Annotated in this window: 130 protein-coding genes, 1 tRNA gene and 3 pseudogenes (2 of these 134 running past the window's edge); 74 read left to right on the plus strand and 60 right to left on the minus strand. The window is 61.4% G+C overall.

Features of this window, described 5'->3' with window-relative positions:
* The 3 genes from WFR25_RS19330 to WFR25_RS19340 all read left to right on the plus strand — a co-directional run.
* Window positions 1-991: the 3' portion of a phospholipase A gene (locus WFR25_RS19330; RefSeq protein WP_043153833.1), read on the plus strand. It extends 224 nt beyond the left edge of the window; 991 of the gene's 1215 nt are visible here — the last part of the coding sequence; the start codon falls outside the window, past its left edge; it ends in the stop codon at window positions 989-991.
* Window positions 992-1685: 694 nt separating this feature from the next.
* On the plus strand, window positions 1686-2111 hold the full coding sequence (locus tag WFR25_RS19335; protein WP_048576315.1) for an organic hydroperoxide resistance protein: 426 nt from the start codon (window positions 1686-1688) through the stop codon (window positions 2109-2111).
* The gene (locus tag WFR25_RS19340; protein WP_272481270.1) at window positions 2111-2614 is read left to right on the plus strand and encodes a MarR family winged helix-turn-helix transcriptional regulator; all 504 of its coding nucleotides are present in this window, start codon (window positions 2111-2113) and stop codon (window positions 2612-2614) included. The genes WFR25_RS19335 and WFR25_RS19340 overlap by 1 nt, the downstream gene beginning before the upstream one ends.
* A 138-nt stretch (window positions 2615-2752) precedes the next feature.
* Here the strand turns inward: WFR25_RS19340 and WFR25_RS19345 are convergent, their stop codons facing one another.
* Window positions 2753-3118, minus strand: coding sequence for a hypothetical protein (locus WFR25_RS19345; RefSeq protein WP_152542853.1), 366 nt, complete (start codon window positions 3116-3118; stop codon window positions 2753-2755).
* Window positions 3097-3912: a universal stress protein gene (locus WFR25_RS19350; RefSeq protein WP_272800169.1), complete on the minus strand. Its 816-nt coding sequence runs from the start codon at window positions 3910-3912 to the stop codon at window positions 3097-3099. The genes WFR25_RS19345 and WFR25_RS19350 overlap by 22 nt, the downstream gene beginning before the upstream one ends.
* Window positions 3913-4439: 527 nt before the next feature.
* Between WFR25_RS19350 and WFR25_RS19355 the strand changes: the two genes are divergently transcribed.
* The 6 genes from WFR25_RS19355 (at window position 4440) to WFR25_RS19380 (ending at window position 7916) form a co-directional block, all read left to right on the plus strand.
* Entirely contained in the window at window positions 4440-4802 is a 363-nt protein-coding gene (locus WFR25_RS19355; protein WP_148564708.1) for a hypothetical protein, read from the plus strand.
* A 387-nt stretch (window positions 4803-5189) separates the two neighbouring features.
* Window positions 5190-5822: a response regulator transcription factor gene (locus WFR25_RS19360; RefSeq protein ID WP_152542854.1), complete on the plus strand. Its 633-nt coding sequence runs from the start codon at window positions 5190-5192 to the stop codon at window positions 5820-5822.
* 159 nt (window positions 5823-5981) lie between these two features.
* Window positions 5982-6173, plus strand: a complete 192-nt coding sequence (locus tag WFR25_RS19365; protein WP_148564707.1) for a hypothetical protein — start codon at window positions 5982-5984, stop codon at window positions 6171-6173.
* A gap of 87 nt (window positions 6174-6260) precedes the next feature.
* Window positions 6261-6509: an HP1242/YdcH family protein gene (locus tag WFR25_RS19370; protein WP_043153844.1), complete on the plus strand. Its 249-nt coding sequence runs from the start codon at window positions 6261-6263 to the stop codon at window positions 6507-6509.
* Window positions 6509-6844 carry a TraR/DksA family transcriptional regulator gene (locus tag WFR25_RS19375; protein ID WP_048576312.1) on the plus strand — a complete coding sequence of 112 codons (336 nt, stop codon included), beginning with the start codon at window positions 6509-6511 and terminating at the stop codon, window positions 6842-6844. The genes WFR25_RS19370 and WFR25_RS19375 overlap by 1 nt, the downstream gene beginning before the upstream one ends.
* 10 nt (window positions 6845-6854) lie before the next feature.
* Window positions 6855-7916, plus strand: coding sequence for an AI-2E family transporter (locus WFR25_RS19380; RefSeq protein WP_043153847.1), 1062 nt, complete (start codon window positions 6855-6857; stop codon window positions 7914-7916).
* 7 nt (window positions 7917-7923) lie between these two features.
* On the opposite strand, the gene WFR25_RS19385 is transcribed toward WFR25_RS19380, so the two are convergent.
* A complete protein-coding gene (locus WFR25_RS19385) occupies window positions 7924-10512 on the minus strand; it encodes a cation-translocating P-type ATPase (protein WP_043153848.1) in 2589 nt (862 codons plus the stop codon).
* 277 nt (window positions 10513-10789) lie between these two features.
* Here WFR25_RS19385 and WFR25_RS19390 point away from each other — a divergent pair, with 277 nt between their 5' ends.
* Window positions 10790-12067, plus strand: a complete 1278-nt coding sequence (locus tag WFR25_RS19390) for a DUF4010 domain-containing protein (protein WP_048576310.1) — start codon at window positions 10790-10792, stop codon at window positions 12065-12067.
* Window positions 12068-12102: 35 nt separating this feature from the next.
* On the opposite strand, the gene WFR25_RS19395 is transcribed toward WFR25_RS19390, so the two are convergent.
* A complete protein-coding gene (locus WFR25_RS19395) occupies window positions 12103-12564 on the minus strand; it encodes an RrF2 family transcriptional regulator (RefSeq protein ID WP_048576309.1) in 462 nt (153 codons plus the stop codon).
* Between the two features lie 112 nt (window positions 12565-12676).
* Here WFR25_RS19395 and WFR25_RS19400 point away from each other — a divergent pair.
* The 7 genes and pseudogenes from WFR25_RS19400 to WFR25_RS19430 form a co-directional block, all read left to right on the plus strand.
* A pseudogene (locus WFR25_RS19400) lies at window positions 12677-13025 on the plus strand (group III truncated hemoglobin); the annotation flags it as partial.
* Window positions 13026-13209: 184 nt separating this feature from the next.
* Window positions 13210-13653, plus strand: a complete 444-nt coding sequence (locus WFR25_RS19405; RefSeq protein ID WP_048576308.1) for a globin domain-containing protein — start codon at window positions 13210-13212, stop codon at window positions 13651-13653.
* A 4-nt stretch (window positions 13654-13657) separates the two neighbouring features.
* Window positions 13658-13975: a TehB family protein gene (locus WFR25_RS19410; RefSeq protein WP_048576307.1), complete on the plus strand. Its 318-nt coding sequence runs from the start codon at window positions 13658-13660 to the stop codon at window positions 13973-13975.
* The gene (locus WFR25_RS19415; protein ID WP_272800170.1) at window positions 13975-14439 is read left to right on the plus strand and encodes a hypothetical protein; all 465 of its coding nucleotides are present in this window, start codon (window positions 13975-13977) and stop codon (window positions 14437-14439) included. The genes WFR25_RS19410 and WFR25_RS19415 overlap by 1 nt, the downstream gene beginning before the upstream one ends.
* A gap of 252 nt (window positions 14440-14691) precedes the next feature.
* Complete coding sequence (locus WFR25_RS19420) at window positions 14692-15492, plus strand: universal stress protein (RefSeq protein WP_048576306.1); 801 nt, start codon at window positions 14692-14694, stop codon at window positions 15490-15492.
* Window positions 15493-16144: 652 nt separating this feature from the next.
* Window positions 16145-16804, plus strand: coding sequence for an OmpW/AlkL family protein (locus tag WFR25_RS19425; protein WP_048576305.1), 660 nt, complete (start codon window positions 16145-16147; stop codon window positions 16802-16804).
* 45 nt (window positions 16805-16849) lie between these two features.
* Complete coding sequence (locus WFR25_RS19430; protein WP_272799586.1) at window positions 16850-17329, plus strand: hypothetical protein; 480 nt, start codon at window positions 16850-16852, stop codon at window positions 17327-17329.
* Window positions 17330-17342: 13 nt separating this feature from the next.
* Here the strand turns inward: WFR25_RS19430 and WFR25_RS19435 are convergent, their stop codons facing one another.
* From WFR25_RS19435 to cydX, 3 genes are all read right to left on the minus strand, one after another.
* Window positions 17343-17681: a helix-turn-helix domain-containing protein gene (locus tag WFR25_RS19435; protein WP_336972977.1), complete on the minus strand. Its 339-nt coding sequence runs from the start codon at window positions 17679-17681 to the stop codon at window positions 17343-17345.
* 37 nt (window positions 17682-17718) lie between these two features.
* Entirely contained in the window at window positions 17719-17964 is a 246-nt protein-coding gene (locus WFR25_RS19440; RefSeq protein WP_336972979.1) for a cyclic nucleotide-binding domain-containing protein, read from the minus strand.
* Between the two features lie 168 nt (window positions 17965-18132).
* Window positions 18133-18306, minus strand: a complete 174-nt coding sequence (cydX, locus tag WFR25_RS19445) for a cytochrome bd-I oxidase subunit CydX (RefSeq protein ID WP_419723216.1) — start codon at window positions 18304-18306, stop codon at window positions 18133-18135.
* A 35-nt stretch (window positions 18307-18341) separates the two neighbouring features.
* Between cydX and WFR25_RS19450 the strand changes: the two genes are divergently transcribed.
* Entirely contained in the window at window positions 18342-18695 is a 354-nt protein-coding gene (locus WFR25_RS19450) for a hypothetical protein (protein WP_272799588.1), read from the plus strand.
* A 169-nt stretch (window positions 18696-18864) separates the two neighbouring features.
* Entirely contained in the window at window positions 18865-19536 is a 672-nt protein-coding gene (locus WFR25_RS19455) for an NAD(P)H-dependent oxidoreductase (RefSeq protein WP_043155225.1), read from the plus strand.
* A 48-nt stretch (window positions 19537-19584) separates the two neighbouring features.
* Here the strand turns inward: WFR25_RS19455 and WFR25_RS19460 are convergent.
* Window positions 19585-19796: pseudogene (locus WFR25_RS19460) on the minus strand (cupredoxin domain-containing protein); the annotation flags it as partial.
* Window positions 19797-19807: 11 nt separating this feature from the next.
* The gene (locus WFR25_RS19465; protein ID WP_272799589.1) at window positions 19808-21409 is read right to left on the minus strand and encodes a phosphoenolpyruvate carboxykinase; all 1602 of its coding nucleotides are present in this window, start codon (window positions 21407-21409) and stop codon (window positions 19808-19810) included.
* 116 nt (window positions 21410-21525) lie between these two features.
* Here WFR25_RS19465 and WFR25_RS19470 point away from each other — a divergent pair, with 116 nt between their 5' ends.
* The 4 genes from WFR25_RS19470 to WFR25_RS19485 all read left to right on the plus strand — a co-directional run bounded on the left by WFR25_RS19470 (window position 21526) and on the right by WFR25_RS19485 (window position 24443).
* Window positions 21526-21855, plus strand: a complete 330-nt coding sequence (locus WFR25_RS19470) for a helix-turn-helix domain-containing protein (RefSeq protein ID WP_272799590.1) — start codon at window positions 21526-21528, stop codon at window positions 21853-21855.
* A 336-nt stretch (window positions 21856-22191) separates the two neighbouring features.
* Window positions 22192-22500, plus strand: coding sequence for an alkylphosphonate utilization protein (locus tag WFR25_RS19475; protein WP_272799591.1), 309 nt, complete (start codon window positions 22192-22194; stop codon window positions 22498-22500).
* 53 nt (window positions 22501-22553) lie between these two features.
* Window positions 22554-24200 (plus strand): Na+/H+ antiporter, encoded by a 1647-nt coding sequence (locus WFR25_RS19480; protein ID WP_272799592.1) that lies wholly within the window; start codon window positions 22554-22556, stop codon window positions 24198-24200.
* Window positions 24201-24218: 18 nt separating this feature from the next.
* On the plus strand, window positions 24219-24443 hold the full coding sequence (locus WFR25_RS19485) for a DUF5818 domain-containing protein (RefSeq protein ID WP_048576297.1): 225 nt from the start codon (window positions 24219-24221) through the stop codon (window positions 24441-24443).
* Between the two features lie 78 nt (window positions 24444-24521).
* On the opposite strand, the gene WFR25_RS19490 is transcribed toward WFR25_RS19485, so the two are convergent.
* The 4 genes from WFR25_RS19490 to WFR25_RS19505 all read right to left on the minus strand — a co-directional run bounded on the left by WFR25_RS19490 (window position 24522) and on the right by WFR25_RS19505 (window position 28245).
* The gene (locus WFR25_RS19490; protein WP_272799593.1) at window positions 24522-24914 is read right to left on the minus strand and encodes a transposase; all 393 of its coding nucleotides are present in this window, start codon (window positions 24912-24914) and stop codon (window positions 24522-24524) included.
* Between the two features lie 44 nt (window positions 24915-24958).
* Window positions 24959-25390, minus strand: coding sequence for an IS200/IS605 family transposase (tnpA, locus tag WFR25_RS19495; RefSeq protein ID WP_272800172.1), 432 nt, complete (start codon window positions 25388-25390; stop codon window positions 24959-24961).
* A 106-nt stretch (window positions 25391-25496) separates the two neighbouring features.
* Window positions 25497-25832, minus strand: coding sequence for a DUF167 domain-containing protein (locus tag WFR25_RS19500; protein WP_048576294.1), 336 nt, complete (start codon window positions 25830-25832; stop codon window positions 25497-25499).
* A 157-nt stretch (window positions 25833-25989) separates the two neighbouring features.
* Window positions 25990-28245, minus strand: a complete 2256-nt coding sequence (locus WFR25_RS19505; protein ID WP_419723170.1) for an NADP-dependent malic enzyme — start codon at window positions 28243-28245, stop codon at window positions 25990-25992.
* 358 nt (window positions 28246-28603) lie between these two features.
* Here WFR25_RS19505 and WFR25_RS26665 point away from each other — a divergent pair, with 358 nt between their 5' ends.
* The 6 genes from WFR25_RS26665 to WFR25_RS19530 all read left to right on the plus strand — a co-directional run bounded on the left by WFR25_RS26665 (window position 28604) and on the right by WFR25_RS19530 (window position 31487).
* Complete coding sequence (locus WFR25_RS26665; protein WP_419723171.1) at window positions 28604-28954, plus strand: GNAT family N-acetyltransferase; 351 nt, start codon at window positions 28604-28606, stop codon at window positions 28952-28954.
* A complete protein-coding gene (locus tag WFR25_RS19510; protein WP_272799595.1) occupies window positions 28878-29045 on the plus strand; it encodes a GNAT family N-acetyltransferase in 168 nt (55 codons plus the stop codon). Before WFR25_RS26665 ends, WFR25_RS19510 begins: the two co-directional genes overlap by 77 nt.
* 64 nt (window positions 29046-29109) lie before the next feature.
* Window positions 29110-30363, plus strand: coding sequence for an acetyl-CoA C-acetyltransferase (locus tag WFR25_RS19515; RefSeq protein ID WP_336972984.1), 1254 nt, complete (start codon window positions 29110-29112; stop codon window positions 30361-30363).
* A 38-nt stretch (window positions 30364-30401) separates the two neighbouring features.
* Entirely contained in the window at window positions 30402-30566 is a 165-nt protein-coding gene (locus WFR25_RS19520) for a hypothetical protein (protein WP_158501009.1), read from the plus strand.
* Window positions 30567-30633: 67 nt separating this feature from the next.
* Window positions 30634-30912, plus strand: a complete 279-nt coding sequence (locus WFR25_RS19525; protein WP_048577796.1) for a hypothetical protein — start codon at window positions 30634-30636, stop codon at window positions 30910-30912.
* Window positions 30913-31190: 278 nt separating this feature from the next.
* A complete protein-coding gene (locus tag WFR25_RS19530; RefSeq protein WP_048577797.1) occupies window positions 31191-31487 on the plus strand; it encodes a hypothetical protein in 297 nt (98 codons plus the stop codon).
* A gap of 57 nt (window positions 31488-31544) precedes the next feature.
* Here the strand turns inward: WFR25_RS19530 and WFR25_RS19535 are convergent, their stop codons facing one another.
* From WFR25_RS19535 to bktB, 7 genes and pseudogenes are all read right to left on the minus strand, one after another.
* Window positions 31545-32444, minus strand: a complete 900-nt coding sequence (locus WFR25_RS19535; RefSeq protein WP_272799597.1) for a spermine/spermidine synthase domain-containing protein — start codon at window positions 32442-32444, stop codon at window positions 31545-31547.
* 168 nt (window positions 32445-32612) lie between these two features.
* Window positions 32613-33746, minus strand: a complete 1134-nt coding sequence (zapE, locus tag WFR25_RS19540) for a cell division protein ZapE (RefSeq protein WP_048577798.1) — start codon at window positions 33744-33746, stop codon at window positions 32613-32615.
* Between the two features lie 91 nt (window positions 33747-33837).
* On the minus strand, window positions 33838-34095 hold the full coding sequence (locus WFR25_RS19545) for a hypothetical protein (protein WP_048577799.1): 258 nt from the start codon (window positions 34093-34095) through the stop codon (window positions 33838-33840).
* Window positions 34092-35024 carry a spermine/spermidine synthase domain-containing protein gene (locus tag WFR25_RS19550; protein WP_336972989.1) on the minus strand — a complete coding sequence of 311 codons (933 nt, stop codon included), beginning with the start codon at window positions 35022-35024 and terminating at the stop codon, window positions 34092-34094. Before WFR25_RS19550 ends, WFR25_RS19545 begins: the two co-directional genes overlap by 4 nt.
* A gap of 68 nt (window positions 35025-35092) precedes the next feature.
* A pseudogene (locus tag WFR25_RS19555) lies at window positions 35093-35221 on the minus strand (acetyl-CoA C-acetyltransferase); the annotation flags it as partial.
* A gap of 613 nt (window positions 35222-35834) precedes the next feature.
* Entirely contained in the window at window positions 35835-36782 is a 948-nt protein-coding gene (locus WFR25_RS19560) for a fused MFS/spermidine synthase (protein ID WP_272799599.1), read from the minus strand.
* Window positions 36783-36926: 144 nt separating this feature from the next.
* Entirely contained in the window at window positions 36927-38114 is a 1188-nt protein-coding gene (gene bktB, locus WFR25_RS19565; RefSeq protein ID WP_082166266.1) for a beta-ketothiolase BktB, read from the minus strand.
* Window positions 38115-38352: 238 nt separating this feature from the next.
* On the opposite strand from bktB, the gene WFR25_RS19570 reads away from it, so the two are divergent.
* Window positions 38353-38571 carry a hypothetical protein gene (locus WFR25_RS19570; RefSeq protein ID WP_048577802.1) on the plus strand — a complete coding sequence of 73 codons (219 nt, stop codon included), beginning with the start codon at window positions 38353-38355 and terminating at the stop codon, window positions 38569-38571.
* Between the two features lie 38 nt (window positions 38572-38609).
* Here the strand turns inward: WFR25_RS19570 and WFR25_RS19575 are convergent, their stop codons facing one another.
* The 9 genes from WFR25_RS19575 to WFR25_RS19615 all read right to left on the minus strand — a co-directional run bounded on the left by WFR25_RS19575 (window position 38610) and on the right by WFR25_RS19615 (window position 47016).
* The gene (locus WFR25_RS19575; protein ID WP_048577803.1) at window positions 38610-38906 is read right to left on the minus strand and encodes a hypothetical protein; all 297 of its coding nucleotides are present in this window, start codon (window positions 38904-38906) and stop codon (window positions 38610-38612) included.
* Between the two features lie 141 nt (window positions 38907-39047).
* Window positions 39048-39545: a hypothetical protein gene (locus tag WFR25_RS19580; RefSeq protein ID WP_148564797.1), complete on the minus strand. Its 498-nt coding sequence runs from the start codon at window positions 39543-39545 to the stop codon at window positions 39048-39050.
* On the minus strand, window positions 39542-40075 hold the full coding sequence (locus tag WFR25_RS19585; protein WP_048577805.1) for an NADH-quinone oxidoreductase subunit B family protein: 534 nt from the start codon (window positions 40073-40075) through the stop codon (window positions 39542-39544). Before WFR25_RS19585 ends, WFR25_RS19580 begins: the two co-directional genes overlap by 4 nt.
* Before the next feature lie 9 nt (window positions 40076-40084).
* Window positions 40085-41599, minus strand: coding sequence for a hydrogenase large subunit (locus WFR25_RS19590; RefSeq protein ID WP_048577806.1), 1515 nt, complete (start codon window positions 41597-41599; stop codon window positions 40085-40087).
* A gap of 13 nt (window positions 41600-41612) precedes the next feature.
* Window positions 41613-43073: a hydrogenase 4 subunit F gene (locus tag WFR25_RS19595; RefSeq protein WP_336972992.1), complete on the minus strand. Its 1461-nt coding sequence runs from the start codon at window positions 43071-43073 to the stop codon at window positions 41613-41615.
* Window positions 43070-43732: a hydrogenase-4 component E gene (locus tag WFR25_RS19600; RefSeq protein WP_272799601.1), complete on the minus strand. Its 663-nt coding sequence runs from the start codon at window positions 43730-43732 to the stop codon at window positions 43070-43072. The genes WFR25_RS19595 and WFR25_RS19600 overlap by 4 nt, the downstream gene beginning before the upstream one ends.
* Window positions 43732-44700, minus strand: a complete 969-nt coding sequence (locus WFR25_RS19605; RefSeq protein WP_336972995.1) for a respiratory chain complex I subunit 1 family protein — start codon at window positions 44698-44700, stop codon at window positions 43732-43734. Before WFR25_RS19605 ends, WFR25_RS19600 begins: the two co-directional genes overlap by 1 nt.
* Window positions 44691-46706 carry a hydrogenase 4 subunit B gene (gene hyfB / locus WFR25_RS19610; RefSeq protein WP_336972997.1) on the minus strand — a complete coding sequence of 672 codons (2016 nt, stop codon included), beginning with the start codon at window positions 46704-46706 and terminating at the stop codon, window positions 44691-44693. Before hyfB ends, WFR25_RS19605 begins: the two co-directional genes overlap by 10 nt.
* 10 nt (window positions 46707-46716) lie before the next feature.
* Complete coding sequence (locus tag WFR25_RS19615) at window positions 46717-47016, minus strand: helix-turn-helix domain-containing protein (protein WP_272799604.1); 300 nt, start codon at window positions 47014-47016, stop codon at window positions 46717-46719.
* Between the two features lie 134 nt (window positions 47017-47150).
* On the opposite strand from WFR25_RS19615, the gene WFR25_RS19620 reads away from it, so the two are divergent.
* The 3 genes from WFR25_RS19620 to WFR25_RS19630 all read left to right on the plus strand — a co-directional run bounded on the left by WFR25_RS19620 (window position 47151) and on the right by WFR25_RS19630 (window position 49857).
* A complete protein-coding gene (locus tag WFR25_RS19620; protein WP_048577809.1) occupies window positions 47151-47519 on the plus strand; it encodes a DUF983 domain-containing protein in 369 nt (122 codons plus the stop codon).
* Window positions 47520-47666: 147 nt separating this feature from the next.
* Window positions 47667-48278, plus strand: a complete 612-nt coding sequence (locus WFR25_RS19625; protein ID WP_272799605.1) for a YoaK family protein — start codon at window positions 47667-47669, stop codon at window positions 48276-48278.
* Between the two features lie 215 nt (window positions 48279-48493).
* Window positions 48494-49857, plus strand: a protein-coding gene (locus WFR25_RS19630; RefSeq protein ID WP_336967452.1) for an IS3 family transposase whose coding sequence is annotated in 2 segments (ribosomal slippage) — window positions 48494-48841 and window positions 48844-49857 — 1362 coding nt in all. Because the reading frame shifts where the segments join, the coding sequence is not laid out codon by codon here.
* 35 nt (window positions 49858-49892) lie between these two features.
* Here WFR25_RS19630 and WFR25_RS19635 read toward each other — a convergent pair.
* Window positions 49893-50165 (minus strand): hypothetical protein, encoded by a 273-nt coding sequence (locus tag WFR25_RS19635; RefSeq protein ID WP_336972999.1) that lies wholly within the window; start codon window positions 50163-50165, stop codon window positions 49893-49895.
* A gap of 146 nt (window positions 50166-50311) precedes the next feature.
* Complete coding sequence (locus tag WFR25_RS19640; RefSeq protein WP_336973000.1) at window positions 50312-51883, minus strand: recombinase family protein; 1572 nt, start codon at window positions 51881-51883, stop codon at window positions 50312-50314.
* 231 nt (window positions 51884-52114) lie between these two features.
* Here WFR25_RS19640 and WFR25_RS19645 point away from each other — a divergent pair, with 231 nt between their 5' ends.
* A complete protein-coding gene (locus tag WFR25_RS19645) occupies window positions 52115-52423 on the plus strand; it encodes a hypothetical protein (protein ID WP_336973001.1) in 309 nt (102 codons plus the stop codon).
* A gap of 48 nt (window positions 52424-52471) precedes the next feature.
* On the opposite strand, the gene WFR25_RS19650 is transcribed toward WFR25_RS19645, so the two are convergent.
* From WFR25_RS19650 to WFR25_RS19670, 5 genes are all read right to left on the minus strand, one after another.
* Complete coding sequence (locus tag WFR25_RS19650; protein WP_336973003.1) at window positions 52472-53008, minus strand: GNAT family N-acetyltransferase; 537 nt, start codon at window positions 53006-53008, stop codon at window positions 52472-52474.
* Window positions 53005-53283, minus strand: coding sequence for a type II toxin-antitoxin system TacA family antitoxin (locus tag WFR25_RS19655; RefSeq protein ID WP_336973005.1), 279 nt, complete (start codon window positions 53281-53283; stop codon window positions 53005-53007). The genes WFR25_RS19650 and WFR25_RS19655 overlap by 4 nt, the downstream gene beginning before the upstream one ends.
* Window positions 53284-53723: 440 nt before the next feature.
* Entirely contained in the window at window positions 53724-54185 is a 462-nt protein-coding gene (locus WFR25_RS19660; protein ID WP_336973006.1) for a hypothetical protein, read from the minus strand.
* Between the two features lie 61 nt (window positions 54186-54246).
* Window positions 54247-54537: a hypothetical protein gene (locus WFR25_RS19665; protein WP_336973007.1), complete on the minus strand. Its 291-nt coding sequence runs from the start codon at window positions 54535-54537 to the stop codon at window positions 54247-54249.
* A 798-nt stretch (window positions 54538-55335) separates the two neighbouring features.
* Window positions 55336-55620 (minus strand): type IV toxin-antitoxin system AbiEi family antitoxin domain-containing protein, encoded by a 285-nt coding sequence (locus tag WFR25_RS19670; protein WP_336974978.1) that lies wholly within the window; start codon window positions 55618-55620, stop codon window positions 55336-55338.
* A 1059-nt stretch (window positions 55621-56679) separates the two neighbouring features.
* Here WFR25_RS19670 and WFR25_RS19675 point away from each other — a divergent pair.
* Window positions 56680-57333, plus strand: coding sequence for a DUF4011 domain-containing protein (locus WFR25_RS19675; protein WP_336973008.1), 654 nt, complete (start codon window positions 56680-56682; stop codon window positions 57331-57333).
* Window positions 57334-57364: 31 nt separating this feature from the next.
* Here WFR25_RS19675 and arsH read toward each other — a convergent pair whose 3' ends face one another.
* From arsH to WFR25_RS19700, 5 genes are read right to left on the minus strand one after another with little or no spacing between them, the layout of a single operon-like run.
* Window positions 57365-58111, minus strand: coding sequence for an arsenical resistance protein ArsH (gene arsH / locus WFR25_RS19680; protein ID WP_336973009.1), 747 nt, complete (start codon window positions 58109-58111; stop codon window positions 57365-57367).
* The gene (gene arsB, locus WFR25_RS19685; protein ID WP_336973011.1) at window positions 58108-59136 is read right to left on the minus strand and encodes an ACR3 family arsenite efflux transporter; all 1029 of its coding nucleotides are present in this window, start codon (window positions 59134-59136) and stop codon (window positions 58108-58110) included. Before arsB ends, arsH begins: the two co-directional genes overlap by 4 nt.
* 5 nt (window positions 59137-59141) lie before the next feature.
* Window positions 59142-59678, minus strand: a complete 537-nt coding sequence (locus tag WFR25_RS19690) for a GNAT family N-acetyltransferase (RefSeq protein ID WP_336973013.1) — start codon at window positions 59676-59678, stop codon at window positions 59142-59144.
* Window positions 59675-60088, minus strand: coding sequence for an arsenate reductase (glutaredoxin) (arsC, locus tag WFR25_RS19695; protein WP_336973014.1), 414 nt, complete (start codon window positions 60086-60088; stop codon window positions 59675-59677). Before arsC ends, WFR25_RS19690 begins: the two co-directional genes overlap by 4 nt.
* 10 nt (window positions 60089-60098) lie before the next feature.
* The gene (locus WFR25_RS19700; protein WP_336973016.1) at window positions 60099-60428 is read right to left on the minus strand and encodes an ArsR/SmtB family transcription factor; all 330 of its coding nucleotides are present in this window, start codon (window positions 60426-60428) and stop codon (window positions 60099-60101) included.
* 321 nt (window positions 60429-60749) lie between these two features.
* On the opposite strand from WFR25_RS19700, the gene WFR25_RS19705 reads away from it, so the two are divergent.
* The 14 genes from WFR25_RS19705 (at window position 60750) to WFR25_RS19770 (ending at window position 70121) form a co-directional block, all read left to right on the plus strand.
* Window positions 60750-61337, plus strand: a complete 588-nt coding sequence (locus WFR25_RS19705) for an SRPBCC family protein (protein WP_336973018.1) — start codon at window positions 60750-60752, stop codon at window positions 61335-61337.
* Window positions 61337-62530 carry a zinc-dependent alcohol dehydrogenase gene (locus WFR25_RS19710; protein ID WP_336973019.1) on the plus strand — a complete coding sequence of 398 codons (1194 nt, stop codon included), beginning with the start codon at window positions 61337-61339 and terminating at the stop codon, window positions 62528-62530. The genes WFR25_RS19705 and WFR25_RS19710 overlap by 1 nt, the downstream gene beginning before the upstream one ends.
* 26 nt (window positions 62531-62556) lie before the next feature.
* Complete coding sequence (locus WFR25_RS19715; RefSeq protein WP_336973021.1) at window positions 62557-63141, plus strand: DUF4142 domain-containing protein; 585 nt, start codon at window positions 62557-62559, stop codon at window positions 63139-63141.
* 13 nt (window positions 63142-63154) lie between these two features.
* Window positions 63155-63940 (plus strand): SDR family NAD(P)-dependent oxidoreductase, encoded by a 786-nt coding sequence (locus tag WFR25_RS19720; RefSeq protein ID WP_336973023.1) that lies wholly within the window; start codon window positions 63155-63157, stop codon window positions 63938-63940.
* A gap of 120 nt (window positions 63941-64060) precedes the next feature.
* A complete protein-coding gene (locus tag WFR25_RS19725; protein WP_336973025.1) occupies window positions 64061-64462 on the plus strand; it encodes a DUF6766 family protein in 402 nt (133 codons plus the stop codon).
* Window positions 64463-64571: 109 nt separating this feature from the next.
* Window positions 64572-65084: a hemerythrin domain-containing protein gene (locus WFR25_RS19730; RefSeq protein ID WP_336973027.1), complete on the plus strand. Its 513-nt coding sequence runs from the start codon at window positions 64572-64574 to the stop codon at window positions 65082-65084.
* Window positions 65085-65213: 129 nt separating this feature from the next.
* Window positions 65214-65738 (plus strand): CinA family protein, encoded by a 525-nt coding sequence (locus WFR25_RS19735; protein ID WP_336973029.1) that lies wholly within the window; start codon window positions 65214-65216, stop codon window positions 65736-65738.
* Entirely contained in the window at window positions 65728-67788 is a 2061-nt protein-coding gene (locus WFR25_RS19740) for an NAD(+) synthase (RefSeq protein ID WP_336973030.1), read from the plus strand. Before WFR25_RS19735 ends, WFR25_RS19740 begins: the two co-directional genes overlap by 11 nt.
* A gap of 115 nt (window positions 67789-67903) precedes the next feature.
* Entirely contained in the window at window positions 67904-68551 is a 648-nt protein-coding gene (locus tag WFR25_RS19745) for a class I SAM-dependent methyltransferase (RefSeq protein WP_336973033.1), read from the plus strand.
* Between the two features lie 15 nt (window positions 68552-68566).
* Window positions 68567-68782 carry a hypothetical protein gene (locus WFR25_RS19750; protein WP_336973035.1) on the plus strand — a complete coding sequence of 72 codons (216 nt, stop codon included), beginning with the start codon at window positions 68567-68569 and terminating at the stop codon, window positions 68780-68782.
* A gap of 15 nt (window positions 68783-68797) precedes the next feature.
* A complete protein-coding gene (locus WFR25_RS19755) occupies window positions 68798-69142 on the plus strand; it encodes a hypothetical protein (protein ID WP_336973038.1) in 345 nt (114 codons plus the stop codon).
* A gap of 10 nt (window positions 69143-69152) precedes the next feature.
* Window positions 69153-69449 (plus strand): DUF3175 domain-containing protein, encoded by a 297-nt coding sequence (locus WFR25_RS19760; RefSeq protein WP_336973039.1) that lies wholly within the window; start codon window positions 69153-69155, stop codon window positions 69447-69449.
* Entirely contained in the window at window positions 69436-69732 is a 297-nt protein-coding gene (locus WFR25_RS19765; protein ID WP_336973040.1) for a plasmid stabilization protein, read from the plus strand. Before WFR25_RS19760 ends, WFR25_RS19765 begins: the two co-directional genes overlap by 14 nt.
* Window positions 69732-70121, plus strand: coding sequence for a four-helix bundle copper-binding protein (locus WFR25_RS19770; RefSeq protein WP_336973042.1), 390 nt, complete (start codon window positions 69732-69734; stop codon window positions 70119-70121). Before WFR25_RS19765 ends, WFR25_RS19770 begins: the two co-directional genes overlap by 1 nt.
* Before the next feature lie 91 nt (window positions 70122-70212).
* Here the strand turns inward: WFR25_RS19770 and WFR25_RS19775 are convergent, their stop codons facing one another.
* The 7 genes from WFR25_RS19775 to WFR25_RS19805 form a co-directional block, all read right to left on the minus strand.
* On the minus strand, window positions 70213-70755 hold the full coding sequence (locus WFR25_RS19775) for a Crp/Fnr family transcriptional regulator (RefSeq protein ID WP_336973043.1): 543 nt from the start codon (window positions 70753-70755) through the stop codon (window positions 70213-70215).
* Between the two features lie 32 nt (window positions 70756-70787).
* Window positions 70788-71570, minus strand: coding sequence for an IS21-like element helper ATPase IstB (istB, locus tag WFR25_RS19780; RefSeq protein WP_336968219.1), 783 nt, complete (start codon window positions 71568-71570; stop codon window positions 70788-70790).
* On the minus strand, window positions 71560-73083 hold the full coding sequence (istA, locus tag WFR25_RS19785) for an IS21 family transposase (RefSeq protein ID WP_336968217.1): 1524 nt from the start codon (window positions 73081-73083) through the stop codon (window positions 71560-71562). Before istA ends, istB begins: the two co-directional genes overlap by 11 nt.
* Window positions 73084-73208: 125 nt before the next feature.
* Window positions 73209-73415: a hypothetical protein gene (locus WFR25_RS19790; protein WP_336973044.1), complete on the minus strand. Its 207-nt coding sequence runs from the start codon at window positions 73413-73415 to the stop codon at window positions 73209-73211.
* Between the two features lie 219 nt (window positions 73416-73634).
* Window positions 73635-73862, minus strand: a complete 228-nt coding sequence (locus tag WFR25_RS19795) for a DUF6894 family protein (RefSeq protein WP_336973047.1) — start codon at window positions 73860-73862, stop codon at window positions 73635-73637.
* A gap of 88 nt (window positions 73863-73950) precedes the next feature.
* Window positions 73951-74121, minus strand: coding sequence for a hypothetical protein (locus tag WFR25_RS19800; protein WP_336973048.1), 171 nt, complete (start codon window positions 74119-74121; stop codon window positions 73951-73953).
* A gap of 229 nt (window positions 74122-74350) precedes the next feature.
* The gene (locus tag WFR25_RS19805; protein WP_336973050.1) at window positions 74351-75202 is read right to left on the minus strand and encodes an SDR family oxidoreductase; all 852 of its coding nucleotides are present in this window, start codon (window positions 75200-75202) and stop codon (window positions 74351-74353) included.
* Window positions 75203-75311: 109 nt separating this feature from the next.
* Between WFR25_RS19805 and WFR25_RS19810 the strand changes: the two genes are divergently transcribed.
* Window positions 75312-75920: a flavodoxin family protein gene (locus WFR25_RS19810; RefSeq protein WP_336973052.1), complete on the plus strand. Its 609-nt coding sequence runs from the start codon at window positions 75312-75314 to the stop codon at window positions 75918-75920.
* Window positions 75921-76033: 113 nt separating this feature from the next.
* On the opposite strand, the gene WFR25_RS26670 is transcribed toward WFR25_RS19810, so the two are convergent.
* The 4 genes from WFR25_RS26670 to WFR25_RS19830 all read right to left on the minus strand — a co-directional run bounded on the left by WFR25_RS26670 (window position 76034) and on the right by WFR25_RS19830 (window position 79719).
* Window positions 76034-76183: a type II toxin -antitoxin system TacA 1-like antitoxin gene (locus WFR25_RS26670; RefSeq protein WP_419723172.1), complete on the minus strand. Its 150-nt coding sequence runs from the start codon at window positions 76181-76183 to the stop codon at window positions 76034-76036.
* A 537-nt stretch (window positions 76184-76720) separates the two neighbouring features.
* Window positions 76721-77089, minus strand: coding sequence for a helix-turn-helix domain-containing protein (locus WFR25_RS19820; RefSeq protein WP_336973055.1), 369 nt, complete (start codon window positions 77087-77089; stop codon window positions 76721-76723).
* 12 nt (window positions 77090-77101) lie between these two features.
* Window positions 77102-77404 carry a type II toxin-antitoxin system HigB family toxin gene (locus WFR25_RS19825; RefSeq protein ID WP_336973057.1) on the minus strand — a complete coding sequence of 101 codons (303 nt, stop codon included), beginning with the start codon at window positions 77402-77404 and terminating at the stop codon, window positions 77102-77104.
* Between the two features lie 1067 nt (window positions 77405-78471).
* Window positions 78472-79719, minus strand: a complete 1248-nt coding sequence (locus tag WFR25_RS19830; protein ID WP_336973059.1) for an MFS transporter — start codon at window positions 79717-79719, stop codon at window positions 78472-78474.
* Window positions 79720-80240: 521 nt separating this feature from the next.
* Between WFR25_RS19830 and WFR25_RS19835 the strand changes: the two genes are divergently transcribed.
* Complete coding sequence (locus WFR25_RS19835; protein ID WP_336973061.1) at window positions 80241-82382, plus strand: TonB-dependent siderophore receptor; 2142 nt, start codon at window positions 80241-80243, stop codon at window positions 82380-82382.
* Between the two features lie 46 nt (window positions 82383-82428).
* Here WFR25_RS19835 and WFR25_RS19840 read toward each other — a convergent pair whose 3' ends face one another.
* On the minus strand, window positions 82429-83667 hold the full coding sequence (locus WFR25_RS19840) for a cyclopropane-fatty-acyl-phospholipid synthase family protein (RefSeq protein ID WP_336973062.1): 1239 nt from the start codon (window positions 83665-83667) through the stop codon (window positions 82429-82431).
* 120 nt (window positions 83668-83787) lie between these two features.
* Here WFR25_RS19840 and WFR25_RS19845 point away from each other — a divergent pair, with 120 nt between their 5' ends.
* The gene (locus tag WFR25_RS19845; RefSeq protein WP_336973063.1) at window positions 83788-84216 is read left to right on the plus strand and encodes a hypothetical protein; all 429 of its coding nucleotides are present in this window, start codon (window positions 83788-83790) and stop codon (window positions 84214-84216) included.
* Between the two features lie 144 nt (window positions 84217-84360).
* Window positions 84361-84816: a thioredoxin TrxC gene (trxC, locus tag WFR25_RS19850; RefSeq protein WP_336973064.1), complete on the plus strand. Its 456-nt coding sequence runs from the start codon at window positions 84361-84363 to the stop codon at window positions 84814-84816.
* Between the two features lie 120 nt (window positions 84817-84936).
* On the opposite strand, the gene WFR25_RS19855 is transcribed toward trxC, so the two are convergent.
* Window positions 84937-85021 (minus strand) — tRNA-Leu (locus WFR25_RS19855).
* 196 nt (window positions 85022-85217) lie between these two features.
* On the opposite strand from WFR25_RS19855, the gene zwf reads away from it, so the two are divergent.
* The 4 genes from zwf to eda are packed head-to-tail and all read left to right on the plus strand — an operon-like array spanning window position 85218 to window position 90125.
* A complete protein-coding gene (zwf, locus tag WFR25_RS19860) occupies window positions 85218-86672 on the plus strand; it encodes a glucose-6-phosphate dehydrogenase (RefSeq protein ID WP_336973065.1) in 1455 nt (484 codons plus the stop codon).
* Window positions 86665-88491, plus strand: a complete 1827-nt coding sequence (edd, locus tag WFR25_RS19865; protein ID WP_336973066.1) for a phosphogluconate dehydratase — start codon at window positions 86665-86667, stop codon at window positions 88489-88491. Before zwf ends, edd begins: the two co-directional genes overlap by 8 nt.
* 51 nt (window positions 88492-88542) lie before the next feature.
* A complete protein-coding gene (glk, locus tag WFR25_RS19870; RefSeq protein ID WP_336973067.1) occupies window positions 88543-89511 on the plus strand; it encodes a glucokinase in 969 nt (322 codons plus the stop codon).
* Window positions 89508-90125: a bifunctional 4-hydroxy-2-oxoglutarate aldolase/2-dehydro-3-deoxy-phosphogluconate aldolase gene (gene eda / locus WFR25_RS19875; protein WP_336973068.1), complete on the plus strand. Its 618-nt coding sequence runs from the start codon at window positions 89508-89510 to the stop codon at window positions 90123-90125. Before glk ends, eda begins: the two co-directional genes overlap by 4 nt.
* 71 nt (window positions 90126-90196) lie before the next feature.
* On the opposite strand, the gene WFR25_RS19880 is transcribed toward eda, so the two are convergent.
* Entirely contained in the window at window positions 90197-90682 is a 486-nt protein-coding gene (locus WFR25_RS19880; protein WP_336973069.1) for an SH3 domain-containing protein, read from the minus strand.
* Between the two features lie 154 nt (window positions 90683-90836).
* Between WFR25_RS19880 and WFR25_RS19885 the strand changes: the two genes are divergently transcribed.
* From WFR25_RS19885 to WFR25_RS19905, 5 genes are all read left to right on the plus strand, one after another.
* On the plus strand, window positions 90837-91835 hold the full coding sequence (locus WFR25_RS19885; RefSeq protein ID WP_336973070.1) for a 2-hydroxyacid dehydrogenase: 999 nt from the start codon (window positions 90837-90839) through the stop codon (window positions 91833-91835).
* 32 nt (window positions 91836-91867) lie between these two features.
* Entirely contained in the window at window positions 91868-92530 is a 663-nt protein-coding gene (locus tag WFR25_RS19890) for a pentapeptide repeat-containing protein (RefSeq protein ID WP_336973071.1), read from the plus strand.
* A 95-nt stretch (window positions 92531-92625) separates the two neighbouring features.
* Window positions 92626-93900 carry an ammonium transporter gene (locus WFR25_RS19895; protein WP_336973072.1) on the plus strand — a complete coding sequence of 425 codons (1275 nt, stop codon included), beginning with the start codon at window positions 92626-92628 and terminating at the stop codon, window positions 93898-93900.
* 12 nt (window positions 93901-93912) lie between these two features.
* Window positions 93913-94761, plus strand: coding sequence for a glycosyltransferase (locus WFR25_RS19900; RefSeq protein WP_336973073.1), 849 nt, complete (start codon window positions 93913-93915; stop codon window positions 94759-94761).
* Between the two features lie 251 nt (window positions 94762-95012).
* Window positions 95013-95159 (plus strand): hypothetical protein, encoded by a 147-nt coding sequence (locus tag WFR25_RS19905; protein ID WP_336973074.1) that lies wholly within the window; start codon window positions 95013-95015, stop codon window positions 95157-95159.
* A 30-nt stretch (window positions 95160-95189) separates the two neighbouring features.
* Here the strand turns inward: WFR25_RS19905 and WFR25_RS19910 are convergent, their stop codons facing one another.
* The gene (locus WFR25_RS19910; protein ID WP_419723173.1) at window positions 95190-96551 is read right to left on the minus strand and encodes an MFS transporter; all 1362 of its coding nucleotides are present in this window, start codon (window positions 96549-96551) and stop codon (window positions 95190-95192) included.
* A gap of 211 nt (window positions 96552-96762) precedes the next feature.
* Here WFR25_RS19910 and cyoA point away from each other — a divergent pair, with 211 nt between their 5' ends.
* The 7 genes from cyoA to WFR25_RS19945 are packed head-to-tail and all read left to right on the plus strand — an operon-like array spanning window position 96763 to window position 103557.
* Window positions 96763-97890, plus strand: coding sequence for a ubiquinol oxidase subunit II (cyoA, locus tag WFR25_RS19915; RefSeq protein ID WP_336973075.1), 1128 nt, complete (start codon window positions 96763-96765; stop codon window positions 97888-97890).
* 56 nt (window positions 97891-97946) lie between these two features.
* The gene (cyoB, locus tag WFR25_RS19920) at window positions 97947-99965 is read left to right on the plus strand and encodes a cytochrome o ubiquinol oxidase subunit I (RefSeq protein WP_336973077.1); all 2019 of its coding nucleotides are present in this window, start codon (window positions 97947-97949) and stop codon (window positions 99963-99965) included.
* 5 nt (window positions 99966-99970) lie between these two features.
* Window positions 99971-100612, plus strand: a complete 642-nt coding sequence (cyoC, locus tag WFR25_RS19925) for a cytochrome o ubiquinol oxidase subunit III (RefSeq protein ID WP_336973079.1) — start codon at window positions 99971-99973, stop codon at window positions 100610-100612.
* Entirely contained in the window at window positions 100609-100992 is a 384-nt protein-coding gene (gene cyoD, locus WFR25_RS19930; protein ID WP_336973080.1) for a cytochrome o ubiquinol oxidase subunit IV, read from the plus strand. The genes cyoC and cyoD overlap by 4 nt, the downstream gene beginning before the upstream one ends.
* Window positions 100993-101000: 8 nt before the next feature.
* Window positions 101001-101699: an SURF1 family protein gene (locus WFR25_RS19935; protein WP_336974981.1), complete on the plus strand. Its 699-nt coding sequence runs from the start codon at window positions 101001-101003 to the stop codon at window positions 101697-101699.
* Entirely contained in the window at window positions 101696-103015 is a 1320-nt protein-coding gene (locus tag WFR25_RS19940; RefSeq protein ID WP_336973082.1) for an ATP-binding protein, read from the plus strand. Before WFR25_RS19935 ends, WFR25_RS19940 begins: the two co-directional genes overlap by 4 nt.
* The gene (locus tag WFR25_RS19945) at window positions 103015-103557 is read left to right on the plus strand and encodes a response regulator transcription factor (RefSeq protein WP_336973085.1); all 543 of its coding nucleotides are present in this window, start codon (window positions 103015-103017) and stop codon (window positions 103555-103557) included. Before WFR25_RS19940 ends, WFR25_RS19945 begins: the two co-directional genes overlap by 1 nt.
* Window positions 103558-103564: 7 nt before the next feature.
* On the opposite strand, the gene WFR25_RS19950 is transcribed toward WFR25_RS19945, so the two are convergent.
* Window positions 103565-104608, minus strand: coding sequence for a S66 peptidase family protein (locus tag WFR25_RS19950; RefSeq protein WP_336973087.1), 1044 nt, complete (start codon window positions 104606-104608; stop codon window positions 103565-103567).
* A gap of 30 nt (window positions 104609-104638) precedes the next feature.
* Window positions 104639-105082, minus strand: coding sequence for a cupin domain-containing protein (locus WFR25_RS19955; protein ID WP_336973088.1), 444 nt, complete (start codon window positions 105080-105082; stop codon window positions 104639-104641).
* A 50-nt stretch (window positions 105083-105132) separates the two neighbouring features.
* Between WFR25_RS19955 and dapE the strand changes: the two genes are divergently transcribed.
* From dapE to WFR25_RS19980, 5 genes are all read left to right on the plus strand, one after another.
* Entirely contained in the window at window positions 105133-106278 is a 1146-nt protein-coding gene (gene dapE, locus WFR25_RS19960; protein WP_336973090.1) for a succinyl-diaminopimelate desuccinylase, read from the plus strand.
* A gap of 31 nt (window positions 106279-106309) precedes the next feature.
* Window positions 106310-106828, plus strand: coding sequence for a sterol desaturase family protein (locus WFR25_RS19965; protein ID WP_336973093.1), 519 nt, complete (start codon window positions 106310-106312; stop codon window positions 106826-106828).
* A 75-nt stretch (window positions 106829-106903) separates the two neighbouring features.
* Complete coding sequence (gene lgt / locus WFR25_RS19970) at window positions 106904-107773, plus strand: prolipoprotein diacylglyceryl transferase (RefSeq protein WP_336973095.1); 870 nt, start codon at window positions 106904-106906, stop codon at window positions 107771-107773.
* Complete coding sequence (locus WFR25_RS19975; protein ID WP_419723174.1) at window positions 107763-108848, plus strand: class I SAM-dependent methyltransferase; 1086 nt, start codon at window positions 107763-107765, stop codon at window positions 108846-108848. Before lgt ends, WFR25_RS19975 begins: the two co-directional genes overlap by 11 nt.
* Before the next feature lie 98 nt (window positions 108849-108946).
* Window positions 108947-109123 carry a hypothetical protein gene (locus WFR25_RS19980; RefSeq protein ID WP_336973097.1) on the plus strand — a complete coding sequence of 59 codons (177 nt, stop codon included), beginning with the start codon at window positions 108947-108949 and terminating at the stop codon, window positions 109121-109123.
* Here the strand turns inward: WFR25_RS19980 and WFR25_RS19985 are convergent.
* Both WFR25_RS19985 and thiD read right to left on the minus strand, forming a co-directional pair.
* Entirely contained in the window at window positions 109120-109719 is a 600-nt protein-coding gene (locus tag WFR25_RS19985; protein ID WP_336973099.1) for a ribonuclease HII, read from the minus strand. The genes WFR25_RS19980 and WFR25_RS19985 overlap by 4 nt on opposite strands.
* Window positions 109712-109995 carry the 3' portion of a bifunctional hydroxymethylpyrimidine kinase/phosphomethylpyrimidine kinase gene (thiD, locus tag WFR25_RS19990; protein ID WP_336973101.1) on the minus strand. 478 nt of this gene lie beyond the right edge of the window, so 284 of the gene's 762 nt are visible here — the last part of the coding sequence; the start codon falls outside the window, past its right edge; it ends in the stop codon at window positions 109712-109714. The genes WFR25_RS19985 and thiD overlap by 8 nt, the downstream gene beginning before the upstream one ends.

Raw genomic sequence — 109995 nt, forward strand, 5'->3', positions numbered from 1 at the left:
CCGGACCGTATGGCTCGAACGCGCCGCGAATGTCCCGGCCAGCCTGACCGTGCCGCCTGGCGGGTTCATGCGCGCTCGCTATTGCTTTCGCGCGCCTTCCGACCTGACGCTGGATGGCGCGACGCTTTCCATTCCGGCGTGGCGTTCGCAGCAGATCACTGTTGCTTTGCGGTCGGCGACGCAAGTGGCGCAAGCCATATCCGCACCGCAGGCGCCTTCCGAGCCGGAGCGGGAAGCGGCGCCGCCGCCCGCCGACCGTTCGGCTGGCAATGCCTTTCTCGTCAATCTCTCGGCCTATGAGCCGATCTACGCCGTCTACGGGCCTGGCACCAACAGTGAGGCAAGGATCCAGATCAGCTTCAAATACCAGCTGTTCGGATCGAGACGGGCTGATGGGCTGCCGGGGTCCTGGCGTGATGGGCTTCACTTCGCCTATAGCCAGCGTATGTTCTGGGACCTGGGCGGGAACTCCTCGCCGTTCCGCAATGTCGATTATCAGCCCGAACTCTTCTATCTGACCCCTTCCGCCACTTTGTCGAACGGCATCTCGGTGAGCGCGCAGGGCGGTATCCGGCATGAATCGAACGGGCGCGACGGCGCGGCGTCGCGCAGCATCAACAGCGTCTATGTCGCGCCGATGGCGGCGATCCCGCTCGGCGGAGACTATCGCCTCTCGGTCGCACCACGTCTGGCGCTTTTCGTCGGCGACAAGTCGGACAATCCCGATATCCGCCGATACCGCGGCATCACGGGGCTATTCGTGGAGATCGGGGAGGATGAAGGACTGCGCCTCTCCACCTCCACCCGGTTCAACTTTTCGAGCGGCAAGGGCGCGCTCAGTGCCGATCTCTCCTATCCGCTGCCTCGTCTGCTGGGGGGTGGTCCGGACCTTTATCTGTTCGGACAGAGTTTCGTTGGCTATGGCGAGAACCTGCTCGACTATGATCGGCGCATGACGCGGTTCAGAATAGGCGTCGCGCTCGTGCGATAACGGAGATCGAGACCGGGATCGAGACGGCGATTCCGGACGAAACCTGCATCCCCCCACTCGACGACACTCTTCATAGGCCAAGCAGACAATAGCTGGCATATGAGTGCGGGTCCGGCAAGGGTCGGACCGGCGGGCCGCGTCGACTCTGCCGATCTGCGGCATTGAGTAGGAATGGAGAAAATCGGTCGTACCTCGCGTCGCTTCGGGGTCGGCCTCGCTGGACTTTGGCTGGGCTGGACCTTGGCCGCCTCCCCTTCTTGCCGCTGACCCCGTACCTGAACCGGCCATCTTCACGCGATTCCATCCTGGAATAAGAGAAATATATTGTTTGAAATTATATCGTGTGCAATTGAATGATCCGCGCCCGCCGAGTCGGATACGCGGGAACGGATCGTGGCGGCTCGTGAGCGATAATCACGGGACGTGGCTGCGATCGAACGAGAAGGAGACCATTCCATCCCCGGAGTTGCCCAGCTTATGTGCCGCGGAGAACATCCTTCCCGACTGTGAAACGATCCTGATCGGCAATATTAGCGACGCCTGCGAACGCTTGACACGATCGAACGTGAAATACTGCTTCGTCATAGGCGTGGCCACCCTGTCTGGCACACGCACGGCTCGAGGATATCGAGGACGACGGTTCCGAGGACAATGGAACGCGGCATGTGCACAACATTTCAACTGGAGGACTAGCATGAACACACTTTATACGACGAAAGTCAAAGCCGTGGGCGGCCGTGCGGGCACGGTTCGCAGCGATGACGGACTGCTCGAACTTTCCCTGGCCCTGCCGACGGGGCTGGGAGGCAAGGGCGGAGCCACCAATCCGGAGCAGCTGTTCGCGGCCGGCTATGCCGCCTGTTTCGAGAATGCGGCCATTCACGTCGCGCGGAGCAAGAAGCTCGCTATTGCCGATGATGATCTTGAAGTGGTCGCCACGGTCAGCCTTCTGCCCAACGGCAGCGGCGGTTTCAAATTGGCCGCCGCTCTCGACGTTTCGATCGCGGGCCTGGAGCAGGCCGCCGCCGAAGAGCTGATCGCAGCCGCGCATGCCGTCTGCCCTTACTCGAACGCAGTCCGGGGTAATGTGGACGTTGCGATAAGCGTGAGCACGCGCTGATGGCGAAGCGGGAAGCGGACGCCGACGAGATCTCGGCGGAAACGGTAATGAAGGAGGACGATCCCCTGCGACTGGACCGTCAGGTCTGCTTCCCGCTTTATGCCGCATCGAACCTTTTGACCCGGCTTTATTGTCCGGTTCTGTCAAAGATCGGTCTCACCTATCCTCAGTATCTTGTCATGCTGGTGCTCTGGGAGTCTGAGCCCCGCACCGTCGGCGAGCTTGGCGCTACGCTGCATCTGGACAGCGGAACGCTCACGCCGCTCCTGAAACGGATGGAGGCTGCCGGACTTCTCACGCGTCGACGGGATCTCGCCGACGAGCGCCGCGTAATCGTTGCGCTGACCGAGGCCGGGCGCCGCCTGCGGGTGCCGGCGAGCAGCGTGCCCGCAACTCTGGGCGAAGGCCTTGACCTTTCTCCAGAGGCGATCGTCTCGTTGCGGGATGCGGTGCAGAATTTGGTGGCGGTGCTTACGAAACGACCGCGGCACAAAGGAACATAAGCCATGTTGACCGTCCATCATCTCGGTATATCTCAATCGGAGCGGCGGATTGTGGCGCGGGCTGCCCGCCGGACCGCTCAGCCTTGCCTCAACCCGCCGCGTTCCGCATCAGCTTGCCACTTGAGGCATTGATCAGTGCTATCTTGCTGTCTTCGTTTCAGCACAGCTGGCCTCCTCCAGTGCCCTCCACTTTGCGTAGTTGCTTTCATCCTGGGCCTGCAGATAGGCTGCGGCCGCCAACCCGGCCTGTAGGCACCGATCCGCCGCGCTGGCCCCTTCCGTGTTTATCTCATATTGGGTCACCGCCGCCGCGGCCGCCCTTCTGTTGGTGTCATTGCTGCGTGGATCCACCATCTTGTTACAGCTTGCGAGGCCGAGTGTGACCAGGACCAGCACGATCTTTTGCGACGTCACGATCACTTGCGCTGATCGCGCGTTTGCTTTTGGAGCCAGCGACCGCCCGCCTCCTATGTCGACAGCGGTCAATGGGACAGCATTGTGCATCTTACGGGATCCAGCAACAGATCGGCGGTCACGCCACCAAACGCCCATTCCCGGAGCCGGCCGTGTCCATATGCTCCGGCGACAACGACATCGGCGTGCTGAGCGCGAGCGACCGCCGCAAGGGCAGCCACATCATCGCCGGTCGACGGCGCCACCAGCGTCTCCGCCAGAATACCGTGTCTTTTGAGCCATGCGGCCACATCGGTCAGCCGCCGACCGGCCGCAGCTTCGTCCTCCTCCCTAGCGACCTCGACAACAGTCACATGGCCGGCCATTTCCAGTAGCGGCAATGCATCAAGTGCGGCACGCCGGGCTTCACGGCTGTCCTTCCAGGCCACCAGCACCTGCTCCGGTCGCAGCCCCTTAGCGTGCGTAGGAACGACAATTACCGGTCGCCCGGTCTGCATCACCAGATCGCCGATATTTGCGCGTCGTGTATCGGGAAGCAGCGAGCCGCCACGATCCGGTGCGGTCAGGATGACATCGACGCCGCGTGCCTCGCGTGCGAAATAGTCCGCAAGCGGCGTGGCCATCTCCACGCAGCGCCATTCAATATCCGCGACTCGACCGTCCAGCAGAGTTCGAAACTCTGCCTGGGCCTCCTTGGCTTCGCTTTCAATTTCGACACGATCCAGTTCGATCGCTTCACCGGAAACATAAGCGCCAGCAAATGCCGTCGCCATCAACGGCTGGCACGCGGCAATTCCGATGACGCCAGCCTGCGATCGTTCGGCCAGGTCGGCAGCAACATTGAGCAGCGCGGCATTGGACCGACCGAGCTCCAGATGCACCATCAAAGTTGCGTAACTCACTGGCGGGCCTCCTACGATGTGTCACGTTGCCGGGACGAATTCCCAAGGTATCGACAGAAGATATCCGTAGGCTATGCGACATTGCTTCCCTATCGGGTCATCTACTTACAGGCGCGACGATGAGCGCTCTCGTCGCGTGGATCGCTCAGTAGGTTTGGCACCTGGACGGGCCTTACGGTCCCGCTCGACGCCACCGGAAACAGGCTCTCGCGCCGCGGCGGAAATCGAGACGACCTCGAATGTTGCGTGTCCATTCGGCGGCGATGCGGGTGGATATTTCTCATGCGTGCATGATACGATTCCAGGCGCTACCGGCCATTCCGACAACGCCGTTCGCGCCCGCTGTGCCCTCTCACGCGCGCGCGAACGTCTATTGGTCGAGACTATCGCGCGATCGTTATGCTATGGCGAGGTCACCAAATGCGGGATGTGTCCAGCATTGGATTTCCTCATCGCAATATCTTCAGGTTCGTTCTTGCAACGACCTGAGACGGTGAATAGCCAGTGGCATGATGCAGATTCGCAAAACCTTGACGCTCCGCCATTCAGGCGGCGGAAACGCGCCGGAAGATGAGGGAGAGAGCGTCTTCGCCCACGCGATCACCCATCAGCTGTGTGTGCGGGCAAGCTACAATCGTGGGCTGGTGATCCTTGCGCCGCACATCCTCTACACGCGGCACGGCGACCGGTTCGCGGATGCTGTGGTTATCGAGCGCAATGGCGCCAGGTCCACCGAAACGAAACTGGGCACCTTCAAGCTTTCGGGTCTTCGCGGTGCGGTCATCACCTCAGAGCCGTTCAATCCGTTCGATGGCTATGGTGCAGGTGATGACCGTTATACCGAGACTATCATCGCCCGCATCGATTCCTGACCATGTTGGTGGATACCAAGGTCTGAGGGCGGTCGAAGGACCTGCCGGCGGGATCGCCTGCGCATGATTCCGCCGAGGGTTTCGGGCGCTTCATCGCCAGAAATCAGGCACCGCCGTCTCGCGCCAACTTTGCAAGGGTCTGAAGGCCTCGACGCAGCGATCCGGAAGGCTCTGCGATGATGTCCTCAAGCAGAATGAAACCGGCAGCGTTGCCGTGGACCCGGCAGCAACGAGCATTGCCATTGCCTTGCGGCTCTATATTTCCCCTGCCAGGACCGTGCCTCGCTTGGCCGAGCCCACGCGCAATCTCCCGGGGAGAGTCCGTAGCATTGCGTATGACATGCCCACCGCCCCCTTCGTAGGTTGCACGAGTGGAAAGGCGGGACGGTGAAGGATTTATCGGCGGCTGCGGGAACTCCCGCAGTCTACTGTATCGGCAACGAGCTGCGCCCTGAACTGATGTCAGCGCTGAGTGGTGTCGCTTCGCGTTGCTTTGCGACGCTTCACGACTTTCTTGTGGCTTCGACGCGGCTGGCGCCGGGTATCGTCCTGTTCGACGCCGACAGTGTTCAGGATGACGTGTCGGATGCCATCGCCACCCTTCGCAAGCGTGGATCGGTGCAAGCTGTGTTGCTCGCGAAGGCAGCGCCGGACTTCGCATTTGGCGTTGCCGCTATTCGGGCCGGCGCTGTCGACATCCTTGAAAAGCCGCTGTCCGAGCAGCGTCTTCTGGATGCCATCCAGCTGGCGACCAGCAAATGCGGACACCTTCACCGGCCGCCCGATGCCAGGGACATCGATCGGCTGACGGCACGTGAGCGCGAAGTCGTGGCCTGGCTCCTGCACGGGCTTACCAACAAGGAAATCGGTCGGGAGCTGGGAATCAGCCACAGGACAGTGGAAATCCATCGCGCGAGGCTGATGCGGAAGCTCGCGGTGCCGAGCCTTCCCGCGTTGATCGACATTGCCCTTGCACAGCGCGACAAGCTGCCCGATGTCGGAGCCGCGCAACCCTCGTAAACGTCCCGTGTGTCGGTCCTTGCCCCAGCGGCAGAATGCTGACTCGGCGTAGAAGCCTTCCTCCCGCAGACGCACCAATCGATCCAACTGGTGCGGAGATTCACGTAGCGACATCTACCCCGTCAGGCGGCACCTTCTCATGGAAGGAGGCCTGCCATCATGGATGATCCCGACATTTCCTACCTGCTAAGCCGCTGCCGTTCACACCGGACATTGGCCCGTATCACCAGCTGTGCTGAAGCCCGTTGCATTCATCAGCAGTTCGTCAGCAGTTACCAACGGCGGTTGCTTGCCCTGCGACGCGCGCGCGCATCGGCAACTCCGATGTATCAGGAGCGGCTGGCCGCATGATGCCCGCCCGCTCGATGCGCTGGCGCCGCCGTGTACGAGCGGTAACTACACACCTGTCCCCAACGACAAACTTCGATCGGAGAAAAGATGAGTGAACTTGGCCACGATCTGCACGCGCTGTTTCCCGCGCAGCGCGAGATCCTTCACGCGCTGAAGCTGGAGAGCGCGCATTACCGCGACCTGGCCGACCGCCATCATAAGTTGGCCCAGCAGATATACCGGATCGAGGCGGGACTTGATGCCGCTTCCGATGACCGACTCGAAGACCTGAAAAAGCAGCGCCTGAGCCTGCTCGATGAGGTCGCAGCGATGATTGCGGAAAGGCAGGATGCGTGATGGATTTCGACCTTATGCGCCAGCGTCTCACCGATCGCCTCTCCGAACTGAACGCCCAAGTCGAGCGCATCGAGGAGGAGCAGGGCCAACCTCTCGACGCCGATTTCGAAGAACAGGCGATAGCCCGCCAGGATGATGAAGCACTGGATGCTGTCGAGCGCTCGACGTTGGCCGAAATCGCCCTCACGCGACAGGCGCTCGCAAGACTGGATTCGGACACCTATGGCCTGTGCACCACGTGCGGGGAGCCGATAGCGCCGGCACGGCTCGAGGCGCTGCCCGCCGCCGCACATTGCATCCGATGTGCAAGCGCGGCGGAGCACGACAGGGCCTGATGGACCGCGTATGCGCCGCATCGAGGACACGAGCTTTGCTGTACTCATCCTGGCCGTGTCGATGGCCTTCGCGTGGATCGTGCAACCGCTGTTCGGCGCCATTCTCTGGGGCGTCATCGCATCGATCCTCTTCGCGCCTCTCAACGATCGCCTGCTGCGTGCGATGCCGACGCGGAACAACCTTGCCGCTCTGCTGACGCTGCTCGTGATCATGGCGATGGTAATCCTCCCCGCCATCCTGCTTTCTGCGTTCCTGCTTCAGGAGGTGGCGGGCGTCTACGCGCGAATGCAAAGCGGCGAGGCTGATCCCGGCACCTACTTCCTCCGGTTCCAGGCACATCTGCCGCAATGGCTGAAGTCGCTGCTGACAGGGTTGGGCCTGAGCGATTTCGATTCCGTCCGGACCAAATTGACCGCCGGGATCGCCGCTAGCTTCCAGACCCTGACGGCGCGAGCATTCAGCATCGGCCAGAGCGCCTTCGGCTTCGTCGTCGCCCTGGGCGTCATGCTCTACCTGACTTTCTTTCTTTTGCGCGACGGCAAGCAGGTGGCTGCCCGGGTGGAAACGGCCATTCCGCTGGATCCGGACCAGCGCGCCGCCCTGCTGGTGAAATTCGCCGCCGTTATTCGGGCGACGATCAAGGGCAGCCTCGTGGTTGCGGTCATCCAGGGCGCCATCGGCGGGATCGTCTTCTGGGCGCTGGGCATCCATAGCGCGTTGCTCTGGGGCGTGCTGATGGCATTTCTGTCGCTTCTGCCGGCGATCGGGACAGGCATCGTCTGGGCGCCGGTCGCCGTCTATCTGCTCGTAACCGGCGCGGTCTGGGAAGGCGTCATTTTGATCCTGTGCGGCCTGTTCGTGATCGGCCTCGTGGACAATCTCCTGCGCCCGATCCTGGTGGGTCGGGACGCGCGCATGCCCGATTATGTCGTCCTGATCTCCACCCTCGGCGGTCTGCAAGTACTCGGCTTCAACGGGCTCGTGATCGGTCCGGTGGCGGCGGCTTTGTTCATCGCTGCATGGGATATATTTGCACGCTCGCGATTCCAGCCTCAATCGGATGCATCATAGGCACGTGTCACGTTCGCGGCTGCCGTGCAAAGCTTGACGCCCACCGCAACTCGACCATCTTGCTCGCCTCAAGCAGGATCAGGAGCAGCGCTGCTGACCCCATGGTGATCGCGAGGTCGGGGCCATGGAGCGGACCGAATTTAAGCAGGCTACGAAGTGCGGGAACGGTCATGATGATGGCCGCGACCGCAACCACCGCGCCCAGGACGTAGCGCAGGGCCGCATTGCCCCGGACCAGCGCGTGAAGGAGCGATGTGTCGAACGAGCGATTGACTAGGATCAGCACCAGGATCACGCCGATGAGCGAAAAGAAGGTCAACGCGCGCGCATCGGCTTCCGGCATGCCGGAATAGCTCGATGCCAGAAATATCCCGGCGAGCAGCACAAAGCCCAGCCCGCCCTGGAACACGCTCCAGCCGATCATGCGCAGCGAGAAGAGCCGTTCCTCGGGGTGGCGCGGCTTACGGTTCATGAGATCCTGCTCCTCGCGCTCGGCTTCGAAGACGAGCGCGCAGACAGGATCGATGATCATCTCGAGCAACGCGATATGGATCGGCCCGAACAGGATGGGCAGGCCGAAGGCAAGCGGCAGCAGCGCGAGGCCTGCGATCGGCACATGGACGGCAAAGATGAAGGCCATCGCCTTGCGGATATTGTCGTAGATGCGCCTCCCGAGCCGCACCGCCTTCACGATCGACCCGAAATCATCGTCGAGCAGGACGATCGCCGAGGCTTCCCGGGCGACATCGGTGCCGCGCTTACCCATGGCGATGCCGATATGCGCGGCCTTGAGCGACGGTGCGTCATTCACCCCGTCTCCGGTCATGGCGACGATTTCGCCATCCGCTTTGTATGCCGCCACGATCCGCAGCTTCTGCTCCGGCATGATCCGCGCGAAGACTGTCACCGTCTTCAGCCGTTCTGCAAGCGCCGCGTCGTCCAGGGCAGCGAGCTCGGTCCCGGTCAGCACATCGCCGTCCATGATTCCGGCCTGCGTCGCTATCGCTCGCGCGGTGGCAGCGTAGTCGCCCGTGATCATCACGACCCTGATCCCGGCGCTACGGCATTCGGCCACGGCGGCCGGCACACTGGCGCGCAGGGGATCGGCAAGGCCGATCAGACCGATCAGGGCAAAATCATGCTCCTGCTGGGATTCCGGCAAGCTGTCGCCCGGGCCAGTCGATGCCGTCGCGACACCCAGCACGCGCATGCCCCTTAGAGCCATGGTATCGACGGCAGCCTTCAGGCGCGCGCGCTCATCCGGCGACAGATGACAGAGCGCAGCGATGGCCTCCGGCGCGCCCTTGGCCGCCACCGTGCAGGCCGCCTCGGGGTCGGGCGCTTGCCAGACGTTCGACATCGCCAGCAATTCAGGCCGCAGTCCATAGCTGTGGGCCAAACTGAGCTTGGCACGGCGTTCTGCAAGGTCCGGGATGCCCGCGCCTGCCTGGTGAAAGGCGACCTCCATCGGATCGACCGGCACCGGGGCGCTGGCCAGGATACTGGTATCCAGGAGTTCGTGAAACCGGGTCGAAGGCTCGGTCACGCCGTCGACCGTCGCCGTCTCGCCCGACGCCAGCCACAGCTCCGTCACGGCCATCCGGTTCTCGGTGAGAGTTCCGGTTTTGTCGGTGCATAATATTGTCGCGGAACCGAGCGTCTCAATGGCGGCCGCCCGGCGCGTGAGGACGCCGGCTTGGGCAATGCGCCATGCCCCCATCGCGAGGAAGATCGTGAGGACCACCGGGAACTCCTCCGGCAGCATGGACATGCCGATCGCGATTCCCGCGAGCATAGCGTCGATCCATCCTCCGCGCAGGAGCCCGAAGAGCAGGACGACAAGGAGGGCGACGAAGCCGCCTCCGATCGCGCAGAGCCGGACGATCCGGGCGGTTTCCCGGCGTAGGCGCGGCGGCTCGGCATCGAGCGTCGAGAGCGACTGGCCGATCTTGCCGATCTCGCTGCGCGGGCCGGTCGCGATCGCCAGCGCCAGCCCCGAGCCGCGGGTGATGAGCGAGCCCGAATAGACAAGCGGCTGGTCCTCCCCGCCCGGCCGTCGCCGCAACGATTCCTCGCCCTGAAGCACCGCCTGCTTGCGGACAGGTACGGACTCACCGGTAAGCAGCGATTCATCGGCCTGAAGATCGTCCGCCGCGATCAGCATCGCGTCGGCGGCGACCCTGTCCCCCTGCTCCAGGACGAGCAGGTCGCCATCGACCACCTCGCGCCCGGCAATGCGGATGCGGGTCCCGTCGCGGATCACCAGCGCACGCGGCGCCGACAGGTCGCGCAGCGCCTCTAGGACATGCTCGGTGCGGCTTTCCTGGATGACCGTGATGCCGATCGAAAAGGTCGCGAAGCCAAGGAGGATGAGCGCTTCGCCAAGGTCACCCAGCAGCATATAGGCGACGCCGCCCGCAAGCAGCAGCGCCAGCATCGGCTCCCGGACCACTTCAGCGAGAATGTGCGGCACCGTGCGCCGCCCTGCTCTAGGCAGTTCGTTCGGTCCCTGGGCATCAAGGCGTCGCCGGGCCTCCGCTGCGGTCAGCCCGGACCGGGATGGCGCGGTAGGTCGCTGGTCAGTGGCGATCGGCATCCATTCTCTTCCTGTTCGAAGTGAGCGACGTGCTGCGTCGCCGGCCTGCTTCAAGATCATTCTGGTGCAAGCCGACTACCGGCACATTACGGGTACTTACGGATTCCTCTGATCGTCATTCCTGTTATCCTATTATGCTCGCCAAGATTGGCGCCGTGAGCCTTGGCCGCTACCCGCAGCCAATAGATATTCGCATTTGGATTGGGTCATACGGTCGCATCAAGGCCATTGGACGACCTTGCATTCAGAACCGAGGACATAAGTGACGGCGTTTGAGATGGATTTTGCGATAGCCGGAGGCGTTGCTACCATAGTCGGCATCGCGCTAGCGCTGGCCCTTGGCCTTCTCATCGGCGTCCAGCGTGGCTGGACCTTGCGCCATGAACCGGCCGGCTCCCGCTTCGCGGGCATCCGGACCTTTGGACTTCTGGGGCTGGCCGGAGGTGTCGCGGGCGCGCTTCGGCCGATCGAGCCAGGGGTGGCGATCATCCTCATGGCTGCTGCGGCCATGTTGGTTCTGATGGGATATGCGCAAGCGGCCTGGCGGGGCGGCCCGATCAGCGGCACGGCGAGCCTTGCCGGGCTGCTGACGCTTGGCTGCGGATTCCTGGCAACCACCCGGGAGGAACGCCTCGCCACGATCATCGCCGTGGTAATGACGCTGGTGCTTGCGCTCCGATCGCAGCTTCACGGCTGGATCGGGCGGTTGAGCGAGGTCGAGGTAAGCGCCATCGCCCGATTCGCACTGATCTCGCTCGCCATCCTGCCACTCCTCCCCGATCGCCCTTGCGGTCCCTATGATGCCTGGAATCCGCGGCAACTGTGGATGGTGGTCGTCCTTGTTTCGGGCTTTTCCTTCGCCGGCTATATGGCCAGCAAGCGCCTGGGCGCATCGCGCGGGACGCTCGCGACGGCCGCTGCCGGCGCCATGGTTTCATCCACGGCGGTAACCGCCGCCTTGGCGACCCGGCTGCGCGACGATGCGGAAAATGGGCCCATTCTGATTGCAGGGATCACCACCGCCTCCGTGGTCATGCTGGTGCGCGTGCTGGTGTTGGTGGGCGCGCTGGCGCCGTTTGCGCTGCCGGCGCTGGCGCTGCTGGTCGCGCCGGCGGTGGTGGTCAGTGCCCTCGCCACGGCCTGGCAGCTCCGGGCTGCAGCGCTACTGCCCTCATCGTCCAGCCGGGAAGTTCTTGTTCGTAACCCGTTCAACCTTGCGCCGGCGCTCGGCCTCATGGCGCTGGTGATGCTTCTGTCGCTGGCCTCGCGCTGGGTGCTCGATCGGTTTGGCGATGCCGGCCTTGCCACGGTTCTGGCCCTGTCGGGGATGGCGGATGTCGATTCCGCTATCATCACGATGGGGGGGTTGCCAAAGGGCGTGCTGGACGGCCAAGCGGCGGGCCTTGTTCTGGCCGCCCCGGTCATGCTCAACACCCTCGTCAAGGCCGGGGCCACGATCAGCCTGGCCGGAAGGCATCGGGGCAGGTCCGCCGCCCTGGCCCTGATCGCGAGCGTCGCAGCGAGCCTACTGATGCTGCCCATCCTCTTGCACTGACCGATCGGGGGCGTCCGGCCACCCCGACTTCGCGGTCAGGAAATCGCCAAGGGCCGTTGCACCGACCCCAGCATTGGAGAGGTGATCGGAGCATTCGTCAGCGATGACGGCGCCTGGCGGGACAGGTCCGCCAACGAATAGCCGTCAAGCACGGCAAGAAATGCGCCCAGGGCTTCGCCGAGCGCGCCCTGCAGGCCGCAGCGATGCGTGATGACGCACGAAGCACAATCGACAAGGTCGAAGTCCCCTTCCATCTCCCGTACGACAGCGCCGATATTGATGGCGTCGGGCGGCCGGCAAAGGCGCATGCCGCCGTGGCAGCCGCGCACGCTCTGGACATAGCCCGCCTTGCCCAACTCGTGGACGACCTTCATCAGATGGTTCTTGGAAATCGCATGCGCGGTGGCGATCTCGGCGATCGCGCAAACACGTTCGGGACGCTCGGCGAGATACAGCAGCACCCGGAGCGCATAGTCGGTGTAACGGGTCAATCGCATGCCGTCAGATATGGGAGAAAGCCGGTCCAAGCACTATAAGTATATATCCCAAATGCATGTTTCTCTGTGCCCCGATAGATGCATCTCCAATACATGATTGGAGGACGAGACGGTGGCGCAGCGTACCGATATCGACGAAATTGGGCTGCGGCAGTTGGTCGACGCTTTCTATGCCCGGGTGCGGGCCGATAAGCTGATCGGCCCACTCTTCAACGGCGCGATCGACGACTGGCTAGGCGATCTGACAAGGCTTGCCGACTTCTGGGGGGCAGCCGGTGCCGGCGCACGCACGCTATCGCGCGCAGATCACGCCGGCCATGTTCGACCGTTGGCTCGCCTTGTGGGCGGAAACCACGAACGCGCTGATGACGCCCGAAGCGGCGCATATGTTGCAAGGCAAGGCCGCCCGCATTGCCGAAAGCTTGAGCCTCGCCCTGTTCTTCAAGCCATCGCCTTCCCCGACCGGCCGCAGGCCGGCCCGATCTCCAGGAGTATCGTCATGTCCGTGCTTCCCGTGGAGACGCAGCCCGCCCCCTATCCCGCGCATGCCAAAGACATACGCCTCGCGGCCTGATTTCCCGGTTCGACCGCAGCGAGGGGCATGCGGACGATCCCACCACAACGCCCCAATCTGGAGAAGATCTCATGGCACGCACGATGTCGGCTGAAACGATGGCTATCGTCAAATCCACCGCACCCGCGCTTCAGCAGCACGGCTTGGCGATCACGACACGAATGTATGAACGCCTGTTTGTTGATCCCGAGATAAAGGCATTGTTCAATCAGGCCGCGCAACGGTCGGGCGAGCAGCCGAAACGCCTAGCCGACGCCATCCTCGCTTTTGCCAAGAATGTCGACAAGCTCGACGTCCTGACTTCCGCGATCGAGCGCATCGCGAGCCGGCATGTCGAGACGCATATCAAGCCTGCGCATTACCCGGCCGTCGCCGATGCCCTGCTGCCGGCGATCAAGGACGTGCTGGGCAACGCGGTAGATGAAAAGGTACTCGCGGCCTGGGGTGAAGCCTATTGGTTTCTTGCCGACGTGCTGATCGCGCGTGAGGCGGCGCTCTACGCCGAGGCGGCCTGATCCGATGGAACTGGCTCCCGCAGCGGTCACTTTGCCCGATGGGATTGCCGCCTATCGACGTACCGCCGAGTTTACGTCGGAGACGATCCCGGCGGCCCTGCTGCGGGACCACAGCACCAAGCCTGGTACATGGGGACTCATCCACGTGACCGAAGGCGCGTTGCGCTATAGGGTGACCGATCCCCGCCGGCAGCCGGGTGAACGGCTTTTGGCCTCTGGCGGGCCGCCCGGTGTCGTCGAGCCGACAATCCTTCACCATGTACTCCCGGTTGGCCCGGTTCGCTTTTATGTCGAATTCCGGCGCGCGGCGGACGCGTCGTGATCGACGATCTCGCCCTCGCGCGGACTCTGCATGTGGCAGCTGTCGTCCTTTGGATCGGTGGCGTCGCCTTCGTCACGACGGTGCTCATGCCAGCCATCCGGCGACGCTATCCACCTGGCGAGCGGCTCGCGACCTTCCATGCTTTCGAGGGGCGGTTCGCGGCGCAGGCTCGACTGTGGGTGCTGCTCGCCGGGTTAAGTGGCGGCTGGATGGTCGGGCGCGGCGGCATGCTCGAAAGGTTCGCCGACCTGCATTTCTGGTGGATGCACGCGATGCTGCTGCTCTGGATCGGCTTCGCTGCCATGCTCTTTGTAGCCGAGCCGTTGGTCGCTCACCGGCGCCTGGCGGATCCGGTGACGCCGGCGGCCGTCTTCGATCGCATGCAACGGATGCATAATGCTGTGCTGGTCCTGTCACTCCTGACGGTCATGGCTGCCGTCGCGGGAAGCCATGGCCTCATCTGAGCAACGCTGAACTCGCAAACTATCGGAGGCCGTCGGCCGGCCGGCGGCCAGTCCCCGGGGGTACGCCACCGACAATGCCACCATCCATTTGGTTTGCCGCAACGCGAAGCCGCTTTGCCGCCACAGGTTGCTGAGCGAACAGCCATCCAGTGATCGCTGCAGTCACCATGTGACTGTCTCGCATCAGTATAGTCCCGCATATTCTGAGCCGTGGGTCGCAAATAGAGTCCCTCCATCAATATGGAGGCGACGATGAAGAACATTCTTTTGCTGGTTCACGCCGACGATGGGCAGGAAGCCAGGCTGCAGACGGCGCTCGACCTGACACGTGCCCTTGATGGGCATCTGACCTGTATCGACGTCACGCAATCGCCGGTGGTCGCGGGCGACCTCTATGCCGGCTTTGGTGAAGCCGTGATGCTGACCGACGAGCGGGAGAACGAGGCAAAGAACAGGGCTGCGCTGACGGAGCGCCTCTCGCATGAAGACGTTCGCTGGGACTGGACCGACGCGACCGGCGATATCGCCAGTTGTGTCCTCGAGGCGGCGACGCTCGCGGATCTGATCGTGCTCAATCGGACGCTCGACGCCTATCCCCTTCCCGATATGCGCACGATCGCCAGCCGGATCGTGATGCACGCGCACAAGCCCATCATTGCTGTTCCTGAGAAGCTGGAACGGTTCAACGCGGCCGGTCGCGCGCTCATCGCCTGGGATGGTCAGGCGTCTGCGGCAGACACGATGCGCGCCTGCGTGCCCCTTCTTCAGCTCGCATCCGACGTCCATATTTTCATGGCCCGTGACGGCGCCGAAAAGACCGAACCGACCGAAGCCGCCGAATATCTGTCACGCCATGGCGTGCACGCGAGCGTGAAGATCGTCGACGACGGACTTCACGCGCCGGACGCGTTGATCGCCGAGGAAGCGGCTCTTTGGCACGCCGACTATGTGCTGATGGGCGCCTATAGTCACGGCCGACTGTTGGAAGCGTTTGGCGGCGTCACGAAGCGGATGCTCACCAAGAGCAAGCTGCCGCTGGTGCTCGGGCACTGAAGGGGCCGTGTGCGTAAGTGCGACGGTCGACTGCCGTCATCCAGAGGTTCGCGCCGCCGTGGCCATGGAAGCAGTCACAAATTACACTCTGACTCCTTGAAGGGCATATCAGCCCCTCAGTGAATAATTTGACCACGATCAAAGAGAGAAGCGCTACCCTCGCCTAACACCATACCGGACGCGGGCTATCTCCTCCCCGCCCGCGAACGGAACTCGCCCCCTCCGGGCAACCGGGTGGGGCGTCCTTTCGTACGTATCGCGGAAACGAAGCTCAAACCTCCGCATCCCCTTGAAGTACTCCTGTTCGGTCGAGCCAGATCACGGCACGGCCCTCGCAAGCCAACGGTCTTCGACGGGGCGAGTTCATGCTGCAACGCGGCTCGGTATTGTTCGAGAACGGCCGCGACACCACCACTTGAGAGATACTATCAGGCGCGCTTCGAACAGTGCGCCAGAGAGCGGAGCGGATCCACGGCAATCTGCGCGACATCTATCGCGCCAATGCGCATAATTTCCGCCTCTGTAGTCCGACGAAACCAATGCGACCGGGTCTATTGGAACCAAATCAGATCGCGCACATATGTTTGCGCTCGGTCAAAGTTCGAAGTCGGCAAGTCTCCTAATCCATATCTAACACGGCATGGAGATAGGCATGAAAAGGATAGTCCTTGTATCGATTGGCGCAGTTGTTGCCGCGCTCGCGGTCCCGGCCCATGCCGAAGAAGCAGACAAGCGTTGGATCATCCGTGCCCGTGCGATCCGGGTGACGCCGACCGAGGAGACCGGCCCGATCCTTCCGAGTTTTCCGACCGCCCATACGGCGGTGACAAACAGTTATGCGCCGGAAGTGGACTTCACCTATATGGCGACCAGGCACATCGGCGCCGAACTGATCCTGGCCACGACGAAGCATCACATCGAAGGACGCGGCGCGCTTGACGGACTCGGCAAGGCAGGACGAACCTGGGTGCTTCCGCCAACGCTCACGCTTCAATATCATTTTGCCCCCAACGCACATATCCGGCCCTATGTCGGCGCGGGCGTCAACTACACGATCTTCTATTCGGAAAAGGCCAGCAATGCGCTCCAGTCGGCGATTGGTGACACGAAGCTGAAACTGAAGGACAGCTTCGGCTATGCCCTGCAGGCCGGCGTCGATATCGACATTACCCCTCGCATTTTCCTCAATATTGACCTCAAATATATCGACATCGATACCACGGCCCGTCTGACGACGGGCAGTCTGATCAACCGCGAGCGTGTCCACCTTGACCCTCTGGTGCCTGGTATCGGCATCGGCATGCGGTTCTGAGCGATGCAAGCCGCCACGAACCTGGTCCCACCGATGGGTTGGTACATGATCGACGAGATCGACCTGATCGCGCTGCTTATCGACCACGCCGAGCTTGCCTGTCTTTGCGACATGCTGGAATCGGTTGCGGACGCTCTGCCGACCCTTCCGGAAGAAGATGACGCGGCTTGGGTTTGCCGTGAGCTTGAGAACCGGCTTCCCACCCATGAAGCTCGAGAGCGCAGGTTCTTGGAAACCGTTTTCGCCCCACGGGCGATGCCGAACGGCGAAGCGGTCCTTGATCGTATCCGCTGCCGCAGCGCGTCACAGGTTGTGCAAGCGCAGGACCTCGTCGCGGCTCTCCAGCCTGGCGCCTCTCCACTGCCGGCAACAACATTGGGATATATGCTTCGCTGCTTCTTCGAAGCGTGCCGGGCCGATATGGCGTTCGAGGAGTTGGCGATCCTCGGGCTCGCGGAGCAGCGTCTTACGCCCGCAGCGCGAACATTATTGCGCGACAGCCTCGACCGGCGCTGTCGCGCCTAGCGGCCACGATCATTCAGGCAGCGTCGGCCATTCGCCTGAGCGCGTCGCGCTTGAGTATCGTCACCGCGCGACCGCCCGGCAGGGCAATCACGCCGGCCATCTTGAGCTTGGTCATTTGCCGGCTGACCGTTTCGATGGTGAGGCCCAGCACATCGGCGATTGCGCCTCGGGAAAGAGGAAGATCGAAGGTTACCGGTCCATTGGCGCTGGCGCTATAGCCCCCGATCCTCTCGAAAGTTTGGAGCAGAAAGTCTGCGATCCACTCGCTGGCACTTTGACGACCGAGTAGAAGCATGCGCTTGCGCGCATCGCTCAGCGTATCGAAGGTACGGCGCAGGAGAGCCTGGGTCATCCCGTTTCGCGTCGACAGAAACCCTTCGAAATCGGACTTACGAAAGGTGCAGATTTCCGCGTCTCCCAACGCCGTCACTGTGAATTCGAAGCTGCCCACGAAGGGCTGTCACGAAGTCCGACGGATAGAGTAAGCCGACAATCTGTTCGCGGCCGTCGGCGGTCAACGCGCTGACTTTCAGGATTCCCGAAAGGACGTTCGCGCAACCGCGGCTCTCCTCTCCTGCCCAGGCGATCGATTCGCCGCGACGTAAACGGCGGCGCCGGCCAAGCTTGTGCAGCATGATGAGGTCTTCACCCGCAAGCGTTCCGCACAAAGAGTCCCGGCGAACCGCGCAATCCATACAAACCGATGTCGGAAACCTCTCCTCACCATCGGGCCAATCCAAGGTTGTGCGGCTACCGAGCATCTTCATCCCCACTCACGCATCTACGCCGGCGGAGTCCAGAGTTCAGGCCGGCAACGGTTTCGGAAGCTCAGTTTCGTCCGGCACCGTCGCCCCATTGGGCAAGTGGACCTCGTGCCAGGTGCCGTTGAGGATACTGAAGCCGACCGCGAGGCCGAGCCCGAGAACCCAAGCGAAATACCATGTGGCGATGTGCCTGCTATCAGTAGTAATCCGGATGCGTGGAAACGACCCCGGTCGTCAGACGGCCCCACATGATCTTGTGGGCCCAGGCGGTGCCGCAGGACGCCGTTCTGCTCGCCGAGACGATCGGGGACAACCTACCGCTGGCCCTCGAGGCCGTGACCGATGCCGAGCTATGGGCCGTGTTGCATGTCGCCGTGATCGATGATCGGCTGGTAGCACTTCTGGATGGCCTCAACGCTGGGTCGGTGAGAATGACATCGGATTTTCGGGTGGGGAGCGTCGGCGCCTCTCACTGGGTCGCACCTATCTTACTCCTGCGCACGGGCTCCTACTCGATAACCTCAGAAGGCCTGAATTATGAAAGCGGGTTTGGTGGTCGAACGGCTGGACAGGGACCTGAATGTATAACCGGCAGCGTCTGATTCTCGTCAGCCACCGCCTGTCCCGCGCAAGCGATCGGGCGATCGAAGCCATCCACATTCTGGCGGGACAGCAACTGGCCGCTTCGTCAGTGATGTCCATCGTTGCGTAATTTCCCCAAGGGCGAGCCATCGTGCGGTAGGGTAGCATTGCAGCTGAAGGAGTCGTTCGATGGCTGACGCGGCAAAGGGGCATGCCCGACATGTGGCGATCCTCATCCATCCCGATCCACAGAGCTTCAATGCCGCCATCGCACACGCCTATTGCGAGACAGTTCGGGAATGCGGGCAAGAGGCAATCCTGCGTGATCTCTATGCGATGAAGTTCGATCCGGTACTCAAGAACGAAGAACGGCCCGACAGGCGTGGTTTCGAGATCGCGCCTGACGTGCGTGCCGAACTCGAAGCCATCGAAGGTTGTGATGTTGTGGCGCTCATCTATCCGATCTGGTTCGGTCTGCCGCCGGCCATGATGAAAGGCTACGTCGATCGCGTGATCGGCGCGGGCGTCACGCCGCATCAAGTCCAGGATGGCGCAGGACGAGGCCCGTTGACCGCAGGCCATATGATCACGATCACGACATCGGGCGCCCGCGACGCATGGCTGGACGAACAAGGGCAGTTGGACTCGCTGCGGGAATTATCGAGCCGATATCTCTTCCGGGCCTTTTCGATGAAATCGGCTGACTATCTTCACATCGGCAGTATCGTCGAAGGCCTGCCCACACGCTTCATCGACGAGCATCTTTCCGATGTCCGTGAGCGGGCGCGCAAGATCTGCGCGAGGCTTGCCGTGGAACAATATGGCGCTGCGGCTCCGCCTTCGATCTCGGACGGAAGTTGAACGACACCATCCTGGTGCGCGATTAGAGTGGGTCGAGCCTTCATGGCGATGATCGCGATGCCCGGTCACCAACTCGAAGAAGTGATCATGGGTGCGGATCGGGTGCCCCATCATGCGGTCTTCGATGAGATTTGCGGCACCCGCTCGCCTTCGATGAACGGGATTGGCTCGTGCACGTCCGACATTTTCTCACCGTCGATCGGCCACATAGACCGCTCCATGTTGCCGGTGAGGTGGATGTCGATGCTCCGCGATGGTGCCGATGACGACATCATGCCTGATTGAGAACCCGCGGCCCCGCAGCAAGCACCGCCGCATCGACTTTGTCCTCGAACTGCCTGAAGTTCTCAGCGAACTGCATCGCAAGGTTCAAAGCAGCCTGATCATAGGCATCCTTGTCTGCCCAGGTCCCGCGCGGCTCGAGAATATCACCGCTGATCCCCGGCGCTGTCACAGGAACCTCGAACCCGAATGTCGTATCCCTGGTGAAGATGATCCCTTCGAAACTGCCATTAAGTGCGGCGTTCAGCAGAGCGCGGGTAACCTTGATCGGCATGCGCTTACCGACGCCGTATTTGCCGCCCGTCCAGCCGGTGTTGACCAGCCAGCAGGTAACCCTGCCCCTGGCGATCCGCTCTTTCAGCAGATTGCCGTAGACGCTCGGGTGACGCGGCATGAACGGCGCGCCGAAGCAGGTCGAGAAGGTCGCCGTCGGCTCTGTTACGCCAATCTCCGTGCCGGCGACACGCGCAGTATAGCCCGAGAGGAAATGGTACATCGCCTGTTCTGGCGTGAGCTTCGCAATCGGCGGCAGCACGCCATAGGCATCGGCAGTCAGGAAAATGATGTTCTTCGGCACCGGCCCCAGATTATCGACGCTCGCATTGGGGATGAAGTCGATCGGGTAGGAACCGCGGCTGTTCTCGGCCAGGCTGTTGTCGTCGAGATCGATCTCGCGCGTCTCCCGGTCGATCACCACATTCTCCAGCACCGTGCCAAAGCGCTTGGTGGTCGCATGGATCTCTGGTTCGGCCTCGGCCGACAGGTTGATCATCTTGGCGTAGCAGCCGCCTTCGAAATTGAAGACCGCCGTGTCTGACCAGCCATGCTCGTCATCGCCGATCAGCGTCCGGCTGGCATCGGCCGAGAGCGTGGTCTTCCCAGTGCCGGAGAGGCCGAAGAAGACCGCCGTGTCACCCTTGGGGCCAATATTGGCCGAGCAGTGCATCGGCATGATGCCCTTGGCCGGCAGCAGATAGTTGAGGATCGAGAACACCGACTTTTTCATCTCGCCGGCATAGGCCGTGCCGCCGATGAGGATCAGCTTCTCGGTGAAGTTGACCGCGATCACCGTCTCCGAGCGGCAGCCATGACGGGCCGGGTCTGCCGGGAAGCTCGGCAGGTCGATGATCGTGTACTCCGCGATAAACCCTTCAAGCTCCGTTGGGCTTGGACGAACGAGCAGGGTCTTGACGAACAGGCTATGCCAGGCGAGCTCGGTATAGATCCGCACATTGACGCGATGATCAGCCTGTGACCCGCCGAAAAGATCCTGGACGAAGACCGTCTTCTTCGCGCCCAGCGCGGCAAGAAAATCCTCTTTCAGTGCCGCGAAATGCTCGGGCGTCATGGGCACGTTCGTCGGGCCCCACCAGACCGTATTTTCGGTCTCGGCGTCCTTGACGATGAACTTGTCCCTGGCCGAGCGGCCGGTGTGCTTGCCGGTCGCGACGACCAGGGCACCGTCCCTCGACATCACCCCTTCCCCGCGCTGGATCGCCTTTTCCACCAGTTCGGCCGTCCCGAGATTGCGATGGAGCTGCGTCCCGTCCTTGACCGCATGGTCCGGGTTCTGGATCGGGAAAGCCGTCATTTTTGCATCTCCTAAGCTTCATCGTTACATGCCGAACAGTGGCGCATTCGCCATATCATACCATATAGCTGATTGTTAAGATTGCTATTTGATGTCTTATCCATCATGAGAGGGCTATGATCACGTCACAGCAGATGCGCGCCGCGCGCGCCCTTCTCGGCATCGACCAGCGCCAGCTTGCCGAGCTGGCGAAACTGTCGCTGCCGACCATCCAGCGCATGGAAGCATCGGACGGCCAGGTACGAGGCGTAGTGGATACGCTGGTCAAGGTGATCTCAGCGCTCGAGAGCGCGGGTATCGAACTGATCGGGGAAAATGCACCGAGCATCGGCATCGGCCGCGGGGTGCGGTTGAGGGAGTCGCTGAACAAACGCGCGTCCACACGCGTGCCATCGATGCTGTTCGACCAGATCGAAGCGCCGGTGGGCAATGGCCACGTTGCATGACACACCAAGGACAGCCGGCGGGCCGCTGCTGACACCTGTATCGAGCGATCAATACCAACCTGTTCGTCTGGGATGGATGTGACGGGCCTTACGGCTGTCCGAGCCGGGGCAGTGTGACAGCTCGCCCGTCAAACTGGCGCACGACCTGCCCGAACCGTCAGATCATGGGTTCGGATCCGAGCTCCGCCCAAGCCTGCAAGCCCCATGAGGGCGTATCTGCAACCGTGCGATCCGCACAGAATTGTTTTCCGAAGCGCGGCACATCGCGGCGCCCATCGTGAATGTGAAGAGCGCGCCGTCACACGGCCCAACCGACCCTCGCGGGAGAATGCCACGATGACCGATACGAACGACGACTATGTGTATGACGAAGCAACAGGGGAATGGATCAGCGCTGCGGAAGCGGCCACCAAGAACGCAGCAGAGGAAACGGTTGAGGTGCGGGATTCGGTCGGCAATCTCCTGGCCGATGGCGACAGCGTGACCTTGATAAAGGATCTCACGGTCAAGGGCGCCAACCAGACTTTGCGGCGCGGCACGGTGATCAAATCGATCCGGTTGACCTGCGATGCCCAGGAGATCGACTGCCGCTACGAAGGGATTAAGGGCCTGGTGCTCCGCGCGGAGTTCGTCAGGAAGCGCTGAGCGCATCAAGACGAAAGAAAGGACCCTATTTCAATACGCGAAGAGGAAGACTGTTGGAAACCATCACGATCGTCCTGCTCCTCCTGCTCGCCGTCATCCTGAGCGGCATTCTTTCCCGTATGGTGCCCCTGCCGCTCCCGCGCCCACTGTTCCAGATAGCGCTCGGGGCGCTGATCGGGCTCGGCGCCGATTGGCGGGTCGCGCTGGATCCGGAGATATTCTTCCTCCTCTTCCTGCCGCCTTTGCTCTTCCTCGATGGTTGGCGGATCCCGCGCGAGGAACTGTTCAAGGACGGCAAGACCGTCGTCGAACTGGCCCTCGGCCTGGTGATAGTCACGGTGATGGGCATGGGCCTCTTCATCCACTGGATGATCCCGACCGTGCCGCTCGCCGTGGCCTTCGCCCTGGCAGCAGTCCTCTCGCCGACCGATCCCATCGCCGTATCCGCCATCGCCCAGCGCGCGCCGATTCCCAAGCGGATGATGCATATATTGGAAGGCGAATCGCTGCTGAACGATGCCTCGGGTCTCGTTTGCCTGCGTTTTGCGATTGCGGCAGCGCTGACCGGCGCCTTCTCGGTCCATGAGGCGGCGCTGAGCTTCCTCTGGGTGGCCCTTGGCGGCATCGCCGTCGGCGCCGGCCTTACCTGGTCCGTGTCGCGCATGAAAAGCTGGGTCTCTCGCCACTATGGCGAAGAAGGCGGCGCCCAGATCCTGATCAGCCTGCTCATCCCCTTCGGCTCCTATCTGGTCGCCGAGCATCTGCACTGCTCGGGCATCCTCGCCGCCGTCGCGGCTGGCCTCACCATGGGTTTCGTCGAAACGAGCGGAGAGCTTCTGGCGACCACCCGGATCCGGCGGAGCACGGTGTGGGACGTCATTCAATTCACGGCGAACGGGGTCATCTTCGTCCTGCTCGGCGAGCAGTTGCCCGCCATCCTCGCCGTCGCTGCAGAAACCGTTCGCATGACCGGGCATCAAGAGCCGTGGTGGCTGGCGATCTATGTCATCGCCATCAACCTTGGGCTCGCGGCCTTGCGCTTCCTGTGGGTCTGGCTCTCCTTCCGCCTGACCCTCTTTCGTCGGGGTGATTGGCGCTCGACGCCCAATTGGCGGATCGTTGCCGCGATGTCGTTCGCCGGTGTGCGCGGCGCCATCACCCTGGCGGGTGTCCTGACCCTTCCGCTTGCGCTGAACGATGGTTCGCCGTTTCCGGCAAGGGATCTCGCGATCTTCCTTGCGATGGGCGTCATCATCGTTTCGTTGATCGCTGCCAGTTTCGCCCTGCCCTGGCTGCTCACCGGACTGGAGATGCCGGCGGAACATGATCATCAGGCAGAGGAAGACGCCGCCCGGATCAAGGCGGCCGAGGCAGCGATCGCCGAGATCGAGAAAGTCCAGCACGGCCTTGCGGTAGGAAAGAGCGATGCGGATATCTATGTCGCCGCCGCCGCCCGTATCATGGATATTTACCGGCATAGAATCGAGAGCCAGACCAGAAATGCTGAAGGCAACGCTCTGGGGCGGCAATCCGAAGCGATTGAAAGGAACCTCCGCCTGGCTGCGCTCAAGGCCGAGCGAACCCAGATCTTCCGAATGGTTCGCAAGCGCGAACTGGGCAGCGAACCTGCGCGCAGGCTCATCCGGGAGATCGACCTCATGGAAGCGCGCTATGCCGTCGCGAGCCAGGCAGGCGCGTAAATCATGTGGAATGGAACAATGAGAAAGATCGGCAAGCTGTGTCGCCTGAAAGGCCAACTCATCCGCTGCGGCCGCGGAATGTGTCTGCGACACGAGGCCGATGGAGCTTTATGGCCGCTCAATATGGAGGACAATGTTCCCGAATTGCTGGGTCGGCCTGTCTGCGTGGAGGGTATCCTGTCGGCGACCGAAACCCTGGACGTCTACTGGATTGGGGAATTGGCGGGGTCTGACCCCACCTGACGGCCCACAATTCAGGCGGTTTAGAAACTCGCGATGAAGCCGCGCGGGAGAACGACATTCAAGGCGCAGAAGGCCGTGTCAGCTTGCTCCGGCCAGCTTCCCAGCACCAAAGGCGTTCACGGCGTGCAGGATGTTGAAGGCGAGGACCGATAGCGCCGCTTCCGCCTTCACCTTCCTTAGCCCTCGGGTCAGGAACCTGCCGCCGCCGGACATTCCTTTGATCGTCCCGAACGGATGCTCGACGGTGTATCGTCTGATCCTCATCAGACCCGAATCGGCATTAATTCGCCTTTCCAGCTGATCGAGGGCTCCTTGGTCGATCAGCCGATGGATGGTCTGCTGGGCGCCGGGCGTGCATTGCGCTTCAGCCGACAGTCCTTGCAGGCGGACGTTCGATAGCGGATCGCACGGTTGCGCGCATGCGCGCCCGAGGGGCGCAGGTCTTGGCCGGCCGGACAGGGATCGTGTCACTCTCCTCGTTGTGGTGAAACTGCGTCGGTCGAAAGTGCTCGCTGTCATCGCCCCTCGCTTGACGGGCGCGGACACCATGGCTGGAAGCTCAATTTGTGGAGATGCTTGTCCAGATAACGGCTGATGACGTCATCGGTGATGTTGCCGGATGTGGTGGAGAAGTATCCGCGCTGCCAGAAGCGTTGGCCCCAATAGCGCTTGCGGATGTTCTCGAACTCCTGCTGTATCTTGCGTGAGGATCGCCCCTTGCCGCGGCGCACGAAGTTGCTGACCGAAACGTGGGGCGGGATTTCGACAAACATATGGACATGATCACGCGACACGACACCGTTGACGATCGTCACGCCCTTCTCGTCGCAGACCTGCCGGATGATCTCACGAACCCGCAGCCGGACTTCGCCATGCAGCACCTTGAACCGATATTTCGGTGCCCAGACGTGATGGTAGCGATGGTGAAATGTGACAACCGGTCGAATAGCCCATAGCTGGTATCCTCGGGAAAGTGAGACTTCACGCCCTCCAGGCGGTCTCACTTTCCGAGGATGCCAGCAAACCAGGCGACGATCGCAAGCGCGCCAAGCCTCAGAGCAGATCCAGCTGCTGGATAACAGCGGGGAGCCGCGTCGGCGCTTCGATCCTCAGTTGCTTGTTGACGTTCATACGCCCGAAAACGACCGTGATGGCAGATACAGGCACGCCGAATTCGCCAGCGAGAAACCGCACCATATGGTCTGTTGCCCGTCCAAGCTTCGGCGCTGCCGTGACACTGACCTTCAACTGATGGCCTTTGATCTTGCCGATGACGTCGCCACGCGCGCTGGGTTTGCCCAGGATGTTGAGGACGAGCGTCGTGTCTTCCCACCAGTAAAAGCCGTTGGCCGGTCTTTCTGCGGGCGGCTGGGGCGCTGGTTTTTTCATGGCTCACACATTGAGCGTGACATGGTCTGAAACCTCTCAACGCCGCGGGTTGATGCTACAAAGCAGTATACACATGTTTGATGCATGAGAGAAAAGGTATAAATTATCTCCGGCGCCGCCTTTCGGCCGAAGTACGTATGTCGAATGAGGGTGCTTTTCAGACGCTTAGGGTGCCCGCCAGCACCGCCATCGTCACCAAGTCGGCAGCGGTGGACGTCATCGCCGCGACTTGAACCGGCTTTTCCATGCCCACCAGGAAGGGACCAAGAACGGCGACGCCGCCAAGTTCCCGAACAAGATTGGCCGAAATATTGGCAGACTGTAACCCGGGCATGATCAGGACGTTCGCCGGCCCGGTCAGGCGGCTGAACGGATAATGGCGTTTGAGCGCACTGTTGAGCGCCACGTCCGGCGACATCTCGCCCTCATATTCAAAGTCGACCTTGCGAGTATCGAGCAAGGCAACGGCATCACGCGAGGGCTTGAGCCACTCGCCTGGCGGATTGCCGAAATTTGAATAGGAAAGGAAAGCAACCCTCGGCGCGTGGCCCATGCGACGGGCAATGGAGGCCATCTGCTCGGCGATATCGGCGAGGTCCGAGGGCGCTGGCCGCTCGTTCACGGTCGTATCGGCCACAAACACCGTGCTGCTGCGCCCGACGATGATGTGGAAGCCGAAGGGAAGGCGACCCTTTTGCGAATCGAGCACCAGTTTGACCTGCTCGAGCGTCTGACCGAACGGACGTGTCACCCCGGTGATCATGGCTTCCCCGTGTCCCATGTCGAGGAGCAGGGCACCGAACACGTTCCGATCCTGGTTCACCATCCGCAAACAATCGCGGTAGAGATACCCCTGCCGTTGCAAGCGCTCGTAGAGCCGGTCGGCCATATCCGGGATGAGGGGGGATATCCGCGCATTGTGGATTTCAAACCCTTCGGCCTCGGCACCTAGCGCTTTCAAACCTTCAGTGACGCGCTCGGTGTGACCGACCAGAATTGGGCTGCCATAGCCTTCTTCCCGATAGGCGATCGCGGCGCGCAAAACGGTTTCCTGTTCGGCCTCGGCGAAAATCATTCGTTTTGGCCGCGCGCGCGCACCGTCGTAGGCCGACGCAAGCACCGCTGTGGTAGGATTGAGCCGCGCCCTGAGCGCGCTGCGATAGGCTGCCTCATCGGCGATGGGCAACCGCGCCACGCCGGTCGTCATGGCAGCGCGGGCCACGGCCATCGGCACGGTTTCGATCAGACGCGGATCGAAGGGGGCCGGAATGATGTAATCCGGGCCGAAGCGGCTCGCCTTTCCACCGTAAGCGGCCGCGACTTCCTCCGGAACGCGCTGCCGGGCCAGTTCGGCGATCGCGTGGGCTGCGGCGACCTTCATTTCCTCATTGACGGTCGTTGCCCTGACGTCGAGCGCACCGCGGAAGATGTAGGGGAAGCCAAGGACATTGTTGATCTGATTGGCGTAGTCGGACCTGCCGGTCGCGACGATCGCATCGGGCCGGATCGCTTTGACGACCTCCGGCTGGATCTCGGGATTGGGATTCGCCAGCGCGAAGATAATCGGCTTGGGCGCCATCGAGTCTACCATCTCGGCTGAAACAGCGCCTTCGACAGACAATCCCAGAAAGACATCGGCACCACGCATTGCGTCAGCGAGCGTTCGCGCCTCGGTATCCACCGCATGGGCCGACTTCCACTGGTTGATGCCCTCGGTCCGGCCTTGATAGATTACGCCCTTGGAGTCGCACAGGATGACCTGGTTGCCCGGAATGCCGATCGACTTTGCAAGAGCGGTACAGGCGATCGCCGCCGCGCCCGCGCCGTTCACGACCATCCTGACATCTTTCATCTCTCGGCCGGTGAGGTACAGCGCGTTGATCAAGCCTGCGGCCATGATCACGGCGGTGCCATGCTGGTCGTCATGGAAGACCGGGATGTTCATCCGATCGCGCAGCGCCTGTTCGATGATGAAGCACTCGGGCGCCTTGATATCTTCCAGATTGATGCCACCGAAGGAGGGCTCCATCAAGGCAACGGCGGCGATGAATGCCTCCGGGTCTTCAGTGTCCAACTCCAAATCGATCGAATCGACGTCGGCGAAGCGTTTGAACAGGACCGCCTTGCCTTCCATCACCGGCTTTGACGCCAGCGCCCCAAGATTGCCCAGCCCCAGGATCGCTGTGCCATTGGTGATCACCGCGACCAGATTGCCTTTGATCGTATAGTCGTAGGCGCGCGCTGGATCGGCGGCGATGGCGTGAACCGGGACGGCCACACCCGGCGAATAGGCGAGCGACAGGTCACGCTGCGTGGCCATCGGCTTGGACGCGAGGATCTCGATCTTGCCTGGCCGGCCTTCGGAATGAAACAGCAAGGCTTCCCGGTCCGAAGACCGAAGTTCGTCTGGCACGGGCATTGGAATATCCGATTCATCAATTACTTGCGGCGCGGGGTGCCACGAGGAAGGGGCTGGGCGATCTGCAGTCGCGCATTAATGATGTCTTATACATCAAAATGCATCTTTAACGGTGGATAACGATGCGCTATATATGATCCTTTAGAAAAGGTGCCGCAAGGTTTTTCCGCCAAGATGGTTTCGAGAGGTCGCACGATGGAAGGCACATGCCGAAGGGGAGCGCTGGTGTCATTCCCCTGCGGCACAGTCGCTCGCAGCCGGTCAAAGCTGCCGTGATCGCGTACCAGTGGTGGCACGGCATGGGTGGGTTCGCGAGCCGCGACACGACAGCGAAGAACGCGGATCAACCCTGATGGCGTCGGTACTGCAAATACGTCGCCTCGGTTCTGCCGAGGTCAAAGCCGCTGTTGCATTGTGGTGGGTGACCGACCTGCTCAAGCCTTGGAACGATCCAAAAGCCGATGCCGAACGGGCCCTCGCGACGCCGACCTCGACTATTTTGGCGGGCTTCTTGAGCGACCAGCTCGTCGCTACGGGAGTGGTCGGTTCCGACGGCCACAGGGGGTGGGTTTACTATCTCGCCGTGTCTCCTGGCCGCCAACGCTGTGGCTTTGGTCGGCAGATGAATGGCTGCCTGCGAGGCATGGATCGAGGACCTGGGCATCGCGAAGATCCAGCTCACGGTCCGCTCCGAGGACCATGACATTGCGAAGTTCTACCGGCGGATCGGCTACGACGTGGGCGAACAAATTTTCTTCTCGAAACGCCTTGGCCAGGACGATCCGGAAGAATGAAGCCCCGCACACGATCACGACCGGCAACCTAGCCGAGCACAACACAATGAGCAGGAATCAGACTATGGGTATCGCCTACATCATCGACACAGTCCGCACACCACGCGGGATCGGCAAGCCCGGCAAAGGCGCCCTGGCGCACCTTCATCCGCAGCATCTCGGCGCGACCGTCTTGAAGGCTCTGGCGGAACGCAACGATCTCGCGACATCCGAAGTCGACGACGTCATCTTTTCGACAAGTACCCAGAAGGGCAAGCAGGGAAGCGACATCGGCCGCATGTCCGCATTGCTGGCAAATTATGACCCCAGGTCGAGTGGCATGACCCTCGACCGGTTCTGCGGCGGCGGGATCACCAGCGTCAATCTGGCTGCGGGCCAGATCATGTCGAGCCTGGCCGACTGCGTGGTCGCGGGCGGCGTCGAGATGATGTCATACCATGCCCAACTCGCCGCCGAGGACGCCGCGAACGGCGTGAAGGCGCTGGGTGTCGGGACAGGAAATCCGGCGCTGCAGGCAATCCATCCCCAATCTCACCAAGGGGTGTGCGCCGACGCCATTGCAGCGATGGAGGGCATCTCGCGAGAGACCGTCGATGCGCTTGGGCTCGAAAGCCAGCGCCGCGCCGATATCGCCATCCGGGAAGGTCGCTTCGCTCGAAGCCTTGTCCCCGTGTTGAACGAGGACGGCAGCATCGCGCTTGACCGCGACGAGTTTCCACGGCCTGAAACGACTGCCGCCATTCTGGCAAATCTGAAACCGAGTTTCGACGGCATTGCCGACCATGCCCCGTATGAGGACGGTGTCACCTTCCGGCAGATGATCAACCAGAAATATCCTGGCCTAAAGTGGCAGGGCATTCACCATGCCGGCAACAGCTCCGGTGTCGTCGATGGCGCCTCGGCCATTCTCCTGGCCTCCCCCGACTATGCCGCTCGCAACGGCTGGAAACCCCGCGCCCGGGTGGTGATGGCCGCTAATATGGGGGACTGCCCCACTCTCATGCTGAACGCTCCGGTCCCGGCCGCCAGGCGCGTTCTCGAAAAGGCTCGGCTGCGGATCGAGGACATCGATCTTTGGGAGATCAATGAAGCCTTCGCCGTGGTCGCTGAAAAATTCATGCGCGATCTCGGGCTGGATCGCGACAAGGTGAACGTGAACGGCGGCGCCTGCGCGCTCGGTCATCCGATCGGAGCGACAGGCCCCATGCTGATTGGCACGCTTCTCGACGAGCTCGAGCGACGGGATCTCAAGCGCGGTCTGGTCACAATGTGCGCCGCGGGGGGAATGGCGCCAGCAATCATCATCGAGCGGATCTGACACCAGACCGCGACGACCTCTGAGCCATGGAAGTCTAAATGATTATATTCGTCATTATCGTGATCAGTGTGATCCTTATGGCCATTTTCATGGCGACCACCATCATGGGGGGCCGCTTCCATGACGAGCAAAAGGCAATACGGGAGCGGGCTGAAGAAGCGGAGCGTCTGAAGATGTCCAACGACCTGGACAAGAAACCATGATGTTGGCCGCGCTGGCCGCTCCATCGAAGGGCGCTATCGCGCCTGAGCGTGGGCGTGGGCGTGCCAGATGAGTCATCCGCGCCTTGTCAGTATTCCAACCGCTGATCATCATGATGCGCTCGGCTTTGCGTTGAGCCTCGAAATGGTTCGGGCGGCACTTTGCATGAAGACGGGTGAGCGATTGCGGCTCCACCTGTCCGACGAAGTGCTGATCTGGGGTCCGCGCGATGCACTGACCTATAGCCGCCGCGAGCGCAGCGGCCAGGTTGTTTCCATCGCACTCGACGGCGGATGCGCCCGCAGGGCGTTCGCGCAGCTTGTCCAAGATGGAGGAGAACAGCATTGAGCAGCGGTGAGGACGATAGTCCCGGCTCGGCCGATGGCCCGAAGGCGGACGCGCACGGAGGCTTGTCATCGCCTGGTCCCGCTGCGCCGCATCCGCCGGCCGGGGCCCGCCGATTGGCGACGCTGCCCCTTGTCAGCAGTGGCATCGGGTCTGCGGCAATCGTAGCGGCTCTGCTTTACGCCGGCCTTCGGAAAAAGGGACCGCCGGGCTCGAAATAGCCGAGCCCTGTCGCCGATCGGCACGCGGCGGTCGGCACATTCTTATTGAAACGGATGACTATGAACACGGCACAGCTTTTTGCAGACGACGATGAGTTTCTCGAATGGACCAAGGATCATCCGGAAGCCTATGTCATCAATTTCCGGGCCAATCGCAGCGCCGACTATATCGTGTTGCACCGCGCGAGCTGCCGCACGATCGCCGTCAGTACCCAGGCATCCGGGTCGCTCACGGCGGGCGCCTACCGTAAGGCTGGTAGCCCCGACCCGAAGGTCTTCGATTCCTGGATCCCGAAGAACATCGCTGGTGGTCAGTGCGTTTCAGATGAGTGCATTATCTGTAAGCCGCGAAAATAGCGCCTGCGCCCTCGCGCTGCCGCCCCGTGTCGCCGGCGATATGGGGACAGCATTGAGCTAATGCTTCCTGGCGATTTTCAGTTGTCGAAATATACGTTTCCCCACCGCCGGAAGAAATCGGGCGCAGCTTTGTCTGAACAGAGGGATCACCTCCTCCATCTGCGTTTTCGTCAGGATAAGACCTGAGCCTTTTCGGGCTATCACCGTCTGGTTGGCACTTCCGATCGAAGGCACCAAAATCAACTTTCCCGAAAAGATGTCTTTGACAAGCGCGGCATGACGAAAATGCCCGGGATCGTCACCCCATAGATTGACGACCAACAGGCCATCGGGTGCCAACCGCTCAAAGCAGTGCCGATAAAATTCAGGACTACATAACTGAGGCGGCTGCCCGCGCGCGTCAAAGCCATCGACCAGCAGCACGTCGGGCCGGCTCGGCGACGCGTGGACATGGGTCGCCCCATCGCCACACAGGATGCGGAAGCGCTCGCTTTCGGCCGGAATGGAGAAGTGGTCGCGCAACGCGATCACGTCTGCGTCCAGTTCCACCACCGTGATATCCGCGCCGGGCAGAACGTGGTGGCAAAACTTGGCAAGGGATCCACCACCGAGCCCGATCATTTCGATGACACACGGTGCCGGATTGAAGAAGAGAAATCCCATCATCGCCTTGGTGTAATCGATCGATAGCTTCAACGGGTTGGCAACGCTCATCCCGCTCTGCACGCGTCCCCAATCGAAATGCAGCGAGCGGTAGTCGCCGATCTCCGACACAAAGGGCTTGCCCGAAGACGGGTCACCGATCGTAGCGCGACCTGGCCAGGCTCCCAGCCGCTGCAGTGTCTGAATATGCGAGGCCAGATTGACGTCTGCAATCCAATCCGACGCGTCATGGCGCAGGGCAGACCAGCCACTGAACAGCTTGCCTGCGACACCCGGAGTCTCAGCGTCCGACAAGACCGAGCCCCTCTACAACCAGCGGACCGCTGGACCGGCGGATGGACGTGGCCATGTGACGCAACCCGGCTGGCGCTTTTTCGGCGATCGTCGCGTGACAGCGGCCTTGCTGCCCAATGCGGGAGCACATCGTCTCATTGAGAGTAAGGCGCCTTCGGACGATGACGCTCACGCCGAGGTCGACTCGTGCCCGAGGCGGTACGACGCGCCATGGCCACTCTGGAGGTAGTCCGCCGATGCCATTTCGTTGAGCCGCGAGATGGTGCGCTCGAACTCGAATGCGTCATCCGTGTCGGCATAAAGATGCTTGGGTTCTGCGTCAGCCGCAGCCAGAAGCTTGACGCCGTGTTCATAAAGGGTGTCGATCAGGATCTTGAACCGGGCGGCTTCCGACCGCCGATCGGCTCCCAATACCGGTATCCCGACCAGGATGAGGGTATGATAGCGGCGGGCAAGCGCGAGATAGTCCGGCACGCCCCGCGCTTCGCCGCACAGACGGCGAAACGAGAACACCGCCACACCTTTCAACGATTTTGGCACGAACATCGTGCGTCCGCCCTGCACAGCCAGATCTTCGGCAGGGACATGTTCTCGGTCTTCCACCGGAAAGTCGGTCAATCGGAAGAAGGCGCGGCTCAGCGCTTCAGTCGAGGGCGAACCATTGGGCGCATACCATGTCTGGAAACCACCCAGTCGCTGCAGGCGATAGTCGGTCGGACCGTCCAGCGTCAGGACGTCGAGCCGGTCCTTGAGCATTGCGATGAAGGGGAGAAAGTGCTCACGGTTGAGGCCATTTTTGTAGAGGTCGTCCGGCGCGCGATTGGACGTCGCGACGACAGTGACGTCGCGGGACATCAAACGCATGAACAACCGTGACAAGATCATTGCATCGGCGGAGTTGGTGACGATCATCTCGTCGAACGCGAGTAGCCTGGCCTCTTGCGCGATTGCGTCTGCCACCGGGATTATGGGATCAGCCACCTCACGCGAGCGTTCAACGCGCAGGCGATCGTGGACGTCCTGCATGAACGCGTGAAAATGGACGCGACGCTTTTCCCGGATCGGGATGACGTCGTAAACCATGTCCATCATCATGGACTTGCCGCGTCCGACCCCGCCCCACAGATACACGCCGCGAACCACCACCGGCTTGCGCTTGACGAACCGCGACAAGAGCGACGGCCGACCTGCTTCATGGTCGAATGCCGATACGAGTTCACCGAGTCTCTCGGCAACACGCCGCTGGGCCGCATCAGGGCTCAGCTCGCCCCTCGCGATTGCGGCATCGTACCGAACAATCATTGCATTATCGACCAACTTTCAATGCTCCATAAATCTTCAAAGCCTGCGCCGTCGCTCGGTGCGGCGGCGCCTCCGCATCGAGACGCTGACATTATATGTGGACGATCGATCCCCTCGCGACGCGGCGGAACCCGGTTCGTTCGCGAAACTCCTGCGCAGCGGTTCTGCGCCACATCCGTGCGCCGCCATTGAGGCACGCCTGATATCCAAGGCTCGCGCGCTCGACGCCTGCGGCGGCAATTGCGGCCCGCCATGCGCGGTCATCGGTGACCGGGCCTTCCAGCGAGAAGGTAGCTTGAGCGGCATCAAAAACGATAAGGAGGAACGGGGTTTCGGGCGGCTCGATCATCGGCGGCTCACATAGTGGCAGGACGACACACCGGGGAGGGGCCGCGCCCGCGCTTTGCGACAGGCTTGTCGATCAAGGTCGACTTGGGTCGCAATCCTACGGCCGACCGCAGACAAGAACCCATCGTGATGCGGTGCAAGAGCCGCCAGGGCCGTTTTCGGCGACAGATCGAGGCTGCCATCCTTGCGAGCAATCGCGGCGCGGTTGCCGCCGCCTTCGGTCTCCACCACGATGGCGTTACCGAAGAAAACTCGACGGATGCGATCGGAATAGACCTCATGGTCGCCCCAAAGGTTGGCGATCAATATGCCCGCGGGCGCCATCCGGTCGTAGCAGGCGCGGTAAAAGTCCTGCGAGCATAATTGGGGCGGCTGGCCGTCTCTGTCGAACCCATCGATGAGAATAACCTCTGGGCTTCCCGCCGCCCGCGCCACGAAGTCGGCGCCGTCAGCACAATCGACACGAAAGCGCGGTCCATCAGGAGGTATGAGAAACGCATCCCGAAGGGCGATAACATCGGCATCGATCTCGGCGACGGCGATGTGGGCGCTCGGTATTTTGTGGTAGCAATATTTGGCCAGTGAGCCGCCGCCGAGACCGATCATTTCGATCGATCGAGGCGCGGGGTTGAAGATGAGGAAGCCCATCATCATTCGCGTGTAATCGAACTGCAGCTCGAGCGGATCGTTCAGGCTCATGCCGCTCTGAATGCTCGACCAGTCGAAATGCAAGGATCGAACATCGCCGGTCTGACAGACATAGGGGCTCCCGGGCCTGGTCGGTAGAGAAGTAACGGGGCGGGGCCAAAACCCCAGTCTCTGCAGCATGCTGATGCTGTCAGGATCGAGCCCAAAGTCGCCCGCAAGCGCCTCAGCGTCGCGATGCGCCCATACCAACTCATCCATCATCGCGCGCTGCGGCTCGGTCATAGAAGCTGCAGGGCAATCGTCGTGGCCTCGCCGCCGCCGGTGCACAGGTTTGCGCCGCGCTTGCGATCACCACGGCGCTCGAGCGCTGCTTTCACGGCGACGACTCCGAGCTGCGTCGATGTCGCCCCGGATAGAGCACCCTGAAACGGGCCCATGGGGGTACGAGCATAGCTGGCGATAACGACGGGATCGGTCATTGGTTGTCCTTGTTTGCGCCAAACTGACACCCTTGCGGCTATCGGCATGGTGCCGTCCGCGATGCGCTTACGCTTGTGCGGAGTTTCAAAATGTCGCTTGCCGAAGACCGAGGCAGGGCTCGGCGGCAACGATGAATGCCGGTGTCTTTCTGAGCCGCCGCCTTCCGTACCTCTTGCATGATGTTTAGTATATCAATATACAGAGTTATAGCATGGAAACGATGTATGGGATAGCAGGTGTCTATCACAGAATTTTGCCGGCTTTGGTTTGGGAATGGAGCGATCCCTGCGAACGGGGGAGCAAGCTACGTTAGGTGCTTGCCGTTGTGGCCATGCCTGAGGCCAGCCGCGACGGCGGGAGATATGCGGCACGAGCTGTTCGATGTGTCCCGCCGGCCCGCTCGCGGCTTGAACGGTGGCTGCAGCTGCTTCGCGCATTGGCCGATTCAGGTTTTCGGACTGGCAGGTTTCCGGCGCGCGCTCTGCGATAGCCGCCGCTCATGACGCAGCATCCGATCGCTCGCTTTGCGCGCGCGACACGCGATGTGCAGCGGAAAGCCAGAATGTTTCTACACACCCTGAATAGCATTGCCCCCGAAAATTCCGGCTCCTTCTACCCCTTTCCGCCACCGGGTCGGGATGAACCCATCACTTGGCAGATGCGCTTTGCCAGCGCTTCAAACGGAACGGAATGAAGCTGTGCCAGTCGGCGGGCGGTTGTTCGAAGCCTGTCTGGCGCCGCCGGAAATTGTGCGGCCTTGCGGGCAAAGACCGCTCTGTTCGCGCGGCATTCGGTCGGCACCGCGAGGACATTTTTCCCGAAGCTTCGACGGACAAGAGCAATGGGCCAGTGATAACGGGCCTCCTGATCCTCGCAGAGATTGACCACGAGCAGCCCGCCAGGCTTCAGTCGATTGTAGCAGTCGTCATAGAAGCGTGCCGAGCAGAGTTGGGGCGGCTGTCCGTCCCCGTCGAAGCCATCGACAAGGATGACGTCAGGCCGTGATGGATCGCTGCGGACATGATCTGCCCCATCGGCACACACTACCCTGAACCGATCATCGTCATCGGGAATCTCGAAGCTAGCCCTCAGCCCGATGACATCGGGATCGATTTCGATGGCGGTAATCCGGCTCTCCGGCAGTCGAGAATAGCAATATTTCGCCAGGGAACCACCGCCGAGCCCGATCATCTCGATCTCGGTGGGCGCCTCGTTGAAGAGGAGAAATCCCATCATCATTTGGGTATAGTCGAAGATCAGCCTTGAGGGATCGCTGATCCGCATCCCGCTCTGGACGATGGTCCAGTTGAACAACAGGGTGCGCATATCTCCCAGGTCAAAGATCAGCGGCCCATTCGATCCGATCGGCGCTGCCAAAGCGATGTTTATTTCGGAGGGGGGTTGTTCATAGCCTTCGTCATCGAACGCCGCATAGAGATCGTCCTCATGTCCACCCCCACCGCAGTCGAAGTCCGCGATGGCGTCGAGGACGCGCACGACGTCGTCGTTGTAGACGTCCGTCCGATCGAGGTCGAAATCCTGATCGGAACGGTCAGGCACGCCCTTTCTCCGCCAGCCGGCTCGCCAACACGCGACGGTTGTGCAAATGAGATAGCATCGGCCTTCGTAAGAACGACCACTGGCGTGCAACCACGGTCAGGGATGCAATCGGAGCAGCATTTCTCATTGTCACGGCCGGATAGCTCAACTCGAAACACGCTCGATGATCAGCGCTATCCCCTGCCCGCCACCGATGCACATCGTGATCAGCGCATAGCGGCCTGCCATGCGCTGCAACTCGTACATCGCCTTGATCGTGATGATCGCGCCCGTCGCGCCGATCGGATGGCCGAGGCCGATTCCGCTGCCGTTGGGATTGACCTTGTCAGGCGGGAAGTCGAGGAGCTTGGCCACCGCGCAGGCCTGGGCCGCAAAGGCCTCGTTGGCTTCGATCACATCGATGTCGTCAAGCGTGAGCCCTGCCCGCCGCAACGCGATCGGCACCGCCTCCACCGGCCCGAGCCCCATGACATCAGGCGCGACACCGGCATGACCCCAGCCGACGATACGCGCCATCGGCACAAGGCCGCGACGCCTGGCTTCGTCTCCGGATGCCAGGACGAGCGCCGCGCCACCGTCGTTCAATCCGCTGGCGTTACCTGCCGTTACGGTGCCCTTCTCCTTGCGGAAGACGGGCGCCAACGCGGCCAGACCAGCCGCATCCACGTCGGAGCGCAAATGCTCATCGCGGTCGAACGACTTGACGGTCCCGCGCGATTTGATCTGCACGGGCACGATCTGGCTGTCGAACCGCCCCTCGCTTTGCGCCTGCGCCGCACGCCGATGGCTCTCGACCGCGAGCGCGTCCTGCATCTCCCGCGTGATATCATGCCGCTCGGCGATGTTCTCCGCCGTGACCCCCATATGCCCGGCGCCGAAAGGATCGGTCAGTGCCGCGGCCATCGCATCGACCATCGCCTCATCGCCCATACGCCGTCCCCAGCGCAGGCCTTTGACGACATGGGGCGACTGGCTCATGCTCTCGACGCCGCCCGCGACCGCGATCTCGCACTCCGAGAGGGCGATCATCTGCGCGGCCGAAATAATGGCCTGGACGCTGGATCCGCACAGACGATTGAGTGTCAGGGCCGGCACGCGATCCGGGATACCCGCCGCCATCGCCGCCACGCGCGAGACATACATATCGGCAGGTTCGCTCTGGATAACCTGGCCAAGCACGACATGCTGGATATCATCAGGCTGGAGCGCTGCGCGCCTGATCGCCTCGGCAATGACGATGCGGCCAAGCTCAGCCGGAGCGACGGTTTTCAGGCTTCCACCGAAATCGCCTATGGCGGTGCGTGCCCCCGAAAGAATGACGACGTCCTGCAAGTTTGTACCTTTCCGAATTTCCATCGCCTCATTTTCGCGCTCAAATGGCGAGGCAAACGACAAATCACATCAAACATGATGTATGAAACATCATATCTGATTATTATCAAGGCATAAGCCATGTGTATATAGGCGTCTTTGATCACTATATTGCCTCGAAGGTTTCCAGCGGTGCCGGATGCCCTCTTCTCCAGTTCCCGCGCTGGCGGCTGGACAATCATCGACGAGAGATTGCCAATTGCCCCCCGCTGACATCTACTATCAACGTGCCATCGCCGAACGCGCGGCCGCCGCGATCGAAGCCCTACCCTTGCGCAGGCAGCAGCTTGAGCGAAGTGCGCAGCGGTGGGAGGAGATGGCACGACAGGCCGAGGATACCGGGCGCAGGGCCGAGATCAATGAAGCCGAGAAGCGTGCGAAGTCGGTGCCATATTACGCACAACGCGACAGAAACTGAGGCCGTGCTGCCCTCGAGAAATGAGCGCGATAATCCGATCAGACCGGCCGTCTGAGCGGTTGCCCATTCGCGGCTCTGGCCGCTTCTTCGAGGGCGAAACCAATCTCGAACATCAATTCGGCGGCTTCGCCGGCTGTCAGATGTAGCCGGACCGTGCTCGTCCCAACGCGCGCTTCCAGTAGGAGCATGCGGGCGTCGTCGCCCTCTCTATTCGGTAGCGCCCGCACGCGCACCTGCCGGACCGGTGCGTTCTTTTCCGGATCAGAGTCGAACCGAAGCGACAGGCGCCCTGCTTGGCCCTTGTCTTTCGGCAGTCCGCCGGTTTCACCTGTCATCGCCTATCCATCAATCAGGGGGTTGGTCACGGAATCGCTTTTGGTCGATTCAGCCGATAATCATATTTCACACATGGACTATAGATCAATACAACTACATTTTGATGTACTGAACATCACACGATATCGGGAAGTCGATGCCTAAAGCGCCTGACGAGCCGCAAACCCGACCGCACCGAATCCGGCAACTCCAATGCTCATCAGCGCAGGCCATCCGACTGCCGCTATAACCGGCCATCCAAGAAGGTCGGCTGCAGCCACTACGATATGGGGCGGCGCCACGAGCGTGAGCACGGCCATGGCGATCGCGGCCAACCAGACGCGAACGAGCAGTTCGCGGGTCACCGCATTCGGCGCAGCGGGGTTCATACCATGCGATATTTGTCGAATGCGGGCGGCGGTCCGTGCCATGACCCGCCGACTTGTCAGAGCCACGTTCATCGCCAGGAGAAGACAGGCCCATGACAAGAGCGGAGAGACGTCGACATGGTCTGCGCGATCGACGAGCATCGGCCCTGTCAGATCGTATCGCGACAACAGGGCAAAGCCCAAAACGGCAAGGATCCCCATCGCAAACTGCTGGAGTGCGGCAACGACACCGGCGTGAAAGAGCCATAGCGTCGGCACGCGCATCGTCACCTGGACGGGACCTTCCGGTTCGACTGCTCCATCAGCGCGATGAGGCCTTTCAAGAGCATGACCGGCGAAGGCGGGCAGCCTGGGATGTGCAGATCGACGGGTACTACCGCCGATACGCCGCCCAGGACGGCGTAGCTGCCGGCGAAACAGCCTCCATCGGCCGCGCAATCTCCGGCGGCAACGACCCATTTGGGCGCAGGGGTCGCGTTGTAGGTCCGCTCCAGCGCCTCACGCATATTCTTCGTCACGGGCCCCGTCACCAGCAGCACATCGGCGTGACGCGGCGAGGCGACGAAGCGCAGGCCGAAGCGCTCGATGTCGTAGAATGCATTGCCCAGCGCATGGATTTCGAGCTCGCAACCGTTGCAGGAACCGGCATCGATCTCGCGGATCGAGAGGCTGCGACCGAGCTTCTGCCGGGCGACGCCCCCCAACCGACCAGCAATATCCGCGATCATCGACAGATCCGGATCGGGCCGCGGCTCGGTGAGCGGCGGTCGGATCAGGCTTTCGAACAGGAGCTTGCGCATGGGCGGAGCCTATAAGTCATGCCCCGAATAGGAGCAGTTGAACGATTTGTTGCAGAGCGGGAAATCCGCGACGATGTTGCCCTCGATCACGGCTTCGAGCAGCGGCCACTGGAACCAGGACGGGTCGCGCAGATGGCAGCGCTCGACAGTACCGTCCGGACCGAGCCGGAGCCAGCACAGGATATCGCCGCGAAAGCCCTCAACCAGTGCGAGGCCCTCACATGTTTGCTTCGCCTTGGGGAGCGCGACCGCGATGTCGCCGGGCGGCATGCCCTCAATGATCTGGTCGATCAGGCCGAGGCTCTGTTCCACTTCGCGGATGCGCACCCAGACTCGCGCATTGACGTCGCCTTCAGCCAAGATCGGTACGTCGAACCGAAGCCGGTCATAGGGCGCATAGGCAAGGTCATAGCGTGCATCGAAGACACGTCCAGACGCCCTGCCGACATATCCGCCGGCGCCATATTGGCGCGTGAGGACATGGGAAAGCGTGCCGGTGCCGACGGTGCGATCCTGCAGCGATGCGGTTTCGTCGTACAGGTCGACCAGCGGCGGGAAGGCTTTGCGGATCATCGCCACAAGCGCGCTTATGCCGTCCTGACCGGGGCAATCGAGGTCGACGGTCACACCACCGGGAACGACCCGGTCCATCATCAGCCGATGGCCGAAGCATAGATCGGCCTGGCGCAGCACGCGTTCGCGCAGCACTGCGGTGTGGGCATGCATCAACGCGAAGGACGCGTCGTTGCAGACCGCACCGATGTCGCCCAGATGGTTCGCGATCCGTTCCAGCTCGGCCATCAGCGCCCGCAGCCAGTGCGCCCGACCAGGGATTTCGATCCCGAGCGCGGTTTCGGCCGCACGGGCGAATGCGATGGAACAGGCCACGGTGCTGTCGCCCGACAGTCGCGCCGCGAACCGCGCCGCGCGGTCCGGCGCCGCGCCCGCCATCTGCGCTTCCACCCCCTTGTGCGCGTAGCCGAGCCGTTCCTCGAGCCGCACGACGGCTTCGCCGTTCGCGGTGAACCGGAAATGACCGGGTTCGATGATGCCGGCATGGACGGGGCCAACGGGGATCTGGTGCAGACCCTCGCCCTCGGCGGTAAGGAAGGCATAGGCTTCCCCTTCGCCGCTCGCTGCGGACCGCGCGCCGAGCGGATGGTGGACGGACCAACGGCCATGATCGAGCCAGGGACGATCATCGGGCGCGCCCACGGGCTCGAACCCGAACAGGTCCCGGATCGTGCGCTCGAGCCGATGTGCGGGCGCATGATGCCGGGCGACCGAGGGAAACCGCCCCTCCTGGCAGGCAAGGCTTGCGACCGCCAACTGACCACGCTCCGCATCGAGCACCGCCATATGGACCGTGCCTTCATCGCCCCACAGCCCCGACAGCGTCCAGCGTCCCTCGGCAAGCTGCTCGATCAGCATCGACCATGTGTCGGCATCGACCGGTATCCGCGGCCAAAGCTTGTGAGGATGCAGCGGAACCGCGCCGGAAAGCGTTTCGATCAAACTCGGCATGGTTGTTCCCCGGTCAATGGAGCAGCCTCGCGACATGCTGGAACCAGGCGACCAGCGGCGGCGGCAGGTAAATCCCCGCGATCAGCACCAGCATGAGATGGGTCGCCAAGGGAAGATAGGACGCCTTGACCGGCTCGCTATGTCCGCTGGGTTCGCCGAACGCGACGCCCTGAAGCCGCAGCATGAGCGCGCCGAACGCGAACAGCAGGCCGATCACCAGCGGGATCGCGAGCAGGGGCTGGCGCGCAAAGGTGGAACTGACCACCAGAAACTCGCTCATGAAGATGCCGAACGGTGGCATGCCGGCGATCGCGACGACGCCAGCGACCAGCCCCCAGCCGAGCAACGGGTGGGAGACGGTAAGGCCGCGAAGATCTGCGAGCTTCTGCGTGCCCTTGGCCTGCGCGATATGACCGACGGCGAAGAAGATCGCGGACTTGGTGAGGCTGTGCATCGTCATGTGGAGCAGCCCGGCGAAATTCGCGAGCGGGCCGCCGATGCCGAACGCGAAGGCGATGATGCCCATATGTTCGATCGAGGAGTAGGCGAACAGCCGTTTGATGTCCCGCCGACGGTACAGCATGAAGCCGGCAAAAATCAGCGACACCAGTCCCATCGTCGCCATCAGCGGACCCGGCGCAATCGCGCCCGGATTCGCGGCGAGCAGCAGCTTGAAGCGCAGCACGGCGTGGAGCGCGACATTGAGCAGCAGACCCGACAGCACCGCCGAGATCGGGGTCGGACCTTCGGCATGGGCATCGGGAAGCCAGGCGTGGAGCGGCGCCAGACCCACCTTGGTGCCATAGCCGAGCAGCAGGAATACGAAGGCGAGATTGAGCAATGCCGGATCGAGCGCGGCGGCATGGCCGATCAGCACGGTCCAAATCATGCCGTCGGGGCCTTCGCCCACCACCGGGCGCGCCGCCATATAGACCAGGATCGTGCCGAACAGCGCGAGCGCGATGCCGACGCTGCCGAGAATGAAATATTTCCAGGCCGCCTCCAGCGCTTCATGAGTTTGATAGATGCCGACCATCAGCACGGTCGTGAGCGTCGCCAGCTCGATCGCGACCCACATCAGCCCGATATTGTTCGCCAGAAGCGCCAGATTCATGGCGAACAGCAGGATCTGATACATGGCATGGTAGAAGCGCAGCTGGACCGTCGTCAGGCGTCCGATCTCCAGTTCATGGGCGATATAGCTCGCGCTGAACACGCTGGTGGTGAAACCGACCAAGGTATTGAGCACGATGAAGACGATGTTGAGGTCATCGACCAGCAGATAGGATCCAGGCGCCGGCTTGTGGATGAACAGGGACAGCGCCGCGAGCAGCGTCAGAAAAGCCGAACCCGCGTTGAGCCGGGCGGACAGCCTGTACCCCGGCAGGCACAGCAGCAACAGCGACGTCGCGAAGGGTATCGCGAGGATCAGTGCGACATTGTTCGCCGCGATCCAGTCAATCACTTCGCTCATCCGCGCCTCTCCCGGAGATCATCGAGCGCCTGGAGATCGACCGTGTCGAAGCACTCGCGGATGCGGAACAGGAAGATGCCGATGACGATGAACGCGACGAGAACGGAGAAGGCGACGCTGATCTCGACGACGAAGGGCATGCCCTTGGCGCCGGTGGCGGCGAGGATCAGCCCATTCTCGAGCGACATGAAGCCGACCACCTGGCTGACGGCGTTGCGCCTGGTCACCATCATCAGCAGGCCGAGCAACACCACCGACAGCGCGAAGGCGAGATCCTCGCGTGCGAGCGTGCCGGCATCCGCGGTGACGCGCAGCACGACGACGATCGACAGGGCGACGAGCGCGAGGCCCGCCAACATGGTCGTGCCGACATTGAGCGCTGTTTCGACCTCGCGGTGGATACCGAGCCGCCGGATCATACGATGCAGCGCCACCGGGATGACGATCGCCTTGACGATGAGCGCGATCGCCGCCGTCAGATAGAGGTGCGGCGCACCCTGCACATAAGCTTGCCACGATACCGACAAGGCCAGCACCACGGCTTGGAAGGCGAAGACGTTGAGCAGTGCCGACAGGCGATCCTGATAGAGCAGCAGCAGGCTGACCAGCACCAGGCTGCCCGCAAGGAAATGGGCGATATCGAAGGCGAACTTGTCCATCAGAGGCTCCGCGACACGAAGCGCAGGAGCGTGCCCAGGAACCCCAGCATCAGCGCGGCTCCGAGAAGATCCGGAACCCGGAACACCCGCATCTTGGCGATCATGGTCTCGAATAGCGCGAGCATAATGGCGGCCACACCCAGCTTGGCCGCATAGACGACAACGCCGATCAGATGGACACGGAGCGGCGCGCCAGCCGGGGCGAGCCCCCATGGCACGAAGATGCAGGCGATGAGCGATGCGTAGAGCAGAAGCTTGATCGAGGAGGCCAACTCGATCAGCGCGAGGTGCCGTCCGGAATATTCCAACACCATCGCTTCATGCACCATGGTGAGCTCGAGATGCGTCGCCGGATTGTCGACGGGAATGCGGCCGTTTTCGGCGATCGCGACAATGATGAGCGCGATCAGCGCCATGCCGAGCGAAACGCGCAGACCCACACCCGCCAGCATCACATTGGCCACGGTTGAAAGCTGGGTCGAGCCGGCGACCAGAGCGATCGTGAACACGATCATGATCAGTGCCGGCTCGGCCAGCGTCGCGATCATAGCCTCGCGGCTCGATCCGATCCCGCCGAAGCTGGTGCCGACATCCATGCCGGCGAGCGCGAGAAAGAAGCGCGCACTTCCAAGCAGCGCGATGATGACGATAAGGTCCGCCGACCAGCTGAACAGCAGCCCGGTCGCGAAGGTCGGTACCAGGGCCGCCGCCACCCAGGTCGCGGCGAAGACGATATAGGGCACGATCCGGAACAGCCAGGACGCGCTCTCGGCGATGACGGCTTCCTTGCGGACCAGCCGGATCAGGTCGCGATAGGGCTGCAGCAACGGCGGTCCCTGCCGGCGCAGCAGCCGCGCCTTCACTTTGCGCACCAACCCGGTCAGGAGCGGCGCCAACACCAGCACCAGCACCATCTGCGAGATCTGGATCGACAAACCGTCGATCAGCGACATGTCGATCATGGCCATGATGCGATGATCAGCAGGAGGAGGACAAGGGCGCCGAAGACGAGACTGAGATAGCGGCGGATGGTGAGGAACTGCAGATGGTTCAATCGTTCGGCGAGAACGTTGACCAGGCCCACGACGGGATCATAGACCAGCTCCCAGGCCAGATCGTGCAGCGTGACGGTCATGCGCGCGGGGCGACCATCTCCCGGCGCCGGCATGTCGACACGCTCGGTCGCGCGGAAGGCGAAACCGCCGAACACGCGCCGCACGGGCTGGGCGAAGCTGTTGGCCGTATATTGGGTCGCCGGGCTGCTGTTGGGGAATCCGCAATCCCATGCCGGAGCCCTGCGCACCCTGTTCGAAGCGACGCGATGGATCACAAAGGCTGCCAGCGACGCTGAGACGGTGATGAACAGGAAAACCAGCAGGCCGTTATAGGAACTGCGGCTCTCGGCGATCGGCACGATCGAAAGCCAGGCAATATGGGTCTGGACCGGCATCCGCGTGTCCGTAAGCCCATCCACGACAGGCGCGAGCGCATCGATGATGAGTGCCGGGAAAACCCCGGTGAACAGGCATAGCAGAGCCAGGATCGCCATCGCTGTGATCGACAAGCGGTCGACGTCGTGCGCCTTTGTTGCCGCCTCGCTACGCGGCCGGCCGAGGAAGGTGATACCGAACGCGCGGACGAAACAGGCCGCGGCCAGCGCCGCGGCCAACGCAAGCAGGGCGCCGACCACCGGGACCAACAACTTCAGCGCCCATTGCGGAAGGTCGGGACTAAGCAGGATGGCTTGCAGCATCAGCCATTCCGACGCGAAGCCGTTGAGCGGTGGCAGCGCCGAGATCGCGGCGGCGCCGACAAGGAAGAGCAGGCCCGTCGCCGGCATCCGGTTCAACAAACCGCCGAGCATCTCCATTCTCCGCTCGCCGGTCGCCGTAAGGACCGCACCGGCGCCGAAGAAGAGCAGGCTCTTGAACAGTGCGTGGTTGAGGACATGGAAGAGAGCGGCAGTCATCGCGAGCGCGGCCGCCGCCTTCATGCCATTGCCCTCGAACGCAAGCGCGAGTCCGAGCCCGACGAATATCAAGCCGATATTCTCGATCGTGCTGTAGGCCAGGACGCGTTTGATGTCGTTCTGCATGAGCGCGTAGAGAACGCCGAGCGCCGCCGTGCCGGCGCCAGCGATGAGCACCGGAACACCCCACCACCAGGCCGGCGGCCCGAGCAGATCGAACACGATCCGGATGAAGCCGTAGACCGCGACCTTGGTCATGACGCCGCTCATCAAGGCCGAGACATGGCTGGGCGCCGCCGGATGGGCGAGCGGCAGCCAGACATGCAGCGGCACGAGTCCGGCCTTGGAACCGGTCCCGAGCAGGGCAAGGGTGAGCACCAGCCCCGTAAGGTCGCCAGATGGTCCGCGCGCGCGCATCGTCGCGAAGGCATATCCGCCCTCGGGGCCTGCCAGGAGACCGAAGGCAAGCAGGAGCGCGAACGTCCCGGCGCTCGCCATGACGAGATAGACATAGCCTGCCCTGCGATTGTCGTCGTCGCGATGGTGGGTCATGACCAGTGCCCAGGACGCGAGCGACATGAATTCCCAGGACAACAGAAAGGTGAAGGCGTCATCGGCGAGCAGCACCAGGTTCATGCCGGCGAGGAACGCCGGAAAAAAGGGCAGCACACGCCGGGGCTCGCTTTCGTGGCGGCCATAGCCAAGGCCGTAAAGGCTGGCGGCCGCGCCGCCGAGGTTGATCACGAGAACGAAGAATGCACTGAGCGCGTCGAGGCGGAAATTTGCGCCGATCCACGGCAGGCCCAATGGCAGGACCGCTATCGAGTCGATCGCAGGGCTCGCCAGGAGGTGGACCAGCGCGACTGCTACGGCCAAACCGCAGGTGGCAATGCTGACACCATATACAGCCCGCCGCGCCAGTGCAGATCGCCTGATCACCACGCCCAAGCCGACAGTGCAGAGCAGAACCGCAACGTGCCACAGCAGCAGGATGATCGGCGCCATTCCCACGCCCCTATGCCAACCGTGATCCAATCGGGACGGATGGCCCGGAGCCACCGGTCCCGGCGAGTGCCTTGAACCGAACGCCACGACCTCCGCCCTGGCTGACTGCTCCCTCCGCGATAAATTCGATGTCGGCCCTGTCGAACGCCGCGATCAGCTTCATCAGCGATTCCACATTGCCGCGGATGATGTCCTTGCTGGACTCCATCCGCTGGATCGTGGGCATCGACAATCCGGACAACCCGGCCAGCTCGCGCTGGTCGATCCCGAGCAGGGCGCGGGCCCCTCGCAACTGGGCAGCTCCGATCATACGCAAGCCTCCCGCCAAGCCTTCAACGATAGGATATCAGGTTTGCTTTAGCAATGATAACATGCCAAGATATGATATTGATGTTTTATATATCTGTTGTGATGCAACCTTCAACCCGGGACGCAGGTCCGTAGATGGTCGAGCCCACACCGCTTCTGTCCGCTTCGCGCGGATTGTGTCCTCGCTGCGGGGCGAGGGGTTTATTCGCTGGCTGGGTGCGCTTCGCGCCGGGCTGTTCGGCTTGCGGCCTCGATTACGCCAGGTTCAATGTCGGTGACGGCCCCGCGGCCTTGTTGGTCATGATCGTCGGGGGCATCGTCGTCACGCTGGCGATCACCACTGAACTCAGTGCGCACCCCCCATTCTGGGTGCACATCATTTTGTGGGTGCCGTTGACGATCGTCCTCGTCATCGGCGCGCTTCGGCTTGCGAAAGGGCTTCTGCTCGCCTTCGAATACCGCCACACTAAAGAGAAAACCCCTCCCGATGGCCCGGCGCAGTGAGCATCTCAGCGCACACCGGCGTTGGGGCTGGATGCGCAAGAGCGTGACCCGCGCAATCCAATCGTGGCCGTTCGGCATGCCCTGCCCCTATGGTACAATCCGGCAATGACTCGGAGTGACAAGCACCTCGGGATCCTGGCCATCTGCTTGTCGGCGCTGGCGGGGTTTGTCGATGCCGTGGGCTTCATTCATCTGGGCGGATTTTTTCTCTTTTCGGTGAGCGCCAACACCACCCTCCTGGGGATCGGGTTGGCCGAGGGGTCGGCGCGGGCGGCGGTCGCGGCGGGCTTGATCGGAACCTTCGTGCTCGGTGTGATGGCTGGTTCGATCGTGCTGCATCGTGCCCGGCACCATCCTCGCGCAGCGGTTCTCGTGCTGGTCTGCATGCTGTTGCTTATAGCCGCGAGCCTGAGCGCTTTCGGCGTGGCGCATGGTCCGATCGTCGCGATGGCATTGGCCATGGGAGCCGCGAACTCGGTTTTCGAGCGTGACGATGAGGCAGGCAGCGGGCTGATGTCATTTACCGCGCCGCTGGTGAAGCTGGGCGAGAAAATTGCCGGCATGGACGAGGGCAATGGCCATGGCTGGGGCCATTACCTCCTCCTGTGGCTGGGCTTTGTGCTGGGCGCAGGAATTTACCAGATGGTAGCGCTCGGCACGGTCTGGATCGCCGCGGGCGCCGCAGCACTCCTTGCCTTCGCAGCAACAAAAATCGAGAAAGGCGGCGCAGCTTCGCTTCCCGGGATGTTCGATGCCTGACTTCACCGTGTATCCATTCGATCGTCCCGCATCCATGCCTGATCCCATGCCCCCGCGCGAAGCCGGCACGATTGGCGGCGAAATCGTTCTGCCTTCATCGGGTTGGGCAGCGGTGCTGCGCGGCGCGCGCTGTCCGCCGTCAGCACCAATGGCACAGATTTGAGGTTGTAAATTAAGGAGGGTTTGGGCTTCGTCGTAGTGACGAAGGAACGAAGATGAAGCCCAAACCCTCCTTGAAAAATTCGCCGACAAAGGCCCCTGCTGAGCGTGTTGTGAAGGATATCCGGCGGCAGACCCGGCGCCATTTCTCAGCCGAAGACAAGATCCGTATTGTGCTGGACGGTCTGCGCGGCGAGGACAGCATCGCCGAGTTGTGCCGCAAGGAAGGCATTGCCCAAAGCCTGTATTACACCTGGTCGAAGGAGTTCATGGAAGCGGGCAAGCGGCGCCTGGCCGGTGACACCGCCCGTGCTGCGACCACTGGCGAGGTGCAGGATCTGCGCCGCGAGGCCCGTGCCCTGAAGGAATGCGTGGCCGACCTGACGCTGGAAAACCGCCTGCTTAAAAAAAGCATGATCGCGGATGGGGGCGACGACGAATGAGGTATCCCGCATCCGAAAAGCTCGAGATCATCCGGATCGTCGAGCAGTCGCACCTGCCCGCCAAGCACACGCTGGACAAACTCGGCATCCCCCGCCGGACGTTCTACCGCTGGTACGATCGCTTCGTCGAAGGCGGGCCGGAGGCGCTGGAAGATCGGCCATCGGCGCCGAGTCGGGTGTGGAACCGCATCGGCGACGATATCCAGGGCCAGATCGTCGAGATGGCGCTGGATTACAGCGAGCTGTCACCGCGCGAACTGGCGGTGCGCTTCACCGACGAGAAGCGCTACTTCGTGTCGGAGGCCACCGTTTACCGCCTGTTGAAGGCCCACGATCTGATTACCAGTCCGGCCTATGTGGTGATCAAGGCCGCCGATCGCTTCCATACCCAGACCACGCGTCCGAACGAGATGTGGCAGACCGATTTTACCTACTTCAAGATCATCGGGTGGGGCTGGATGTACCTGTCGACCGTGCTCGACGACTTCTCGCGCTACATTATCGCCTGGAAACTGTGCACCAACATGCGCGCCGAGGATGTCACCGACACGCTGGACCTGGCCCTTAAGGCTTCCGGCTGCGACAGCGCCACCGTGCTGCACAAGCCCAGGCTGCTCAGCGATAACGGCCCCAGCTACATCGCGGGCGAACTGGCGGAATACATCGATGCCCAGAAGATGAGCCATGTACGCGGCGCTCCGATGCACCCCCAGACCCAAGGCAAGATCGAGCGCTGGCACCAAACCCTGAAAAACCGCATCCTGCTGGAAAACTACTTCCTGCCCGGCGACCTTGAGGCCCAGATCGAGGCCTTCGTCGAGCATTACAACAACCAGCGTTACCACGAGAGCCTGAACAACGTGACGCCCGCCGACGCCTACCTCGGCAGGGCTCCCGCCATCATCAAACAGCGCGAAAGGATCAAGCGAAAGACCATCGAATATCGGCGCTTGCAACACCGCAGGCTCGCCGCTTAACATCAACCCCAAGACGAGGCCCGCACTCCGCTAATTTACGACGCGACGTGTGCCAAATGTTCTGACGACGGACAGCCCGGCTCATCACCGCAGAACCATTCAATATAGTCCCCCTCCTCGCGCACCCAGGCCACCAGATCCCCCGCTGTGCGGAAGGAATAGGAAACGATTTGGCCGTCAGGGCCATGCCAGTCGACATTGGTAAGCGCCGACCACAGATCGGCGCCACAGGCTCCATCGAATCTGACCCGATCACCGACCGCCCGATCGACGGCAGCCTCGAACTGCTTGCGGGGTCGATGGGTCAAACTGCTGGGAACGCCCTCGAAATCTTCTCTGCTGAAAAAGGGGAAGGTGACCTCCATCGTGTGTGTGCAGCAACCGCCCGATTACCGCGGGCCTGCAGTCAAACCGCTCTACCTGTATCGCAAAATTCACCGGGCGGTTGCAAGCATCAGGCCGCTAGCGGCAGCGCTTCGGAAAGAGAGGAACCGCCCCACTCGATTCCGGGTACGATCGGATTATCGTCCGTACCCGCCAAACGCACCCGTTCCATCGCATTGTATCGAGCGATGAGCAGCCGAACGTCCGGTGTCGCACGGAGGAACAATTTCGAAAGCAGCAACCCGATCGATGCAGCCCCTCCCCGTGCCGCCAGATGACCCGCGAAGATATCGAAGGGCGGATTGAAGGCGCCCGTCAGTGCACCATTCGCCCAGGAACACCGCTGAAAAACCAGGCCCAGCATCTGCCGCTTCATTTCATCGGGAAGGCCGGGGAGCCGCAGATGCAAGCTCCGACCCATATTCAACAGGGCCAGGCCGGCATCGAGCAAGGCACCTGGCATGCCAGCCGTTGCGCTCCGATGGCGCAAGGACGCCACATTGATTTCGTCGTCTCCATCTTCCAGACAATCTGGATCGATTGCGTTGCGGATCTCCTCGAACTGATCCCTTCCGCATCGGAGCTTCGCGAGCAGCTCCAGGAAATGCTCCTCGAGTGCCTCCTGCCGGACGAAGCGCTCTGGACATCGCCCGCGAAACCCGGAGCAGCGATAGTAGATATATTTGCCCTTCTGCATCTGGGCGACGAGCGCGCAGCCGCAATGTCCACACTTGATCAGGCCGGTGAACGGGAAGAAATGCGGCTTGGCGCGGATGTTGGCGCTGCTCCGCTCATCAAGCGTCTGCTGGACCGCCTCCCAGATATCGGTGGATATAAGCGGTTCGTGTGTCCCAGCGTAAATCTCGCCCCGCCATTCGAATGTGCCCGCATAGAGGCGATTGCGCAGCATGCCATGAACGGTGCTGACGCCGACCGGCCGACCGCTCCGGCGGTAACGCATCCCGGCGTTCCGGGCCATCACGGTCACCTCCTTCAAGGAATAAAGGCCGGTAGCGTACCAGTCGAACAGGCGCGTCACTATCGGCCCTGCCTCCGGATCGATGGTGATGACGTTCCTGCCCTGCCCGTCCCTGACGTTGCGATAGCCGATTGGCGCGCAGCTTGGCCAATGGCCCTGCTGCGCCTTCTCGATCATCCCTTTGCGCGTTTCCTCGGAAAGATTGTCGATATAGGCCTTGGCCATCAGGACCTTGATGCCATGGACGAACTTCTCCGATGATCGGCAGCCTTCAGACATCACAACATTCTCTTTGACGAAATGGACCTCGACGCCGAGGTCGTCGATCGTCGCCCAATCCTTCAGATTGCGGTAGAGCCGATCGGTCTTCTCGACGAGAATGATCCGGACCTCCGGATGCCGGCGCAGATAACGTAACATGTTGCCGAAGGCTGTCCGGCCACTCTTCCTGGCCGTCTCTACGTCGACATGGCTCGATACCACCGCGATGCCATTCAATGCCGCATAATCTTCCAGCAGCTTGACCTGAGCGGGGATCGAATAGCCTTCACGCTGCTGCTCCGGCGTGGAGACCCGTGCATACAGGACCGCTTCGCGGACCTTGAGATGATCGTTGTTCTTACGATGCTTATAACGGCTCGCTGCACTTCTCGGCCTTGCCAACACTTTGCTCCTGTTTGGTTTTTGGGAGAGAGGCCATGGCACGAGAGAGCCTTACATTCGCAACATGATTTGATGGAGTCCACAGACCAACAGCCTTATCCGCTTTGCCCTATGGCATATGATTCACCCGCCGATTTAGCCGCTCTTGCCGCCGCCGCTGGCAGGACCGTCAGGTTTCGCGAGGAAATGACGGCTCGCGCAGGCGGGATTCTCAGTCCGGCAGATGTCGCGATGATGCTCGATGTGCAGCCCGCTGAGGTCCACGCTCTGCAGGGCGGCCGACACATTCTGGGCGTGCCCTATGAAAGCGGGATCCGCTATCCCGCCGTGCAATTCGTAGACGGCAAACCGCTGCGCAATCTCGATCGCATGCTCCAGGCTTTGGGCGACATGAATCCCTGGGAGCAACTCATGCTGCTGACGACGCCGCTTGAAGGATATGATGAACAGCCCCAAACGGTGTTACAGTTACTCGCCAAGCAGCCCGATACGGATCGCCTGCACCAACTGACTGCACTGCTCTCAAGCTGGGCAGCATAATTTTCTCTTCGACTGGAAGCCAGATAACCCCGCGAATGTTCGCAAGACTTATAAGATGGGACTTCCGGCCTGCTCCATCGCTGCGATGAAGACGGCATAAGGCAGGACAAGCGAAAGGGGCGCTTTCGGAATTTCCAGGGCACCATAGGATTTATACCAATCCGCCGCCCGCTGATCCTTTGCGTCGATCAACAGCAGCGAACCGCCCACCTGGGCAGAGACCTGAATGCAGCGCCGTGCAGCCGCGATCAGCAATTCGCCGCCAAGTCTCTGTCCCTGCATGGCCTTGCTCACCGCTAACCGACCAAGGCGAAATCCACCGATTGGATGCCGCCCTGCCCCGGCAGGCCGCGCCGCCTCTGGAGCAAGGTCGAAATCAACCTGCGCAGGGCTCAGCGTGTAGAAGCCGAGGATCGTTGTTCCGTCGGCGGCATCAACTGCCGCATAGGTCTTCGAAGCACCACTTTCGTGTGCCTGCCGGGCATATTTCGCCAGGAAGTCGTTCAATTCGGCTTGGCCGCAATCAAACCCCTTGCGATTGTGTCGCTTGGCAATCGGCTCTTCACGCCAGTCGGGCAAAGTCATTTACGAGCAGCGAGCGACCGGGCTGCCGCCTGCAGCTTGGCGTTAGGCTTCGGCGGATTGTCGAGCAGATTGAGGACGAAACGGGTCTGTTCCTCATCCAGACTGAGCCGTTCCGCTTTCTCGATCACGGCTTCCGCCGCCTGCAGCGCGTTACGCAGCACAAAATCCTTGAGGCTGGTTCGCTCAAGTGCCGCAGCGCGCATCAACCGCGCCTTCTCGGCCGCTGGTATCTGCATCGGGAAGCGACTGCTGGTCTCTATGGCGACTCTGGGCATGGGACGATCCTTCTGACAAACCCCATATAGGCCTATCGCGTCCTGGTAGCAAGCTATGTTCAATGAAAGCACATACGATACTCCCGGTGAGCACCGACGCAAAGCATGATCCTGCCACAAGCCATTCTCATCAGGTGAGGAGAAATGCCTTTGATTGCATCATGACATCCCTGACAGCCGTCTGGCGTTGTAATGAGCGTACACGTTGAGGCGCCAATCCGAAGAGAATAGTAATTCAAACCCGGTCACGGAGCCCAGCGCCGATAACTTGATGCATGGCGCCTTCATGTTCCATTATCTGGCCATAATGGAAAGGGATGTTTCCAATTTCGTCCTCGATCGCTGCCCGTCGAGCTTTACGTTGAGTTCCATATAGGTCGGAGCGCCGCGTATCGGCGCAACCGATACCTCCGCCACGGTCCCCGGCCAATCGACAGGACTCACTCGTCCCATTCAATCCTGACCTGCGCGTCCAGGGCTTGTGCCGCCCGCACGATGTGTTTCAAGGAAGGCCGGCGGCAGGACTTTTGAAAGAAGCGCCCCGTCCCTGCCCGCCTGTCCAGTTCAACGAAGGAAATGTGCATCTCCTTCGAGCGCTTGCGGATCGCATCGAGCGCCGGATCCTCGAACAATGCCAGTCGCGGTCTTCGCCGTTCGGCCCCGATATGGGATGCCTTGCTCTTGATCTGATACAGCCGCAATCCGGGAAAAAGAGTCGTCAGTTCCTTGTCGGCCACGCTTTCGCGATAGGCTTTGCGAAGCCGCGCCACCTCCACATTCGTCCAGACATGCCGCCGGCACACGATGCCGAGTGCCCGCACGCGATGCTTTATCGCCGACAGCGTCCGGTCCGGCAGTTGCCTCTGCAACGCCCGGTAGTCGGGATAAACATCGCGCAGCATTCCATCTTCCGCCATAGACCACTTTTTACACGCCCTCTCCTTTCCTCGATCATTTCGACGTTTACTCATTGGGCCATGAGATCGCCAGGCGACCACCAAGGATTGTCATTGCCTTCTGCAGGGCTCGCCAATCGAAGTAACGGGGCGAAACGAAATAGCGGTTCCGACCCACAAATGCGTCGAGATCGGTCATGGAAAGGCGGCATGAGAAGGCCCGTTGCCTGATGCTGTCGACCAGCGGCATTCCCGTCAACTTGGGGGCGCGCCGAGGACGACGATATCCCATGCGGCAAGCCTTCTTCCATATTTGCGACCGGGTCTTGCCCGGGAAGATATCGAGCAGTTCCGCCACAGGCACGCCAGCCACATAGGGCTTTCGAAGGCGAACCGCTTCATCGCCGATCCATATCTTGCGCGGAGGTATCAGGCCCAATTGACGGGCTTTATGAGCCACGGCCCCAGGAGTCCTGCGCGGCAAGGCGAAACACGCCGCCTCCCTGTCGGGGAAAGTCTCACACAAATGGGCTATTTCATCTGCCGTCCAGACAGGATCACCGGCGATGGTGCATCCCGTCCTTTCGATGTGCCAAAGCAACGTCATCCGCCCACGTTCACCGCGGCTCTGACTGTATGAAGGAATCATGGTGCGTCCCGGGAGGTTTCTGCTCCGTCGCAGAATAGGGACAATCTATGCGTCCTCGTGACATCGCAGCCGACGTGCGATGTGGCTTGGAAAAATCTCCCCTTTGCGCAACGCACTGTATCCCCCGCTCGGTCCTTTAGCGCGCTCATTCAGCGCTACTCGAACCCACTGTCCCAAATCCGGCATTCATGTGCTCAACTCGGCGCAAAAGGGCGGAAATCAGAGCAATCGGCACTTCAGTGCCCTACCCCTTGCACTGCGAATCGGCTTGCTGCATCACGATGCTTAGCCAGACGAAAAGATTGGATGTGCCACAGGCTCTTCGGGGTTTTGAACTGCCAGTCTGATCGGAAGGTCAAGGCATCAAGCATATGGAGGCTTGCCGCCTGCTCTTTGAACATGTGGATAGGGTCGGCAAGCGACGTTTACGATCCACGGCTCGGAAGCGGATGTGCCACAGGCTCCAATAGGGAGTTCTGAACTGCCCCTTCCATGCCGGATGGATAGTTAGGTTACTACCCGATAGCGACCATGGCCGACCTTCAGAAGGAGCCCATCATCGCACATGCGGGAGAGGTAGCAGCGAGGAATACCGATGTCCGTGAGATCCTTGGTTCTCACTTCGCCCCGCTCTCGTACAAAGGCGACGGCGCGTTCCCTCAAGGATGGTTTCGGACCTCCTGCTGATTTGATCCGTTCCTTACGGTCGCGATCACGCTTGCGAACACCATGCGTGGGCTCTCGTGGAAATGACAAAGGTGCGTCCGCAGCAAATTCACAAGACAACACCACCGGCTTTAGCAAAGAATTTCTTGCTAAAGCACGGTATCGTGATATCGTTTTTCTTGCTGCCTCGGATGCGAATATTAAAATTGTTTTAGACGTATCCTGAAATGGGAGCCACTAAAATTCACAAGGGATAATTGTGTCTTTTTTCAACGCATTAGCGTTCTAGACCTGTTTTTGTTCTTTTTTCGAATTTCCTATCTCTTTGTTTTTACTTCCTTTTTATTTTCGCCTTTGTTCGAATCTCATCTGGGGTTCGTCACCCGCTTGCGCCTCTGCCGGTCGACACCGAAGATCATGGTTTGAATGCCTCATTTCCGCCAGGACGGTCCCTGCACGGACGCTAAATTCTTCCTGTTTCTTCAACGGTATGAACACTGAAAATCTCCTTGCAGCCATTCCCTAGCCCCTCGGGTCCGGCGACTCAGAAGCCGCAATTCGCTTCGTCCTCAGCAATATGCTTGGCTCTCAAAGGCCCCGCAATAGCCAGGGCACTGAAGTGCCGATCCGGCAAAAATTAGCAGAATTGCGCTGAATCCGCGCCAAAGCGGCACTATAGTGCCGCTTTGCTCAAATCCGGCCCCCGACGCCCTCATTCACGACATTCAAAGGATAAGTTCGGAACCCAGTCCGGCATTCCTCCTCCCCACCAGACCGTTAAGCTCCAAGCCCAGTTGAAGGGCCGCTCTTTGGCAACGGTTGGGACTTTCCGGTCAGTCGGCTTACCGGCAGTTGCAAAGAATAGTGACGTCGCCCAGCAACTGGGCGCCCTCAGATCAATGCCTAAGGTGAGACATTCCTACCGTTCCCGTCGGAACCCGAGGCAAGGCGTTCCCTGTTCCGTCGACGACCGACGCGAAGGTACGTGCACGACGCTACAGTGACCGCATGAGATAGCGCAACTCATTCTGCACACCACTGGACAACAAAGACACAATTGGTTCACCACCCTAGAGTTGAATTGGGGGGTATCAAGTGGCGACTCGCACTGTCGGTGACACGGACGAACAGACTTCAGTTTTTCAGAGCGATCTGCCCATCGACGACAAGCTGGACAGAGCGAGGATGGATCTGCTCGACCTGTCGGCTAGGAACCGCCTCCTCAACATGCCGCGGTCCGGAAAGAGCGCGAAGGCCGTTCAGGTCGTCGATGAGAAGAGCGCTCAGATATTCAGACTGCTGGTCAGCGAGGGTAAGGTCTTCACCTTCCTCGCCGGACGCCTATCGCCGCAGGATACCGCTGAGGGTGAGGAGGAGCCGGACGAGATCGCAGATCTCGCCCAACCGGAAGACGACGAGCTGGATGAGAAGGGACGAGCCTCCCGCCATGTCGACACCCGTCTTCAGACCCGCCTGACCTCTAAGGGGTTGCAGAAGCGGCTGCTCGAACTCTTCTACGACGCCCGCACCCTCGAGGAGGAGCAGGGCGTCAACATTCTGTATCTCGCCCTTGGCGCGTTGAAGTGGATCGACCCTCAGAACGCGGCCAATGTGCGCTACGCACCACTGCTTCTCGTACCGGTCTCGCTCGAGCGCGGCAACGCTGGCGAGAAGTTCAAGCTGCGGGCCCGTCAGGAGGACTTCGCCGCGATATCACTGGAGGCTTATCTCGACCGCGTCCACGGTATCCGGCTTCCCGCGTTCGAGGCGACCGACGGTTTCGACTTCGACGGCTATGTCGCCGGGGTGGCCGACGCCGTCGCCGCGAAGCACGGCTGAGCGTGCGGGAAGGGTCGATGGCGGCGGGCAGTCAGGATTGTGATGCTATCGCGATAGCTGAGTGGTCCGCAGCAGCATCGACCGGAATTCCCGCTTCCTTACGTTCGGAGTATCGGTCGACCAACTGCGCCGCGTGGGGTCGCAGAAGCACGGTGAAACGCACCAATTCCTCCATCACATCGACGATGCGGTCGTAATAGCTCGACGCGCGCATCCTGCCATCCTCGTCAAACTCCTTATAGGCCATCGCCACCGCCGACTGGTTCGGAATCGTGAACATTCGCATCCAGCGGCCCAGCAGGCGTAGCGAGTTAAGGGCGTTGAACGATTGCGAACCACCCGACACCTGCATAACTGCAAGCGTGCGACCCTGTGTCGGCCGCATTCCGCCCATTTCAAGAGGAAGGTGGTCGATCTGCGTCTTCATGATGCCACTGATCTGGCCATGCCGTTCCGGGCTGCACCAAACCATGCCTTCCGACCAGAGCGCATGCTCGCGCAGTTCATGCACGGCCGGGTGGTCGTCACCCGCTACCTGATCGGGCAGCGGCAGATCGCTGGGATCAAAGATGCGTGTCTCGGCGCCGAAATATTGCAGCAAGCGTGCGGCCTCTTCCACGGCAAGGCGTGAGAATGAGCGCTCTCGCAGCGAACCGTAGAGAAGCAGAATTCGTGGAGACGGCTGGTCCGGACCCAAGCCTGTAGCGGGGCGAGCCAGCGCAAATGCCTTGTCCAGGGCAGGAAAATGATCTGGGGCGGCGAGTGCGCGCAGTCTCATGCGGAGATACCTTTCTCGTACCAGGGGCGGGTCCGCTTCACTAAGACAACGATCGAGAGCATCACCGGCACTTCGACCAGAACGCCCACGACTGTTGCCAGTGCAGCACCGGAACTGAAGCCAAAGAGGCTGATGGCGGCGGCCACAGCCAATTCGAAGAAGTTAGATGCGCCGATCAGTGCGGAAGGTCCGGCGACGCACCATGCCACGCCAAGCCTGCGACTTAGCCAATAGGCGATGCCGGCATTGAGATAGACCTGAAACAGGATCGGCACGGCAATCAGCGCGATTACCAGCGGTTGGCGAACAATCTGTTCCCCCTGAAATCCGAAAAGCAGAACCAGGGTCAGCAGTAAGCTGGAAAGGCTGATCGGCCCCAATGCCGACAGGAAGCGCTGAAGCCTTTCCTCGCCACCGCGCAGGAGGGCGTGGCGGAGCATCTGCGCGATTACTACCGGCACGATGATGTAGAGCCCGACCGAGAGCATCAGCGTGTCCCAGGGTACGGTGATCGAGGCAACCCCAAGCAGCAGACCCACAAGCGGAGCGAAAGCGAACACCATGATGAGGTCGTTGAGCGCAACCTGGCTCAGGGTGTAGTTCGCCTCCCCGTCGACGAGGTTCGACCAAACGAAGACCATCGCCGTACAGGGCGCCGCAGCCAGCAGAATCAGCCCTGCAATGTAGGACGATGATGCGCCGTCAGGCAGGAATGGGGCAAACAGATAGCCGAGGAAGAAGGTGCCCAACAGCGCCATCGAGAATGGTTTGATTGCCCAGTTCACCACGAGGGTGACGCCGATGCCCCGCCAGTGCTCGCGCAGGCTGTGCAGCGCTGCGAAATCGACCCGCAGCAACATAGGGATGATCATCAGCCAGACCAGCACGGCGACCACGAGATTAACACTTGCGATCTCCAGCGCCGCAATCGCCTCGAAGGCGCCAGGAAGCAGATGCCCGAGACCGATCCCAACAACAATGCACAGCGCCACCCAAAGCGAGAGATAGCGTTCGAACAGGGACATGATCTCTAATCCGCGTTGGATGGGTGTGGGGCACTTGCCGTGCCACCGCCCAAGGCAATCTGCATGTAAACCGTATCGAGCCAGCGGCCCGCCTTCCAACCCATGCCTGTCAGGCGGCCGACCTGCTCAAAACCGCTGGAACCATGCAGTGCGACAGAGGCGGGTTCGCTGCCGCCGATAACGGCGACCATCTGCCGGAAGCCATAGGTTTCGGCTGCCTCCAGCAAGGCTCCAAGGAGCATCTTGCCTATGCCGCCGCCGCGCCGGTCATGCGCCACATAGATGCTGTTCTCGCAGGCATAGGCGTAGGCTGGCCGATCGCGAAACTGCGTCGCGTAGGCATAGCCCACCACCTCGCAGTCGTCGCAGGCGACGAGGAACGGCCAATGCCGGCCGGTCACCGCCAATATTCTATCTGTGGTCTCGGCCTCCGTCGGCGGCACGACTTCGTAGGTCGCAGTGCCGTAGAGAACATGATGGGCGTAGATGGCGGCGATGGCCGCTGCATCGTCGACCGTCGCCCTGCCAACTGAAAGGGTCATTGCCGGGTGGCTTCGACGACTTCACCGTCTTCCTTGACGAAGGTGTTGCGCTGTTCGGCCGGCAGCAGATCCAACACTTCTTCGGAAGGGCGGCAGAGCTTCACACCCAGTGGCGAGACTACCAGCGGGCGGTTGATGAGGATGGGATGCTCCACCATCGCATCGATCAGTGCTTCGTCGGTCAGGCTCGCGTCGCCGAGGCCCAACTCGGCATAGGGTGTGCCCTTCTCGCGCAGCAGAGTGCGCGGAGTGATGCTGGCTCGCTCGATGAGTTGGACCAGCAACGCGCGGCTGGGCGGCGTCTTAAGATACTCGACAACGTGCGGCTCGATGCCCGCATTGCGGATCATGGCCATGGTATTGCGAGAGGTCCCGCATTGCGGGTTATGGTAGATTACGATATCGGTCATCGTTGCCTCTTCAGCAGCAGGTAAGTTCGGCCAGAAGTGGCTCGCACAGTTCGGCGCGCCCTTGGCAGCAATCCTTGGCCAGATAGACCATCAGTCCGCGTAGCGCGTCGAGGTTGGCGCGCTGGATCTGGTGACGGCCACGCTTCTCGGGAAGCACCAGGCCGGCCTTCACCATGACGGCGAGATGTGTCGAGAATGTGCTCTGTGTCAGCCCCGAAGCCTCAACCAGCGCGCCGGTTGATAGACCGTCAGGCTCATGCCGGATTAGCAAACGAAACGCATCGAGGCGCGTCGGATGTGAAAGCGCGGAGAGAATCGAGAGGGCGTCATCCGTGTTCATACATCGGAATTATCCGATGAAATTTCTTTCGTCAACAATGCATCGCTAATTTCCGATGTCTCTAGATGGCGGCCTAACGGCTTGGGCTTTGTTCTTAGACTTAGAAACCGGACGGACCGCAGTTGGGATTCAAAAATGGAGAGCTGAGAGGCCGGGATGGGCTATCTACGACCCGAGGGCATCCCGTTCGAGCCGCGCATAATTCTTACTAACCAAGGTTAATTTCGGCGTTTTTCCATCTGTTACGGACAATCAAAATTGGAACGCGCCGCCAAGAACCGGGTTGACGGGTCTATTGCCATCGTCAGCCAGGAGAGCAGCATGGGCGACACGCTTGTCCCGCCGCGCGGAGATGACGCGCCGATCACCACGTCAAAACAGAGCAATGCCATCAATGATGCGACGGCTAACCTGGTCGAGGGTAAGGGAGACGCGCTGATCGGCAAGACGGTCACCGTCAATCGGCCGCGCGCAGAGCTTTTCGCCTATTGGCGCGACTTCTCCAATCTTCCGCGCTTCATGGAAAATCTGGTTTCTGTTGAGAAGCTCGATGACCGGCGGTTCCGGTGGGTCGTGAAGGCGCCGGCCGGGCAAACGGTCGAATGGATCGCTGCGATAACCGAAGAGAAACAGGACGGATTCATCGCCTGGGCCTCGGAACACGGCGCGGATGTCCCCAATAGCGGGCGTATCGATTTTCGCGATGCACCCGGCGGGCGCGGCACCTGGGTCAGTGCGACCATCCTCTACGATCCGCCAGCCGGCATCATCGGCAAGGTCATCGCCACCATGTTTCAGCGCGAGCCCGCCATTCAGGCGCGGCGGGAACTGCGGCGCTTCAAGCAACTGATGGAGACCGGCGAGGTGGCGACCGCCGCTCGGACCCGCAAGCAGCAGGAGCAGGCCTGATGCGCGCTTTGACCTGGCATGGAAAGCATGACGTGCGCGTCGATACGGTCGACGATCCAGAAATCCTCAATCCGCGCGACGCGATCATCAATGTCACGTCGACCGCCATCTGCGGGTCCGACCTTCACCTCTATGACGGCTATATCCCGACCATGAAGGCGGGCGACATATTGGGCCATGAATTCATGGGCGAAGTTGTCGAGACCGGCCCCCAATCGACCCTGCAAAAGGGTCAGCGCGTCGTGGTGCCTTTCACCATCGCCTGCGGCAGCTGCTTCCATTGCAGCAAGCATCAATATTCGGCATGCGACAATGGCCTGCCAGCGGACAATCAGGATATTGCTCAGGCCGCCTATGGCCAGCCCATGTCGGGACTGTTCGGTTACAGCCATATGACCGGCGGCTATGCCGGCGGCCAGGCCGAATATGTGCGCGTGCCTTTTTCCGATGTGGGACCGATCGTCGTTCCCGACGGGATCGAGGACGACAAGGTGCTGTTCCTGTCCGACATCTTGCCGACCGGCTGGATGGCCGCGGAAAATGCGGAGATCGAGCCCGGCGACACCGTGGCGGTGTGGGGCTGCGGCCCGGTCGGGCTGTTCGCGGTGCAATCGGCTTTCCTGATGGGTGCCGAGCGCGTCATCGCCATCGACCATTTCCCGCACCGGCTCGAACTGGCGCGAAAGTTTGGTGCGGAGACGATCAACTTCGAGGAAACCAAAACCTATGAGGCGCTGATGGAGATGACCGGTGGCATCGGTCCCGATGCCTGCATCGACAGCGTCGGCCTTGAGGCGCACGGCTTCTTTGCCGACAATGTCTGGGATCAGATCAAGGTCTCAACCTTCCTCGGCACGGACCGCGCCCATTCGATCCGCCAGGCGATCCTCGCCTGCCGCAAGGGTGGCCGGGTCTCGATGCCGGCGGTCTACGGAGGCTTCGTCGACAAATTCCCCTTGGGCGCCTTCATGGAAAAGGGCCTGACGCTCAAGACCGGCCAGACCCACGTCCAGCATTATATGCCCGGGCTGCTCAACGCGATCATGGAGGAGAAGATCGACACGACCTTTCTCATCTCGCACCGCATGCCGCTGGAACAGGCGGCACAAGGCTATAGGCTGTTCCACGACAAGCAGAACGAAGTGACGAAGATCGTGCTGAAACCGGGCATGGACCTGTCGCAGGCGGCCTGACCCTTATTCTCACAGGAGACTAGCTGATGCGTTCTTTCTTCCTTTTCACCGCAAGCGCTCTGGTTCTTGCCGGGTGCAATAGCGCCGACACATCCGATAATCAGGTCGGGGCGAATGCCATTTCCGCCAATAGCGCGTCGGAAATGGCCGATCGGAACGTGATGGCCGACCCTGTCGCCACGCCGATCGATGCGTCTGGCTATCTTGCCAAAGCGGGTGCAGGCGACATGTTTGAAATCGAATCGTCCAAAGCCCTGCTAGAAAAGAGCAAGGACGCCAAGCTGCGCGACTTTGCGCAGATGATGGTGAAGGCTCATCAGCAATCGACAGCCAAGGTCAAGGCCGCGGCGGCTGAAGCCAGGTTCACCGTGGCACCGCCAAGCCTCGCCCCGGACCAGCAGATGATGCTCGACGAGATCAAGGCCGCCTCGGCCGATACGATCGATGCCGTCTATATCAAGGATCAGAAGATCGCACATGATGCCGCGCTCGCCTTGCATGAGAGCTATGCCAGCGCCGGCGATACGCCCGCGCTCAAGAAGGCAGCCGCGCAAATCGCACCTGTCGTCAAGGAGCATATCGCCCATCTCGCGGCGTTCCCGGCCAAGTAAGGAGAGAGATATCATGAGCAAATTCGCGCTCATCACCGGCGCTTCGACCGGCATAGGTTTCGAACTCGCGCATCTGGCGGCCAAGGATGGCTATGATCTGCTGGTCGTGGCGGACGAGCCGCTGATCGACGCATCGGCTGAGGATTTCAGACAATATGGTACGCAGGTGCAATCGGTCGAGACGGACCTTTCCACTCTGCGAGGCGTCGATCAACTGTTCGCCGCGACCGACGGTCGGCAGATTGATTTGCTCTGCGCCAATGCGGGCCGCGGCCTGGGCCATGGTTTTCTCGACCAGGATGTCGCCGACTGGCGGCGGGTGATCGATACGAATGTCACGGGTACGATCTACCTGCTGCAGAAAGTGCTGAAACAGATGGTCGCGCGCGACGATGGGAAGATACTCATCACCGGCTCGATCGCCGGCTTCATCCCCGGCAGTTTCCAGGCGGTTTACAACGGCACCAAGGCGTTCATCGACAGTTTTGCCGATGCGATCCGCAACGAAATCAAGGAGAGTAAAGGCGTCACGGTCACGACCCTGATGCCAGGCCCCGTCGAAACGGAGTTTTTCGCGCGAGGAGATATGCTCGACACCAGCGTGGGCGCATCGGACAACAAGAGCGATCCCAAGAACGTCGCCAAGGACGGTTGGGATGCCCTGATGGCCGGTCATGCGCACATTGTGTCGGGCTGGAAGAACAAGGTGCAGGCGGCGGTAGCCCATGTGACACCGGCAAGGGTTCTTGCCGAGCAGCACCGCAAGATGGCCGAACCCGGATCAGCAAAGGACCAATAGGCAGAAGACGAGGCGGCGTTGGCTGCACCCTTTCATTATCGGGCGGGGCGAGAACGACATCTGTAGATAAGCGTTCTTCTTCATGGCCGCTTCTCGAGGCTGATGAAGAGGAGAAAGCTCATGAAGAAATATGCCTATGGCTGGATCACCGCCCTTTTCTTTCTTGTGTCGATCGTCGGGCACTGGATTTTCGGTTGGTATGCGTTCGTCGAGGACGCCCGCGAACATCATCAAGCCGCGCAGGTCGGCAGCTACCTCGTCGAAATGGGCCGGGATACGTTCGAGAACTGGCAGTCGGAATTCCTGCAGCTTATCTGGCAGGTCGTGGGACTCGCCTATTTCCTGTATATCGGCTCGCCGGCATCCAAGGAAAATGACGACCGGCTCGAGGCGAAGGTGGATGAGTTGATGAAACTTGTCGGCGGCGCGGAGGCCGAAAGGCTGATCGCAACAATTGATGATCGCTATCTTCGAACCCATGGCCACGCAAAGCCTCACGCCCATGATGTCGGGCATGAATGACAACTCGCCATTGGGCGTAAAACGGCCGAATTTTTGTTGCGAGTCGTTCGCTTGGAACAAGGAGTGGCTGCTGGATTTTCTGTCAGGAGCGAAGCAACAGGAGGACGTTATGGCGACCGATATATTCACCGACGCGATAGCATTGCTGAAAGCTGACCATCGCAAGGTCGAAGAGCTGTTCGAACAGTTCGAGGCGACGAAGGCCGCAACGAAGAAGCAGCAGATCGCGCACCAGATCTGTACCGAACTTAAGATCCACACGTCGATCGAAGAGGAGATCTTCTATCCGGCGTTTCGCGGGAAAATCGAGGACGACACGCTGGACGAGGCCTATGTCGAGCATGATGGCGCCAAGGTGCTGATCAATGACATCGAAGCGGGTTCGGCTGAGGATGATTTCTACGCTGCCAAGGTCAAGGCGCTGTCCGAGGAGATCAAGCATCATGTCCATGAGGAGGAAATGCCGTCGGAGGGCATGTTCGCTCAATGTCGCAAGACGGACGTCGATCTCGTCGCCCTGCGCGACCAGATGATGGCGCGCAAGGAAGAGTTGCTTGCGCTCGCCAAGACCTCCGGCCTGCCCGCGGCGAAGCTCAGCGTCGTAAACCTGATCGCTGCTTGACGCAGACATGTCCGGCCGCCTTTCTGACGGTCGGACATGTATCGCTAATCGATCGATCTCGATGAGGGCGGGGCCGACCGCTTTAAATCTGTCGCGCAACGCGCGTAAAGCCAAGAAGATGGAAAGAGCGTGTCAGACGGACCGGCGGAAACATTGTCGCCTGCCTTGCCGACCGCGGTTGAGGAGGCGACAGCACAGCTTCTTCATGCATGTTGCGATGCGCGGTTAAAGATCGCGACCGCTGAAAGCTGCACCGGCGGATTACTGGCTTCGCTGCTCACCGACGTGGAGGGCGCGAGCCACGCTTTCGAGCGCGGCTTCGTCGTTTATAGTGAGGAATCCAAATGCGAACTGCTCGGCATCGCCAGGGATCAAATTGATGCCTGCGGCGCGGTCAGCCGCGATGTCGCCATCGCCATGGCACAGGGCGCTGTCGACCGATCGACAGCGGACATCGCGCTCGCGATCACCGGTTATGCCGGACCCACTGCAGACGGCGGCGAAGAAGGTCTCGTCCATTTTGCCTGCGCCCGCAAACATCGCGGCACGGCGAACAGAGTCGCGCATTTTGGCCCGATCGGACGGGGACCGACAAGAATCGAAGCCATAAAAATAGCCTTGGAGATGATGCTGGACGCTGTGCGTGCCGCCTGATCGCTTCGCCTCGATCACGGGCCACGGACTGATCCGCATCGCGGCGGCGACCCCGATCGCGAGCGTTGGCGACGTGGGTGCCAATGCCGGGACCATCCTGGACCTGGCGCGTAAAGCAGCAGCAGCGGGCGCCGACATCGTCCTGTTCCCGGAACTCTGTCTCTCCTCCTATGCGATCGATGACCTCCATCTTCAGGAGGCGCTGCTGGGCCGCGTGGAAACAGAGACTGGCAAGCTGATCGAGGCAAGCGGGGATCTGCCCGTCCTGCTCCTCGGCGCGCCGGTCCGGCGAGCGGGACGCCTCTATAATGCGGCGCTGGTCATTGCCCAGGGTAAGCTGCTCGGGGTCGTGCCCAAAAGCTATCTTCCCAACTATCGCGAATATTATGAGAAGCGCTGGTTCGCCTCCGGTGCCGGTCTGACCGGTCTGGAAATCGCCCTCGCCGGTCATCAGGCGCCGTTCGGCACGGACCTGATCTTTGCGGCGCAGAAGCATTCGGGCTTCAGTTTTCATGTCGAGATTTGTGAAGACTATTGGTCGCCGCTGCCCCCCTCGACCTTCGGCGCGCTGGCGGGCGCGCTGATTCTTTGCAATCTTTCAGCGTCCAACATCACCATCGGCAAATCGCGCGACCGGCATTTGCTGTCGGCGTCACAATCGGCGCGGTGCCTGGCCGCCTATGCCTATTCCGCCGCCGGCCCTGGAGAAAGCACCACGGACCTTGCCTGGGACGGGCAGGCGATGGTGCACGAACTGGGTGCGCTGCTGGCGGAATCGACGCGCTTTGGCGATGATCCTGAGCTGACCCTCGCCGACATTGATGTCCAGCGCCTGCGGCTCGAACGGATGCGCAACGGGACGTTCAACGATACGGCCTCAGCCTGCGGCCATCCCGAACAGCGGTTCCGCCACATCCGCTTTCCCTGGGTCGTGCAAGGGGACCGTTCAGGCCTGTACCGCCCGCAGCGGCGCTTTCCCTTCGTACCCGCCGATGCGACGGCGCTGGATGCCGATTGTTACGAAGCCTTCAATATTCAGGTGGAGGGTCTGGTCACACGGTTCCGGGCTACGGCGGGCCAGCATCTGATCATCGGCGTCTCGGGCGGGCTTGATTCCACGCATGCACTGATCGTTGCGGCCAAGGCATGCGACCGGCTCGGCCTCCCGCGCTCGACGATCCTGGGCTACACCCTGCCGGGCTTTGCGACCGGGGAGCAGACCAGGTCGAACGCCTGGGCGCTGATGGATGCGCTGGGCATAACCGGCGAGGAAATCGATATCCGTCCGGCGGCGCGCCAGATGCTCGCCGATATGAAACATCCCTTCGCGGTCGGTGAGCCGGTGTATGACATCACCTTCGAGAATGTGCAGGCGGGTCTGCGCACCGACTATCTGTTCCGGCTCGCCAACCACCGTGGCGGATTCGTCGTCGGCACCGGCGACCTATCCGAACTGGCGCTGGGCTGGTGCACCTATGGCGTGGGCGACCAGATGAGCCATTATGCGGTCAATAGCGGGGTTCCCAAAACGCTCATCCAATATTTGATCCGCTGGTGCATTTCTAACGGGCAGTTCGATGCCGCGACGGACGCGATTCTGACCGCGATTCTCGGCACCGAAATCTCTCCCGAGCTTGTCCCGGCCGATGCGAGCGGCGCACTTCAGAGCACGGAAAGCAAGGTGGGGCCTTATGCCCTCAACGATTTCTTTCTGCACCACATCGCGCGCGCTGGACTGCCACCCTCCAAAGTCGCATTTTTGGCCTGGCACGCGTGGCGCGACGCCAATGCCGGGGAATGGCCGCCCGGTTATCCCGACAGCGCCAAGATCTCCTATGATCTCTCGACGATCCGGCATTGGCTCGAAAACTTCCTGTTCCGTTTTTTCACGATCAGCCAATTCAAGCGATCCGCGATCCCCAACGGCCCAAAGCTTTCCTCCGGCGGCGCATTGTCGCCCCGCGGCGACTGGCGCGCCCCGTCCGATGGCACGGCGACAGTCTGGCTCGACGAACTGGCGGCAGCTTGGATGCCTGCCGACAGGCGTTAGACAAAGTGACTTACCCAAGTTAATTTGCCCCGCATTTCAGCCTTTTCAGGCGGAACGGCCCGCGCCACAATTAGTTTTGATCTCATCGTGAATTCCAGTCAGCAAGGAAGAACCGATGGGCGACACGCTTGCCGATCAGTTTAAAATCATGGCCGTTTCCGCTGTGCCCGGCAGCGATGCCGGCCAGCACGGGCCATCGCTTGCCCTAACGGCGAAGACATTCTTCGCGCATCCAACGATGGTGGGTTCCGCCTTTCCGGCGAGCCGCTGGCTCGTGCGCCGAATGCTGGAGCCGATCGATTGGACGGGAATGAAGCTGTTCGTCGAATTCGGACCCGGCACGGGCGCGTTCACCCGCGCCGTGCTGTCTCGTCTGCCTGCTGCCGACGCTGCGTTGCTGGCACTGGATACCAGTCCGGCCTTCGTCGATCATTTGACAACCTCCATAGACGATCGACGGTTGCATGCCGTCTGCGCACCTGCGGCGGATGTTACTGCCATCCTGCGAGAGCGCGGCCTGCCGCCTGCCGACTGCATACTCTCCGGCCTGCCTTTTTCGACTTTGGAGCCAGCCGAAGCCGACCGGACGATGCGGACCAGTCGCGCCATCCTCGCGCCCCACGGCATATTCTGCGCTTACCAGATGCGCCGCGCCATCGAGCCGCTGCTGAAGATCAATTTTGGCGCAGTCCATGCGGCCTATGAGTGGCGCAACATTCCGCCCTGTCATCTCTACTGGACTGACGCGAACCCCGATAGCTGAACTCAGGAGATCATTATGACCGAGCAAACACGCGCGCCCTCAAAGCCTTCGGCCCTGTCGATAGACGATAGTCCCCGGCGCGGACCGCTAGGTGACGTCCTGCCGGATGAGAATGACCCGGACCCCCGCACAGGCGGTGGCCAGCCTTCCGAGGAGGTAGAGGATCGGCCCGTGGTCGGGACAGTGAAGCCGGAGGATTATCCGGAGGATCAACGCGCCAAGGGCGCATGAAAACGGGAGAAAGCCATGGAAGATCAGTCTCGCAGTGAACGATCGGTTCCGTCGGAGAAGACGCGCGACCCGAATATTTCGACGGAGAATCAGCCCCAGGGTGCGGCCCGACGACCCAGCGACACGCTCGATCGTGAGCCTGCACGCGATCCTGTGAGCGGCGGCGCCATATCGTCGGACTATGATCCTGAAAGCATGACGAGGCGCGGTGAGCAGGATGACACTCGTGCGGGTCGCGAACTGAACGAGGAGAAAGGCGATAATGGTGGTGACGATGATCGGGCTGAACGCGACCCTGCGTCGGACCATAATCCATTAGCCCCGCCCATCAACATCGAACCGGGCAGTTTAGCCAAGTAGGAGAGATACCATGGCAAAGCGCAAATGGTCGCAGGATGTAACCGACCACAGCGATGCGCTCGACCTTGACGAAGGCGTGTTCAAACAGGACGATCCAAAGGCCATTGCCCTGTCGTTGAAGCGTTCCGCCGAACATAGCCATCGTCGCAAGGGTACGCTGCTGCAATCGGCGATGGGCATGCTGACTTTCTACATCAATCGGGCGGGGGACAATCTCAGCGCCACACGACGGCAAGTGCTGGAAAAATCCAAGGACGAGCTGCGCGCGGCATTCAGCAAGAAGGAGAAACGCCATGCCTCGCGGTGACAAATCCAGCTATACCGACAAGCAAAAGCGGAAGGCCGAGCATATCGAGGAAGGCTATGAGGATCGCGGCGTGCCCAAGGACGAAGCCGAACGCCGCGCTTGGGCGACTGTGAACAAGGAATCGGGCGGCGGCAAGAAATCCGGATCGGGACGGGGCAAGGCGGAAAACCATGCTTCCTCGCGCAAGGGAGGCCGGATCGGTGGCTCCAGCCAGAGCCACCAGAAGCGCTCGGCCGCCGCGAAGAAAGGCTGGGAGACGAGGCGCAAGCAGGCGCATAACTGATGTCGATCCACGCCATGATCGCGCTTCACCCGGACGTTGGTAGCGATTTCAATGAGTTGCTGGCAACCGCCGCGCAGCGTGCCATGTGTTGCACGGCGCTGTGCACCTCTTGTGCGGACGCCTGCGTTGCCGAGAATATGGATATGCGCCAATGCGTCCGGTCCTGCCTGGACTGTGCAGACATCTGCACGGCTGCCGGACGCCTCGCGGTGCGCCGGACCGGGCAGAATATCGAAGCGCTTCGACTGATGCTGGAGAGTTGCGCGCGCGTCTGTGAGCTTTGCGCCGAGGAATGTTCGCGGCATGACCATGGGCATTGTGAGCTTTGCGCGGAAATGTGCCGCGAATGCGCGAAAGATTGCCGTGCGGCGCTAACGACCGTGCAATGAGGAGCGCATCAACATGTCGGTCAGGGGTGGAACCCTGCGCGACATGCGGCATGCGTGAGACCGTTCGTTGGGCCAGTCGCGTCTTGACCAGTCAGCTCTGGTTGAGGTGCAGATATCGCTCGTTGAAGTCCGCCAACGCCCGCAGCCCCTTCCAGTCGGCGACCTGCATCCGGCGCCTGTCACGATTTATCAGACCTTGCTTCTGCAACATCTTGAGCACGCGATTGACGTGTACGCTGGTCAGGCCAAGGGCATCACCAATCTGCTCCTGGGTCATCGGCATCTCGTAGTCGCCGGCGGCCGGCGTGTCAGTGTCCGTCAGCCGCACAGCAATTTCGCAGAGCAGATGCGCAAGCCGTTCCGTCGCCGAGCGGCGGCCCACATTGAGCAGCCATTCTCGTCCGATCGATGCCTCGATCAGCGTCGCCACCCAGAAGGCCTTGCCGACTGCTGGGCGCTTGAACGCCAGTTCCTGCATGGCCGGCAGCGATACTTCCGCAACGACGCCGGATGTCAGCGCCTGAACGTTATGATCGGATTCGGTCAAGAACAGATTCTGAAGGTCCAGAAAATCGCCGGACATGTTGATTGCCGTTGAGAAGTGACCCGGGGTTTTCATCGAGAAGTGACCCACCTTGCGATTATGTTTCGGATGTCACCGTTGGGTCAAGATGAGGTTTTCTCCTTTCGCGCTGTGGGCTGCTGAGCAGAGCTGTTTTTGAACCGGAAGCTGTCGTTGCCGGTTTCAAGGATGTGGCAGTGATGGGTCAGCCGATCGAGCAGCGCTGTGGTCATCTTGGCATCACCGAACACGGTGGCCCATTCACTGAAGCTGAGGTTGGTGGTGATGATGACGCTGGTGCGCTCGTAAAGTTTGCTGAGCAGATGGAACAGCAATGCACCGCCTGAGGCGCTGAACGGCAGATAGCCGAGCTCATCGAGGATCACGAGATCGGCGTGGGCGAGCCTTCCGGCGACCTGGCCTGCCTTGCCCTGGGCCTTCTCCTGTTCGAGCGCATTAACCAACTCGACGGTGGAGAAGAACCGCACCCGTTTTCGATGATGCTCGATGGCCTGAACGCCCAGCGCTGTCGCGATGTGGGTCTTGCCGGTGCCGGGGCCGCCGACCAGCACGATGTTGTCGGCAACGTCGATAAACTCACAGCGGTGAAGCTGGCGCACCAGCGCTTCGTTGATCTCACTGCTGGCGAAGTCGAAGCCTGCCAGGTCGCGATAGGCCGGGAACCGCGCAGCCTTGAGTTGATAGGATACCGATCGCACCTCTCGTTCAGCAGTCTCCGCCTTCAGGAGCTGGGACAGGATCGGGATGGCGGCATCGAACGCCGGTGCACCCTGTTCCATGAGATCGGTAACGGCCTGCGCCATGCCGTGCATCTTGAGGCTGCGCAGCATGACGATAATAGCGCCGCTGGCGGGATCATGACGCATGGCGGCTCTCCCGACGCAGAGCGTCATAGCGCTCGACATTGGCCATCGGCTCGCTGACCAGTCTCAGCGCCTGTGGCGCCGTGACCGGCGGCGTTGTCAGCGGCTTGCCGTCGAGCAGACGGTGCAGGAGGTTGAGGATATGGGTCTTGGTTGGAACGCCCCCCTCCAACGCCATCGTGACGGCCGTCAGCACGGTCTGCTCGTCATGATGCAGCACCAGGGCCAGGATCTCGACCATCTCCCTGTCACCGCCAGGAGACCGCAACAGATGCCGCTGCAGCCGCTGGAAGGGATCAGGCAGTTCAAGGAACGGCGCCCCATTGCGCAGGGCACCTGGCTTGCGCTGCACCACCGCCAGATAATGGCGCCAGTCATAGACGGTGCGCCCCGGCCCATCGTGGGATCGTTCGATGATACGCTGGTGTTCGCACAGCAACTGTCCCTCGGCGACCACCAGGAAGCGGTCGGGATAGACGCGCAGGCTGACGGGGCGGTTGGCGAACGACGCCGGCACGCTGTAGCGGTTGCGCTCGAGATGGACGAGGCAGGTCGGTGAGACCCGCTTGCCATACTCGACAAAGCCATCGAACGCCCTGCCTGTCGGCATCAGGCTCGCCACCTCATCCGCCCAGGCATCAGCGACAGACCCGGGCTCGATTCCGTGCGGAATATCCTGCCATAGCGCCTTGCAGCGCTCCTCCAGCCAGATGTTCAAAGCGTCGAGGCTCTGAGTCTGGGGGACAGGCTGCCACAGGCGATGCCGTGCATCCTGCACGTTCTTCTCGACCTGGCCCTTCTCCCACCCAGCGGCCGGATTACAGAACTCGGCCTCGAACAGATAATGGCTCACCATCGTCAGGAAGCGGGCGTTGACGGTCCGGCTCTTGCCGCGCCCGACCTTGTCGACGGCAGTCCTCATGTTGTCGTAGATGCCGCGTCGCGGCACGCCGCCCAGCACGCGGAACGCATGATTATGGGCGTCGAACAGCATCTCGTGGGTCTGCAGTAGATAGGCCCGCACAAAGAAGGCGCGACTGTAGCTGAGCTTGAAGTGCGCGACCTGCAGCTTGGTGCGCACGCCATCGATGATCGCCCAGTCCTCGCTCCAGTCGAACTGGAACGCCTCACCCGGTGCGAAGGACAACGGCACGAAGGTGCCTCTGCCGCTCATCTGCTGCTGGCGGCGATAATCATCACGCCAGTCCCGGGCAAAGGCCGCGACACGGCCATAGGAACCGTCAAAGCCGAGGCTCACCAGATCGGCATACAACTGCTTGACCGTGCGCTTCTGCTTGCGCGGACGGCCCATCTCCCGCCTCAGCCAGGCTGTCAGCCGCTCGACGAACGGGTCCAGCTTGCTCGGTCGCTCCGGCACCTTGAACTGCGGCTCGATCGTGTCCGACCGCAGATATTTACGAACGGTGTTGCGGGAAAGACCGGTGCGCCTGGCTATCTCCCGGATCGATAGATGATCGCGGTAATGCCACCGCCGGATAACGCTCAATAATGCCATGTCCAACACTCCATGGTCCACCGCTCGTCAAAGCCAGGGACGTGTTCAAACATGGGTCACTTCTCAGTGGAAATTACTGGCTTCCCCGGGTCACTTCTCAACGGCAATCAACACGCCGGACAGGTTTATCGCGATGATCTGGCGCTCGCCATTGCGGTGAGTTTCTGCCGATAGGCATAGCCGTCCACTATGAAGGCGCAGCGCGCGGGCCGCTTCCCCTCTCGCACCAGATAGTCCGACGAAGCAACCTGTCGCAGAACGAAGGGAAGCGCACTGATCTCGCGAAGGTCGTCCTGCGCCAGAGGATGGCGCCGGCAGAGCTTACGAATCATCAATGCGACGGCGGTGGAAAGATCGCAGGCTCCCGCTCGGAAAGGGCGGGAGCACGCAGTCTCTCTCAGTCGCCAAAACCCGTGCAACGCAATGGCGATAGCCTTGCCGTAACATAGGTATGCTCGATTAAACGCAACATTTGTTCGTTCATCTTGGATGCCGCTGATTTTCGCGTTAGGCGTCCGCATTCATCGAATCCGTCTCGATTGGCGGACGGTCTATTCCGCCGTCGCTGTTACGTTGATCGTTAGCAGCCTGCGCTTGTCGGCGTCCGTCACGACCACCTGAAACTGGCGACCGTCCCATATCAGTTCCGGGTTATGCTTGAGGAATTCGCCGGCAAAGACGACGGCGTAGACACGCGCCGCATTATCGTCCGGCAGATCCTTGCCCTCATCGTCTTGGTCCTGGCCATGATCGTGCACATCGAAATAATAGAAGGGCATATTTCATCCTCATGGTTCCGGTTAAAGAGCGTGAATCACGGGCTAAACCAAAGCTTACTGGACACCATTCGAGTTCCGAAGCGCTGGCCTATCGGCGTGCATCGGCAAGGCTATGGTCCAAAGCCTCAATCTTTCGTTCATAGGCCTTCGCCAGCTCCTCGCGCGTGCGTTTGGCCGATATATTCTCCGTTGAAGCGGCTTTTTCGCGTTCTTCCCCGGCGCGGCGCTGATAATAAGCCCGATCAAATTCATCAAACATGGAAATGACCTCCTTTGCACGACTGCCCCTCACCGTTGAATTAAGCAGAATGTGGCTCCTGGTTCATTAAACTAGGTAAGGGGAGCGACGATCTCATTTCTCATTGCCAAGACGCTTTTCGGCCAACTGAACCGCGAGGAAGGCGAACAAGTCGAAGGCCAGAGTTATGTTCATGGAGGATCAAAATCAGCAATTGGATGACCGACAAGCTGTTTGGAGGAACTGCCCCTTATCCGTTGACGATCGTCCCTCCGTTGGGATGCAATACCTGGCCCGACATGTAGCTTGCATCGTCGCAAGCAAGAAAAAGAAAGGCGGGGGCAACCTCGTTGGGTTGGCCAGGGCGGCCCATCGGGGTGCTCTCCCCAAAATGCTCGAGCTTCTCTGGACTAGCGCCTCCGCAAGGATTGAGCGGCGTCCAGATCGGGCCCGGGGCCACCGCGTTCACCCGAATGCCATCCCCGACCAGATTTTCGGAAAGCGAGCGGGTAAAGGCGGTGATCGCTCCCTTGGTCGCACTATAATCCAGCAGTTCCGAACTGCCCTGATACATGGTGACGCTGGTGCAATTGACGATGGCAGCGCCAGCCTTCAGGTACGGCCGCGCCGCCTGAACAAGGAAGAACATGCCAAAGATATTGGTCTGGAACGTGCGGCGAAGCTGCTCCTCGCTGATGTCGGTAATGTCCTTGTCGGGATGCTGCTCCCCGGCATTGTTGACGAGGATGTCGATCTTGCCGAACGCCTTCAGCGTTTTGTCCACGACTTCGTCGGCAAAACCGCGCTCTCCGATGTCGCCGCGAATAGTGATCGCCTTGCGTCCCTCCGCCTCGACGATACGCTTGGATTCCGCTGCGTCCTCATCTTCCAGCAAATAGACGATCGCGATGTCAGCGCCCTCGCGCGCATAAAGAGCGGCGACCGCTCTACCTATGCCACTGTCGGCGCCGGTGACGATGGCGACCTTGCCCGCAAGCCGGTTCGAGCCCTTGTACCGTGGTTCCCACTCAGGTTTGGGGGAGAGCCTGCTTTCATAGCCCGGCTGCGCATCCTCATGGATCATCTCGACGGTCTTGCTCATCGCATAAACTCCTTTGCGCAAGAGAACCCTTCTCGGCCCAAAGAGTTCTCGATGGGACAAACGGATGATCGCATTTTTGCGTCAGCCGAAACCCGAAAGGAGATGATCGATGTCGCTCAAGGCCCTGGCGCTCAACTGCACCCTTAAGGCTGACAAAGGCGAGGACAGCTCGACCGACGCCATGATCGCGGTGCTCAAAAAGGCACTCGACGAGAAACAGGTGACGTTGAGCGAGACCGTTCGGGTCACCGCGCTCGACATCAAGCCCGGCGTGACCTCCGACGAAGGCAACGGCGACGAATGGCCTTCGCTTCGGGAGAAGATCCTCGCTCACGACATATTGATTTTCGGCGGCCCGATCTGGATGGGACAGATCAGCAGCGTCGCGAAGCGCGTGCTGGAGCGAATGGACGCCTTCCTCTCGGAGACCGATGATCAAGGCCGGATGCCAAGCTATGGCAAGGTGGCGGTCGCTGCGATCGTCGGCAATGAAGATGGCGCACATTTCTCCTCGGCCCAGTTGTTCCAGGCGCTGAACGATGTGGGCTGGACCATACCGGCGGTGGCGGCCTGCTATTGGGTCGGAGAAGCGATGGGATCGACCGACTTCAAAGATCTGAAAGACACACCGAAAATGGTTACGAAGACCGCCAGGATGGTTGCTGGCAACGCCGCCCATCTCGCGGGTCTGCTCAAGTCCAGCCCCTATCCCAATTGAGCTAAATGCGCGACGCCGACAGGTTTTGTGGAAATATCGTTTCCGGGGCGGTGCGCGGACTCCACACGACGGCCAATGGGGGGTGTCGACATGGAATCGAGCAGACCGTCCGATCATCGATTCCAGAGCAGCTCGCGCTTCATGAGCCTTTCGAGCTGCGACGGCGGGACGGGCGGCGAATCGAGCGTGGCAAGAAACTGCTCGTGTTGCTCAGCATCCAGAAAGAAAGTGTGCTGATCTAGGATCGCCTTGAGCTCGGCCACAGCTCTGATCTGGATGACATCGTCTTTATGCGCAGAGGCGCTTCGATCCGAACGGGCTTGCCGTGCGATATCGCTAACTCCTTGCCCGCGTTTGTCGAATTACCACGGCAATGTCCATACAACCGCTCCCGAGAATGCAAATTACGCCGCTGAACGTCTTGGAAGGGTCGATCGAGCCTCGCACGGTTGTGCCGACACTTTATCTCCTCACTTCTCGGAGAATGGCAGGGACTTCAGGATCGCGCCAATCCGAAGGCAGTTACAAGCTCAGATCGTGCTGTCGCGAATCTTATGATCTCTCCACGGCGATTGCCATCATGCTCCGGGCGGCAGCGCCGACGCCATCGGCAGATATAGCGTGAGCGGCCTCTGCGTCAGAGGAATGATTCGGAGCTGGCACAGGCTACGGCCTCCATATCGACCGATCAGCACGGCGGTTACGGTCGGATAGCGCGGCAGCCTTTCGGCAAGCGCCTATCTCAGTTGATATCCGCATTCACTCCTTCACTCGCCCATTTCAGCGAGGAGATGCGCAGGTCAGGCATGCAGTTCATATTCCTGAACCAGCCGCTCGGCCGGGATATGCCATGCCTTGTTGAGCTTCCGGATCATGCTGAGCGTCAAAGGGCGCCTGCGGCGGAGGATTTCAGTTGCACGGCTCTTGCCGATCAGATCCGCAAGATCGGACTGGGTACGACCCTCAGCCTCCATGGCCGCTTCGATGGCCTGCACCGGATCGAGATCCTTGCCGATCGGCCAGCGGCGTTCCTCATAATCATGAACGAGAGTGATCATGACGGCGAGCCGATCATATTCCGGAGTCCCTTCGGCGGCGCTCCAAAGACCCTTTATATCCTCCAACGCGGCGGCGTGATCTTCTTCGTTCTTGATGGGGCGAATGTCCATTTCCAATACCCTTCAGAATTGATCGACGGTCAGGGCGTCGACACGATCATATTCGGCATGCGTGCCGATGAACTTTATCCACCCGGTTTTCAGGCCGTAATGGAAAGATACGATCAGGCGATAGTCTCCACCCGCCACCTCGAAACGAACCCTCTCCCCATTCAGAACCTTGGCCTTGGGGAACGACGCCATAACCGCATTGCCATTCTTCCACTCCGCTGCATCGGCGATGGAATACCAATGTACCAAGGACGCCTGTGTCTCCGGATGCCTGGCCCAGAAGGCCACCAGCTTGTTCCGTGCGATGATCCTCATGGGCATTCCATGCCAGTTCCCACCATGGGAATCAAGCCAAAGTTCCCAAAACGGGAATCGGGCAAGCCGACGTCATAGCGTCAATTCGAGCTGAGCAGATCAGAGCCGCGTTCGTCCGCTAACGCCCCAGGCCAAATTCCAACTGAGACACTACCCGATCCTGCAATACGTCACTTACTGGCTCAATCGGAAAATTGCTGGGGGGAACTACCGACCCCGAACATATGTACCAAATACGGCCTAAAAGGGCCGGAATCTGCACAATCGGCACTTCAGTGCCCTACCCCTTGCGCCGCGAATCACGCTGCTGCATGACGGTGTTGGATCAGATGAAGAGGCCGGATGTGCCACAGACCCCTCGGGGTTCTGAACTGCCGGTCCGATCAAATGGTCCAGGTTTCTAGCGCATCCGGGCTCGTGACCTGCTCTTTGAACATGTGAACTGGATGAACGAACGAGGCATGCTGTCTGCGGTTCGGGAACGGATGTGCCACAGGCTCCATCAGGAGTCCTGAACTGCCGATCCCGCCCCGCAGGGCTGCTTGGCTGAAAGCGGACCGTGCCACAGGATATCTATGATATCTTGAACTGCCGCTATCATACCAAACGCTTATGCATGTTTAAAGTACAACCTTGCCGGACAAGCCAAGGCTATATGAGTTCGCTTCCTCTCTGAATAACAAAATTTGACGTACCATTGCAAGATACGGCACGCCAGATTTCAATCTTATGTTTGCTTTTTTAGGACGCTGCGTTCGCAAATGCGGCGCGATAGCGCGCGACCAATTGACGACTTTCTATGGTGGGTATTCTGAAATAGTTCGAAATGTATCGCATTAGGGGAGCCACTTTCTACCAATCAAAACACGGCAACTTTCTGCCGTTCGGTTGAAAAGTATCAGATAGACCAAATCGGCCCTCGTCGAAAATTGGTTCAAGCAACTGATTTTACTGATATTTTTGCCAAGTCGTAAATTTCAAATCCGATTTCAAGGTTTCCCTGGATTCTGCCCTTCGGAGCCACTGACTCGTCAGTTTGGAAGTTCGTGCCGCGGCCAGCGGACATGCTATCTTACTGGCGATGCAGCCCGGCCTGGCAGTGTTTCAGGCATCCTAAACAATAGCGGCAGCACGCAAAGCGCAACGATCGCGATCATAGCCCCAGGGACTGGCGCCCAGTCTGTTGACTTGAGCAACAGGTGCGCGACATAGGGCGCAAGGCCGCCGAACACCGCTGTGGCGGTGGTGGCACCAAAGGCCAATCCACTAAGGCGACCCTCACCGGGAAACTGCTCGGCCGCTGTAACGGCGCCGACAGCACTGACCCCACCGCCAACGGCAGCGAGAATGACAGCCCCACCGAAGGCTAGCGAAAGCGATGCGCCGGCAAGCAAGGTGAACAGGGTCATCGGCAATACCGCACTGGCAAGCGCGAGCCCGAGCATGACCGGCTTGCGACCGACTCTGTCGGCCAGTGCGCCCATCACCGGAGTGACAAGAACCACGACCGCCGCCGCAAGGGTGGCGAGCCAGAGTGCATCCGCTTCTCCCAGTGCACCGACCGAGGTCAAGTAGACGGGAACATAGGTGATCCCGACATAGTAAGTGATGGAACCCAACGCAGATATGGCAAAGCCATAGGCGATACCCCTGCGATGATGGCGAAGAGCATATTGCAGCGGACGAAGCGGAACCGAACCACGCTCACGCTGGCGGTCGAACTCCGGAGATTCCTGCATTCTGGCGCGCGCGATGAGCACGCCGCCAGCAAGTACCGCACCCAACAGGAAGGGAACGCGCCACCCCCAATCAATCAATGCCGCGTTGCTCAACATGCTGACTGTCAGAGCAGAGACACCGGCCGCGAGCAACGCTCCGACTTCGCTCGCTGCGGCGGCGAGCGAGGTAATCAGTCCGCGGCGGTTATCGGGCGCGCCCTCCAGCAGATAGGCCACAACGCCGGTATACTCCCCCCCAACCGAGAAGCCCATTATGCAACGGAGCAGAAGGAGCAACGCACCTGCGATCGAACCGATCTGCGCCTCGGTCGGCAAGAGTGCCGTCGCCAGCATGGCTGCAGTCATGATCGACATCGACGCAAGCATCGTCCTGCGCCGCCCATACCGGTCGCCTATGTGCCCGAACACGATCGCTCCGATCGGACGCATCAGATAGGCAACCGCGAAGCCGGCGAGCGTCGACAGAACCGAAACCTCGCTGCTTGCGAAGAACACCCGCGACAGGACCGTCACCAGGTAAAGGTACAGGGTGAAATCGTACCACTCCACGACGGTCGAAAGCGCAGCTATTACCATGGAGGCGCGTGATATCGCCGGGCTTTCGATGTCGCTCTTGATTACGCCCTCCTGAAGTGAACGGAACTGGCATGAGCTATCGTCAGTTCCTCCTGAACGTCTGGCTGAGGAAACAGGGTGTCGGTTCGCGCTATTGTCCTCAACTGTGATCTGCCTCCTCTGAGTGGACCGGTTGTTGATCTAGCGGATCATGTTCGCAGCCACGTTCGAGTGAAAATGTAGCGAAGCGGAACCGGGATATGACGGCAAAGCTATTTCCGGCCCAATGTGTCAAATACCGTGTTCAAGCCGACCAATTCAACCAATATCTGATTACATCGATCCAAGGTCGATGATGATAATCGGGAACCGGGGATGGCTATTTCTGGCAGAAAAACGGCATGTGGCCGTGGGACTCTCCTCCGCTTGCCCCTGGCCCCTTTTGTTTCCCGAACTTTAAACTATGAAGCCACCATCCTTGCAACTGCGAGTTAGTCGCATTAATGGCGCGTCATCAAAGCCGAAAATATCTAAGGGGGAAAATGATGCGTCGTTCATTTCGTTGGCTGCTGACGGGTTCGGCATGGTTGTGGGCGCCGACATTGGTTCATGCACAGCAAGACAAGCAGCCGATGGTGTCGAATGATGGACCGGGGGATATGATCGTCGTTACCGGCTATGGCCGAACCGACCAGCCCACCGCCGCGACGGGGCTTCCCCTCACACCGCTGGAAACGCCGCAGACGATCAGCGTCATAACACGCCAGCAGATCGACGATCAGGCACTCATATCAATCAATGACGCGCTCGATTTTACCGTCGGCATTTCCAAGAAAGATATAGATCGCGGGCGCAGTGCGATATCCGCCCGTGGTTTTGAGGTTTCGAATTTCCAGCTTGATGGAGCCCCCTTCGCAAACGGCAATGTCGGCTTTGGCGAAACAAGTACCGCGCTGTACGAACGCGTCGACCTCGTGCGCGGCGCCGCGGGCCTGATGCAGGGGGCCGGTGATCCATCGGCGGTCGTGAATCTGATCCGCAAACATGCGACCGAACGGGAATTCTCAGGCTATGCCAAGCTGGAGGCGGGTTCCTGGAACCGCGTCGCGGCGACCCTGGATATTCAATCGCCTCTCAATGCCGCAGGGACCGTGCGCGCCCGCACCGTGGCCCAGGTCTATCGACAGGACAGCTTTGTGGATCTGGAAGAAAAGAAGGGCTTGATTCTCTATGGCGTAATCGACGCCGATCTTGGCGAACGCACGACAGTGTCCTTTGGCGCAAGCTATCAGCGCGACGAGCGCGACGGGGTCATGTGGGCGCAGCTTCCCTATTGGTTTAGCGATGGCACGCGCACCAACTGGCCACGCTCCAAGACCACGGGCACGAGCTGGGGCTTCTGGAACACCACGGAAATTACGGCCTTCACCACTCTAAAGCATGAATTGGGCGGAGACTGGCACATTCGCGCGGATTTAGGTTATCACAAGGGGCTGGAAAATTCGAAACTTCTGTGGCTTGACGGCCTGCCCGACCGGGTGACCGGCGCTGGTGTGACCAGCCTGGGCTATTGGTACAAGACCGATCCCGAACAATGGCACGGCAGCGTCCAGGCCAATGGCACTTTCTCCATGCTGGGTGGCCAGCATGATTTGTCCATCGGCGCCATGGCAAGCTACCTTGATAGCGGCTGGACCAATCGCGATCCCATTTCCATCGACCCCGTCGGCGATTTCAATCACTGGGACGGCACGCTGGCCGAACCGGAATGGGGGGATCGCTATACGTTGTCGGATGTCGGCAATACTACCCAGGCGGCCCTTTATGCCACGACGCGGATCAGCCTACTCGACGGGCTGAAGCTCATCGGGGGCGGACGTCTGAGCTATTACAAGCGCAACGAGCGGGAAGCTGCCTATACGTCCTCCGCCTACAGATTGTCGTACAAGGGCCAGATCACGCCCTATGTCGGGCTGGTCTATGACATCACGCGCAACCTCTCCGTCTATGCAAGCTACACCAATATTTTCAAGCCGCAGGGTAACCTGCGCGACAGCGAGAACCGCTTGCTCAATCCGCTGGAGGGCACGAACTATGAAGCTGGTTTGAAAGCCCTGCTGCTCGACGGCAAATTGCTTGCGACGCTCTCCGTCTATCGCATCGAGCAGGATAATCTGGCGGTTCCCGATGGGTTTATACCCGGCACCACGCTTCAGGCCTATCGCGGCGCAAAAGGAACCGTCGCCAAGGGCTATGAACTCGAAGTCGTCGGCAAAATCACCCCGCAATGGGACGTCAGCGCCGGCTGGAGCGATTATAGCGCGAAGGATGCCGATGGCGCAGACGTGCTCAGCCATCAACCGCGCAGGGCATTCAACGTCGCAACCAAATATGCCTTTACCGGGACGCTCGACGGACTGAGCTTTGGCGGTGGGTTGAAATGGGAAAGCCAGCCGCCGGTTACGGCCGTGAACCCCGGTACGGGGACGGAACAGCGCATCGGCCAGCCCGATTATGCCATCGCCAATGTCATGGCGCGCTATGACCTGAGCGTGGCGCTGTCGCTGCAGCTTAACGTCGACAATCTCTTCGATCAGCGCTTTTTCAGCGGCAACAGCTGGTTCCCCGGTTTCGTCTATGGCGAACCGAGGAATGCGCGAGTGACGATGAAATACGCATTCTAAACAATCCTCCCTCTGAAGGCTGACCCCAGGCTCGGCGAGCTTGGGGTCAATCTGATTGAAAACGTGACGCACTCCGCAACGCTCTTTCCGACCGAGCCATATAATCGCGCGTGATGGGAAGTGCTTCTCGGCTGCGGGTCAACTGAATCTGAAGATTGAGATGCCCGTCATGCCGGAATGCAACGAGAGCGCCCGCCAGATAGAATTGCCACATGCGAAAGAAGCGCTCGTCATACAGGGCGACGATTTCTTCGCGCGACCTATTTGCGCGATCATACCAGTGCGACAACGTATAGGCGTAATGGAGGCGCAGAACCTCCATATCAGTGATCCATAGCCGTGCGTGTTCGACCGCAGGCGCAATCTGGCTGAGAGCCGGCACGTAACCGCCTGGAAAGATATGGCGAGCAAGCCAGCGATCGGTCGGTGCAGGCCCATCCGCGCGGGCGATCGTATGCAACAGCAGCACTCCGTCAGGCGTCAGCAGGCTGCGGCAGTGTTTGAAGAATGTTCGATAATGTGCCGGCCCGACATGTTCGAACATCCCGACCGAGACGATCCTGTCGAACGGACCGCTGACGGCCCGATAGTCGCGCAGTTCAAAGCGGACCCGATCCGAAACCCCTGCTTCCGCTGCGCGAGACCGGGCAACGCCAAGTTGTTCCTGGGACAAGGTGATCCCCAGCACGTCAACATCGGCGATCTGATGCAGGTATATCGCCAACCCTCCCCATCCACAGCCAATGTCCAGCACGCACTGGCCCGGCCGCAAATCGAGCTTGGCCGCGATATGCGCTTTCTTGGCTGCCTGTGCCTCGTTCAGATCGGTGCGCGGTTGCGGAAAGTAGCCGCAGCTATATTGGAGGTCGTCGTCGAGAAAGAGCGTGTAGAGTTGGTGTAACAGATCATAATGATGCGCGACGTTCCGCCGTGAACGGCGCTTCCAGTTCCACGACGCAAGCCATAGATTGTGGCGCCAGGGTCGCCATAAGCGAAGAGCGGCGGCGTCATCATCGTCCCACCGCGCATTTTGCCCGACGAGATCGAGAAACAGGCGGATATCGCCTTCATCGATCACCAGCCGCCCATCCATATAGGCCTCACCCATTTCCAGCGCAGGATCGAGCGCTGCCCGATATGGGGTCGCCCGATCGGTAAACCGGATTGTGACGGCCTTTTGAAAACGATTTTGATCGCCATAGACATACCGCCGTCCGCCAGCATCAATGACGGTAAGCGATCCCTTGCGTATGAGCCGGCGCAAAAGCGCATCAAGCATCCACATGGCGCGATGGTATATCGAATACCAAAGTCCGTCGAGCGCAGCCTCCCCATGTTCTCCGCGTCATCCGCCGCCATGTTTCACAGGCTTGTCGATGTGTCCCGCCCGTGTCCTGACAGAGCCGTGGAGGTCAATGAAGCCATCCCTGGAGGTGAACGAAAATATGGTTCTGCCAATCCCATAATAGCGAATGGCGGCAGCGGCTGCACGGTCGGCGTCGAAATTGGCCGGGACCGGCTAACCTGCGTACTGCTTGATTTTGATGGGCAAGTCATGGCGTGCCAAAGCATGCCCTCTGAGTTTCCCAGTCCGCATGATGTCATTCGCACTGTAAAATCCTTCACCGCTGAGCAACTTGCCACCGTGCCCGAGGGGCAACGCGAAGGCTTTCTCGGTTTCGGTATCGCCATGCCCTGGTTTATTGCTCAGCGCTACGCGATTTCTTCCTCCCATCCCTTGTTCGCGGCCGGAACGGTGAGAAGGCGCCAGCCATCGGCGCTGGTCTCCTGCCTCTCTACTCCACTTATTCCCCTAATCTGGCGCCGCTGCTAAAAACGGCAACTGAGACGGAGGTCCCCGAGCGTGTAGAGGCCTGAGCCTCGGCTTACATCGCCCTTTATGCGATGATATGGCTTTAGTCGCGGAGCCGATCTGACCCGGCTATGATGTTGAGGGACGAGATTTGGAAGGCCAGGAATGACAACCGCAACCACCGACGCGCTGATCGTGACCTGCCCGTCCTGCGCGACCGCCAATCGTGTTCCACGCGAGAAACTGAATGCTGGCGGCGCCTGTGGGCGATGCAAGAAGCCTTTGTTCGCCGGAGAGCCGATCACGCTCACTGCCGCGAACTTCGATGCCCATGCCAGGTTGGCCAACATACCCATGCTGGTCGATTTCTGGGCACCCTGGTGCGGACCATGCCGTCAGATGGCCCCCGCTTTCGCCGCCGCGGCCCGCCAACTCGAACCAGCCATGCGTTTGGGCAAGCTCGATACCGAGGCTGAAAGCGTGATTGCGGGCCGGTACGGAATTCGCTCGATCCCAACCCTGATCCTGTTTCAGAACGGTCGAGAGATTGCCCGACAGTCAGGCGCCATGCCGGAACGCGCGATCGTGGATTGGGCGCGCGGAGCGACAGCCGCGCATTAACAGAATGAGGCATGAGATCGAACCCGACAGGGTTCGCAAGGCCGAACGGCCGCCCGAGTTAATGCGAGAAAAGCCAAGGCGAAGGATGTCGCCGCCGGCGCTTGAGGGCCAATCAAATAATGGTGCGGGCGGTCGGAATCGAACCGACACTCCTTTCGGAACCGGATTTTGAGTCCGGCGCGTCTACCAGTTTCACCACGCCCGCACAGGCGCCCTTCATCGGGGCCAAGCGCATGGCAAAATCCACCCGTCCCGTCCAGCCCCTTTTCGTCTGAAACGCCTTTCCGCATGCATGATTGCACTTTTGCCCGATACAAGCAGTTGCAGGACAAGCCGTTGCCGCTATAGAATGCGTCATCTCGTGCAGGGGATTTCAATTCTAACGGTAAGAGGACGCCCTTTTGACCGAACCATCTGCCACGCTCATTCTGTTCGGCGCCACCGGCGACCTTGCCAGCCGGATGCTGTTTCCCTCGCTCTATAATCTGCTGGCTGACGGCCTGCTGCCCAATGACTTTCTGATCGTCGCTTCCGGGCGGACGGATATGACCGACGATGCATTCCGCGACGATGTTTGCACGGCGCTCCGCAAATTCCTGTCCGCCGATCATTATGACGCGAAGATCGCCAAGCAATTGCGAGCGATGATTCTCTACCAGCCGGTCGAGGCGGGCAATGCAAAGCAGTTCAAGGCGCTGGCCGCACGGCTGGATGGCCGCATGGAAATGGGTGTATCGGTCTATCTCTCTACCCCGCCATCACTGTTCGCGCCGACAGCGCAGGGGTTGGCCGATGCCGGACTGATCGGTCCCAAAACCCGGATCGCCATGGAAAAGCCGATCGGCAAGGATCTTGCCTCCTCAAAAGATGTCAATGACGGCATCGGCGCATTGTTCGCCGAGGAACAGATTTTCCGCGTCGACCATTATCTGGGCAAGGAGACGGTCCAGAACCTGTTGGCGCTGCGTTTCGGCAATATGTTGTTCGAACCGCTGTGGAATGCCGCCGCGATCGACCATGTCCAGATCACCGTGGGCGAGACGGTCGGGCTGGAAGGCCGCGTCTCTTATTATGATGGCGTGGGCGCGCTGCGCGACATGGTGCAGAATCATGTGCTCCAGATCCTCTCCATCATCGCAATGGAGCCGCCCGCCCGTCTGGACCCGACCGCCGTGCGCGACGAGAAGGTGAAGGTCTTGCGATCGTTGCGACCGATGAGCGCAGAGGACGTGAAAAACTGCAGCGTGCGCGGCCAATATACGCCCGGCGCGGTGCAGGGACAGATCGTCACCGGCTATGCGGACGAACTTGGCAGGCCGTCCGACACCGAAACCTTCGTGGCGCTGAAGGCGCATATCGACAACTGGCGCTGGCAGGGCGTGCCCTTCTACCTGCGGACGGGCAAGCGGATGCCCAGCCGCCAGTCGGAAATCATGATCCAGTTCAAACCGGTGCGTCACAGCATCTTCGGCCGTGCCGGGGGGCTGGAACCCAACACCCTCATCATCCGCCTGCAACCGGAAGAAAATATCCGCCTGCTCATAATGAGCAAGCGCCCCGGCCTTGAACGACAGGTGCAATTGGAAGAGGTCAGCCTGGACGTATCGTTGACGGCAGCTTTTGCCGGGCAGCGCCGTCGCATTGCCTACGAACGGCTGCTGCTGGATTTGCTGGCAGGCGACCAGACCCTGTTCGTGCGCCGCGACGAGGTAGAAGCGCAATGGGCCTGGATCGATTCGATCATCGACGGCTGGAAGGAAGCCGGCGTGAAGCCCGTTTCCTATGCCTCTGGGAACTGGGGACCGTCTTCGGCCATTGCCCTGATCGAACGCGACGGAGCAAGTTGGCATGACTGATCTTCACCCCGTCATCGAAAAGGTGACACAGCGCATCGTGGAGCGCAGCGCGCCCCGCCGCCGCCAGTATCTGGACCTGATTGAGCGTGGCCGGGACGCGGGCACCAACCGCGATCAACTGTCCTGCGGCAATCTGGCGCACGGCTTTGCCGCGAGCGGCGAGGACAAGGCCGCCATCCGCACCGGCAGCGCGATGAACATCGGCATCATCACCGCCTATAACGACATGCTGTCGGCGCATCAGCCCTATGGCCGCTATCCCGAACAGATCAAGCTGGCCGCCCGCGAAGTCGGCGCGACGGCGCAGGTGGCGGGCGGCGTGCCCGCCATGTGCGACGGCGTGACCCAGGGGCAGTCGGGCATGGACCTGTCACTCTTTTCCCGCGACACCATCGCCCTCTCCACCGCCGTCTCGCTCAGTCACGCGATGTTCGAGGGCAATCTGATGCTCGGCATCTGCGACAAGATCGTGCCGGGGCTGCTGATGGGCGCGCTGCGCTTTGGCCATCTGCCCACGATCCTGATCCCCGCTGGCCCGATGCCGTCGGGCCTCGCCAACAAGGAAAAGGTCCGCATCCGCCAGCTCTTTGCCGAAGGAAAAGTCGGCAAGGAAGAATTGCTGGAATCGGAAAGCGCCTCTTACCATGGCGCAGGCACCTGTACCTTTTATGGCACGGCCAATTCAAACCAGATGATGATGGAAGTGATGGGCCTGCACATGCCGGGCGCCGCCTTCGTCAATCCGGGCACGAAGCTGCGCGGCGAACTGACCCGCGCGGCGGTGCATCGCATGGCGGACATTGGTTGGGCTGGTGGTGATTATCGCCCGCTGGGCCATTGCATCGATGAAAAGGCGATCGTCAACGCCGCCATCGGCCTGATGGCGACCGGCGGATCGACCAACCATGCCATTCACCTGCCCGCCATCGCGCGGGCTGCGGGCATCAGCATCGACTGGACCGATTTCGCCGAATTGTCGGACGTGGTGCCGCTGCTGGCGCGCGTCTATCCCAATGGCTCTGGCGACGTGAACCATTTTCACGCGGCGGGAGGGATGGCCTGGATCATCCGGGAATTGCTGGATAACGGCCTGCTGCATCGCGACATCATGACCGTCGCGCGCCGGGACCTGACCGACTATGGCAAGGAACCGGTGTGGGAGGATGAGGCGCTGCAATGGCGCGACGTTCCTGCTTCCCGCGACGACACGATGCTGCGTCCGGTATCCAACCCGTTCAGCGCCGATGGCGGCATGCGACTGCTCGCGGGCAATCTGGGCCGCTGCATCATGAAGGTCAGCGCCGTCGATCCCGCGCTCTGGACGATCGAAGCGCCTGCCGCGATCTTCCAGGATCAGGACGATGTGCTGCGCGCCTTCAAGGCGGGCGAACTGGAGCGCGATGTCGTCGTCGTCGTCCGCTTTCAGGGGCCACGCGCCAACGGCATGCCGGAACTGCACAAGCTGACCCCGGCGCTGGGCGTGTTGCAGGACAAGGGCTTCAAGGTCGCGCTGCTGACCGATGGCCGCATGTCGGGCGCGTCCGGCAAGGTGCCCGCAGCCATCCACCTGTCCCCCGAAGCACTGGGCGGCGGACCGATCGGCAAGCTGCGCGAAGGCGACCTGGTCCGGGTCTGCGCGGAAAAGGGCACCGTCGACGCGCTGGTCGATCCGGCGACATGGGACGCGCGCGACATTCCCGCCGCCCCGCCCCCGCCCTATGACACCGGCCGCGAGTTGTTCGCCCTGTTCCGCCATCATAGCGACCTGGCCGAAGCCGGCGCCTCGCCCATCCTCGCCGCGATGGAAACGGAACTGTAGCGCCAGCCGTTCGCCCAGAAACGACGTGACATAATCGAGCGGATGCCATTCATGACCGATATCATCGCCGCCGACATCGGCGGAACCAATGCCCGCTTCGCACGGGCCACGCTGGATGCGCAGGGCGTTCCCACATTGGGGACCGTTCGCAAATATAAGGTCGCGGACTATGCCAGCCTTCAGGCCTGCTGGGCGGCCTTCAGGCAGGATGAGGGAGGCGATTTGCCACGCGCCGCCTCGATCGCCTTCGCCACCGCCATCGGGAGGGAGGTCATCAAGCTCACCAATTCGAGCTGGATGATCCGCCCTGAGACGTTGGACGAAGACTTGGGCGTCGATCAGTTGAAGCTGGTCAATGATTTCGAGGCGGTGGCGCATGCCGTTTCCCGTCTGCCGCGAGATAATCTGCCGCTGCTCTTCGGGGAGGACCACCCTTTCCCGCGCGATGGCGGCGTCACCATTTTGGGGCCGGGCACGGGCCTTGGCGTGGCGATGATTGCCTATGACGATGGCGTTCCACACGCCATCGCGACGGAAGGCGGGCATCTCGACTGGGCGCCGCTCGACGCGCTGGAAGGCAAGATCCTTGACTATCTGCGCGACAAGTTCCTGCGCGTATCGACCGAGCGGATCGTCTCCGGCCCCGGCCTCAACAATCTGTACAAGGCGATGGCGACGATTGGCCATGAGCGGGTCGTGCTGATGGACGACGCCGAATTGTGGCAGACCGCGCTGGACGGCAACGAACCCTTTGCGCGCACGGTGCTGGAGCGTTTCTGCCTCAGCTACGGGTCGGTCGCTGGTGATCTGGCGTTGGCGCAGGGGCCGCATACCGTGGTCCTTGCAGGTGGCCTGACCCAGCGGATGCGCGACTTTCTGCTGCAAAGCGGTTTTCACGAACGCTTCACCGCCAAGGGACGGTTCCAAAGCCTGATGGCTCAGGTGCCGATCCGCCTGGCGGTCCATGACGAAATCGGCCTCTATGGAGCGGCCGCAGCCTATCGGGAGAAGACAGCATGACCTTGACGGTCGAACAGGTAATGGAACTGGCGCCGGTAATTCCAGTGCTGGTGGTCGATCGGGTCGAGGATGCGATCCCGATCGCGCAGGCGCTGGTAAAGGGTGGCCTGCCCGCGCTGGAAGTGACGATGCGGACCCCGGCCGCGCTGGATGTGATGCGCGAAATGGCCAAGGTCGAGGGCGCCGTCGTTGGCGCGGGCACCGTCCTCAACCCCAAGCAGCTCGATCAGGCGCTGGAGGCAGGCGCGCGCTTCATTGTCAGCCCCGGCCTTACCAAGCCGCTGGGCAAGGCCGCGATCGCCGCCAACATCCCCTTCCTGCCGGGCACGGCCACGGCGGGCGACATCATGCGCGGTATGGACATGGGGCTGACCCATTTCAAATTCTTCCCAGCCGAAACATCGGGTGGCTTGCCTGCGCTCAAGGCGTTGGCCGCTCCGCTGCATACCGCCCGCTTCTGCCCCACCGGCGGCATCACGGCGGAGAGCGCGCCCCGCTGGCTCGCTGAATCCTTCATCAAATGCGTTGGCGGTAGCTGGATCGTGCCCAAGGGACCGGTTGATCCCGACAAGATCGAAGCGCTGGCACGCGCCGCCGCAGCGCTCCGGGGCTGACCTTGATTCCCCCCTCCCTTTCAAGGGAGGGGCCGGGGGTGGGTAGCGAGCGCAGCGAGTACCCGATACGCCTATTTGCTCGTGCCGCCCCAAACATCCTCGGCGCGAACGAAACCCTTTTGACCGTGCACATCGAACGCGCACCAACCCTTGGCGCAGGACGACAGGCGACCTACAACGCCCTTCTCTGCCCGGAAGAGATTGCGTGCGTCATCGCCCGGCGCTTCCTTCATCGGCGCGATCTCTGCCGTGACGATGCCCGTCGCCGTGTCACTGAGCAGGCGAACGTGCATCCAGCCTTGCGCCCCATCCGAATCCTCGACCTTCCGCCACAGACCCAGCACCTGCACGACCTTCACCGGCAAATCGCGGCGGCGGTAAATCCAGTTGGATGGATAGTCGAGGCTAGGCCCAACGCGCATCCGCGCTTCATTTTCTGAAATCGACGCCCAATAGGGCACCGGTCGACCCGTCTGGGCGACAAGCGGCCCAGCGGCCAACAGCGGGGCAAAGACGGCGGCCGTCACGGCGCCCAGTCCCAGCAACCTTCGCTTCATTCTGTCAGACTTCCCTTAATCCCTGCATTTCGACATTAGCGCCCTTTGCCTGCCGGCGACAACCGCTCTCTTTGCAGGCACATGGCCTGCCATGGGACAATATCGCGCGGCATAAGAGTTGACTGCCGCCCTTGCGGGGAATAGCGGCCATGACATGGCCAAGAAACCGCGTCCCGCCAAGCCCAGGGTTATCGTCACCCGTCGGCTACCGCCGAGCGTGGAGGCGCGGATGGCGGAACTGTTCGACACCGGCTTCAACGTCGGCGATGTGCCGATGGACCGCACCGCCCTCGCTCGTGCCATGGCCCGGTGCGACGTGCTGGTCCCCGCCGTCAGCGATCAGATCGACGCGGCTCTCATCCAGGGCGCACCCGAACGGTTACAACTGATCGCCAGCTTTGGCGCGGGGGTCGATCATATCGACCTGTCCGCCGCGCGGGCTAAGGGAATCATCGTCACCAATACGCCCGGCGTCCTGACCGAAGATACGGCCGACATGACCATGGCGCTGATCCTGTCGGTGCCACGACGCCTTGCCGAAGGGGAAAAGTTGGTCCGGTCGGGAACATGGACCGGCTGGAGTCCATCGGGGATGTTGGGCCACCGGATCGGGGGCAAACGGCTGGGCATTGTCGGCATGGGCCGCATCGGCCGCGCCGTCGCGCGGCGCGCCCGCGCATTCGGCCTCTCGGTCGCCTATCATAATCGCCACCGCCTGCCGCTGGAAGTCGAGGCAGAGCTGGACGCGCGATGGGAAGCCGATCTCGACGTCATGCTTGCGTCCAGCGACATCATCTCGATTCACGCGCCGCTCAACGCCGACAGCCGGGGCATGATGGACGCCCGGCGGATCGCGCTGATGCGCCCTGACGCCTATCTCATCAATACCTCCCGCGCGGAAGTCACGGAAGAAAGCGCTCTGATCGCAGCCCTTGCCGAAGGCCGGATCGCGGGTGCGGGACTTGATGTCTATGCGCGCGAACCGGCCATAGACTCCCGCCTGCTCGCCCTCTCCAACGTCGTCCTTCTGCCGCATATGGGGTCGGCGACGTTCGAGGGCCGCGACGCCACCGGCGCGCGCGTCATCGCCAATATCCGCAGTTGGGTGGATGGCCACCGCCCACCCAACCAGGTGCTGGAGGACTGGGTCTGACCGACCCGGACATCGCATCGGGCCGATCCATCATGGGCAAGGCCCTGACCCGCGCCGACATCGAAGCGCTGGCCGCCGATCCGTCTCCGTGTCATCTGTCCGACTGCGACCTTGAATCCGTGGACCTGCCGCAACTGCAAATGACCGGCTGGACGTTCGAACGATGCGATCTGCGTCGCGCCACACTGACAGGCGCGCGGATCGACCAGAGCCGCTGGCTCACCTGTCGGGGCGCATTCGCCAATTTTTCCGGTGCGGACCTCAGCGAGTCCTTGTTCCAGTCGAGCGACTTCAACAATGCAGTGTTTCGCCGGTCGATCCTGACCTCCACCTCCTTCCTGCGCTGTAAGCTGACCGGCGCCGATCTGTCAGACGCGCGCGCGATGGACGTGGGTTTCTCGGAAACGCTGCTCATCAGCGCTAAGTTGCCGGGCTTTTCCTTTCGCAAACGCACCCTCAACAAGGTCGATTTCAGTCAAGCGGACCTGCGCAAATGCGATTTCCGTGCGACGCAGTTCGACGATTGCAGCCTGCGCGACGCGCATATGGTGGATTGTCGGTTCGAGGATGCGGACCTGCGCGGCGCGGATCTGGGTGGCTTGCGGCTCATCGACGCGCGGCTTTTCCGCGGCGCGACCATTTCACGGGCACAGGCGGGACAATTGCTGGGCGAACTGGGCCTCAAAGTCTCCTGATCGTCCAGTGCCCCTTACCCAAAGTGCCGCGCTTATCGAAGTTTTTACCCTATAGCAGCTAATATCGCTGCAAAGCCCTTTAATCGGGACCATGCATGCGCCTCTTGATAACTCTTCTTGCCCTGCCCCTCCTCGCTTTGCCGCAAACAGCGCAAGCGCAGGTCGCGGTTGCCGACAGTGGCGATACCGGCTGGATGATTATGTGTGCGCTGCTGGTTATGCTGGCCGCCATTCCGGGTCTTGCGCTGCGTCATGCGGGACTGGTCAATGCCCGCAACGCGCTTTCGGTCGCGACGCAGGGGGCCGGGATTGCGGCGGGTGCGTCGCTGGCCTGGGCTATTGCGGGATACAGCCTTGCCTATGCGCCGGGTGGCAATTGGCTTGGTGGCAGCGCCAATCTGATGCTCGCCAATCTGGCGGTACTGCGCGACGGGCTGACCGTACCTGAATCGGCCTTTGTCCTGTTTCAGATGAGCCTTGCCATCTCGGCTACCTGCCTGATCGGTGGCGCGCTGGCCGGACGGGCACGGCTGGGGTGGACGATGACATTCGCGCCTCTTTGGGTTTTGCTCGTCTATGCACCGGTTGCCCATTGGACCTGGGGCGGCGGTTGGCTGGCGCAGATCGGCGCGATGGATTTCGCTGGCGGGTTGACCCTCCATATGACCGCCGGCTTCTCGGCGCTTGCACTCGTCCTGATCGGCGGGCGTCGCCAGGATGCGACGCGCCACCCCCATGCCAACCTGTTATCGGTCGTCGGATCGGGGCTGGTCTGGATCGGCTGGTTCGGGATTATCGGCGGCTGGGCGCTGGGCGCGACAGACGATGCCGCCAGCGCCATTCTCAACACCCATTTTGCCGCCTGCTCGTCGGCGCTCGCCTGGGGGCTGCTCGACCGCCTGTTCACGGGCCGCACCAGTGCTACGGGCATCGCCTCTGGCGCAATGGCCGGGCTGGTCGCGATTTCGGCAAGCGCCGCGCTCGTTGGTACGGGCGGCGCGATGCTGATCGGCCTGATCGCCGCGCTTGTCTGCCGCATGGTCGTACAGTTGCTCGCGGCAAGCCGCATTGACGACAGCGCCGCTGTCTTCGCCATTCACGGCATCGGCGGACTGCTCGGCATGCTGTTGCTGGTCCCTTTCACCCTGCCCCGCCTGGGTGGCGTGGGCTTTGATCCCGGTATCAATCTGACCGGCCTGCTGCTGACACAAGGCATCGCCGTTGCGACTGTTGCCCTATGGTCGATGCTGGGCGCCGCCATATTAGCGCTGACCATATCCATTGTCGTGCCCCTGCGCGCGGGCGAGATAGAGGAGGAGGAAGGATTGGACAGCGCCCATCATGGCCAGCCGGGCTGGGACTTTCGTTAGAGCGCTCCGGCCATGGGACAGGCAGTCGCCATCTTCGCCCATCAGGAGGAGCAGCGGATAGCTGCCTGCCTTGCGTCCTTGCCGCTTGACCGGCCGGACACGGTTTTCCACGTCCTCATCAATGGGTCGACCGATCAGACCGGCGCGCGGGCAAAGGCAGCCGCAGGCGGCCGCCCCCATGTCGTCATCCATGACCTTCATCCCGGCGGCAAGTCGCGCACCTGGAACCATATGGTCCACACCCTTCTGACGGGCCGGGAGAGTGCCGTCATCTTTCTTGATGGCGACGCCCGCATCGCGCCCGGATCTGTCGACGCGCTGATTGCTGCGCTGGAGGCAGATCCCTCCGTCAATGCAGCCGCAGGCATGCCCCTCAACGGGCGGCAGGCCGACCAATATCGCCAGAGCCTGCGCGAAGAACGGGGACTGTTCGGCGATCTTTACGCACTGTCCGGCTCATTCCTCTCGGCGATCCGCGCGCAACGACTTCGGCTGCCCACGGATCTGATCGGTGATGATGGGCTGGTCGCCGCCTGGGCGCATACCAACCTGCAGACCGATGCCCATTGGTCGCGCGAGCGGGTGATCGCCTGTGAAGAGGCGGGATTCCTCTGCGATCCGGTCAGCCTGCTGCATCCGGCAAGCTGGTCGATGCAATATCGACGCATGGTCAATTATTCGGTCCGTTTCTTCCAGAACCGAATCATCTCCGATATCATGGCGAAAGAGGGCCCAACAGGACTGCCAGAGCGGCTAACTGACCTCTATCCGGCGTGGCTCGACCAGCTTTCACCCCGGCCTGGCGTGATCGGGTGGTTCGATCGCAGAGCATTGGCACGGATAAATACCCTCCTCCGCTGATGACGCCGACGCACAATTTTGAGCCAGATCGATCCTTGAACGGTGACGAAACAATAGGCTTTCGCATTGGCTGGATTATGAAAATCGATCCACTGACCGGCATAATGCGTCGCACAATTTTCGTCGACATGTCGCGCAACGTACAAAATAACTATGGAAACTTGCGGCTCTCCGATTGTTTATTTTGTTAATGCAAGATACAAGTTTGACGACGATCGGTGCAAAACCGACGTTCAGTCGAGAGGACAGCCATGATGATTGACCTTGCCACATCGATTCCGCCCAGCTCGCACGATGCCGAGCATCCGCTTGAGCCAGTCATCAGGAAAGTATCCCGGATTGCCGGTCCGATTGCCCTGCTTCTGATGACCATTGCAGGCCTCAGTATAGTCTTTTAACCCAAGCCCCATCGTTGCGGGGCGCCCCGGTCAGGCGTCCCGTCTACCGGCCAGCTCCTTATTGATAAACAGGGCCACCATCGTGCAGACCGCGCCGGACAGCAGATAGGCGCCGGATGCCGCCAGCCCGAACCGGATCGACAGGACCAGCGCCACAAGCGGCGCGAATCCCGCGCCGAACAGCCAGGCCAGATCCGACGTCAGCGCAGAACCGGTATAGCGTGTCGCGCTGGAGAAGTTGGAGGCGACCACGCCCGACGACTGGCCGAACGACAACCCCAGCAACATGAAGCCCAGCACCATGAACGCGACCTCACCCAGGTCGCCGCCGTTGAGCAGCAAAGGCGCAGCGACGCTGAAAAGCGCGATTCCCACCGCTGAATAGGCCAGCAACGAACGACGGCCGATCATGTCGGCGACAAAGCCCGACACAATGATCGCCAGCACGCCGACGGTGGCCCCGATCATCTCGATCACCAGGAAACGCTCCAGCGGCTGCTCGGTGAACAGGGCGATCCAGGACAGCGGAAACACCGTAACCATGTGGAACAGGGCAAAGCTCGCCAACGGGGCAAAGGCGCCCAGCACGATATTGCGCCCTTCGCTCTTCACGGTCGGCAATACGAGCGAGGGTTGCAGTTCGCGCGATTCGAACAGACGCTCAAACTCATGCGTCACGACGATCCGCAGTCGCGCGAACAGCGCCACGACGTTGATCGCGAACGCCACGAAGAAGGGATAGCGCCAGCCCCAATCGAAGAAATCGGCAGTCGACAGCGTGGACAGGAAATAGGCGAACAAAGCGCTGGCCACCAGCAGCGCCAGCGGCGCGCCGAGTTGCGGCATCATCGCATACCAGCCGCGCTTGCTCTGCGGGGCATTGAGCGAAAGCAGCGAGGCAAGACCGTCCCAGGTGCCGCCCAGCGCCACGCCCTGTCCACAACGGAACAGCGCCAGCAGCACGGCGGCGGCATGACCAAGCGTCTCATAGCCGGGCAGGAAGGCGATGGCCGCAGTCGATCCACCCAGCAGGAACAAGGCGATGGTGAGCTTCACCCCCCGGCCATAGCGCCGGTCGACCGCCATGAAGATCAGCGAACCGATCGGCCGGGTCAGAAAGGCGAGCGCGAAGATGGCAAAGGAATAGAGCGTTCCCGTCACTGGATCGACATAGGGAAAGATCAGGCGTGGGAAGACGATGACAGAGGCGATCGCATAGACGAAGAAATCGAAAAACTCCGATGTCCGGCCAATGATCACGCCAATCGCGATCTCACCGGGCACGACCCGTTTGTCGCGCGCGGTGACGCCGCGCGCGTCCTGCTCCATCTGCGTCGAGGTGGGGCGAGCAGACCCGGTCCCGCCGGTCGGCGTGCTGGTCGCGGATGTCATCGGGCCTATTGCTCCTTATCTGGTGGCCTCGCCGCCCCGATGAGCCTTATGGCTCAAACGCGGCACGAATGGGAACGATCCGGGCGCCCTTTTCATTGCGACCGACGACTCCCGATTGTCCTTATGCCCCCAATGCCCCTTTTTGCTGCGACGCGGGATAGGACAAAAGGTCCAATGTCGATCGCGTTGACCGCGGCCTAAAGCGGACGCCATGACAGACCGTCGTTCCTTGCCGTATCGCCTTTTCGCGCCACTGGCGCTGCTGCCGTTGTCGGCCTGCAACTGGATCGTAATGAACCCGGCAGGCGATGTTGCGGTGCAGCAGCGCGATCTGATTCTCGTCTCAACCCTATTGATGCTGCTCATCATCCTGCCGGTGATGGCGCTGATAGTGTTTTTTGCCTGGCGCTACCGGGCCAATGCGAAACGGGACGACTATGATCCCGACTGGGATCATTCGACCAGCCTTGAACTGCTGATCTGGTCCGCGCCGCTGCTTATCATCATCTGGCTGGGCGCGATCACCTGGACCAGCACGCATTTGCTCGACCCCTATCGCCCACTCGAACGGATCGACGCGCAGCGCAAGGTAACGCCCAACACGCGCCCCTTGCAGGTCGAAGTGGTGGCGATGGACTGGAAATGGCTGTTCATCTACCCCGAATTGGGCATTGCGACGGTCAACGAACTGGCCGCGCCGGTCGATCGGCCGATCCAGTTCAAGCTGACCTCCTCGACGATGATGAACAGCTTCTACGTGCCTGCTTTGGCTGGCCAGATCTATGCGATGCCGGGAATGCAGACCGTGCTGCATGCCGTCGCCAACCGGCCCGGCAATTATGAGGGCTTTTCCGCCAATTATTCGGGCGCCGGCTTCTCTGGCATGCGCTTTCGCTTCCATGCGCTCGATCAGGCCGGTTTCGACCAGTGGATCGCGAAGGTGAAGGCCAACAAGACGGCCCTTGATAGCGCAGCCTATGTCCGGCTCGAACAGCCCAGCGAAAAGGTCAAGCCCCTCTATTTCGGACAGGTCCAGCCCAAGCTGTTCCACGCCGCGCTCAACATGTGCGTCCAGCCGGGCAAGCGCTGCATGGACGAAGTGATGATGGTCGACGCCCATGGCGGCGCGGGCAAGGAATCGGCGCATGACACCGAAGGGCTACGCCATGATGGCACGATCGATGTGGGCGGCTTCCATCCGGTCGAGCCGGGCAAGAAGGGTGAAATCGCCCAGCCCGCGGGCCTGACTCCCGCCGCGACACGCACGCCTGCCGTCCAGGGCAAGCAAGCCCCCGACCAGAAGGACCATGAAGGTCATTCCGGTCATGATGGGATGTAGGACCATGCCCCGCCCCGCTCTTTCCCCCTTCACTTTCGCCTAGAGGCAGCCAGCCCATGTCCCCCCATCCCGCATCCGAAAATAGCGGCTTCTGGAAGCTGATCTTCGGCCGCCTCGACTGGAGCGCGATCCCCCTTCACGAACCGATCCTGCTCGGCACCTTCATGATGGTGATGATTGGCGGCATCGCCGTCGTCGCGCTGATCACGAAGTTCCGCCTCTGGGGCTATCTGTGGACAGAATGGTTCACCACCGTCGATCACAAGCGCATCGGCATCATGTACATGATCCTGGGCCTTATCATGTTCCTGCGCGGCTTTGCCGACGCGATCATGATGCGGCTTCAGCAGGCGATGGCCTTCAACGGGTCTGAGGGCTATCTCAACGCCCATCATTACGACCAGATTTTCACCGCCCATGGCGTCATCATGATCTTCTTCGTGGCGATGCCGATGATCACGGGAATCATGAACTATATCGTCCCGCTCCAGATCGGCGCACGCGATGTGTCCTTCCCCTTCCTCAACAATTTCAGCTTCTGGATGACCACTGCGGGTGCGGTGATCGTCATGATGTCGCTGTTCGTGGGTGAGTTCGCGCGGACGGGCTGGCTTGCCTATCCGCCGCTCTCGGGCATCGCCTATAGTCCCGGCGTCGGCATGGATTATTATATCTGGGGCCTTCAGGTCGCGGGCATCGGCACGCTCTTATCGGGCGTCAATCTGGTGGCGACCATAGTCAAGATGCGCGCGCCGGGCATGTCGATGATGAAGATGCCGGTCTTCACCTGGACTTCGCTGTGCGCCAACGTGCTGATCGTCGCCGCTTTCCCGGTGCTGACTGCCGTTCTCGCCCTGATGAGCCTCGACCGCTATGTCGGTACCGCCTTCTTCACCAATGATTTTGGCGGCAATCCGATGATGTACGTCAACCTCATCTGGATATGGGGCCACCCGGAGGTTTACATCCTCATCCTGCCGCTGTTTGGCGTCTTTTCCGAAGTCACCTCGACCTTCTCGGGCAAGCGGCTCTTTGGCTATAGCTCGATGGTCTATGCGACGGTGGTCATCACGATCCTGTCCTATCTCGTCTGGCTACATCACTTCTTCACCATGGGGTCGGGGGCCAGCGTCAACAGTTTCTTCGGCATCACGACGATGGTTATTTCCATCCCGACGGGCGCGAAGATTTTCAACTGGCTGTTCACCATGTATCGCGGTCGCATCCGGTTCGAGCTGCCGATGATGTGGACCATCGCCTTCATGCTGACCTTCGTCGTCGGCGGCATGACCGGCGTGTTGCTGGCCGTCCCCCCCGCCGATTTCGTGCTACACAACTCGCTGTTCCTGATCGCGCATTTCCACAATGTCATCATCGGCGGTGTCCTGTTCGGCCTGTTCGCGGCGATCAACTATTGGTGGCCCAAAGCCTTCGGGTTCAAGCTGGACACCGTCTGGGGCAAGCGCAGCTTCTGGCTGTGGGTCGTGGGTTTCTGGATGGCCTTCATGCCGCTCTATATATTGGGCCTGATGGGCGTTACCCGCCGGATGCGCGTGTTCGACGACTCAAGCCTTCAGATCTGGTTCCAGATCGCGGCCTTTGGCGCGGTCATGATCGCTGCGGGCATTGCCTGCATGCTCATCCAGTTCGCGGTCAGCATCAAGAACCGCGAAACGCTGAAGGACGTGACCGGCGATCCGTGGGACGGCCGCACGCTGGAATGGGCGACATCCTCGCCCCCGCCAGACTATAACTTCGCCTTCACGCCCGTCATCCATGACAATGACGCCTGGGCAGACATGAAGAAGCGCGGTTACCAGCGCCCGACGGACGGCTATGAGGCTATTCACATGCCCAGCAATACCGGCGCTGGGATCATATTGGCGGGTCTGTCCATCGCCTTCTCGGTCGGCATGATCTGGTACATGTGGTGGCTCGCGGGTCTGAGCTTCGTCGGCATCCTCGCCGTGGCGATCGGCCACACTTTCAACTATAAGCGCGATTTCCACATCCCCGCCGATGTCGTGACGCGCACCGAGGGCGAGCGCACCCATAGCCTCGCGGCGCAGGGGTAAGCGGCATGGCAACTATCGTTCCCAACAAGGCTTTCCTCGACCAGGACGGCAATCCGCTCTTCCATCTGGAACATGAGCCGCATCATCCCGAAGGCTCCAGCACCTCGCTGGGCTTCTGGATTTACCTGATGAGCGACTGCCTCATCTTCGCCTGCCTGTTCGCCACCTATGCGGTGCTGGGCGGCAACTATGCGGCTGGGCCGGGTCCGCGCGACCTGTTCGACCTGCCGCTGGTGGCGGTGAATACCGGCATGCTGCTCTTTTCCTCCATCACCTACGGCTTTGCCATGCTGGCGATGGAAAAGGGCAGGATCGGATCGACGCAGGGCTGGCTGGCCGTCACCGGTCTGTTCGGCCTCGCCTTCCTTGGCATCGAACTCTACGAATTCGCGCACCTGATCCATGAAGGCGCGACGCCGCAGCGATCCGCCTTCCTCTCGTCCTTCTTCACGCTGGTCGGCACCCATGGCCTGCACGTCACCTTCGGCATCATCTGGCTGGTCGTCCTGATGATACAGGTCGGACAAAAGGGCCTGATCCCCGCCAACAAACGCCGCCTGATGTGCCTGTCGATGTTCTGGCACTTCCTCGACGTCATCTGGATCGGCGTCTTCACCTTTGTCTATCTGATGGGAATGCTGCGATGAGCGAACCCGCCCACCCCCATACCGGTCATGACGACCATCACGATGCCGGCGCCCACGGTACGATGGGCAGCTACATGATCGGTTTCGGCCTGTCGGTACTGCTGACGGCCATTCCCTTCTGGCTGGTGATGAGCGGCGTGCTGGGCAATGCGCAGGCCACCGGCATCATCATCATGGGCTTTGCCGTGGTCCAGATATTGGTCCACATGGTCTTCTTCCTGCACATGAACACGCGGGCAGAAGGAGGATGGTCGATGATGGCGCTGATCTTCACCATCGTGCTGGTGGTCATCACCCTGTCCGGCTCCATGTGGGTCATGTATCATATGAACCATAATATGATGCCTGTCAGCGCGCATGACATGAGCCAGATGCCGTGAACACTTCCATGCCGGGGAGCCAAAAAAAACGCTTCCCGGTTCTCGCGCTTGTCGCCCTGTTGCTGGTCGCGGGACTGGTGGCACTGGGCGTCTGGCAAGTGCAACGCCTGGCATGGAAGCGCGACCTGATCGCCCGCATCGAAGCCCGCGTCCACGCCCCGCCCGCCCCCTTTCCCACGGACTGGTCCAGTGCCGACCGGAGCCGCGACGAATATCGCCGCGTCACCCTGTCCGGTCATTTCCTCAACGACCGCGCGACGCTGGTTCAGGCAGCAACGGTACGCGGCAGTGGCTTCTGGGTGATGACCCCGCTCGCAACGGATGGCGGAACCGTCCTCATCAATCGCGGCTTCATACCCGCTCGCGCCGCCGTCTATGCCAAGCCCGAGGGGGTTGTCCGCATAACCGGCCTGCTCCGCATGACCGAGCCGGGCGGCGGCTTCCTGCGGAGCAACGACGCCGCCGCCAACCGCTGGTATTCACGCGACGTCACCGCCATCGCCCGCGCCCTGCCTGCTCCCGTCGCACCCTGGTTCGTGGATGCCGGGCAATCGGGCGGTCCCGACGCCCTGCCCGTGGGTAGCCTGACCGTCATCCGCTTCCCCAACAATCATCTGGTCTATGCCATCACCTGGTTTACGCTGGCGGCAATGGTCGCCGGAGCCTACATCTTCGTGATGCGCGTGCAGAAACAGCCCCGCCCATGATCGGCACCACCGCCCGGACGGCGCGGCGCTGGCTGATGCGCGAATGGCCCGCCAACGCTGCGGGTCGCCGCAACATGCTGCTTCTCATGCAACTGCGCTGGATCGCCGCCGGGGGACAGGTCGCGACCATATTGATCGTGCATTTTGCGATGGGCATCGCCCTGCCGCTCATTCCCATGCTGGTCGCCCCGGTCGTTGCTACGCTGGTCAACCTTGCCAGCATGGCAGTGCTGCGCAGGCGCACCGACATCGCCCATGCCGAACTGTTCGTGGCGCTCCTGTTCGACGTTTTCTGCCTTACGGTGCAACTCTATCTCAGCGGCGGGGCAACCAACCCCTTCGTCTCGCTCTATCTGCTTCAGGTCGTGCTGGGCGCGATCCTGCTCGACCGGCGCAGCGCCTGGGGCATCGTCGCCATCTCTGCCGCCTGCGCCGCCTTGCTATCGAAGGCCTATCACCCCCTCATCCTGCCGCCCAAGCTGGCGGGCCGATTGTTCGACCTGCATATTGCGGGCACCTGGGTCTGCTTCACAATGATCGCCACCCTGCTGGTGCTGTTCATCGCCCGCATCAATCGTAACCTGCGCGCACGCGAAGCCTATCTGGCTGACCTGCGGCAACAGGCGGCGGAGGAAGAACATATCGTCCGCATGGGCCTGCTCGCGTCAGGGGCTGCGCATGAATTGGGCACGCCGCTCGCCTCGCTCGCAGTCATCCTCAACGACTGGCAGCATATGCCGCATATCGCCGCCGATGCCGACCTGTCCGCCGAGGTGAAGGAAATGCAGGCGGAGGTTGGTCGCTGCAAGGCCATCGTCACCGGCATTTTGCTGTCTTCCGGCGAAGCACGCGGCGAAGCCCCCGAAGTGACCAGCGTCCACCACTTTATTGACAGCATTGCCGAGGCGTGGCGAGCCATCCACCCCGGCACGCCGCTGCAATGCCAGTTCGGCCCGCACGACTATCCGCGCATCGTCGCCGACCCGGTCATCCGGCAGGCGGTCACCAACCTGCTCGACAATGCGGTGGAGGCTGGGGCAAATCATGTCGATCTGATCGTCGGATGCGACAATGTCATGCTCAACATCGCCGTGCGCGACGATGGCCATGGCTTCTCCGACACGATGCTGGCCGAGTTCGGCAAGCCCTATCGCTCGACCAAGGGCAATCAGGGCCGGGGATTGGGCCTATTCCTGGTCGTCAACGTGGTACGCAAGCTGGGCGGCGATGTATCGGCCAGCAATGCGCCTGACGGCGGCGCGCTGATCCTGCTGCGCCTGCCGCTCGCAACGCTCGCCTATGAGGAGCGCAACTGATGAACCAGCCAGCCCAAGATCGCCTGCTGGTCATCGTCGAGGATGACGAAGCCTTTGCCCGCACCCTCAAACGCTCGTTCGAGCGGCGCGGCTATACCGTCCTGCTCGCCGACAGCCAGCCGGCGTTGAACGCGTTGCTGGAGACGCATCGTCCCGGCTTTGCGGTGGTCGACCTGAAGCTGGGGACGACATCGGGCCTCGCCTGCGTCGAAATGCTCCACGCCCACGACCCGGCCATGCAGATCGTCGTCCTCACCGGCTTTGCCAGCATTGCGACTGCGGTGGAGGCGATCAAGCTAGGCGCGTCCCACTATCTCGCCAAGCCGTCCAACACCGACGATATCGAGGCGGCCTTCGCCAAGGCCAGAGGCGACGCCACCGCGCCGCTCGCCGATCGGACGACATCCATCAAAACACTGGAATGGGAACGCATCCACGAGATGCTGGCGGAAACCGACTTCAACATCTCCGAAACCGCGCGCAGATTGGGCATGCACCGCAGGACGCTCGCACGGAAACTGGGCAAGCGCCAGGTTAGCTAAGAGTGGCTTAGCTGACCGCCGCCTCCAATATGCGGATTGTGCCCGCCGTAGCGTCGATTTCCGCAAGGGTACCGACCGGCAGGCTGAACTGATTGGCGACATGGCCGAACATCGCGCCCTGATAAGCGGGCACGCCCAGCGGCGCCAGATGCTGCTCCAGAACCTGCGACAGGGTGAAGCCGCCATAGGATGGCCCCGGACTGCTACACCCCGTGCACTGACCAAACACCACGCCCGCCACCTTGCCCAGCACGCCTGCCAGCGCCAACTGGGTCAGCATCCGGTCGATCCGATATTCCGCCTCACTCACATCCTCGATGAACAGGATCGCGCCGTCGAAATCAGGCAGATAGGCCGTACCCATCAGCGCGCACAGCACGCTCAGATTGCCGCCCAGCAGCTTCCCCCGCGCCTTGCCCGGATGGAAAGTCCGAACCCGCCCAATCCGCGGCACCAGCCGATCCTCCATCCCCACCGGATTGCTGTAGAGCGGGGTCGCAGCATCAAAAGTCAGCGCGCGAAACCCTTCCCAGGAAAACTTGCCCCAGCTACTCGCTGCATTGGGACCATGGATGGTCGTGAACCCTGCCCGCGCGGCAAAGGCCAGATGGAGCGCGGTAATATCGCTGAACCCGATCAGCAGCTTGGGATTGGCGCGAATCGTTTTCCAGTCGAGATAGGGCAATATCCGCGCGCAACCCCATCCGCCGCGTACCGCGAACACAGCCTTTACATCAGGGTCGGCGTACATGGCGTTGAGATCCGCAGCGCGGTCGGCATCCGTCCCCGCCAGATAGCCATGCCGATCCGCCAGATGCGCCGCCGCCTTGGGCACCAGCCCCATCGCCCGGATCGTTTCCTCGACCAGCGCCAGATCAAAACTGTCGTCGGTAAATCCCGCCGGTTCGACCAGCCCTACCGTATCGCCCGGATGCAGGCGTGGCGGCTTGCGGCGAGCGGACAGTGCGGCCTGCACGCCCAAAGGCAAGGTCAGCGCGAAGGCGGCGCTGGCAGCGGCCAACGATTGGAACATATGGCGTCGGTTCAGCATCGCGCCATCCTGCCCATCGCTTTCAGCCCGTCAATAGGCGCTACCGTCCTTGCGTCGATAGCTCCCACCGGACAAATGCAGGTCGACATCGGAATAATGGCAATCGCTGGCCGAGGGCCGACCGATCGCCAGGAACACGCAATCACCATCGCTTTCATTGACCAACTGGTGCCCGTTGGGATCGCCCTTAGGAAAAGCGGCCATATCTCCAGCCCGCATCTTCACCCGGCCGTCCTCTTCGATCAGCACGGCCTCCCCCACCAGCATGACGACCAGTTCGTCCTCATCCTCATGCCAATGCCGCTGGGATGAGGACGCACCGGGCTTCAGCACGACATGGCTGGCGCCGAAATCGGTAAGGCCCACGGCTTTCCCGACCCGCCGAACCCATCGCCCTGCAACAGCAGCGGCAAGATCGCCCGGATAGCCGGTGGCGTTCGTCTGCGGGATCGCATCCAGATCGAGTTTCGGCATGAGGCCTCCTCCTGCTGGTCAAGGAACATCGCATTCGCTAACGCACACCCATGACTCTGACCAGCACCAATGCCGACCCGGTGGCCCTTGCCACACGCCTGATGGCCTGCCCCTCCGTCACCCCCGCGCGGGGCGAGGTTTTCGCGGTGCTGGAAGCCATGCTGAAGCCGTTGGGCTTCACCGTCGATCGCTTCATTTCAGGCGAAGCGCCCGACGGTCCCGTCGAAAACCTGCTGGCGCATCGCACCACAGGGCCGGGGCCGCATTTCGCCTTTGCCGGGCATCTGGACGTGGTGCCGCCCGGTGGCGGCTGGACCAGTGAGCCATTCATGCCCGAAGTCCGTGGCGACCTGCTCTATGGGCGCGGCGCGGTGGATATGAAGGGGTCGATCGCCTGCTTCGTCGCCGCGTTGGCCAACCTGCCCAACGACCTCCCCGGCACGATCAGCCTGATCATCACCGGCGACGAGGAAGGCCCGGCCGTCCACGGCACGCTGGCACTGATGGAGCAGATGAAGGCGCGCGAATTGTGGCCCGACCTGTGCCTCGTCGGTGAGCCGACCTCGGTCCAGCGGCTGGGCGACATGGTGAAGATCGGGCGGCGTGGTTCAGTCAATATGTGGATCAGGGTGGAAGGCGCGCAAGGCCATGTCGCCTATCCCCACCTTGCCGACAACCCAATCCCGCGCCTCATCCGCATCCTCTCCGCCATCGACGCGGAGGTGCTGGACGAAGGCACTGACTGGTTCCAGCCGAGCAACATCGAAGTCACCGATCTGGAGGTCGGCAACCCCGCCCACAATGTCATTCCCGCCGCCGCCACGGCGCGCATCTCGATCCGCTTCAACGACCGGCATAGCGGCGCATCGCTGATCGAGCGGATCAGCGCCATCGCCGCGCAAGATGGCGGCACGGTGACGGCGAAAATCAGTGGCGAACCCTTCCTGACCGAACCCGGCGCCTTCTCTACCCTGATCTCCACCGCGATCCAGGAGGCGACCGGCGTCACGCCCGACCTCTCCACCACCGGCGGCACCTCCGATGCCCGCTTCCTCGCAAAGCTCTGCCCCGTGGTCGAGTTCGGCCTGACCAATGCGACGATGCACAAGCTGGACGAAGCGGTGGCGATCGCCGACCTGCATCAACTTACCACCATCTATGGCATAATCGTCGAGCGGGCGTTGAAAGGCGGCTGACACGAACGGGTCTATACCCTAAATTAGCGCCATGTCCCTGACCGCCCTCATCCTCCTTTTCCTTGCCACCGTCGCGGGCATGGAGGGCTTTGCCTATGCGATGCACCGCTGGGTCATGCATGGGCCGGGCTGGTTTCTCCACGCCAGCCATCACCGCCCCCGCACCGGCAACTGGGAATGGAACGACCTTTATTTCGTAATCTTCGCCATGCCCTCGATCCTGCTGCTGCTGGGCGGCGTGCAACTGGGCTGGGGCGATTGGGCAACGGTGGTGGGCGCGGGCATTGCTACCTATGGCGCCATCTATCTGGGCTTCCACGACATCATCGTCCATCGTCGGGTCGGGCACCGCTATGTGCCGCGCTCCACCTATATGAAGCGGATCGTCCAGGCGCACCGGCTGCATCATGCTGTGACAAGCAAGCATGGCACGGTCAGCTTCGGCTTTCTGGTCGCCCCCCGGCCAGACGTGCTGAAAGCGCAATTGGCGCGGCAGGATGAGGCCGTGCTGCGCCGGTCCGCCGCCGCCGATCAGAAGGCCGATGCCTGAACTGCCTCTGTTCGTCCTTGGTAAGCCCCCATTCTTCCCCTATGGAAAGCGCAAACATTCTATGGGGACGTCCACTTGATCCTGACCCTCGCCGCAGCCGCTGCGACCAGCCACATCCAGTTCAATGACCTCGGCCTCAGCCCGGTCGCGCTGGATTTGGGTTTCTTCACGCTAAAATGGTACAGTCTGGCCTATCTGGCCGGCATCATGGTGGGCTATTGGTATCTGCTGAAGCTGATCGCTCAACCCGGATCACCGATGGCGCGGCGCCATGCCGACGACATGATCTTTTACGCCACGCTCGGCATCATCATCGGCGGGCGGCTGGCCTATGTGCTGTTCTACCAGCCGGACATCCTCCAGAATCCGCTCGATATCTTCAAGCTGTGGAATGGCGGCATGTCCTTCCATGGCGGCGTCATCGGCGTGTCGCTGGGCGTCCTTTATCTGGCGCGCAAGGAGGGACTGTCCTGGTTGCGAGTGCATGATTATGTCGCCTGCTGCGTGCCCTTCGGCCTGTTCTTCGGCCGCCTCGCCAATTTCGTGAATGGCGAATTGTGGGGCAAGGAAAGCGATGTGCCATGGGCGATGGTCTTCCCTACCGGCGGCGCCTTCGCCCGTCATCCCAGTCAGCTTTACGAAGCCGCGCTGGAGGGCGTTCTGTTGTTCCTGATCCTCGCCTTTGCCTTCTGGAAGACCAACGCCCGCTATCAACCGGGCAAGCTCGTCGGCATTTTCCTGCTGGGCTATGGCTCTTTCCGGTTCTTCGTCGAATATTTCCGCGAAGCCGATGCCCAGTTGATGGAGTTCGCCGCACGCACCGGCCTGCATATGGGCCAGTGGCTGTGCGTCCCGATGATATTGGGCGGCCTCTATTTGATCGCAACGGCCAAGGGGCGCCGCGTCCGGGTGGAACCGGTCGCGGGGAGCGCCAGTGTCAGCTAAAGCCGGGTCGGGCGACGCATTGCCGCTGCCGGAGCGGCTGAAGCGGCAGATCGAATCGGGTGGCCCGATTTCCATCGCCCATTATATGGCTGAAGCGAACGGCCAATATTACGGCACTCGCGACCCGCTGGGGCAGGATGGCGATTTCACTACCGCACCCGAGATCAGCCAGATGTTCGGCGAATTGGTGGGCCTGTGTCTTGCCGATATGTGGATGCGGTCGGGCCGACGCCCTGCCCCGCTCTATGTCGAACTGGGGCCGGGGCGCGGCACGCTGGCGGTCGATGCGCTGCGCGCGATGGAGGGGGCGGCGCTCGCCCCCCGCGTTCATTTCGTGGAGACGAGTCCGTCCCTGCGCGGACGGCAAAAGGCGCTACTGCCCCACGTCACCCACCATGACACGATCGACAGCCTGCCCGAAGAAGGGCCGCTGCTGGTTATCGCCAACGAATTTTTCGACGCACTGCCGATCCGCCAACTGGTCCGCACCGGACAGGAATGGCGCGAACGGGTGATAATCGCCCAGACGGACGAGGCCGACGGTACGATCCGTTTTCTGCCGATGCCGGGCTATCGGCAGGTGGAAGCGGGAATTCCCGACATGGCCGCAGATGCGCCGCAGGGCGCGGTATTGGAAACGCCGCCTGCGGGGGCTGCCATCGCCTTCATGCTGGCCAAGCGGATCGCGAAACAGGGCGGCTGCGCGATCATCATCGACTATGGCTATGAAGGCCCCGCAATCGGCGACACGCTGCAAGCGGTGCGCGGCCACCGTTTCGCCGATCCCTTCATGGAGCCGGGCGAAAGCGACCTGACCGCGCATGTCGATTTCACTGTTTTGGGCAATATGGCGCGACAGGCCGACCTCAAAGTGCTGGGGCCGGTTGGGCAAGGTCCGTTTCTTCAGGCACTGGGCATCGACGTTCGCGCCGCGCAACTGGCGCAGACTTCGCCGGAGCGGGCGGAGGAGATAGAGAGTGCGCGGGCGCGGCTGACCCAGGCGGAACAGATGGGAACCTTGTTCAAGGCGATGGCGATCGTCCATCCCGACTGGGCCGAACCGGCGGGATTCTAAAAACCTCCCGCGCGGTTCATCGCATCGAGGAGAATCCCAAACTTTTTGTTAACCATCTGCCATGCAAAGTGACCCCAACGAGACATGGGATCATGAGCATGAGCAACGTTCAGGAAGCGGTTTTTCACATCGGCCAGACGATCAACCGGCAGATGCTGACGACGCCCGCATCCAATTTTCAGCCTGAGCCGATCAGCACGATCATCGAACGACTGAACGCCCGCGTTTCGGCCAATGCGGCGCGGACGGCGGCCATGCGGACCGCAAACGCCTAAAGCAGCAGCAACTGCGCCACCGGCGCGAAGCTGCGGCGGTGGAGCGTCGTCGGGCCGTGGGTCCGCAGCGCCGCCAGATGCTTTGCGCTGCCATAGCCCTTGTTCGATTCCCAGCCATAATGTGGATGCTCGACAGCGGCGGCGATCATCATCCGGTCGCGCGTTTCTTTCGCGATGATCGAGGCCGCGGCGATCGACAGACACTTGGCATCGCCCTCCACGATCGCAGTCGATGCCCAGCGCCATTGTGGACAGCGATTCCCGTCCACCAGCACATGCGCGCACTCATGGGATAGCGCCTCAACCGCGCGGGTCATGGCCAGCATGGTCGCCCACAATATGTTGATCGTGTCGATCTCCTCGACGCTGGCGATACCCACGCCCCAGCACAGCGCTCGTGCCTTGATCTCCACCTCCAGCACGGCGCGGCGCGGGGCTGACAGCTTCTTGCTGTCGTCCAGCCCCTGCGGACAATCCTCCGCCCGCAGAATGACGGCGGCGGCGACTACTGGCCCCGCCAGCGGCCCCCTGCCCGCTTCATCGACGCCAGCGACCAGACTGGGGTGATGCAGGCGTTCATGCGCGAAGTCAGGCATGAGCGAGGAACCCATGCGGTACGCCCATAGGCCCATGCCCGCCGCCCAGCCCCGGCGCCAGTTCAAGCGCAGCGCGAACATATTTGCGGGCGCGTTCCACAGCATCGGTCAAGGCCATGCCCTGCGCCAATCCGGTGGCGATCGCGCTGGCAAGGGTGCATCCCGTTCCATGCGTATGCGGGGTGTCTATTCGGGCATTGGCCCACGACTTTATGATACGGTCCGGGCCAATGAGGCGATCGGTCAGCATCGGGCCGTCGCCATGCCCGCCCTTCG

This window comes from Sphingobium aromaticiconvertens (assembly GCF_037154075.1).
Lineage (GTDB): Bacteria > Pseudomonadota > Alphaproteobacteria > Sphingomonadales > Sphingomonadaceae > Sphingobium > Sphingobium aromaticiconvertens.

Bases quoted from the DNA above. Each gene is read 5' to 3' on its own strand.
- WFR25_RS19335 (WP_048576315.1), top strand. From the start codon at position 1,686: ATGAACACACTTTATACGACGAAAGTCAAAGCCGTGGGCGGCCGTGCG.
- WFR25_RS19340 (WP_272481270.1), top strand. From the start codon at position 2,111: ATGGCGAAGCGGGAAGCGGACGCCGACGAGATCTCGGCGGAAACGGTA.
- WFR25_RS19345 (WP_152542853.1), bottom strand. From the start codon at position 3,118: ATGCACAATGCTGTCCCATTGACCGCTGTCGACATAGGAGGCGGGCGG.
- WFR25_RS19350 (WP_272800169.1), bottom strand. From the start codon at position 3,912: ATGGTGCATCTGGAGCTCGGTCGGTCCAATGCCGCGCTGCTCAATGTT.
- WFR25_RS19355 (WP_148564708.1), top strand. From the start codon at position 4,440: ATGATGCAGATTCGCAAAACCTTGACGCTCCGCCATTCAGGCGGCGGA.
- WFR25_RS19365 (WP_148564707.1), top strand. From the start codon at position 5,982: ATGGATGATCCCGACATTTCCTACCTGCTAAGCCGCTGCCGTTCACAC.
- WFR25_RS19370 (WP_043153844.1), top strand. From the start codon at position 6,261: ATGAGTGAACTTGGCCACGATCTGCACGCGCTGTTTCCCGCGCAGCGC.
- WFR25_RS19375 (WP_048576312.1), top strand. From the start codon at position 6,509: ATGGATTTCGACCTTATGCGCCAGCGTCTCACCGATCGCCTCTCCGAA.
- WFR25_RS19380 (WP_043153847.1), top strand. From the start codon at position 6,855: ATGCGCCGCATCGAGGACACGAGCTTTGCTGTACTCATCCTGGCCGTG.
- WFR25_RS19385 (WP_043153848.1), bottom strand. From the start codon at position 10,512: ATGCCGATCGCCACTGACCAGCGACCTACCGCGCCATCCCGGTCCGGG.
- WFR25_RS19390 (WP_048576310.1), top strand. From the start codon at position 10,790: ATGGATTTTGCGATAGCCGGAGGCGTTGCTACCATAGTCGGCATCGCG.
- WFR25_RS19395 (WP_048576309.1), bottom strand. From the start codon at position 12,564: ATGCGATTGACCCGTTACACCGACTATGCGCTCCGGGTGCTGCTGTAT.
- WFR25_RS19405 (WP_048576308.1), top strand. From the start codon at position 13,210: ATGGCACGCACGATGTCGGCTGAAACGATGGCTATCGTCAAATCCACC.
- WFR25_RS19410 (WP_048576307.1), top strand. From the start codon at position 13,658: ATGGAACTGGCTCCCGCAGCGGTCACTTTGCCCGATGGGATTGCCGCC.
- WFR25_RS19420 (WP_048576306.1), top strand. From the start codon at position 14,692: ATGAAGAACATTCTTTTGCTGGTTCACGCCGACGATGGGCAGGAAGCC.
- WFR25_RS19425 (WP_048576305.1), top strand. From the start codon at position 16,145: ATGAAAAGGATAGTCCTTGTATCGATTGGCGCAGTTGTTGCCGCGCTC.
- WFR25_RS19430 (WP_272799586.1), top strand. From the start codon at position 16,850: ATGATCGACGAGATCGACCTGATCGCGCTGCTTATCGACCACGCCGAG.
- WFR25_RS19435 (WP_336972977.1), bottom strand. From the start codon at position 17,681: ATGACCCAGGCTCTCCTGCGCCGTACCTTCGATACGCTGAGCGATGCG.
- WFR25_RS19440 (WP_336972979.1), bottom strand. From the start codon at position 17,964: ATGCTGCACAAGCTTGGCCGGCGCCGCCGTTTACGTCGCGGCGAATCG.
- WFR25_RS19450 (WP_272799588.1), top strand. From the start codon at position 18,342: ATGATCTTGTGGGCCCAGGCGGTGCCGCAGGACGCCGTTCTGCTCGCC.
- WFR25_RS19455 (WP_043155225.1), top strand. From the start codon at position 18,865: ATGGCTGACGCGGCAAAGGGGCATGCCCGACATGTGGCGATCCTCATC.
- WFR25_RS19465 (WP_272799589.1), bottom strand. From the start codon at position 21,409: ATGACGGCTTTCCCGATCCAGAACCCGGACCATGCGGTCAAGGACGGG.
- WFR25_RS19470 (WP_272799590.1), top strand. From the start codon at position 21,526: ATGATCACGTCACAGCAGATGCGCGCCGCGCGCGCCCTTCTCGGCATC.
- WFR25_RS19475 (WP_272799591.1), top strand. From the start codon at position 22,192: ATGACCGATACGAACGACGACTATGTGTATGACGAAGCAACAGGGGAA.
- WFR25_RS19485 (WP_048576297.1), top strand. From the start codon at position 24,219: ATGAGAAAGATCGGCAAGCTGTGTCGCCTGAAAGGCCAACTCATCCGC.
- WFR25_RS19500 (WP_048576294.1), bottom strand. From the start codon at position 25,832: ATGAAAAAACCAGCGCCCCAGCCGCCCGCAGAAAGACCGGCCAACGGC.
- WFR25_RS26665 (WP_419723171.1), top strand. From the start codon at position 28,604: ATGGCGTCGGTACTGCAAATACGTCGCCTCGGTTCTGCCGAGGTCAAA.
- WFR25_RS19510 (WP_272799595.1), top strand. From the start codon at position 28,878: ATGGCTGCCTGCGAGGCATGGATCGAGGACCTGGGCATCGCGAAGATC.
- WFR25_RS19515 (WP_336972984.1), top strand. From the start codon at position 29,110: ATGGGTATCGCCTACATCATCGACACAGTCCGCACACCACGCGGGATC.
- WFR25_RS19520 (WP_158501009.1), top strand. From the start codon at position 30,402: ATGATTATATTCGTCATTATCGTGATCAGTGTGATCCTTATGGCCATT.
- WFR25_RS19525 (WP_048577796.1), top strand. From the start codon at position 30,634: ATGAGTCATCCGCGCCTTGTCAGTATTCCAACCGCTGATCATCATGAT.
- WFR25_RS19530 (WP_048577797.1), top strand. From the start codon at position 31,191: ATGAACACGGCACAGCTTTTTGCAGACGACGATGAGTTTCTCGAATGG.
- zapE (WP_048577798.1), bottom strand. From the start codon at position 33,746: ATGATTGTTCGGTACGATGCCGCAATCGCGAGGGGCGAGCTGAGCCCT.
- WFR25_RS19545 (WP_048577799.1), bottom strand. From the start codon at position 34,095: ATGATCGAGCCGCCCGAAACCCCGTTCCTCCTTATCGTTTTTGATGCC.
- WFR25_RS19550 (WP_336972989.1), bottom strand. From the start codon at position 35,024: ATGACCGAGCCGCAGCGCGCGATGATGGATGAGTTGGTATGGGCGCAT.
- WFR25_RS19575 (WP_048577803.1), bottom strand. From the start codon at position 38,906: ATGACAGGTGAAACCGGCGGACTGCCGAAAGACAAGGGCCAAGCAGGG.
- WFR25_RS19585 (WP_048577805.1), bottom strand. From the start codon at position 40,075: ATGCGCAAGCTCCTGTTCGAAAGCCTGATCCGACCGCCGCTCACCGAG.
- WFR25_RS19590 (WP_048577806.1), bottom strand. From the start codon at position 41,599: ATGCCGAGTTTGATCGAAACGCTTTCCGGCGCGGTTCCGCTGCATCCT.
- WFR25_RS19595 (WP_336972992.1), bottom strand. From the start codon at position 43,073: ATGAGCGAAGTGATTGACTGGATCGCGGCGAACAATGTCGCACTGATC.
- WFR25_RS19600 (WP_272799601.1), bottom strand. From the start codon at position 43,732: ATGGACAAGTTCGCCTTCGATATCGCCCATTTCCTTGCGGGCAGCCTG.
- WFR25_RS19605 (WP_336972995.1), bottom strand. From the start codon at position 44,700: ATGGCCATGATCGACATGTCGCTGATCGACGGTTTGTCGATCCAGATC.
- hyfB (WP_336972997.1), bottom strand. From the start codon at position 46,706: ATGGCGCCGATCATCCTGCTGCTGTGGCACGTTGCGGTTCTGCTCTGC.
- WFR25_RS19615 (WP_272799604.1), bottom strand. From the start codon at position 47,016: ATGATCGGAGCTGCCCAGTTGCGAGGGGCCCGCGCCCTGCTCGGGATC.
- WFR25_RS19620 (WP_048577809.1), top strand. From the start codon at position 47,151: ATGGTCGAGCCCACACCGCTTCTGTCCGCTTCGCGCGGATTGTGTCCT.
- WFR25_RS19645 (WP_336973001.1), top strand. From the start codon at position 52,115: ATGATGCTCGATGTGCAGCCCGCTGAGGTCCACGCTCTGCAGGGCGGC.
- WFR25_RS19650 (WP_336973003.1), bottom strand. From the start codon at position 53,008: ATGACTTTGCCCGACTGGCGTGAAGAGCCGATTGCCAAGCGACACAAT.
- WFR25_RS19655 (WP_336973005.1), bottom strand. From the start codon at position 53,283: ATGCCCAGAGTCGCCATAGAGACCAGCAGTCGCTTCCCGATGCAGATA.
- WFR25_RS19660 (WP_336973006.1), bottom strand. From the start codon at position 54,185: ATGCTGCGCGATGTTTATCCCGACTACCGGGCGTTGCAGAGGCAACTG.
- WFR25_RS19675 (WP_336973008.1), top strand. From the start codon at position 56,680: ATGGATCTGCTCGACCTGTCGGCTAGGAACCGCCTCCTCAACATGCCG.
- arsH (WP_336973009.1), bottom strand. From the start codon at position 58,111: ATGAGACTGCGCGCACTCGCCGCCCCAGATCATTTTCCTGCCCTGGAC.
- arsB (WP_336973011.1), bottom strand. From the start codon at position 59,136: ATGTCCCTGTTCGAACGCTATCTCTCGCTTTGGGTGGCGCTGTGCATT.
- WFR25_RS19690 (WP_336973013.1), bottom strand. From the start codon at position 59,678: ATGACCCTTTCAGTTGGCAGGGCGACGGTCGACGATGCAGCGGCCATC.
- arsC (WP_336973014.1), bottom strand. From the start codon at position 60,088: ATGACCGATATCGTAATCTACCATAACCCGCAATGCGGGACCTCTCGC.
- WFR25_RS19700 (WP_336973016.1), bottom strand. From the start codon at position 60,428: ATGAACACGGATGACGCCCTCTCGATTCTCTCCGCGCTTTCACATCCG.
- WFR25_RS19705 (WP_336973018.1), top strand. From the start codon at position 60,750: ATGGGCGACACGCTTGTCCCGCCGCGCGGAGATGACGCGCCGATCACC.
- WFR25_RS19710 (WP_336973019.1), top strand. From the start codon at position 61,337: ATGCGCGCTTTGACCTGGCATGGAAAGCATGACGTGCGCGTCGATACG.
- WFR25_RS19715 (WP_336973021.1), top strand. From the start codon at position 62,557: ATGCGTTCTTTCTTCCTTTTCACCGCAAGCGCTCTGGTTCTTGCCGGG.
- WFR25_RS19720 (WP_336973023.1), top strand. From the start codon at position 63,155: ATGAGCAAATTCGCGCTCATCACCGGCGCTTCGACCGGCATAGGTTTC.
- WFR25_RS19725 (WP_336973025.1), top strand. From the start codon at position 64,061: ATGAAGAAATATGCCTATGGCTGGATCACCGCCCTTTTCTTTCTTGTG.
- WFR25_RS19730 (WP_336973027.1), top strand. From the start codon at position 64,572: ATGGCGACCGATATATTCACCGACGCGATAGCATTGCTGAAAGCTGAC.
- WFR25_RS19745 (WP_336973033.1), top strand. From the start codon at position 67,904: ATGGGCGACACGCTTGCCGATCAGTTTAAAATCATGGCCGTTTCCGCT.
- WFR25_RS19750 (WP_336973035.1), top strand. From the start codon at position 68,567: ATGACCGAGCAAACACGCGCGCCCTCAAAGCCTTCGGCCCTGTCGATA.
- WFR25_RS19755 (WP_336973038.1), top strand. From the start codon at position 68,798: ATGGAAGATCAGTCTCGCAGTGAACGATCGGTTCCGTCGGAGAAGACG.
- WFR25_RS19760 (WP_336973039.1), top strand. From the start codon at position 69,153: ATGGCAAAGCGCAAATGGTCGCAGGATGTAACCGACCACAGCGATGCG.
- WFR25_RS19765 (WP_336973040.1), top strand. From the start codon at position 69,436: ATGCCTCGCGGTGACAAATCCAGCTATACCGACAAGCAAAAGCGGAAG.
- WFR25_RS19770 (WP_336973042.1), top strand. From the start codon at position 69,732: ATGTCGATCCACGCCATGATCGCGCTTCACCCGGACGTTGGTAGCGAT.
- istB (WP_336968219.1), bottom strand. From the start codon at position 71,570: ATGCGTCATGATCCCGCCAGCGGCGCTATTATCGTCATGCTGCGCAGC.
- istA (WP_336968217.1), bottom strand. From the start codon at position 73,083: ATGGCATTATTGAGCGTTATCCGGCGGTGGCATTACCGCGATCATCTA.
- WFR25_RS19790 (WP_336973044.1), bottom strand. From the start codon at position 73,415: ATGATTCGTAAGCTCTGCCGGCGCCATCCTCTGGCGCAGGACGACCTT.
- WFR25_RS19795 (WP_336973047.1), bottom strand. From the start codon at position 73,862: ATGCCCTTCTATTATTTCGATGTGCACGATCATGGCCAGGACCAAGAC.
- WFR25_RS19800 (WP_336973048.1), bottom strand. From the start codon at position 74,121: ATGTTTGATGAATTTGATCGGGCTTATTATCAGCGCCGCGCCGGGGAA.
- WFR25_RS19805 (WP_336973050.1), bottom strand. From the start codon at position 75,202: ATGAGCAAGACCGTCGAGATGATCCATGAGGATGCGCAGCCGGGCTAT.
- WFR25_RS19810 (WP_336973052.1), top strand. From the start codon at position 75,312: ATGTCGCTCAAGGCCCTGGCGCTCAACTGCACCCTTAAGGCTGACAAA.
- WFR25_RS19820 (WP_336973055.1), bottom strand. From the start codon at position 77,089: ATGGACATTCGCCCCATCAAGAACGAAGAAGATCACGCCGCCGCGTTG.
- WFR25_RS19825 (WP_336973057.1), bottom strand. From the start codon at position 77,404: ATGAGGATCATCGCACGGAACAAGCTGGTGGCCTTCTGGGCCAGGCAT.
- WFR25_RS19830 (WP_336973059.1), bottom strand. From the start codon at position 79,719: ATGGTAATAGCTGCGCTTTCGACCGTCGTGGAGTGGTACGATTTCACC.
- WFR25_RS19835 (WP_336973061.1), top strand. From the start codon at position 80,241: ATGATGCGTCGTTCATTTCGTTGGCTGCTGACGGGTTCGGCATGGTTG.
- WFR25_RS19840 (WP_336973062.1), bottom strand. From the start codon at position 83,667: ATGTGGATGCTTGATGCGCTTTTGCGCCGGCTCATACGCAAGGGATCG.
- trxC (WP_336973064.1), top strand. From the start codon at position 84,361: ATGACAACCGCAACCACCGACGCGCTGATCGTGACCTGCCCGTCCTGC.
- edd (WP_336973066.1), top strand. From the start codon at position 86,665: ATGACTGATCTTCACCCCGTCATCGAAAAGGTGACACAGCGCATCGTG.
- glk (WP_336973067.1), top strand. From the start codon at position 88,543: ATGACCGATATCATCGCCGCCGACATCGGCGGAACCAATGCCCGCTTC.
- eda (WP_336973068.1), top strand. From the start codon at position 89,508: ATGACCTTGACGGTCGAACAGGTAATGGAACTGGCGCCGGTAATTCCA.
- WFR25_RS19880 (WP_336973069.1), bottom strand. From the start codon at position 90,682: ATGAAGCGAAGGTTGCTGGGACTGGGCGCCGTGACGGCCGCCGTCTTT.
- WFR25_RS19885 (WP_336973070.1), top strand. From the start codon at position 90,837: ATGGCCAAGAAACCGCGTCCCGCCAAGCCCAGGGTTATCGTCACCCGT.
- WFR25_RS19890 (WP_336973071.1), top strand. From the start codon at position 91,868: ATGGGCAAGGCCCTGACCCGCGCCGACATCGAAGCGCTGGCCGCCGAT.
- WFR25_RS19895 (WP_336973072.1), top strand. From the start codon at position 92,626: ATGCGCCTCTTGATAACTCTTCTTGCCCTGCCCCTCCTCGCTTTGCCG.
- WFR25_RS19900 (WP_336973073.1), top strand. From the start codon at position 93,913: ATGGGACAGGCAGTCGCCATCTTCGCCCATCAGGAGGAGCAGCGGATA.
- WFR25_RS19905 (WP_336973074.1), top strand. From the start codon at position 95,013: ATGATGATTGACCTTGCCACATCGATTCCGCCCAGCTCGCACGATGCC.
- WFR25_RS19910 (WP_419723173.1), bottom strand. From the start codon at position 96,551: ATGACATCCGCGACCAGCACGCCGACCGGCGGGACCGGGTCTGCTCGC.
- cyoA (WP_336973075.1), top strand. From the start codon at position 96,763: ATGACAGACCGTCGTTCCTTGCCGTATCGCCTTTTCGCGCCACTGGCG.
- cyoB (WP_336973077.1), top strand. From the start codon at position 97,947: ATGTCCCCCCATCCCGCATCCGAAAATAGCGGCTTCTGGAAGCTGATC.
- cyoC (WP_336973079.1), top strand. From the start codon at position 99,971: ATGGCAACTATCGTTCCCAACAAGGCTTTCCTCGACCAGGACGGCAAT.
- cyoD (WP_336973080.1), top strand. From the start codon at position 100,609: ATGAGCGAACCCGCCCACCCCCATACCGGTCATGACGACCATCACGAT.
- WFR25_RS19935 (WP_336974981.1), top strand. From the start codon at position 101,001: ATGCCGGGGAGCCAAAAAAAACGCTTCCCGGTTCTCGCGCTTGTCGCC.
- WFR25_RS19940 (WP_336973082.1), top strand. From the start codon at position 101,696: ATGATCGGCACCACCGCCCGGACGGCGCGGCGCTGGCTGATGCGCGAA.
- WFR25_RS19945 (WP_336973085.1), top strand. From the start codon at position 103,015: ATGAACCAGCCAGCCCAAGATCGCCTGCTGGTCATCGTCGAGGATGAC.
- WFR25_RS19950 (WP_336973087.1), bottom strand. From the start codon at position 104,608: ATGCTGAACCGACGCCATATGTTCCAATCGTTGGCCGCTGCCAGCGCC.
- WFR25_RS19955 (WP_336973088.1), bottom strand. From the start codon at position 105,082: ATGCCGAAACTCGATCTGGATGCGATCCCGCAGACGAACGCCACCGGC.
- dapE (WP_336973090.1), top strand. From the start codon at position 105,133: ATGACTCTGACCAGCACCAATGCCGACCCGGTGGCCCTTGCCACACGC.
- WFR25_RS19965 (WP_336973093.1), top strand. From the start codon at position 106,310: ATGTCCCTGACCGCCCTCATCCTCCTTTTCCTTGCCACCGTCGCGGGC.
- WFR25_RS19980 (WP_336973097.1), top strand. From the start codon at position 108,947: ATGAGCAACGTTCAGGAAGCGGTTTTTCACATCGGCCAGACGATCAAC.
- WFR25_RS19985 (WP_336973099.1), bottom strand. From the start codon at position 109,719: ATGCCTGACTTCGCGCATGAACGCCTGCATCACCCCAGTCTGGTCGCT.